This window comes from Halochromatium roseum, assembly GCF_016653315.1.
Taxonomy (GTDB): Bacteria; Pseudomonadota; Gammaproteobacteria; order Chromatiales; family Chromatiaceae; genus Lamprobacter; species Lamprobacter roseus.
Window position 1 is genome coordinate 115,344 of the sequence record NZ_NHSH01000046.1, and the last position, 97,674, is coordinate 213,017.

The 97,674-nt window shown below is 62.5% G+C and carries 101 protein-coding genes, 1 tRNA gene, 1 pseudogene and 1 riboswitch (1 of these 104 cut by a window edge); of the genes and pseudogenes, 51 read left to right on the forward strand and 52 right to left on the reverse strand.

Annotation, left to right across the window (positions count from 1 at the left end; translation table 11 throughout):
• The 19 genes from CCR96_RS07015 to CCR96_RS07105 form a co-directional block, all read left to right on the forward strand.
• Positions 1–1,020 carry the 3' portion of an ATP phosphoribosyltransferase regulatory subunit gene (locus CCR96_RS07015; protein WP_476702833.1) on the forward strand. It extends 174 nt beyond the left edge of the window, so the window shows 1,020 of its 1,194 coding nt (coding positions 175–1,194); its start codon lies off the left edge, out of view; its stop codon occupies positions 1,018–1,020.
• A 102-nt stretch (positions 1,021–1,122) separates the two neighbouring features.
• Positions 1,123–2,418 carry an adenylosuccinate synthase gene (locus CCR96_RS07020; RefSeq protein WP_201219232.1) on the forward strand — a complete coding sequence of 432 codons (1,296 nt, stop codon included), beginning with the start codon at positions 1,123–1,125 and terminating at the stop codon, positions 2,416–2,418.
• Positions 2,411–2,665, forward strand: a complete 255-nt coding sequence (locus tag CCR96_RS07025) for an OadG family protein (protein ID WP_201219234.1) — start codon at positions 2,411–2,413, stop codon at positions 2,663–2,665. Before CCR96_RS07020 ends, CCR96_RS07025 begins: the two co-directional genes overlap by 8 nt.
• Before the next feature lie 121 nt (positions 2,666–2,786).
• On the forward strand, positions 2,787–4,586 hold the full coding sequence (gene oadA / locus CCR96_RS07030; RefSeq protein WP_201219236.1) for a sodium-extruding oxaloacetate decarboxylase subunit alpha: 1,800 nt from the start codon (positions 2,787–2,789) through the stop codon (positions 4,584–4,586).
• Between the two features lie 4 nt (positions 4,587–4,590).
• A complete protein-coding gene (locus CCR96_RS07035; RefSeq protein ID WP_201219238.1) occupies positions 4,591–5,724 on the forward strand; it encodes a sodium ion-translocating decarboxylase subunit beta in 1,134 nt (377 codons plus the stop codon).
• A gap of 41 nt (positions 5,725–5,765) precedes the next feature.
• Positions 5,766–6,362 (forward strand): YceD family protein, encoded by a 597-nt coding sequence (locus CCR96_RS07040; protein WP_201219240.1) that lies wholly within the window; start codon positions 5,766–5,768, stop codon positions 6,360–6,362.
• A 23-nt stretch (positions 6,363–6,385) separates the two neighbouring features.
• Positions 6,386–6,562 (forward strand): 50S ribosomal protein L32, encoded by a 177-nt coding sequence (gene rpmF, locus CCR96_RS07045; protein WP_201219242.1) that lies wholly within the window; start codon positions 6,386–6,388, stop codon positions 6,560–6,562.
• Positions 6,563–6,696: 134 nt separating this feature from the next.
• Positions 6,697–7,749 carry a phosphate acyltransferase PlsX gene (gene plsX / locus CCR96_RS07050; RefSeq protein ID WP_201219244.1) on the forward strand — a complete coding sequence of 351 codons (1,053 nt, stop codon included), beginning with the start codon at positions 6,697–6,699 and terminating at the stop codon, positions 7,747–7,749.
• Positions 7,746–8,705 (forward strand): beta-ketoacyl-ACP synthase III, encoded by a 960-nt coding sequence (locus tag CCR96_RS07055; RefSeq protein WP_201219246.1) that lies wholly within the window; start codon positions 7,746–7,748, stop codon positions 8,703–8,705. Before plsX ends, CCR96_RS07055 begins: the two co-directional genes overlap by 4 nt.
• Positions 8,706–8,726: 21 nt before the next feature.
• On the forward strand, positions 8,727–9,671 hold the full coding sequence (fabD, locus tag CCR96_RS07060; protein WP_201219248.1) for an ACP S-malonyltransferase: 945 nt from the start codon (positions 8,727–8,729) through the stop codon (positions 9,669–9,671).
• Positions 9,664–10,419 (forward strand): 3-oxoacyl-ACP reductase FabG, encoded by a 756-nt coding sequence (gene fabG / locus CCR96_RS07065; RefSeq protein ID WP_207191896.1) that lies wholly within the window; start codon positions 9,664–9,666, stop codon positions 10,417–10,419. The genes fabD and fabG overlap by 8 nt, the downstream gene beginning before the upstream one ends.
• Positions 10,420–10,572: 153 nt before the next feature.
• Positions 10,573–10,809, forward strand: coding sequence for an acyl carrier protein (gene acpP / locus CCR96_RS07070; RefSeq protein WP_200240133.1), 237 nt, complete (start codon positions 10,573–10,575; stop codon positions 10,807–10,809).
• 168 nt (positions 10,810–10,977) lie between these two features.
• Positions 10,978–12,216 (forward strand): beta-ketoacyl-ACP synthase II, encoded by a 1,239-nt coding sequence (fabF, locus tag CCR96_RS07075; protein WP_201219250.1) that lies wholly within the window; start codon positions 10,978–10,980, stop codon positions 12,214–12,216.
• Between the two features lie 31 nt (positions 12,217–12,247).
• Positions 12,248–13,138: an aminodeoxychorismate lyase gene (gene pabC / locus CCR96_RS07080; protein ID WP_201219252.1), complete on the forward strand. Its 891-nt coding sequence runs from the start codon at positions 12,248–12,250 to the stop codon at positions 13,136–13,138.
• Entirely contained in the window at positions 13,135–14,226 is a 1,092-nt protein-coding gene (gene mltG, locus CCR96_RS07085) for an endolytic transglycosylase MltG (protein WP_201219254.1), read from the forward strand. Before pabC ends, mltG begins: the two co-directional genes overlap by 4 nt.
• On the forward strand, positions 14,226–14,909 hold the full coding sequence (gene tmk / locus CCR96_RS07090) for a dTMP kinase (protein ID WP_201219256.1): 684 nt from the start codon (positions 14,226–14,228) through the stop codon (positions 14,907–14,909). Before mltG ends, tmk begins: the two co-directional genes overlap by 1 nt.
• 49 nt (positions 14,910–14,958) lie before the next feature.
• Positions 14,959–15,987: a DNA polymerase III subunit delta' gene (gene holB / locus CCR96_RS07095; RefSeq protein ID WP_201219258.1), complete on the forward strand. Its 1,029-nt coding sequence runs from the start codon at positions 14,959–14,961 to the stop codon at positions 15,985–15,987.
• Positions 15,988–16,038: 51 nt separating this feature from the next.
• Positions 16,039–16,419 (forward strand): PilZ domain-containing protein, encoded by a 381-nt coding sequence (locus tag CCR96_RS07100; RefSeq protein WP_338035835.1) that lies wholly within the window; start codon positions 16,039–16,041, stop codon positions 16,417–16,419.
• A gap of 18 nt (positions 16,420–16,437) precedes the next feature.
• Positions 16,438–17,235, forward strand: a complete 798-nt coding sequence (locus CCR96_RS07105; RefSeq protein ID WP_201219260.1) for a TatD family hydrolase — start codon at positions 16,438–16,440, stop codon at positions 17,233–17,235.
• 33 nt (positions 17,236–17,268) lie between these two features.
• Here CCR96_RS07105 and CCR96_RS07110 read toward each other — a convergent pair whose 3' ends face one another.
• Both CCR96_RS07110 and CCR96_RS07115 read right to left on the reverse strand, forming a co-directional pair.
• Entirely contained in the window at positions 17,269–18,126 is an 858-nt protein-coding gene (locus tag CCR96_RS07110; RefSeq protein ID WP_201219262.1) for an SDR family NAD(P)-dependent oxidoreductase, read from the reverse strand.
• A gap of 369 nt (positions 18,127–18,495) precedes the next feature.
• Positions 18,496–18,867 (reverse strand): hypothetical protein, encoded by a 372-nt coding sequence (locus CCR96_RS07115; RefSeq protein ID WP_201219264.1) that lies wholly within the window; start codon positions 18,865–18,867, stop codon positions 18,496–18,498.
• 597 nt (positions 18,868–19,464) lie between these two features.
• Between CCR96_RS07115 and CCR96_RS07120 the strand changes: the two genes are divergently transcribed.
• Positions 19,465–20,034, forward strand: a complete 570-nt coding sequence (locus CCR96_RS07120) for an SPOR domain-containing protein (protein WP_201219266.1) — start codon at positions 19,465–19,467, stop codon at positions 20,032–20,034.
• A gap of 143 nt (positions 20,035–20,177) precedes the next feature.
• Here the strand turns inward: CCR96_RS07120 and CCR96_RS07125 are convergent, their stop codons facing one another.
• Positions 20,178–20,786, reverse strand: a complete 609-nt coding sequence (locus CCR96_RS07125; protein ID WP_201219268.1) for a hypothetical protein — start codon at positions 20,784–20,786, stop codon at positions 20,178–20,180.
• Between the two features lie 277 nt (positions 20,787–21,063).
• On the opposite strand from CCR96_RS07125, the gene CCR96_RS07130 reads away from it, so the two are divergent.
• Both CCR96_RS07130 and CCR96_RS07135 read left to right on the forward strand, forming a co-directional pair.
• Positions 21,064–21,148: transfer RNA gene (locus tag CCR96_RS07130), tRNA-Leu, on the forward strand.
• A 497-nt stretch (positions 21,149–21,645) separates the two neighbouring features.
• A complete protein-coding gene (locus tag CCR96_RS07135; RefSeq protein WP_242518674.1) occupies positions 21,646–21,912 on the forward strand; it encodes a hypothetical protein in 267 nt (88 codons plus the stop codon).
• Positions 21,913–22,071: 159 nt separating this feature from the next.
• On the opposite strand, the gene CCR96_RS07140 is transcribed toward CCR96_RS07135, so the two are convergent.
• From CCR96_RS07140 to CCR96_RS07150, 3 genes are all read right to left on the reverse strand, one after another.
• The gene (locus CCR96_RS07140) at positions 22,072–23,559 is read right to left on the reverse strand and encodes a 2Fe-2S iron-sulfur cluster-binding protein (protein WP_201219270.1); all 1,488 of its coding nucleotides are present in this window, start codon (positions 23,557–23,559) and stop codon (positions 22,072–22,074) included.
• Positions 23,560–23,561: 2 nt separating this feature from the next.
• Positions 23,562–24,959 (reverse strand): Si-specific NAD(P)(+) transhydrogenase, encoded by a 1,398-nt coding sequence (gene sthA, locus CCR96_RS07145; protein ID WP_201219272.1) that lies wholly within the window; start codon positions 24,957–24,959, stop codon positions 23,562–23,564.
• Positions 24,960–25,162: 203 nt separating this feature from the next.
• On the reverse strand, positions 25,163–26,221 hold the full coding sequence (locus tag CCR96_RS07150) for a diacylglycerol/lipid kinase family protein (RefSeq protein ID WP_201219274.1): 1,059 nt from the start codon (positions 26,219–26,221) through the stop codon (positions 25,163–25,165).
• Positions 26,222–26,258: 37 nt separating this feature from the next.
• On the opposite strand from CCR96_RS07150, the gene CCR96_RS07155 reads away from it, so the two are divergent.
• Positions 26,259–26,435 carry a PLDc N-terminal domain-containing protein gene (locus CCR96_RS07155; protein ID WP_200240104.1) on the forward strand — a complete coding sequence of 59 codons (177 nt, stop codon included), beginning with the start codon at positions 26,259–26,261 and terminating at the stop codon, positions 26,433–26,435.
• Positions 26,436–26,542: 107 nt separating this feature from the next.
• On the opposite strand, the gene CCR96_RS07160 is transcribed toward CCR96_RS07155, so the two are convergent.
• From CCR96_RS07160 to CCR96_RS07185, 6 genes are all read right to left on the reverse strand, one after another.
• Positions 26,543–26,803, reverse strand: coding sequence for a hypothetical protein (locus CCR96_RS07160; RefSeq protein WP_201219275.1), 261 nt, complete (start codon positions 26,801–26,803; stop codon positions 26,543–26,545).
• 201 nt (positions 26,804–27,004) lie between these two features.
• Positions 27,005–27,814: a SanA/YdcF family protein gene (locus CCR96_RS07165; protein WP_201219276.1), complete on the reverse strand. Its 810-nt coding sequence runs from the start codon at positions 27,812–27,814 to the stop codon at positions 27,005–27,007.
• A gap of 26 nt (positions 27,815–27,840) precedes the next feature.
• On the reverse strand, positions 27,841–28,479 hold the full coding sequence (locus tag CCR96_RS07170) for a hypothetical protein (protein ID WP_201219277.1): 639 nt from the start codon (positions 28,477–28,479) through the stop codon (positions 27,841–27,843).
• 149 nt (positions 28,480–28,628) lie between these two features.
• The gene (locus CCR96_RS07175) at positions 28,629–30,929 is read right to left on the reverse strand and encodes an FUSC family protein (protein ID WP_201219278.1); all 2,301 of its coding nucleotides are present in this window, start codon (positions 30,927–30,929) and stop codon (positions 28,629–28,631) included.
• 50 nt (positions 30,930–30,979) lie between these two features.
• Positions 30,980–31,891 carry an HlyD family secretion protein gene (locus tag CCR96_RS07180; protein ID WP_201219279.1) on the reverse strand — a complete coding sequence of 304 codons (912 nt, stop codon included), beginning with the start codon at positions 31,889–31,891 and terminating at the stop codon, positions 30,980–30,982.
• A 15-nt stretch (positions 31,892–31,906) separates the two neighbouring features.
• The gene (locus tag CCR96_RS07185; protein ID WP_201219280.1) at positions 31,907–32,128 is read right to left on the reverse strand and encodes a DUF1656 domain-containing protein; all 222 of its coding nucleotides are present in this window, start codon (positions 32,126–32,128) and stop codon (positions 31,907–31,909) included.
• A 241-nt stretch (positions 32,129–32,369) separates the two neighbouring features.
• On the opposite strand from CCR96_RS07185, the gene CCR96_RS07190 reads away from it, so the two are divergent.
• The 3 genes from CCR96_RS07190 to CCR96_RS07200 all read left to right on the forward strand — a co-directional run bounded on the left by CCR96_RS07190 (position 32,370) and on the right by CCR96_RS07200 (position 38,300).
• Positions 32,370–34,310, forward strand: a complete 1,941-nt coding sequence (locus CCR96_RS07190) for a M61 family metallopeptidase (protein ID WP_201219282.1) — start codon at positions 32,370–32,372, stop codon at positions 34,308–34,310.
• A 327-nt stretch (positions 34,311–34,637) separates the two neighbouring features.
• Entirely contained in the window at positions 34,638–35,687 is a 1,050-nt protein-coding gene (locus tag CCR96_RS07195) for a biotin--[acetyl-CoA-carboxylase] ligase (protein ID WP_338035836.1), read from the forward strand.
• Between the two features lie 345 nt (positions 35,688–36,032).
• On the forward strand, positions 36,033–38,300 hold the full coding sequence (locus CCR96_RS07200) for a ClcB-like voltage-gated chloride channel protein (RefSeq protein ID WP_201219284.1): 2,268 nt from the start codon (positions 36,033–36,035) through the stop codon (positions 38,298–38,300).
• 121 nt (positions 38,301–38,421) lie between these two features.
• Here CCR96_RS07200 and pap read toward each other — a convergent pair whose 3' ends face one another.
• The 3 genes from pap to CCR96_RS07215 all read right to left on the reverse strand — a co-directional run bounded on the left by pap (position 38,422) and on the right by CCR96_RS07215 (position 41,842).
• On the reverse strand, positions 38,422–39,978 hold the full coding sequence (gene pap / locus CCR96_RS07205; protein ID WP_201219285.1) for a polyphosphate:AMP phosphotransferase: 1,557 nt from the start codon (positions 39,976–39,978) through the stop codon (positions 38,422–38,424).
• A gap of 159 nt (positions 39,979–40,137) precedes the next feature.
• The gene (locus CCR96_RS07210) at positions 40,138–40,533 is read right to left on the reverse strand and encodes an acyl-CoA thioesterase (RefSeq protein WP_242518675.1); all 396 of its coding nucleotides are present in this window, start codon (positions 40,531–40,533) and stop codon (positions 40,138–40,140) included.
• Positions 40,534–40,693: 160 nt separating this feature from the next.
• Positions 40,694–41,842 (reverse strand): aminotransferase class V-fold PLP-dependent enzyme, encoded by a 1,149-nt coding sequence (locus CCR96_RS07215; RefSeq protein ID WP_201219287.1) that lies wholly within the window; start codon positions 41,840–41,842, stop codon positions 40,694–40,696.
• A gap of 301 nt (positions 41,843–42,143) precedes the next feature.
• Between CCR96_RS07215 and gmk the strand changes: the two genes are divergently transcribed.
• The 3 genes from gmk to CCR96_RS07230 all read left to right on the forward strand — a co-directional run bounded on the left by gmk (position 42,144) and on the right by CCR96_RS07230 (position 45,670).
• Positions 42,144–42,791, forward strand: a complete 648-nt coding sequence (gene gmk, locus CCR96_RS07220) for a guanylate kinase (RefSeq protein WP_201219289.1) — start codon at positions 42,144–42,146, stop codon at positions 42,789–42,791.
• 229 nt (positions 42,792–43,020) lie between these two features.
• The gene (gene rpoZ, locus CCR96_RS07225) at positions 43,021–43,299 is read left to right on the forward strand and encodes a DNA-directed RNA polymerase subunit omega (protein WP_200240065.1); all 279 of its coding nucleotides are present in this window, start codon (positions 43,021–43,023) and stop codon (positions 43,297–43,299) included.
• Positions 43,286–45,670, forward strand: coding sequence for a RelA/SpoT family protein (locus tag CCR96_RS07230; RefSeq protein WP_242518678.1), 2,385 nt, complete (start codon positions 43,286–43,288; stop codon positions 45,668–45,670). Before rpoZ ends, CCR96_RS07230 begins: the two co-directional genes overlap by 14 nt.
• Positions 45,671–45,681: 11 nt before the next feature.
• Here CCR96_RS07230 and CCR96_RS07235 read toward each other — a convergent pair whose 3' ends face one another.
• From CCR96_RS07235 to grxC, 3 genes are read right to left on the reverse strand one after another with little or no spacing between them, the layout of a single operon-like run.
• A complete protein-coding gene (locus CCR96_RS07235) occupies positions 45,682–46,143 on the reverse strand; it encodes a hypothetical protein (RefSeq protein ID WP_200240063.1) in 462 nt (153 codons plus the stop codon).
• An 18-nt stretch (positions 46,144–46,161) separates the two neighbouring features.
• Complete coding sequence (locus CCR96_RS07240) at positions 46,162–46,569, reverse strand: RNA-binding S4 domain-containing protein (protein ID WP_201219291.1); 408 nt, start codon at positions 46,567–46,569, stop codon at positions 46,162–46,164.
• A gap of 24 nt (positions 46,570–46,593) precedes the next feature.
• Positions 46,594–46,851: a glutaredoxin 3 gene (gene grxC, locus CCR96_RS07245; RefSeq protein ID WP_201219418.1), complete on the reverse strand. Its 258-nt coding sequence runs from the start codon at positions 46,849–46,851 to the stop codon at positions 46,594–46,596.
• A 226-nt stretch (positions 46,852–47,077) separates the two neighbouring features.
• Here grxC and pepN point away from each other — a divergent pair, with 226 nt between their 5' ends.
• The gene (gene pepN, locus CCR96_RS07250) at positions 47,078–49,900 is read left to right on the forward strand and encodes an aminopeptidase N (protein WP_201219293.1); all 2,823 of its coding nucleotides are present in this window, start codon (positions 47,078–47,080) and stop codon (positions 49,898–49,900) included.
• A 210-nt stretch (positions 49,901–50,110) separates the two neighbouring features.
• Here the strand turns inward: pepN and CCR96_RS25515 are convergent.
• From CCR96_RS25515 to gloA, 11 genes and pseudogenes are all read right to left on the reverse strand, one after another.
• Positions 50,111–50,312, reverse strand: a pseudogene (locus tag CCR96_RS25515) (hypothetical protein); the annotation flags it as partial.
• 8 nt (positions 50,313–50,320) lie between these two features.
• Positions 50,321–51,280 (reverse strand): ADP-ribosyl-[dinitrogen reductase] hydrolase, encoded by a 960-nt coding sequence (gene draG, locus CCR96_RS07255; RefSeq protein ID WP_201219295.1) that lies wholly within the window; start codon positions 51,278–51,280, stop codon positions 50,321–50,323.
• Positions 51,255–51,926 carry a nitrogen fixation protein NifQ gene (locus CCR96_RS07260; protein WP_201219296.1) on the reverse strand — a complete coding sequence of 224 codons (672 nt, stop codon included), beginning with the start codon at positions 51,924–51,926 and terminating at the stop codon, positions 51,255–51,257. Before CCR96_RS07260 ends, draG begins: the two co-directional genes overlap by 26 nt.
• A 3-nt stretch (positions 51,927–51,929) precedes the next feature.
• Positions 51,930–52,277: a 2Fe-2S iron-sulfur cluster-binding protein gene (locus tag CCR96_RS07265; RefSeq protein ID WP_200242674.1), complete on the reverse strand. Its 348-nt coding sequence runs from the start codon at positions 52,275–52,277 to the stop codon at positions 51,930–51,932.
• Between the two features lie 82 nt (positions 52,278–52,359).
• Positions 52,360–52,644 (reverse strand): 2Fe-2S iron-sulfur cluster-binding protein, encoded by a 285-nt coding sequence (locus CCR96_RS07270; protein ID WP_201219298.1) that lies wholly within the window; start codon positions 52,642–52,644, stop codon positions 52,360–52,362.
• A 149-nt stretch (positions 52,645–52,793) separates the two neighbouring features.
• The gene (locus CCR96_RS07275) at positions 52,794–53,072 is read right to left on the reverse strand and encodes a 4Fe-4S binding protein (protein ID WP_201219300.1); all 279 of its coding nucleotides are present in this window, start codon (positions 53,070–53,072) and stop codon (positions 52,794–52,796) included.
• A gap of 28 nt (positions 53,073–53,100) precedes the next feature.
• Positions 53,101–54,774: a nitrogenase cofactor biosynthesis protein NifB gene (gene nifB / locus CCR96_RS07280; RefSeq protein WP_201219302.1), complete on the reverse strand. Its 1,674-nt coding sequence runs from the start codon at positions 54,772–54,774 to the stop codon at positions 53,101–53,103.
• Positions 54,775–54,996: 222 nt separating this feature from the next.
• Complete coding sequence (locus CCR96_RS07285) at positions 54,997–55,338, reverse strand: DUF5615 family PIN-like protein (RefSeq protein ID WP_201219304.1); 342 nt, start codon at positions 55,336–55,338, stop codon at positions 54,997–54,999.
• On the reverse strand, positions 55,338–55,601 hold the full coding sequence (locus CCR96_RS07290) for a DUF433 domain-containing protein (protein ID WP_201219306.1): 264 nt from the start codon (positions 55,599–55,601) through the stop codon (positions 55,338–55,340). The genes CCR96_RS07285 and CCR96_RS07290 overlap by 1 nt, the downstream gene beginning before the upstream one ends.
• Before the next feature lie 171 nt (positions 55,602–55,772).
• Positions 55,773–56,417 carry a 2OG-Fe(II) oxygenase gene (locus tag CCR96_RS07295; protein ID WP_201219308.1) on the reverse strand — a complete coding sequence of 215 codons (645 nt, stop codon included), beginning with the start codon at positions 56,415–56,417 and terminating at the stop codon, positions 55,773–55,775.
• A 153-nt stretch (positions 56,418–56,570) separates the two neighbouring features.
• The gene (gloA, locus tag CCR96_RS07300) at positions 56,571–56,966 is read right to left on the reverse strand and encodes a lactoylglutathione lyase (RefSeq protein ID WP_201219310.1); all 396 of its coding nucleotides are present in this window, start codon (positions 56,964–56,966) and stop codon (positions 56,571–56,573) included.
• 192 nt (positions 56,967–57,158) lie between these two features.
• On the opposite strand from gloA, the gene CCR96_RS07305 reads away from it, so the two are divergent.
• The 8 genes from CCR96_RS07305 to CCR96_RS07340 all read left to right on the forward strand — a co-directional run bounded on the left by CCR96_RS07305 (position 57,159) and on the right by CCR96_RS07340 (position 64,255).
• Positions 57,159–57,608, forward strand: coding sequence for an energy transducer TonB (locus CCR96_RS07305; protein WP_201219312.1), 450 nt, complete (start codon positions 57,159–57,161; stop codon positions 57,606–57,608).
• A 286-nt stretch (positions 57,609–57,894) separates the two neighbouring features.
• Positions 57,895–59,235: an urea ABC transporter substrate-binding protein gene (gene urtA, locus CCR96_RS07310; RefSeq protein ID WP_207191897.1), complete on the forward strand. Its 1,341-nt coding sequence runs from the start codon at positions 57,895–57,897 to the stop codon at positions 59,233–59,235.
• A gap of 192 nt (positions 59,236–59,427) precedes the next feature.
• Entirely contained in the window at positions 59,428–61,272 is a 1,845-nt protein-coding gene (urtB, locus tag CCR96_RS07315; RefSeq protein WP_242518680.1) for an urea ABC transporter permease subunit UrtB, read from the forward strand.
• A gap of 18 nt (positions 61,273–61,290) precedes the next feature.
• Positions 61,291–62,415 (forward strand): urea ABC transporter permease subunit UrtC, encoded by a 1,125-nt coding sequence (gene urtC / locus CCR96_RS07320; protein WP_201219317.1) that lies wholly within the window; start codon positions 61,291–61,293, stop codon positions 62,413–62,415.
• Positions 62,416–62,558: 143 nt separating this feature from the next.
• Entirely contained in the window at positions 62,559–63,332 is a 774-nt protein-coding gene (urtD, locus tag CCR96_RS07325; RefSeq protein ID WP_201219422.1) for an urea ABC transporter ATP-binding protein UrtD, read from the forward strand.
• The gene (locus CCR96_RS07330) at positions 63,329–63,463 is read left to right on the forward strand and encodes a DUF2256 domain-containing protein (RefSeq protein ID WP_201219319.1); all 135 of its coding nucleotides are present in this window, start codon (positions 63,329–63,331) and stop codon (positions 63,461–63,463) included. Before urtD ends, CCR96_RS07330 begins: the two co-directional genes overlap by 4 nt.
• Positions 63,456–63,749 (forward strand): YkgJ family cysteine cluster protein, encoded by a 294-nt coding sequence (locus tag CCR96_RS07335; protein ID WP_201219321.1) that lies wholly within the window; start codon positions 63,456–63,458, stop codon positions 63,747–63,749. The genes CCR96_RS07330 and CCR96_RS07335 overlap by 8 nt, the downstream gene beginning before the upstream one ends.
• Before the next feature lie 107 nt (positions 63,750–63,856).
• Positions 63,857–64,255 carry a 3D domain-containing protein gene (locus tag CCR96_RS07340; RefSeq protein WP_201219323.1) on the forward strand — a complete coding sequence of 133 codons (399 nt, stop codon included), beginning with the start codon at positions 63,857–63,859 and terminating at the stop codon, positions 64,253–64,255.
• A gap of 31 nt (positions 64,256–64,286) precedes the next feature.
• Here CCR96_RS07340 and guaB read toward each other — a convergent pair whose 3' ends face one another.
• A complete protein-coding gene (guaB, locus tag CCR96_RS07345; RefSeq protein WP_201219325.1) occupies positions 64,287–65,795 on the reverse strand; it encodes an IMP dehydrogenase in 1,509 nt (502 codons plus the stop codon).
• Between the two features lie 269 nt (positions 65,796–66,064).
• Between guaB and CCR96_RS07350 the strand changes: the two genes are divergently transcribed.
• The 3 genes from CCR96_RS07350 to CCR96_RS07360 all read left to right on the forward strand — a co-directional run bounded on the left by CCR96_RS07350 (position 66,065) and on the right by CCR96_RS07360 (position 67,550).
• Positions 66,065–66,349: a type II toxin-antitoxin system TacA family antitoxin gene (locus CCR96_RS07350; protein WP_201219327.1), complete on the forward strand. Its 285-nt coding sequence runs from the start codon at positions 66,065–66,067 to the stop codon at positions 66,347–66,349.
• Positions 66,350–66,361: 12 nt separating this feature from the next.
• Positions 66,362–66,868, forward strand: a complete 507-nt coding sequence (locus tag CCR96_RS07355) for a GNAT family N-acetyltransferase (RefSeq protein ID WP_201219329.1) — start codon at positions 66,362–66,364, stop codon at positions 66,866–66,868.
• A 64-nt stretch (positions 66,869–66,932) separates the two neighbouring features.
• Positions 66,933–67,550 (forward strand): trimeric intracellular cation channel family protein, encoded by a 618-nt coding sequence (locus tag CCR96_RS07360; protein ID WP_201219331.1) that lies wholly within the window; start codon positions 66,933–66,935, stop codon positions 67,548–67,550.
• Positions 67,551–67,599: 49 nt separating this feature from the next.
• Here the strand turns inward: CCR96_RS07360 and moaD are convergent, their stop codons facing one another.
• The 9 genes from moaD to CCR96_RS07405 all read right to left on the reverse strand — a co-directional run bounded on the left by moaD (position 67,600) and on the right by CCR96_RS07405 (position 75,852).
• Entirely contained in the window at positions 67,600–67,851 is a 252-nt protein-coding gene (gene moaD / locus CCR96_RS07365; protein ID WP_201219333.1) for a molybdopterin converting factor subunit 1, read from the reverse strand.
• Entirely contained in the window at positions 67,848–69,239 is a 1,392-nt protein-coding gene (locus CCR96_RS07370) for a molybdopterin molybdotransferase MoeA (protein ID WP_242518681.1), read from the reverse strand. The genes moaD and CCR96_RS07370 overlap by 4 nt, the downstream gene beginning before the upstream one ends.
• Positions 69,229–69,759, reverse strand: coding sequence for a molybdenum cofactor biosynthesis protein B (gene moaB, locus CCR96_RS07375; protein WP_201219337.1), 531 nt, complete (start codon positions 69,757–69,759; stop codon positions 69,229–69,231). Before moaB ends, CCR96_RS07370 begins: the two co-directional genes overlap by 11 nt.
• Before the next feature lie 71 nt (positions 69,760–69,830).
• Positions 69,831–70,202, reverse strand: coding sequence for a diacylglycerol kinase (locus CCR96_RS07380; RefSeq protein WP_201219339.1), 372 nt, complete (start codon positions 70,200–70,202; stop codon positions 69,831–69,833).
• A 106-nt stretch (positions 70,203–70,308) separates the two neighbouring features.
• Positions 70,309–71,781, reverse strand: coding sequence for an aminomethyl-transferring glycine dehydrogenase subunit GcvPB (gene gcvPB, locus CCR96_RS07385; protein WP_201219341.1), 1,473 nt, complete (start codon positions 71,779–71,781; stop codon positions 70,309–70,311).
• A gap of 27 nt (positions 71,782–71,808) precedes the next feature.
• Complete coding sequence (gene gcvPA / locus CCR96_RS07390; protein ID WP_201219343.1) at positions 71,809–73,182, reverse strand: aminomethyl-transferring glycine dehydrogenase subunit GcvPA; 1,374 nt, start codon at positions 73,180–73,182, stop codon at positions 71,809–71,811.
• Positions 73,183–73,188: 6 nt separating this feature from the next.
• A complete protein-coding gene (gene gcvH / locus CCR96_RS07395; protein ID WP_201219345.1) occupies positions 73,189–73,581 on the reverse strand; it encodes a glycine cleavage system protein GcvH in 393 nt (130 codons plus the stop codon).
• Between the two features lie 131 nt (positions 73,582–73,712).
• Positions 73,713–74,852, reverse strand: coding sequence for a glycine cleavage system aminomethyltransferase GcvT (gene gcvT, locus CCR96_RS07400; protein WP_201219347.1), 1,140 nt, complete (start codon positions 74,850–74,852; stop codon positions 73,713–73,715).
• A gap of 219 nt (positions 74,853–75,071) precedes the next feature.
• Positions 75,072–75,162, reverse strand: a riboswitch (glycine riboswitch).
• A 147-nt stretch (positions 75,163–75,309) separates the two neighbouring features.
• Positions 75,310–75,852, reverse strand: a complete 543-nt coding sequence (locus CCR96_RS07405) for a zinc ribbon-containing protein (protein ID WP_201219349.1) — start codon at positions 75,850–75,852, stop codon at positions 75,310–75,312.
• 190 nt (positions 75,853–76,042) lie between these two features.
• Here CCR96_RS07405 and CCR96_RS07410 point away from each other — a divergent pair, with 190 nt between their 5' ends.
• From CCR96_RS07410 to CCR96_RS07455, 10 genes are all read left to right on the forward strand, one after another.
• Positions 76,043–76,336, forward strand: a complete 294-nt coding sequence (locus CCR96_RS07410; RefSeq protein WP_420827257.1) for a BrnT family toxin — start codon at positions 76,043–76,045, stop codon at positions 76,334–76,336.
• Positions 76,314–76,628, forward strand: coding sequence for a BrnA antitoxin family protein (locus CCR96_RS07415; protein WP_201219351.1), 315 nt, complete (start codon positions 76,314–76,316; stop codon positions 76,626–76,628). The genes CCR96_RS07410 and CCR96_RS07415 overlap by 23 nt, the downstream gene beginning before the upstream one ends.
• Positions 76,629–76,780: 152 nt before the next feature.
• Positions 76,781–79,459 carry a leucine--tRNA ligase gene (gene leuS, locus CCR96_RS07420; RefSeq protein ID WP_242518688.1) on the forward strand — a complete coding sequence of 893 codons (2,679 nt, stop codon included), beginning with the start codon at positions 76,781–76,783 and terminating at the stop codon, positions 79,457–79,459.
• Positions 79,460–79,668: 209 nt separating this feature from the next.
• Positions 79,669–80,280 carry an LPS-assembly lipoprotein LptE gene (locus CCR96_RS07425; RefSeq protein ID WP_201219353.1) on the forward strand — a complete coding sequence of 204 codons (612 nt, stop codon included), beginning with the start codon at positions 79,669–79,671 and terminating at the stop codon, positions 80,278–80,280.
• Between the two features lie 24 nt (positions 80,281–80,304).
• Positions 80,305–81,348 (forward strand): DNA polymerase III subunit delta, encoded by a 1,044-nt coding sequence (gene holA, locus CCR96_RS07430; RefSeq protein ID WP_201219355.1) that lies wholly within the window; start codon positions 80,305–80,307, stop codon positions 81,346–81,348.
• Between the two features lie 79 nt (positions 81,349–81,427).
• Positions 81,428–82,705: a glutamate-5-semialdehyde dehydrogenase gene (locus tag CCR96_RS07435; RefSeq protein WP_201219357.1), complete on the forward strand. Its 1,278-nt coding sequence runs from the start codon at positions 81,428–81,430 to the stop codon at positions 82,703–82,705.
• A gap of 48 nt (positions 82,706–82,753) precedes the next feature.
• Positions 82,754–83,386, forward strand: coding sequence for a nicotinate-nucleotide adenylyltransferase (nadD, locus tag CCR96_RS07440; protein WP_201219359.1), 633 nt, complete (start codon positions 82,754–82,756; stop codon positions 83,384–83,386).
• A 268-nt stretch (positions 83,387–83,654) separates the two neighbouring features.
• Complete coding sequence (gene rsfS, locus CCR96_RS07445; protein ID WP_201219366.1) at positions 83,655–84,014, forward strand: ribosome silencing factor; 360 nt, start codon at positions 83,655–83,657, stop codon at positions 84,012–84,014.
• Entirely contained in the window at positions 83,980–84,519 is a 540-nt protein-coding gene (locus tag CCR96_RS07450) for a dihydrofolate reductase (protein WP_242518689.1), read from the forward strand. The genes rsfS and CCR96_RS07450 overlap by 35 nt, the downstream gene beginning before the upstream one ends.
• A gap of 45 nt (positions 84,520–84,564) precedes the next feature.
• On the forward strand, positions 84,565–85,134 hold the full coding sequence (locus CCR96_RS07455) for a Uma2 family endonuclease (protein WP_201219368.1): 570 nt from the start codon (positions 84,565–84,567) through the stop codon (positions 85,132–85,134).
• On the opposite strand, the gene CCR96_RS07460 is transcribed toward CCR96_RS07455, so the two are convergent.
• The 13 genes from CCR96_RS07460 to cutA form a co-directional block, all read right to left on the reverse strand.
• The gene (locus CCR96_RS07460) at positions 85,107–85,949 is read right to left on the reverse strand and encodes a symmetrical bis(5'-nucleosyl)-tetraphosphatase (RefSeq protein WP_201219370.1); all 843 of its coding nucleotides are present in this window, start codon (positions 85,947–85,949) and stop codon (positions 85,107–85,109) included. The genes CCR96_RS07455 and CCR96_RS07460 overlap by 28 nt on opposite strands.
• 123 nt (positions 85,950–86,072) lie before the next feature.
• Positions 86,073–86,465, reverse strand: a complete 393-nt coding sequence (apaG, locus tag CCR96_RS07465; protein WP_201219372.1) for a Co2+/Mg2+ efflux protein ApaG — start codon at positions 86,463–86,465, stop codon at positions 86,073–86,075.
• A 79-nt stretch (positions 86,466–86,544) separates the two neighbouring features.
• Positions 86,545–87,321, reverse strand: a complete 777-nt coding sequence (lpxA, locus tag CCR96_RS07470) for an acyl-ACP--UDP-N-acetylglucosamine O-acyltransferase (RefSeq protein ID WP_201219374.1) — start codon at positions 87,319–87,321, stop codon at positions 86,545–86,547.
• A 68-nt stretch (positions 87,322–87,389) separates the two neighbouring features.
• A complete protein-coding gene (gene purH, locus CCR96_RS07475; protein WP_201219377.1) occupies positions 87,390–88,958 on the reverse strand; it encodes a bifunctional phosphoribosylaminoimidazolecarboxamide formyltransferase/IMP cyclohydrolase in 1,569 nt (522 codons plus the stop codon).
• Positions 88,959–89,048: 90 nt separating this feature from the next.
• On the reverse strand, positions 89,049–89,330 hold the full coding sequence (locus tag CCR96_RS07480; protein ID WP_242518690.1) for a helix-turn-helix domain-containing protein: 282 nt from the start codon (positions 89,328–89,330) through the stop codon (positions 89,049–89,051).
• Complete coding sequence (gene dusB, locus CCR96_RS07485) at positions 89,327–90,559, reverse strand: tRNA dihydrouridine synthase DusB (protein ID WP_274601083.1); 1,233 nt, start codon at positions 90,557–90,559, stop codon at positions 89,327–89,329. Before dusB ends, CCR96_RS07480 begins: the two co-directional genes overlap by 4 nt.
• A gap of 149 nt (positions 90,560–90,708) precedes the next feature.
• Positions 90,709–91,659 (reverse strand): 50S ribosomal protein L11 methyltransferase, encoded by a 951-nt coding sequence (gene prmA, locus CCR96_RS07490; RefSeq protein WP_201219379.1) that lies wholly within the window; start codon positions 91,657–91,659, stop codon positions 90,709–90,711.
• A 23-nt stretch (positions 91,660–91,682) separates the two neighbouring features.
• Entirely contained in the window at positions 91,683–93,023 is a 1,341-nt protein-coding gene (gene accC, locus CCR96_RS07495; protein ID WP_201219381.1) for an acetyl-CoA carboxylase biotin carboxylase subunit, read from the reverse strand.
• Positions 93,020–93,472, reverse strand: a complete 453-nt coding sequence (gene accB / locus CCR96_RS07500) for an acetyl-CoA carboxylase biotin carboxyl carrier protein (protein ID WP_201219383.1) — start codon at positions 93,470–93,472, stop codon at positions 93,020–93,022. The genes accC and accB overlap by 4 nt, the downstream gene beginning before the upstream one ends.
• A gap of 84 nt (positions 93,473–93,556) precedes the next feature.
• Positions 93,557–94,003, reverse strand: coding sequence for a type II 3-dehydroquinate dehydratase (aroQ, locus tag CCR96_RS07505; protein ID WP_201219385.1), 447 nt, complete (start codon positions 94,001–94,003; stop codon positions 93,557–93,559).
• Between the two features lie 201 nt (positions 94,004–94,204).
• A complete protein-coding gene (locus CCR96_RS07510; RefSeq protein ID WP_201219386.1) occupies positions 94,205–94,771 on the reverse strand; it encodes a redoxin domain-containing protein in 567 nt (188 codons plus the stop codon).
• Complete coding sequence (locus CCR96_RS07515) at positions 94,768–97,305, reverse strand: protein-disulfide reductase DsbD (protein ID WP_201219388.1); 2,538 nt, start codon at positions 97,303–97,305, stop codon at positions 94,768–94,770. The genes CCR96_RS07510 and CCR96_RS07515 overlap by 4 nt, the downstream gene beginning before the upstream one ends.
• A complete protein-coding gene (cutA, locus tag CCR96_RS07520; RefSeq protein WP_201219390.1) occupies positions 97,284–97,628 on the reverse strand; it encodes a divalent-cation tolerance protein CutA in 345 nt (114 codons plus the stop codon). The genes CCR96_RS07515 and cutA overlap by 22 nt, the downstream gene beginning before the upstream one ends.
• Positions 97,629–97,674: the final 46 nt, after the last annotated feature.

Consider the following 97,674-nt stretch of genomic DNA (forward strand, 5'->3'; position numbering starts at 1 on the left):
CGGGATCTGGACCTGCAGACCTTCAAGCTCACCGATCAGCTGAGCGGGCGACTGCTCGGTGTGCGCGCTGACATGACACCGCAGGTGGCGCGGATCGATGCGCATCATCTGCGCCGCGAGATTCCCACCCGGCTCTGCTATCTGGGCACCATTTTGCATACCCGCACCGATGGCTTTGCTGGCACCCGTAGTCCGCTGCAGATCGGTGCCGAAATCTACGGGCATGATGGCCCGGAGAGCGATGTCGAGGTGCTGCGACTGTTGGTGCGGACCCTTGAGACCGCGGGCATTGAGTCGCCCTACCTCGATCTTGGTCACGTTGGCGTGTATCGGGGGCTGATCCAGCAAGCGGGGTTGTCGCGTGCTGATGAGCTGCGGTTGTTCGATGCGCTGCAGCGCAAGGCGAGCGCGGAGATCGATGCGATCATCACCGAGACCGGGGTTGCCGGGCCTGTTGGGACCATGCTGCTCTCGTTGGTCGAACTCAATGGTGAGGACGCCCTCTCGCGTGCGAGTTCGATGCTGCAGGCGGCCGACCCTCAGGTCTTAGGCGCGCTTGATCGACTGCAGCGGGTTGCCGACGAGCTGCGGCGTTGGCTGCCGGAGCTGCCGGTACATTTCGATCTCGCTGAGCTACGCGGCTACACCTACAAGACCGGCGTCGTGTTTGCTGCGTTTGCACCTGGCTGGGGGCTCGAGATCGCGCGCGGTGGGCGCTACGACGACATTGGCCGGGTGTTTGGGCGCGCGCGCCCGGCGGTTGGCTTTAGCTCCGATTTGAAGGGGCTGATTGCGCTCTCGGCGCTGGCTTCGGCTGACGAGGCTGCGCCGGCAGCGGTGATGGCGCCTTGGGATGCTGATTCCGATCTTCAGTCGATCGTCGAACGGCTGCGAGCCGAGGGTCGGCAGGTGCTCTATGAGCTGCCTGATCAGCGCGGTGTGCCGAGCGATTACAACTGTTGCGAACGACTGGCGAAGATTGATGGCGTCTGGCAGCTTGTGCCGGATGTGGCCGCCTGAGCTGAGCCGGCATGAGCCGATGCGTCATCAAGGCCCGGCGCCGAGCGGCTGCCGACGCTGTGAAAAGTTTGGCTGATCGAGTGACCAGAACCAGAGGAATACATGGGTAAGAACGTCGTCGTGATTGGCACCCAGTGGGGTGACGAGGGCAAGGGTAAGGTCGTCGACCTGTTGACCGAGCGTGCGGATGCGGTGGTGCGTTTTCAGGGTGGCCACAATGCCGGCCACACGCTGGTCATCGATGGCGAGCAGACGATCCTGCACCTGATCCCTTCCGGCATCTTGCATCCGGGCGTCCGCTGCCTGATCGGCAATGGTGTGGTGCTGTCGCCGGAGGCCCTGCTCACGGAGCTGTCGACGCTCGAGCAGCGCGGTATCCCGGCGCGCGAGCGCATTGGTATCAGCCCCGCCTGTGCCTTGATCCTGCCCTATCACATCGCGCTCGATCTGGCGCGGGAGAAGGCGCTCGGCAACAAGGCCATCGGCACCACCGGACGCGGTATCGGCCCCGCCTACGAAGATAAGATCGCGCGTCGTGGCATTCGACTCGGTGAGTTAGCGGACGTGGTGCACTTCGAGGAACGGCTGCGACAGGTGCTGGATCAGCACAACTTCACGTTGCAGCAGCAATTCGCGGCGGAGCCGATCGATGTTCAGCAATGCCTGGACCAGGCCCTCTCTCAGCGTGAACAGCTGCTACCGATGATTACCGACGTGACGGGGGAACTTGAGCGTCTGCGCGCCGAGGGCGCGAACGTGCTGTTCGAGGGGGCGCAAGGTGCACTGCTGGATATTGACCACGGAACCTATCCGTTCGTGACCTCGTCGACCACCACGGCTGGCGGTGCTGCCAGCGGCAGCGGTGTCGGTCCGCTGCATTTGGACTATGTGCTCGGTATCGTCAAGGCCTATACCACTCGCGTTGGGGGGGGGCCGTTCCCGACCGAACTCGATGACGCCGACGGCGAGAGGCTCGGTGCGCGCGGCCATGAGTTTGGTGCGACCACCGGCCGTAAGCGCCGCTGCGGCTGGCTGGATATGGTTGCGCTCCGGCGTGCTTTCGTCATCAATAGCGTCTCGGGGCTTTGTGTGACCAAGCTTGACGTGCTTGACGGCATGGAGCGACTGCGTATCTGCGTCGCCTACGAGCTTGATGGCCGCGAGCTCGAAGCTCCACCGATCACCGCCGATGAACTCGCGCGCTGTACGCCGCGCTACATCGAGCTGCCAGGTTGGCAGGGCTCAACGGTCGGCGCCGAGTCCCTGGATGCGCTGCCAGCCGAGGCTCAGGTCTACCTAAAAACACTGGCGGAGCTCGGTGGGGTGCCAATCGATATCGTCTCGACTGGACCGGATCGTGCCCAGACATTGACCGTTCGTGATCCCTTCGATGCCTGAAACAACCTTGATCACAGACAGCCTCAGCCTGATGGCGATCGGCATGGGGACTGTCTTCAGTTTCTTGCTGTTGCTCGTGCTGCTGCTGAAAGGCATGTCTTGGCTGGCAGAAAAGCTGGCGCCGGCCGGGGTCGAGCCGGTGTTGGCGCCGGCGCAGGTGCCCCGCAGCGGTCAGACCGCCGATGCCGAGCTGATTGCCGTGATCAGTGCTGCGGTTGCGCGCTATCGCTCTCAGCGGCGGCAATGACCAACACCTTTGCACGGCCCAACGACGTCTTCTGCTTTTTGACGATCACGGTCTCTGCTTGGAGTCCAAGCTGGAACCCACGCTGGAACTCAAGCCGGAACCCAACCTGGAACACAGGCCTATGAGCGAACCGAAACCTCTCGGCATTACCGAAGTCGTTCTCCGCGACGCCCATCAATCGTTGCTGGCGACGCGCATGCGCATCGAGGACATGCTCCCGATCGCGGCCAAGCTCGACCAGGTTGGTTATTGGTCGTTGGAGACCTGGGGTGGTGCCACCTTCGATGCCTGCATCCGTTATCTCGGTGAGGACCCCTGGGAGCGTCTACGCCAGCTCAAGGCGGCGATGCCCAATACGCGCCAGCAGATGCTGTTACGGGGCCAAAACCTGCTCGGCTATCGGCACTATGCCGATGATGTGGTAGAGACTTTCGTCGAACGCGCGGCGAAGAATGGCGTCGATGTGTTTCGCATCTTCGATGCGATGAACGACCTGCGCAACCTCGAGCAGGCCATCCGTGCGGTGCTGGAGACGGATGCGCATGCACAGGGCACGATGTCCTACACGGTGAGTCCGGTCCACAAGATCGATTACTGGGTCGACATGGGCAAGCGGCTTGAGGAGCTGGGCTGCCATTCGATCTGCATCAAGGACATGGCTGGGCTGTTGCGGCCTTATGTCTGCGAGGAGCTGATCACGCGGCTGAAGGAGACCTGCTCGGTACCGATCGCGTTGCATTGCCATGCGACTACCGGCATGAGTACCGCCACCTACATCAAGGCCGCCGAGGCTGGAATCGATGTGGTCGATGCAGCGATCTCCTCAATGAGCATGACCTATGGCCATTCGCCGGCCGAGTCGCTGGTGGCCATTCTGGATGGCACCGAGCGTGACACCGGGCTTGATCTGTTGCTGCTCGAAGAGATCGCGGCCTATTTCCGTGAGGTGCGCAAGAAATACGCGCGCTTCGAGGGTTCGCTCAAGGGTGTCGACTCGCGCATCCTGGTCGCGCAGGTACCCGGCGGCATGTTGACCAACATGGAGAACCAACTGCGGGAGCAGGGTGCGACCGACCGCATGGATGAGGTGCTCGCCGAGATCCCGAAGGTGCGTGAAGATCTGGGCTTCATTCCGTTGGTGACACCGACCTCGCAGATCGTCGGCAGCCAGTCGGTGCTGAATGTGCTGATGGGCGAGCGCTACAAGAGCATCACCAACGAAACCGCGGGCGTGCTGCGTGGTGCCTACGGGGCGACGCCAGCGCCGGTCAACGCTGAGCTGCAGGCGAAGGTGCTGAAAGACGGCGAGGAGCCGATCACCGGACGTCCTGCAGATGATATTGCGCCTGAGATGAACCGGTTGACCGTTGAGCTTGCCGATCTTGCTAGCGAGCGCAGCATCAAGCTGGCGAAAGACGCCGTCGACGACGTGCTGATCTATGCGATGTTCCCGCAAGTCGGGCTCAAGTTCCTCGAGAATCGGGGCAACGCATCGGCCTTCGAGCGACCGCCTTGGGAGATCGAACCGGTTCCAGCGCCGACCGCTGCGCCGACCGCAGTTGCCGCACCATCGCTCGCCAACAACGAGCCGGAGTCCTACCACGTCGAGGTCAACGGCAAGGGCTACGATGTCAGGGTGTCGCCGCAGGGTGTGGTTGAGCGCGTGCGCTCGGTGGAGACAGCGGATGAGGTCTCGACCCTGATCGAGGGGCGGGTGATCACCGCGCCGATGGCTGGAAGCATCGTTCGGATCGAGGTTCGCAGCGATCAGAGGGTCGAGTCCGGAGACGTCTTGGTGGTCCTTGAAGCGATGAAGATGGAGACCGAGGTCCGCGCGCCCTCAGCCGGACGGGTCACCGATATCCGAGTCAAAGCGGGTGACGCAGTGGCGCTCGGCGCGCCCCTGCTCGCGTTAGGCTGAATCGATGGCCGAACTCCTGACGCTTTGGCAGTCGACGGGTGTCGCCAACTTCGCTTGGGGCCAGCTGTTGATGATCGCGGTTGGCTGTGGGCTGGTCTATCTGGCGATTGCCAAAAAGTTTGAGCCCTTGCTGTTGTTGCCGATTGGCTTTGGTTGCGTGCTCAGCAATATCCCGGTTGCCGGCATTGGTGGACCTGATGGCTTGCTCGGGATGGTCTACAGCGTTGGGGTGGAGACCGGCATCTTCCCGCTGCTGATCTTTATGGGCGTGGGGGCGCTGACCGACTTTGGTGCCTTGATCGCGCGTCCATCGACCTTGTTGCTCGGCGCAGCGGCGCAATTTGGCATCTTTGCCACGCTGCTCGGGGCGGTTGCCCTGAATTTCGTGCCAGGCTTTAACTTCACGCTGCAGGATGCCTCAGCGATCGCGATTATTGGCGGTGCTGATGGCCCGACGGCGATCTTCCTTGCCTCACGGCTAGCGCCTGATCTGCTCGGTGCGATCGCGGTTGCGGCCTACTCCTATATGGCATTGGTGCCGATCATCCAGCCGCCGATTATGCGGGCGCTGACCACCAAGAAGGAGCGGGAGGTCGTGATGCAGCAGTTGCGGCCGGTGTCGCGGCTCGAGCGCATCCTGTTCCCCTTTGTCGTCCTGGCCCTTTGCGCCCTGCTGTTGCCCTCGGCGGCGCCGCTGATCGGGATGCTGATGTTCGGTAACCTGCTGCGCGAGAGCGGTGTGGTCGAGCGCCTGAGTCGGGCTGCGCAAAACGAGATCATCAATATCGTGACCATCATGCTCGGCCTGGCGATTGGCTCGAAACTCTCGGCTGACAAGTTTCTCGCCCTCGAAACACTGGGTATCTTGGTGCTAGGAGCCCTGGCGTTTTCGATTGGCACCGCGACGGGCGTTCTGATGGGCAAGATCATGTACCGGGCGACCGGCGGTAAGGTGAACCCATTGATCGGTGCGGCAGGCGTGTCGGCGGTGCCGATGGCAGCCCGCGTGGTCAATCGCGTTGGCCTCGATGCGAATCCGCACAATTTCTTGCTCATGCATGCGATGGGGCCGAACGTGGCAGGCGTGATTGGCTCTGCGGTTGCAGCGGGCGTTCTGCTCGCCTTGGCCGGAAGCTGATCTTGACAGCCGTGATGCTGTCGTTTTATATTTAAGGGCTTATGTCGGTCTCTTTCCCGGATCTTCTCGACCCCAGAAAAGCGGTCGCGCAACGTGCGGTGTACGAGGGTGAATGCGCATTGAGGCGCCTGCCGAGGCTATCGCCGTTGCTCTGGCGGCCTGAGGCTGAGACCCCGATTGAGGCGGCTGCGGAGCCGGGTAACGGCCTCGTCCGCTATCGGTTTGAGTTCGGTTCCGATCCCGACGGCTACGCGACGGTCAGCGGTGCAGTAGAGGCCAAGCTGCCGTTGCGCTGCCAGCGTTGTTTTGAACGTTATGATCTCGCCGTGAATACCGAGGTGAGTCTCGCGCTGGTAACCGGCCTTGATGAGGCCAACGCCCTGCCGCCCCAGTATGAGCCGTTGATGATCGAAGATCGGCTGCTGCGACCCGCTGATCTAGTAGAAGATGAACTCATCTTGGCGGTTCCTGCAGTTCCGAGGCATCCGGAAGACGAATGCGAGCCGCCACCGGTGCTCGCCGCCGACGCATCGGCTCCAGTCAAGCAGCAGGCGCCGGTGAAGGAGGCTTCTCGGCATCCGTTTGAGAGTCTGGCTGCGCTGAAAACAACACGCGATGACCCTGAGAGTCAGGACTAAACGCGACCAACGCGGAGATCGAAATGGCCGTTCAACAAAATCGTAAGACCCCCTCAAAGCGCGGCATGCGTCGCTCCCACGATGCGCTTTCCCGCCCAACCCTGTCGGAAGACAGCACGACTGGCGAGATCCATCGGCGCCATCATGTGACGCCGGATGGTTTCTACCGCGGCCGCAAGGTCGTCGATAAAGAAGCCTGAGGCGTAGCAGTCGACCGAACCGGTTGTCTCGACTGACGTCATTCAAGCGGGCGGAAGGGCGCTAGGCCCCGCCGCCGACTCCTCCTGCATCCGCCGCGTCTGCGAACAGGCTTCATCGATTAGGAGATACCGACTTGGCTGTTCGACAGACTCTCGCGTTAGATGCGATGGGCGGGGATCACGGTCCTGGGGTCGTGATCCCGGCAGCGTTGCGTTTCCTCGATCAGCGACAGCACTGCCAACTCATCTTAGTAGGTCGGCAAGAGGCTATCGCTGAACACCTGCCAAGCTCAGCTGCGCGTGATGATCGTATCCGTATCCACCATGCGTCGCAGGAAGTGGCGATGGATGAGTTGCCGTCGAAGGCCTTGCGCGGCAAGAAGGACTCGTCGATGCGTGTTGCGATCGATCTGGTCAAACGCGGCGAGGCCGATGCCTGTGTGAGTGCGGGGAATACGGGCGCGTTGATGGCGACGGCACGTTTCGTCCTGAAGACATTACCGCATATCGATCGTCCTGCCATCATCACCGCGATTCCTGCCCTCAAGGGTCAAACCCATATGCTCGACCTCGGTGCCAATGTGGATTGCACCGCTGAGCATCTGTTCCAGTTCGCGGTCATGGGCAGCGAGCTGGTCCGGGCGGTTCAGGGCCTGCCGATGCCGCGGGTTGGGTTGCTGAACATCGGCGCCGAAGAGATCAAAGGCAACGATCAGGTGCGCGCAGCCCATGAGTTACTGGCTGGCAGTTCTCTGAATTACGTCGGCTACGTCGAGGGTGACGATGTCTACCTCGGCGACGTCGATGTGGTCGTCTCTGATGGGTTCGTCGGTAATGTTGCGCTGAAGGCGAGTGAAGGTGTTGCCAAGCTGATCGCCCAAATGCTGAAGCGACGTTTTCGGCGCAACTGGCTCTCTCGGCTATCGGGTTTAGCTGCGCTTCCAGTGCTTCGGGGTTTCCGTGCCGAGGTCGATCCGCGCCGCTACAACGGTGCCAGCCTGCTCGGTCTGCGTGGAATCGTGATCAAGAGCCACGGCGGCGCCGATGCGCTCGCGTTTGAGCACGCACTGCGTATCGCTGATCAAGAGGTTCGCTCTGGTGTCATTGCTCGGATCGAGCGTGAGGTCGAGGTTCACCTCGGTGAGGCGAGAGCCTTGAAGCTACGCGCTGCGGAGGTTCCAGCATGAGTCGCTTTACGCAGATCCTCGGGACGGGCAGCGCCTTGCCTGCCAAGGTCGTCACCAATCAAGATCTCGAACGTCAGGTCGATACCTCCGACACCTGGATTCGAGAGCGCACCGGCATTCGGCAGCGCCACATCGCTGCAGATGATGAGACCTGCGTCGATCTGGCTGAGCGCGCTGCGCAGGCGGCCCTGGCTGCTGCCGGCGTGTCGGCCGCAGCGCTTGATCTGATCGTGGTGGCGACAACGACACCAGATCAGACCTTCCCGAGCAGTGCCTGTCTGCTGCAGGAGCGCTTGGATAGCCATGGCTGTCCCGCTTTCGATGTTCAGGCGGTTTGCACCGGCTTCATCTATGCGCTCGCGGTCGCGGAAAAGTTTATCCGCACCGGCAGTGCTGAGCGTGCGCTCGTTGTCGGGGCAGAGACCCTTTCACGGATCATCGATTGGACCGACCGCGGGACCTCTGTGCTGTTTGGTGATGGCGCCGGAGCCGTCGTCATCGGCGCCGCTGATGAGCCGGGCATCATCTCGACCCACCTGCATGCCGATGGCGCTTATCGCGAGTTGCTGCAAGTGCCGGCTGGCATTGGCAATGGTGGCAATGGCTCGCCGTATATGCAGATGAAGGGCAATGAGGTCTTCCGGGTGGCCGTGACAACGCTGGGGGCGATTGTTGACGAGACCCTGGCCGCGAACAATATGACCCGCGCCGATATCGATTGGCTGGTCCCGCATCAGGCCAACCTTCGGATCATCAAGGCGACGGCACGCAAGCTCGATCTGGCGATGGAGCAGGTGGTGGTGACGGTGGGCGAGCATGGCAACACCTCAGCCGCGTCGATCCCGCTCGCCTTTGACCAGGCGGTTCGCGATGGTCGCATCCAGCGCGGTCAGATCGTGCTGATGGAGGCGTTCGGCGGCGGTTTTACTTGGGGCTCGGCGTTACTCCGCTACTGAACGACCCTTCTGGAGCTTTTGATGACCTCCCATCCCGCGTTTTTCTTTCCCGGGCAAGGTTCGCAGGCGATCGGCATGTTGGCCGAGCTGGCAGCTACCTTTCCATTGGTAAAAGCAACCTTTGATGAGGCCTCGCAGGTTCTCGGCCGAGATCTTTGGGCGTTGTCTCAGGACGGGCCGAAAGACGAGCTTGATCAAACAGTCAATACTCAGCCAGCGATGCTCGCGGCGGGTGTTGCTGTCTGGCGGGTCTGGCGCGAGCAGGGTGGTGCAATGCCCTCGGTCATGGCCGGGCATAGTTTAGGCGAGTACAGTGCGCTGTCTTGTGCCGGTGCCCTGACCTTTGCGGATGCGGTAAGCCTTGTTGCAGAGCGCGCGCGGTTAATGCAAGCGGCGGTTCCCGGCGATGCTGGAGCGATGGCAGCGCTGCTCGGGCTCGATGATGACGCTGTTGCAGCGCTCTGTCGGTCGCAGGCGGAGGGGCAGGTGTTGGAGCCAGTCAATTTTAACGCACCTGGACAGGTCGTCATCGCCGGGGAGCGCGAGGCTGTGCAGCGAGCGATCAACGCATCCAAGGCCGCTGGCGCGAAGCGCGCGGTTTTGTTGCCGGTGAGCGTGCCCTCGCACTGCGCATTGATGCGCGAGGCTGCTGCTGAGCTGGCGGCGCAGCTGGACCAGGTCGAGCTGCACCTGCCTTCGATTCCGGTGATCCACAACGTGACTGTGGACACGGCGGAGTCGCCGGCGCTGATCCGGCAGCGTTTGGCGGAACAATTGTTCAGTCCGGTGCGCTGGGTTGAGAGCGTGCGTACCGTTGCCGACCGCGGGGTTCAGCTCGCGATCGAGGCGGGACCTGGGAAGGTGCTGACTGGGCTAGGAAAACGAATCGATAAACGTCTGACAACGCTACCGGTGTTCGATCCGGAAGGGTTGTCGCACGCACTCGAGGTTTGTACAAATGTCTGATTCCATCCTTGCAGGCGAGATCGCTCTAGTGACCGGTGCAAGCCGCGGAATTGGAGCCGCGATTGCCGACGAGCTTGCGCGCCTGGGTGCGAAGGTTGCGGGGACCGCGACGACAGAGACGGGTGCAGCGAGGATTGCCGAGCGTTTGGGCGCTGCGGCCGAGGGCTGCATCGGCTTGTGCCTGGATGTGACCAAGCAGGCCTCGGTCGATGCCGCGCTGGTCGCGGTCGAGGAGCAGCTGGGATCAAAGCCAACAATCCTCGTCAACAATGCTGGAATTACGCGCGACAATCTGTTGATGCGGATGAAAGAGGCAGAATGGGATGCGATCCTGGACACCAATCTTACGTCCGCCTTTCGGCTCTGCAAGGCCTGTGCGCGATCGATGACCAAGGCGCGCCATGGCCGGATCATCAATGTGAGCTCAGTGGTTGGCGTCAGTGGCAACGCGGGACAATGTAACTATGCGGCATCCAAGGCCGGGCTGATCGGGTTCAGCAAGTCACTGGCGCGGGAGCTCGGCCCGCGCGGCATTACCGTGAATGTGGTCGCGCCCGGATTCATCGATACGGATATGACCCGTGAGTTACCCGAGGCCCAGCGGGACGCACTCTTGGCGAGCATTCCGCTCGGTCGGCTTGGGGCTGCGGAAGAAATTGCTGCTGCGGTCGCCTTCTTGGCGATGCCAGCCGCTGCGTATATCACCGGCCAAACCATTCATGTCAATGGTGGGATGCTGATGGTCTGAATTAGATCGCTGATTTGAAAAAACAAATCGCGGTTTTTGGGCAGATACTGCTGGGCGTCGATTGAGCTTTCGTCCGCCAGTGTTTGTCTCTAAAATGGCGCAGCCTCTCCTAGAGAAGGTGACGTGTCTTTACTTCCTGAGGGTTTACCAATCATGAGTAGCGTTGAAGAGCGGGTGCGTAAGATCGTCGTCGAGCAGCTCGGCGTCAAGGAGGAGGAGGTGACCATGGATGCGTCATTCGTTGACGACTTGGGTGCCGACTCGTTGGATACCGTCGAGCTTGTCATGGCGCTCGAGGAAGAGTTTGAGACCGAGATCCCGGATGAAGACGCCGAGAAGATCACCAAGGTCAAAGAAGCTGTCGATTACGTCAACGCGCATCTCGGTTGATCCTGAAGTTGATCCTGAAGCCGTGCTTATCCGGCGCATGCCGGAGCGCGTCGGTCGTGGTCTTGCAGGCGCTTAGGTCGGCTTGAGGTCGACGCCTGTGCACGACCTGGGAGTGGGCTGGAGCTGTTCGGCGGTTTTGTGTCGCCAACTAGATTTGAGGGGTAATTCATGTCAGGCAGAAGGGTAGTCATCACCGGGCTCGGTATCGTGGCGCCGGTGGGGCTCGACATTCCGTCCGCTTGGGATAGCATCCTCGCGGGGCGTAGTGGGATACAGCCAATCACCCACTTCGACGTGAGCCCCTTCAGCAGCCGTTTTGGCGGTCCCATCTATGGGTTCGATGTGACCCAGTACGTGACCAAGAAAGAGTCACGTAAGATGGATGCCTTCATCCACTATGGCATTGCCGCTGGCACCCAAGCCATCGAAGACTCAGGCCTCGAAATCACCGAGGAGAATTGCCGGCGGATCGGCGTCGTGATTGGCTCGGGTATCGGTGGCATTACCGGCATCGAGAATAACTACGGTGCCTACCTCGATGGCGGCCCCCGCAAGATCTCGCCCTTCTTCGTCCCGGCCAATATCGTCAATATGGTTGCTGGCGATTTGTCGATCAAGTACGGGCTCAAGGGGCCGAACTATTCGATCGTCTCTGCCTGCAGTACCGCAACCCACAACATCGGTGATGCGGCGTTCATGATTCGTCATGGCGTTGTCGACGCGATGCTGGCTGGTGGTGCTGAGATGGCCACATCGCCCGTTGGGCTCGGCGGCTTTGCCGCTGCGCGTGCGCTGTCGACGCGCAACGACGATCCTCAGGGAGCGAGCCGCCCGTTCGACAAGAACCGCGATGGCTTCGTCCTGAGCGATGGCGCTGGGGTGATGTTGTTGGAGGAGTACGAGCACGCGAAGGCGCGTGGCGCTCGCATCTATGCCGAGGTCGTTGGCGTTGGTATGAACTCCGATGCCTATCACATGACCGCACCTTCGCTCACCGGCGAGGGCGCGAGCGATTGCATGTTGATGGCCCTTGCCGATGCAGGCCTGGATAAGTCTGAAGTCGACTACATTAATGCCCATGGTACCTCTACGCCAGCCGGTGATATCGCTGAGACGAAAGGGATTAAGCGGGCCTTCGGCGATGCCGCTTATGAGCTGGCAGTGAGTTCGACCAAGTCGATGACGGGCCACATGCTCGGTGCGGCCGGCGGCGCTGAAGCTATCTTCACAGTGCTTGCGATGCGCGACCAGGTTGCGCCGCCAACCATCAACTACGAGACGCCAGACCCTGACTGCGATTTGGACTATGTTCCGAATACAGCGCGTGAGATGAAGATCGATGTGGCGCTGAGCAACTCCTTTGGCTTTGGTGGCACCAACGGTACTCTCGTCTTCAAGCGAATCTAGCCCAGCTGGGCGGCCTCTGGGATCGACGGCCATGGGCTCAGCGTTACCGCACCGCCGCCGGCGGTGCCTGATCAACGGTGAGGCGCGGTCTGACATTGATGTTCGAGACCGAGGCCTCGCCTATGGCGATGGTCTCTTCGAGACCATCGCTGTGCGCTCTGGCCGACCTTGCTGCTGGCTTGACCACCTTGACCGTCTCGCGCGTGGTGCTGCGCGGCTGAGGCTGCCGTTACCATCGCCAGAACGTCTAAAGGCAGAAGCCAACAAGCTCGTCGTAGGCGTCGAGGTTGGAGTACTGAAGGTGATGATGACGCGCGGCCCGTCCGCGCGCGGCTATCGTCTACCGTCCGACCCTCAGCCGACACGTATCCTGTTGCTCGACGAACCGCTTGCTGATCGTGGTGATGCTGCTGCCACAGAGGTCCGACCTGATCCCCGAGCTGGCCAGGGCGTCGAGGTCCGGCTGTGCGAGACCCGGCTCGGCATCAATCCGCAGCTCGCGGGTCTAAAGCATCTCAATCGACTCGAGCAGGTGCTCGCGCGCTCAGAATGGAGCGAGCCAAGCATCGATGAGGGCTTGATGCTCGATGCTGAAGGGGCCTTGGTTTGCGGTACCATGAGCAACCTGTTTCTGGTCACCGAGGCCGGCTTCGAGACGCCATTGATTGATCGCTGCGGGGTTGCTGGGACGGCGCGGGGACGGCTGTTGCGGATCGCAGCCGAGGCCGGTTATCAGGTGCAAGAGCGGCGGCTGAGCCTCGATCATCTGATCAGGGCGCAAGGCGCTCTGTTGACGAATGCGCTCTTTGGGGTTTGGCCAATCCGAGCCTTCGACGGCCGTGAGTTCGACCTTTCGCTGTTGCCGTGGCCACTGATCGATCGGGTTCGCGAGCAGCTGATGCAACCGGAGTCCCAGTGGTGAGAGCCTTCTTTGCAGGACTGTTGTCGCTTATCTTGGTCGGCGTAGCGGTCAGCGGCGTGCTCTTGCTCGAGTATTGGCGTTTCTTACAAACACCGATCGAGCTTGTCGCTGAGCCTACTCCTGAGTCAGAACCTGGCGTCGAGCTGGCCCAGTACCCGGATCAACGCATCGTCGAGATTGCCCCGGGCACGCGCTTGCGTGAGCTGGCCACGCGCCTCGCGGACGATGGGCTCATCAGCGACCCCTATTTCTTCATTGCGCTTGCGTATCAGGAGCGCGTGCAGAACAAGATCAAGGCGGGCGAGTACGCACTGGTCAATGGCATGCGGCCGTTGGAGCTGATAACGATGTTCGCGAGCGGGCGCTCGATCCAGTATCCAGTGACGTTGATCGAGGGGCGTCGGTTTCGCGACGCCGTCGATAGCCTGGCGAACCATGAGGTGCTCAAGCTGGAACTGGCCGGTATGTCAGATGCCGAGGTCATGCAGCGAGTTGGCATTGAGGATGAGCATCCAGAGGGTTGGCTGTTTCCAGACACCTATCTGGTGACGCGCGAGAGTACCGATATTGCCTTGCTGAAACGCGCCCATGCGCGGATGAAGCAGGTGCTGAGCGAGGAGTGGGACCAGCGCGCAGACGGCTTGCCCATCGAAACCCCCTATGAGGCGCTGATCTTGGCCTCGATCATCGAGAAGGAGACCGGGCTTGCCGAGGAACGCCCAGACATTGCCGGGGTATTCGTGCGCAGGCTGAAGCGGGGTATGCGGTTGCAGACCGATCCAACCGTGATCTATGGGATGGGCGATGACTACGACGGCAACATCCGGCGTGAGGATCTGCGCCGAGCAACGCCTTACAATACCTATGTGATCGATGGTCTGCCGCCAACGCCGATCGCGTTGCCGGGGCGTGAGGCGATCCATGCTGCATTGAACCCAGCCGAGGGTGATGCGCTGTATTTCGTTGCTAGGGGCGACGGCAGCCATCACTTTTCGGCGACGCTCAGGGAACACAACTGTGCGGTCCGCAAGTACCAGCTTGGTGGGCGCTGTGACATGATCAAGGCGACTGTCGAGGAGCGTCCCTGATGGCTGCTGCGGAGACGAACAGCGGCCTGGTCTTGGGCGAATTAGACGAGAAGCGTCGCGGCCGTTTCATTACGCTTGAAGGTGGCGAAGGCGCTGGCAAGACGACTCAGCTCAGGCGCTTGGTCGACTGGTTGCAGGGGCAGGGTATCGATCCGCTGGTCACCCGCGAGCCGGGTGGAACGGCAGCGGCCGAGCGGATGCGTGCGCTGCTGCTCGATTCGACCAACGCTGAGCTTTGCCCAGACGCGGAGTTGTTACTGGTCTTTGCTGCGCGTGCCGACCATCTGAGGCAGCGTGTCGAACCCGCGCTCGCGGCGGGACGTTGGGTCGTCTGCGATCGTTTTACCGACGCAACCTATGCCTATCAGGGAGGTGGTCGGGGGTTGGATCGAGCGCGGATTGAGGTGCTGGAGCGCTTTGTGCAGCGCGGTTTGCAGCCCGATCTGACGCTGATGTTCGATCTGCCGGTTGCGACCGGGTTAGCGCGTGCCAGGCAACGCTCGGCGCCGGATCGTTTCGAGGCTGAGGATCTGGCCTTTTTCGAGCGCGTCCGAGCGTCCTATCGAGAGATCGCCGAGCGATCGGCTGATCGGGTGTGTCTGATCCGAGCCGATCAAACCGAGGAGGCGGTGGCTGCTGAGGTCAGGGCCTGCGTTACCAGTCGTCTGCTAAGTGTGGCCTGAGTTGGTGGACCCGCTCAGATCCTCATCGAGGCCGTCAGAACCGGTACCGTTGTGGTTAGCGTCGACCTGGCAACGGCTGGCGAATGCGCATCGACAGGCCCGGCTTGGTCAGGCCTTGATCCTGAGCGGGCCGTTAGGGATCGGCAAGCGTCTGTTGGCCGATCATCTCGCGCAACGGCTGCTCTGTACCGCAGCCGATGCTGATCAACGTCCTTGCGGGACTTGTGCCGACTGTACCCTGTTGGCGGCTGGCAACCATCCTGATCGCTTCGTGCTTGCGCCCGACACAGAGGGGGCGAGCGGCGAGATTCGAGCGGAGCAAGTGCGTCAACTCTGCACGCGTGAGGTCTTGACACCTATGCGGGGCTCGACGAAAGTGCTTGTGGTTGTGCCGGCAGATGCGATGAACCTGTTTGCGTCGAACAGTCTCTTGAAGACCCTAGAGGAGCCCGCGGACTCGACGGTTTGGATTCTGATCACCGAGCGGCCGCAGCGTCTGAGTCAGACGATTCGCAGTCGCTGCCAGCAGATCAGCTTGAGCGCGCCACAGGCGGAGCAGGTCTTACCCTGGCTGAAAGCACGTCTCGCACAGGGTCCAGCCAAGGCGAATGCGAAGGGCGATGTCGACGCGAGCTTGAACTCAGAGCGGGCCGAGCAGTCGCTTGCATTAGCGCAGGGGGCCCCTTTTCGGGCCTTGGCGCTCGCCGAGAACGGTGCCCTTGAACTGCGCCAGGGGCTGTTGGATGCCATCATTGGTGTCGCCCGCGGGGAGCTTGATCCCCTCGCCGTCGCCAATGATTGGCAGCGACTCGAGCCGTCGGCGGCGCTGGCTGCGATGATTGATGGGCTGAGCGACCTCTTGCGCCTCTCGGTTGACCCCACGGGCACGCGGATGATCAACCTCGGAGCGCGCCGAGCTCTTGCGACGCTCGTCGAGCAGATCGAGCCGGCTGCGGGGCATCGGTTGTTGCAGATGCTGCTGCAGGCGCGGGTGTCAATCGATGCCCCCGTCAATAAGCAGCTCTTATTTGAGGCCCTATTGGTGCGTTGGGCGCGGCTCGCTAGGGCTCGCGCTTAAACGCTGCCAGTCCTATCCTAGGCAAGCGGATGTTTCGACAGGTTTCAGGAGGTGGTTCCCATCGCCCAATCAGAGCGACCCGGCCAGCAGCCAGAGGCGCGCCGTCGCATCCTGAGCCTGGTGATCAAGGATCGCCGGGCGCTCCATGCTGCCTATATGCCGTTCATCAAGAACGGTGGTCTCTTCGTTCCGACGAGCCACCCTTACCAGCTTGGGGATGAACTCTTTCTGCTGGTGCAGTTGTTGGATGAGCCTGATCGTATCCCGGTTGCCGGCCAGGTCGTGTGGGTGACGCCGGTGGGTGCGGAAGGGAACCGCGCGGCGGGTGTTGGCATCCAGTTCAAGGAGCAGGAAAAGAACGATATCCGTCATAAGTTCGAGCAGTATCTGCCCAGTGGCGCTGATGCGCAGCGTCCAACCCATACGATGTGAGCCTTGTGTTGATTGCTTATGTTGGTCGATTCTCACTGTCATCTCGATCGCGTTGATCTGAGTCCTTACGATGGGGACTTTAGCGCCATGCTTGGTCGCGCAGGCGAAGAAGGCGTTGGACATCTGCTCTGCGTTTGCATCGACCTCGAGCGCTACGCCGCGATGCGTCGCCTGGTCAGCCCTTATTCGAACGTGTCTGTGTCGGTTGGTGTCCATCCGAGCGAGCAGGGTGGTGATGAGCCTTCGATCGAAGACTTAGTGCGGCTCGGATCTGATCCCGAAGTAGTGGCGATCGGCGAGACGGGTCTCGACTATCACTACAATGAGGGTGATCTGGCATGGCAGCGAGAGCGATTCCGGACTCACATCGAGGCCGCGAGAATGCTGGCAAAGCCCTTGATCATTCATACGCGTGACGCGCGCGACGATACCATTGCGATCATGCGCGACGCCGGGGCTGATGCAGCCGGTGGCGTCATGCACTGCTTCACCGAGACCTGGGAGATGGCGAAGCAGGCACTTGACCTCGGTTTCTACATCTCATTCTCTGGCATCCTGACCTTCAAGAATGCGCAGAGCTTGCGCGAGGTTGCGCGCTCTGTGCCCCTGGAGCGTTTGTTGATCGAAACCGACTCGCCGTATCTCGCGCCGGTGCCGCACCGAGGCAAGAAGAACGAGCCGCGCTTCGTGACCCATGTCGCCGCGCAGGTCGCGGAGCTGCGTGGTCTGCCTGTCGAAGCGGTTGCCGAGCTGACGACAGAGAATTTCTTTCGCCTGTTCACCAGTGCGGCCAAACCGTCTAGCGCGGCGGCCTGAGCCTTGGCGGCTTGAGCTTTGACAGAAATGGCCTCAGACCTCATCAAGGTTCACAAGGCGCTCGCTGATCTCCCAAACGCGGGCATTGGCGGCCGGATCGCGCGCCTGGGTCGGCAGCGAGATGATGCGGCAATCGCCGAAGTATTCGCCGCTGATCTCAGCGACCTCGGGGGACTCGATCAGGTACATGACCCGCTCTGCGGCTTGCTCGGGCTGAGCAAGCGCCCAACCGACCAGTAAGCTGACCGATTTCCAGAACAGGCCCTGTGCGCCGTCGGTGCCACCGAGGTTGGATTTGAATACGCCTGGGAAGACGCAGTTGACGGTGACACCGGTACCCTTGATCTGCTTGGCTAGCTGTCGTGTGATGTGCAGCATGCCGAGCTTTGATTCGACGTAGGCGCGCATCATCTTGAACGAGCGCCCTTCCCAGTTCAGGTCGCCGAGTTCCATCGACTCGTTAATGCGGGTTCCGACGTTGATGATCCGCGCGGGTGCGGCGGCCTTGAGTTGATCGAGCAGCAGGTTTGTAAGTAGGAACGGTGCCAGGTGGTTGACCGCAAGCGTGCATTCGATGCCATCCTCGCTCAGGCAGCGCTGTGGAAAGGCGGTTCCTGCATTGTTGACCAAGAAGTCGAGTGCTGGGGCTTTCTCGCTGACCTCTTGGGCGAGTCTGCGGACCTGGGCCTGCGATTTCAGGTCCGCGATCAGGAGTTCGAGTCGGTCGTTTCCGGTCGCACCCTTGAGTTCCTCGAGGGCCTCTTCGCCCCGCTGCGGGTCGCGGGCCACCATGAGGACGCGCGCGCCTCGGGCTGCGAGCGCGCGCACAACGGCCTTGCCGAGTCCAGAGTTTGCGCCTGTGACCAGCGCGGTTTTTTCAGTTAAATCCATCGAGGGTCCTCGTCAGGTCGGTCAGTCGGTTGCGCGTCGAAGCTCAAAGGCTGGTGGCGCTGCCGTTGAGCTGGGAGACAATGTCGCCGCGCAATAGAAGCCGACTTGGTCGGCTGTGAATCGGCAAAAACACTCATCGTATGATGTTGGTCACGGCTGATGTCTCGAGTATTGATGTGGGTCAATCTTGATCTGAGTCAGGTCTTTGAGGTGACCAGCGTTCGTTAGCAAGCTTGGCATCGGCGTGGTACTGGCCGATGATGAAGGGTCTTCAGCCTTGGTTACAAGGGACATAAGCTGATGGTTCATCCGTCTGATCCTAAACCAGAGCACCCGCCGGACGTGGCGGGGTTTCTCTACCGAGAAGCCTCAGGCGAACAGCCTCCTCTGTCCGATGCGGATGCTGCTGTTGCTCAGCGCAAACCGAACCCGACAATCGAAACCCTGCAAAGCTCGCTGATTGAGCGCATTGCGGCGGTCGATGATGAGCGGCGGCGCACCGCCACGCAGATGCATCGAGCCCTCGAGTCCCAGCGTGGAGAGGTTGCGGCCTTGGCGAGCTTCCAGCGCATGGGGGTGATACTGGTCGCTGCCCTGATGATACTCCTGACGGTCCTCTCTATTGGTTTTGTTCTGTTTCAGATTGATCGAATGCAGCGGGATTGGCGTGCTGATCTCGAGCAGTTGCAGCAGCGGATCGCGGCGATGGAGGCTAGCGCATGGATGACCACCGATCAGCACACTGTTACTGAGCAGCAGTCAGCCGTCTCCACCTCTGCTTCAACAGCTGTCGCTGCGGTTGAGACAACAGCAGCTGACTTGCTGACTCAAGGCCTAGAGGGCCAGGTCGCGGTGTTGCGCGAACGTCTTGAACGCCTGATGGTCGATGTCGCCGCGTTCAAATCAACCAGTGCCGATGCGACAGTTGATAGCGCAGATGCAACAGCTGTCGGCGCAGATGACATAGCTGACAACGCAGACACGACCGCAAATGCGCAGGCGGTGGGCGAGCATTCAACCGCTGTCTTGCCGAATGATGACATGGTTGTGCAAATGCATGTCGATGCTGAGCGCTCGGCGGCCGTTGATCGAACCTCAGCGCCGCCAGAGTTGGCAGTCGCCGAGCCTGCCGCTCCTGAGCTTAAAGTAACCCCTGAGGCTGCAGCCGTTAAGCTTGCAGCCTCTGATGCTGCTGCGTCTGAGCCAGCGGTGCCAGCTGTTGACGGCGCGGGGACTGGCTCCCCAGCCTTTGACTCAGCTATTCAGGAAACCGACGCTGCACTGGCCGCGGCTACCCCAGAGGTAGCCGATGCAGCGGGCGCTCATGAGGTTGCCGCGATGGCTGATCCTGATGCTGATGCTGATGCTGAAGCTGAGGAGGCAGCGATAGATATCCGATCCATCGATGAAGTGGTGGACGCGCTCATCGATCGCCGCTCGGACGAGCTTGATCGTGAATACCAGCGTTTAGCGCGTCAGTTGTCAGCGCCCGCGGTCCGCCCGCGTTGGCCAGATCAAAACGCGCTGAGCGAGACCGAGGATGAGGCGATGACAGTTGATGCCGGTAGCGCCGATGCGAACTCGCAGATGCCGGCAGGCTCGAGTCCGCAGCGAGTTGCTGTCGCTGATCGCCCTTTTGCGCTGCAGCTCATTGGCTTCCACAGCCGCGAGCTACTGGACGATTTCGTCGATCGTAGTCCCTTGCCCAGCCGAGTCTATATGCGAGAAGAGCGCTTTCGAGGTCGCCCCTGGTTCGTACTGATCTATAGCCTGCATCAGGATCGGGCTGCCGCGCAACGGGCGAGCGAAACATTGCCGGACGTACTCGGCAGGCTTGATCTTTGGATACGAGAACTGTCGGCTGAGACTGAACTCGATGTCATCGAGACGTCCGATGGTCAAACCTGACCGCTGGCATCAGCAATACACTTTTCAGCACTACACTTTTCTGAAAAAAGATTGCTTTTTTATCAGTCGCTTAAGATTAGCGTACGAGATATAGGTTGGGCACCTAAGCGTCGGTAGCCCAAGCCTGTATTCTCAACGCTGCATCAGGGCATTGCGATCGAGGCGCCTTCGCTTGAGAACACAACGCGCATGTTGAAGTTCTGAATCTGCGCGAGGATTGCGGGGTCCTTCTCGATATCGTAGACCCATGAGGCCGAGCGGCCATCGATATCGGTCGCGTTCGTCTCGATGATCTCTGTGGGCACGATGACTCGGTTCGCGATGCGCATACCGGCGAACATCCCTGCCATTTGCTTCAGCATCTGTGGGTCCATGTCCTCGTCGGCGCCGCCACCCTCATTATCGAGGCTGCGCTGTGTCAGGACATAGTTGCCTTCAGCGTCTTTGGAGAGCGACAGCTCGCTACCATCGAAGTAGTCGGTCTGCTTGAGTGCGGCGAGATTCTTGAAGGTCAGTTTCATCTCCATAAAGCGCCAGCCGTCGACGCTCTCGGCCTTTACGGATGCCAATTCAACCCCCTCAAGCCCTTTTGCTTCGAACTCTTCACGCACCTTGGCCTCGTCGAAATCCAGGTCGAACGGCCTCTCAGCATCCATGTCCAACGCTTCGCCGCCGCTTTCTTGCATCGCTTCTCCCATCTTCTCCATTGCCTCGACTTGAGCGATGGCCTGTTCCGACATGCCGTAGCGCATCTCGAGCGTTCCAGAGCCATCCTTATCCAGGGTTAAGGTCTGATCGACCTTGATACAGCCGGTGACCACAAAAGCCAGTGCGAGGATGCACAACCAACGCAAGCTACTCATCTCTTGTCTCCTAGTGAAAATCAGCGTGAAAATCAGCGCAAGACCATCCTATGTTCCTGGTAAAAAAGCAAGTATCGGATCAGAAGCGGCGACGCACACGAAGATTGCGCGAGTTCAGATGACTGCAGAAGGCGAAAACCGTTAAACTTGTGATCCTAACCTTTATGCGCGGGTGGCGGAATTGGTAGACGCGCTGGATTTAGGTTCCAGTGGAGTAATCCGTGGGGGTTCGAGTCCCCCCTCGCGCACCATTCTAAAACAAAGGCTTAGGTGCTTTGCTTGGTTCTTCCTGGCCATCGGGGCCAGATGCGAATTGCGTCAATCAGCCTATCTGGGACTGGCAACGAATAATGTTGCTCCGTTACCTGGTCCTGGTGACGCGCCTTGCTGATCTTCAGCTGCAACGCAGAAACGCGTCTAAGTCAAGCGCTAAGCCGCTGATCATCAAAAATGTTCCAGAATCCGCAGCCGTTGTCGCCCGAGCTTGCGGCAGGGCGTGGACTTACGACTGCTGCTGATAGAACACGCTTCTGCGCAACACCGCGACCTAAAGGTGCATAGCCAACAGCTTCGCGCTGATATTGGAACAAAATTTGCATGGAGTTTAAGGTTGGCTGTAGACTGGCGACGTCGAGTCCGATGTGTCCTCCCCTTAGATGATGCACAGAGTGTCTAGCTGTACTTGGCCGATATTGGCTGATCTCGAGAAGGACCGACGACCGCCAAACCAGGGTCGATCCCAGGATCGATGAAGAAACAAGAACAGGTCGCCGACCTCATGGGCAGGTCAGGACATCGTCCGCAAAGTGGCCGGAAAGGAGTGAAGATGAACGAAAACAATATATTCGGGGAGTGGGTCGCGAGCATTGAGCGTGGCGAGTGCGGCTTCACCTTTATTCGTCTCTTTGCAGATGCGCCAAGTTGGGTGCGCAACGAGGCGATCAACCGCTTTGGTAAAGGAACCGTCTTTTTGCCTCCGCGCCAGAACCGGTTGCTCGATAGCGCCGCAGCTTAGGCGCCAACTGGGTCCTGCGCTATAGGTGCACGATCCTGGGGCTGTTTGATCGTCTCAGCATGGCTGCATGGCCAATTTGGTGCACTGTTAAGCTGAGTTCGCGAATAAGTTCGCGAATGATTTCGCGAATGATTTCGCGAATGATTTCGCGAACAACGCTCAGTCTAGCCCTTCGCTGGCGATGCGCTGCTTCGGCACAGCTGCCCTGAGCAGTGCTTCAGTGACCGCGGCGACCGCATTGCCTGGGCCGGCGACATAGTAACGGTTGGCCTGAAGGTGCTCGAGATCGGCTTCCAGCAGTGCCAGTAGATCATCACAGCTGGCGTCGACCAGCGGTGTATAGGCGAAGTTATCGAGCGTATCGCGCAGTGCGCGACACCAAGGCTGGTGGTAGTGCATTTGCATTGCCGGCACTGACCAGTACAGGTTGAAGGCCTCGATGCTGTCGATCGAGACCGCATGCTCGATGAGGCTCTTGATCGGCGCGATGCCATCCGCAATGGCAATGAACACGGCCGGCTCGGTGGCGTCTTCGGCGAGCACGAAGCTGCCGTAAGGGCCAGTCAGGGTGATCGCCTGTCGCGGCTTCTGGCTGTCGAAGATGGCTTGGCTGAAGGCGTCGCCATGATGCCGAACCGAGAACAGCAGATTGCGCCCGTTACAGGGGCAACTGGCGATGGGAAGCTCCTGCTCCACACCATCGGCAAGCTGAAGCCGAGCGCGCTGCCCAGCCATGAAGCGCAGCGTGTTGGTGCGTGGGGTCTGCACATGCACCAGCATGAGCCCATCGCCCTGTGGCTCCAACTTGCGGATCTGCGCCTGGATCTCCTGCTCTGGCAGGTCAGCCGGGGAGTGCGCTTCGGCGGCTTCGAGCTGGATGTCGGTGACCGCGGTGTGGGAACAGCTGAGCAGGTAGCCGAGCTGCTTCTCGCGCTCGCTGAGCACATAGTCGTGCTCGCGAATGCGGTAGACCTCACCACTGACCAAGCGCACCTTGCATTCGCCGCAGTTGCCATTGGCGCAGCCGTAGTTCAGACGCAGGCCCGAGCGCACCGCGGCCTCGAGGATGGATTCGTTGCCGTCGACGAAGAATTCGTGTCCGGACGGGATCATCTTCACGCTTGCTGACATGATGCGTAGAAAGGTGTCTTTCGCCAGTAACTGAGTCTGCGCGGCCTCGACCGCCTCCTCGCCGAGGGCGGCGCGGCGCTCGCGGAGCCAAGTCTTCAGGTCTTGAGCTTGAGTCTGGTTCTGCGTTAGTCCTTGTCTTTGCCCTGTCTCTGTGGCTGCAAGCGCGTCGAGTCGTTGCTCGATCTCATCCATCAAGGCTTCGAGCTTGTCAACGCGGGCGATGCGCTGCACCAACGCCTTGGCCAGCGAGCGGATGCGGCTGACGAGAACCTCTTGGCTCGGTAGCCGGGTATCCTCATCATGGCTGCGCGGCAAGGCATCGGCCTTGATCTGTTCGACTCGCTCGAGATCACCGGTCTTCTCCAGGCTGACGCTGGGGTAGACGTGCAGCAGATCGCTGATCGCGACCTGGCCCTCGAAGGTCTGCATCTCGCCTTGGCGGATGCGTTTCTGGATCTCGGCGCGGGTGACCCCGGCGAGCCGCGCCGCACGCGATAGACTCAGCAGTTGATTCATCGTCAGAACAACCGATTGAGCCCGTTCAGGGCGGCGACTCGATAGGCCTCCGCCATGGTCGGGTAGTTGAAGGTGGTCTCGGCGAAGTATTCGATGCTATTGGCGCTGCCCGGCTGCGACATGATCGCCTGGCCGATGTGGACGATCTCCGAGGCCTGCTCGCCAAAGCAATGGATGCCGAGGATGGCCTTGGTCTCGCTGTGGAACAAGAGCTTTAGCATGCCGACGGTGTGGCCGGTGATCTGGGCGCGGGCGATGCTCTTGAAGTGGGCCTGGGCGACCTCGTAGGGGACCTTCTCCGCGGTCAGCTCGCGCTCGGTACGCCCGACCGAGCTGATCTCCGGTACCGTGTAGATGCCGGTTGGGAACTCGTCGATCAGCGACCAATCGCATTCGCCATCGGCGATCACCGAGCCGACGAAGCGGCCCTGGTCGTAGCTGGCACTGGCCAGCGCCGGTGGGCCGGCGACATCGCCGACCGCGAAGATGTGATCGATCTCGGTGCGATAGGAGTTGTCGACCTCGATCTGGCCGCGCTTGTTCGGCTCCAAGCCGATCGCCTCCAAGCCCAGATCCTCGGTGTTGCCGCTGCGCCCGTTGGCCCAGAGCAGGGCGTCGGTCTTGAGCTTCTTGCCTGAATCAGAGTGCAAGACGACGCCATCGTCGCGCGGCTCGACCCGCTCGTAGCTCTCGTTGTGGCGGATCACCACGCCTTGTTCGCGCAGATGGTAGCTCAGCGCGTCGGTGATCTCGTTGTCGAGGAACGAGAGCAGGCGGTCGCGGGTGTCGACCAGGTTCACCTTGACGTCGAGGCAGGCCATGATCGAGGCATATTCGCAGCCGATGACGCCGGCGCCGTAGATGGTGAGGCTGCGCGGGGTATGCGCCAGCTTCAGGATCGAGTCGCTGTCGTGGATGCGTGGGTGGCTGAAGTCGACATCCGGCGGATGATAGGGGCGGGAGCCGGTGGCGATGACGAGATGCTTGGCCTCGATCAGCTCGGCAACCCCATCCGGGCGCTGGACCTGCACCCGATGCGGATCGACGAAGCGGGCATGGCCAAACAGCAGCTCGACCCGGTTGCGTTGGTAGTAGCGATAGCGGGTGCGCACCTGATGGTCGATCACCGAGTCGGCGGCACGCAACAGGTCCGGGAATTCGACCTCAACCTGATCCCGGGTGTGCTGAAACAGCGGGTTGCGGCGATAGTCGGCGAGCATCTGGATCGAGTGCCGCAGGGCCTTGCTGGGGATGGTACCCCAATGCGTGCAGCCGCCACCGACCTTGTCATAGGCCTCGATGACCGCGACGCGCTGGTTGGCCTTGGCTAGCTTCATCGCCGCGCCCTCGCCGGCGGGGCCGGTGCCGATCACGATGCTGTCGAAGGTACGCACTGCCATACTGCCTCTACCTCGGCGCTCTGCGGTGGCGCGCTGTCGAAAACACTCAGGTTAGCATAGGCGCCGGGTCTGCCGACCGATCTGGCGCTGCCGAAACCGCCTTTCTTAAGGTTAAGACCACCCAGCAGGTGAAGCAGGGATGCGTAACAGGGTATTGAAATCTCTGCGTTAATCTGTGCCTGATTGCGCTTGATTGTGAGTGATCAGTTTGCTGCAGCCCTGCCTGGCTTCAGCACGCACAACGCGCCGGGGCGGATCTGATAGATCAATGGCGTCCTGAGACGGAGCTGCTCGCCGTCATTCATCACCCTAAGCCAATGTGCGCGGCGGGTCTCGATCCGCAGTGACTGCGGTTGCTGATGAAAGAGGCGTGGGTCTTCGGCCCAGTCGCCTTGCAGCAGTCGCAGGCCGAGCTGCGGCAGGCCCCAGACTGGTCCATGGCAAATGCCGTAGAGACCGAGCCTGCCGGTGTCGAGGCGCTCGCGGCTCAGATAGGGCTGAACAATCGATCGAATCGGATTGTTGGTGATCACCAGGGTGCGTGTTTTGACCTTCAGTTCCTCCCCATCCGCAGTGATGCGCAATCGATGATAGGGATAGCGCCGGAGCAGTCGGAACGTCTTGCGGGCCAGCCTGACGGCGGCTTGCAGCAGACCACGGCCGCGCACCGCTTCGCGCGTGCGTGCGAGTGCTGTGGTCAGCCCAATCATCGAGGCACAAAGAAACGGTTGCCCGTTGACGAAACCAACATCAATGGTTGTCACGGTCACGGCTGAGCCATGGGTCGTTCCATTGGTCGCTCTATTGGTCGATCCATTGGCGGCTTCATCGGTTGATCCATCGCCCAAGCCGCCGGTTGAGCGACCGGTGAAGCCATCCGTCAAGCAGTCAACGGCATCTTCAGCATTCAGCGGGATGCCGATGTCGCGTGCCAGCAGATTGGCGGTGCCAAGTGGGATGATGCCGAGTGGAATGCGGGTGTTGATCACGATCGAGGCAACCGCGAGCACGGTGCCATCGCCACCGAGCACGAACACGCCATCGACACCGTTTGCAATCGCCGCGCGCAGGCGTGTGGACCAGGCGTTTGACTGATCGCCGTTTGACTGATCGCCTCGGCCGCCGATCGCGAGCAGCATGACATCCTGCTGTTGATCACGGCTGAGACCACGCAGTCGATCGCTGAGCCGCCGGGCCAGGGAATCGATCTGCTCGGCACCGGCGCCGGCGCGATGGTTGACGACGATCACGGCCTGAGACATGGTGTCAGCTCTTTAGTGATTCGGAGAGAGATCGGTGGTGGGAATCGAAGTTGGCGGCCTCCTCGGCCTGTTGCATCTGATCGTCGTTGTGTACGCCTTTATCAAGATTGTACAGAGCAATGCGGGCACCTTGGGTAAGGTGCTTTGGGTCGTCTTGATCTTGCTGTTGCCCGTGTTTGGCTTGATCATCTGGCTGCTGTTTGGGCCGAGCTAAGCCGAAGCTAAGCCGGAGCTTGGGCGGAGTTTGGGCGGAGCTGAGCTGGCAGGGTCGCGGTGCCCCGGTCTGGCGACTCGAGGGGCATCCCTGCTGGCGATCTCTCTTTACCAATCAACCGGGATATAGACATAGGTCTTGGGTACCTCGGCGCCGACGACCTCGATGGTAATCGGCTCGTAGAAGTTGCCGAGGTTGACCCTCTTGCCAGCCGGGTAGCGGCCAAAATCAACCTGGTTGCCAAGCAGCTGATAATCCGCAGTGCCGGCCGGCATCTCGAACAGCACTCGGCAGGGCGAGATGGCGCAGTTGCCGGTGTCGCCTGGCTTCACTGTGATCGTGATCGCGCCTGAGGGAAAGCCCTTCACCTCCCGGCATCCACTCGAGCCCATGCTGAATAGGAGGCAGAGCGTACAGATGACGGCGAGGCGGGCGGTCGCGCGAAGACGAAGACGGTGTCTTGGCTGCATGCTGGTCAGTGGCTGAAGCGAGTCGATGCACTGCATCCTGGATGCCTCTGTGTGGGGGGCTTGTATGGGGGCTAAGGTTGAGCGTTGAGACAAATCGCCTTAGTGGTCGTCCGATCGGGCGGCTTTCAAGCGGTTGGGTTGCTCGGGAACCAAGTCTAATGCCGGTTCTGGCTGGTCGCGCAGACGAATCGTCTCAGGATCGCCGAGGAACCGAGGGCCTTGGCCGGTGAGGATATCGAGCACGGCCGCAGCACGGGCCAAGATCTCACGGATGCGGACCCGGATGTAGCCGCTGTGCTCGGGGTCGGCTGCGGCATAGCCCTGTGCATCGATGCCGAATTGCCGACCGAGGAAGATGGCCCGCGCCGCCTGGAAACGTTGGCTGACCACCAGCACCTCGTCGAGCCCGAAGACCTCTTTCGCGCGCACCATCGAGTCGAGGGTACGGAAGCCGGCGTAATCGAGGGTGATGTGATCGGCTGGCACACCGAGCGCGATCAAGTCTTTCTGCATCGACACCGGCTCGTTGTAGTAGCGGGTTGCGTTGTCGCCGCTGACCAGGATACCGAGCACCTTGCAGCTGTGATACAGCTCGGCAGCGGCCTCGATGCGTGCCTGGTAAAAGGGGTTGAGTCGACCTCGGATACCACGAGAGGTGCCTAGGATGAGGGCGATTTCGGTGGGTTGCACCTGCTCTAGGCTGTCGGTGATCGAAGAGCGGGTGGAGAGTGAGATCCCAAGGTCGATCAGCAGGAGCACCGCTACCAGGCTGGTCAGACCGAACAGCATGATGAACAGACCGCAGCGGAGGCGTTTGCGCCACAAACTGGGCGCGAGCGCCGCTGCGGTGGTGTGCTCATGCTCGGTGGGCTGCTGCTCAGCGTCTGATCGCGGCCAGTGCTCAGACATCCCCGAAGTTGATCGCGGTGATGTGCTTAGGGGAGCGGCTTGGGGCCGTCCTTCTTCGATGCTTCGATCGATGTTTCGATCGATGTTTCGATCATGCCCTCGATCTCTGGTGCGTCTTGCGCCGGTAGCTCGTTGGGGTCGAGGGTCACTGCTGACTCGATCTCTTTGATCTCCAGCGTCTCGGCCTCGGTCATCTGCTCGCGCTCGGCGGCCGTTTGGACCTTGCAAGTCTCAGCGAAACACTGTTTGAGCTGATCCATGATGCAGCCGGTTGCGGGCACGTTGGCATTCGCCGCGGGGTACTGCAGCAGGACCTGATTCATGAATTCATCATTGGAGATATCGCCGTTGTAGAGCGCGGTGATCCAGCTATCGAAGGCGGTGTTCTTGCCGAGAAGCGCGTTGACCGTCGTGCTGCCGATACTGAGCTGGCCGCAGTGAGCCTGGACAAGTGACCGGAAGCCGGCTTCGGTTGGGCGTTGGAACGGATTGCCGAGGTGGACCGAGGGGTCGGTGATCGGACCATCGGTGGTGCAGCCGCTGAGCAGGGCGAGCACGGCTGTTGTGACTAGGGCCATGGCATGGCGCGACAACCGAGCGGGATGCAGGTCGCGCGTCCGGGTGGCATCGCTGGCATGAAAGCGCTGGCGCTGAGAGGGATACATCGGGGCTCCTGTTGCGGTTGTCTCGCAGTCTTTGGTCTGGTCGATCAGGCATTGTAACGACATCTGATCGGCGCGAGCGATGTCTTGTCGCTGTCTTTTTGCTGTGAGCGTAGGCAGGGCTTGCGAGGCAGTCGAGCTGCCAATTGTGCTCAGAATCGATTGCGTCGCCAGGCTGCCCAATCGATGCCATCCAGCGACGTTGCCAGATCGCGTAGCGCGTGCATCACGGCGATATAGTGGCCAGCGATGGTGAGTGTGTAGACCGCGTCGGCGTTCACCTGTTCGCTGTGCCGATAGGCGTCGATCCGCGCTAGCTCGGCGCGCACATCGCAGACACTCGCATCCAGTGCGGCGACCGAGGCTGGGGCCGTGGGATGGTCGAGCTTATGGATAAAGGCGTCATAGGTGGTGACCAAGGGTGCGAGCAGCTGCTGGCCGAGCCGGGTGCCCAGGCCCTGGCGACGCAAATCGACCCCCCAGCGGACACGCGCCTGCTGGAGGCCGCGAAAACGCGTGACCAGTCCCTGCAAAGCGTCGCCAAGGGCCAGGATGCGGTCGCGATCGTTCTGTGGCACCGCTGCTGCATAGGCCGACGGCAGCAGCGCTGAGAGCGCTTGCAGCTCGCTCCGCAGCTGCTGCTCATGCAGCCCTAGGACGGCCTTGATGTCGCTGCGATCGAGGTCCGAGAGGGCTTGCTGGGCGCTGCTGAGGTGAGCGAGCAGGCGTTTGATGCCGCGCCGCAACTGTTCTTGCGGCGTTGCGCCGCGCACCAAGGACAGGGCCGTGACCCCAATCAAGAAGCCGGTGGCGATGGAGAGCGCTGCGTTGATGTACCCGGCGGCATCATAGACCTGATGCGGCTCGAGATTCAGCAGCATGATGGCCAGGATGCCGATGCTCAGGAACATCAGGTGATGCGGGGATGGCAGGGCATGCAGAAAGTAGGCAATGCCGAAATAGATCGGGAACAGTGCCAAGGCGAGCTGCACGAAGCCGTCGAGCTGCGGCATCAGCACCAAATAGATCGGCGCCGTACTGGGGATGCCGATCAGGAAGCCGAGCAGGGTGAGCTTGGCCGGCTGTAAGACGCTGGTCTTCTGCAGCGTGTGCCCGCCGATCAGGACTAAGCCCATCACCACGGCGAGCAGCCCCTGGGGCGGCCATTGAAACTGCATCCAGATCAACACTGAGACCCAGAATGCGACTCCCATCGCCAGGCTATTGGGGAGCGCGAGGGCCAATCGCGTCTGCCAGGGCAGCGTCGGCTGTGGCGGCAGCTGGGGCCTAGGTAATGCGCGGCCGGCAGCGACGGCAGCGCTGGCTTCCGCGAGCGTCTTGACGTGGCTCGCGAGTGCCTGCAGCTGAGCCGCCAAGGCATGCGTGAGCGCGCTGTCGCCGCCGCTCTGCTGCGCCAGGCTGGGACCGGTCAGCAGGCGCTGGCGGCGCGACTCGACCTCGGCGAGCGCGATCTGAGCTGCTGTGCTGATGGTCCTAGCCTGTGTGTGCGAACGCGGCTTGGATGCATCCCCCTGAGCACTGGGTGATGGCTGTGCTGCAGTTACTGTTGCAGTTGCTGTTGCTGCCGCAGTTGGTCTAGGCGCCGATGCCGATTCGATTGCGACCGCCAACTGTTCGAGTGCTTCACGCAGCACCTGGCGCTGCGGTGGCGTCAGAAAGGCGCGCCGACCTGTCGCAGCCAGGCGAAGATTCTCGGTGAGGCCCATCACTGAGCCCAGGGTTGCCGTCAAGGCCTGGATCTGCGCCTCATGGGTTTGGTGTCGTTGGCGGAAATGGCCGGTGTCCAATGCTGCCGCGGCGAGCAACTCGCGCAGCTCCGGGCCAGCGCGCAGCAGGGCTTTGGGCATCGACGAAAACCCCGTCGCTGAGTCAGTGGTGACGGCGGTACCGGTTTGACGCAGATGCCCAGCGAGTGTCTCAAGCACCGAGCGCTGCTGCTTGAGATAATCGGTGCCAGCGGTGCGCGGCCAGAGCAGGCCGTTGATCAGCAGCACGACGAGGATGCCGACGATGGCCTCGGAGGTCCGATAGACGGCTGCTTGGAAGGCCACCTCGGGGGCTGTGCTGGCGTCCCAGGCGATCACGGCAACCGCCAGCGCGACCATGAACCAGGCATAGCCGTAGCGGCTCAGGCGCATCTGGTAGATCGAGATCATCAGCACCGCCGACATCATCGCCAACAGCGGCCAGCGTTCCTGCACGAAGAGCCCAATCAGTCCCAGTACCAGCAGGGCGCCGGCCAAGGTGCCCAGCACCCGCATCAGCCCCTTGCGCAGTGAGGCGCCGAGATAAGGGGTTTGCAAGACCAAGACCGCGACCGGAGCCAGGAAGGGTTCGGGCCACTGCAGCCAAAGCACGATGCCCCAAGCCATGATGATCCCGAGGCTGGTCTTGAAGGCCGCGACAACGGCGGTTGGACTCCAGAGGCGCATTGTTGGGAGATCGGCCCGCGTGATCAGCCGCGGCTGCTCAACACTGGGCCTCAGCGGCGCTCAGCGGCGCGCGATGGGTTGATCGCGACACTGGCTGTATAGCCGACCCGCAGCGGCAGATCGGCCGGCGGCGACGCGAGCGCGATGCGCACAGGGATGCGCTGGGCCAGGCGAATCCACTCGAAGGTGGGTGCGACCTCGGCGAGATCGCCGAGGTTGGTGCCGGTGTTGCGCCGTGCGATGCCGAAGGCGATGCTTTCGACGCGACCGGCGAGTGGTCGATCAGGATAGCCCATCAGGGTCACCACGGCTGGGTCGCCGATCGCAATGTAAGGCAGGTCGGTTTCCTTGAAATAGCCGGCGACCCAGAATGAATCGGCGTCGATCAAGGCCAGCACCGATTCGCCTGCGGTGGCATAGGTGCCTGCGTCAAGCTCCAGATTGGTCACGTAGCCGGTTGAGGCAGCGCTGACCTTGGTGTAGCCAAGTTTGAGCTGAGCGGTCTCCAACGCGACCTTGGCGGCATCGACCGCCGCGGCTTTGGCTGCTGCCTGAGCAGTCTTGAGGTCGAAGTCTTGCTGAGAGAGGTCACCGCGCGCATGCAGCGCTTGGGCGCGCCGGGCATCCGCCGCGGCATCTGTCGCCTCGGCGCTGGCTTGTGCCAGATCGGCTTCTGCTTGCTGCACCGCCTGCTGAAAGAGCGTCGAGTCGATCTCGAACAGGGGATCACCCCGGGCGACGCGCTGGTTATCGGCGACATGGACGGCCACCACCGGGCCGCTGATCTGAGGCGCGACATGCACCACATTCGCGAGCACCTGTCCATCGCGTGTCCAGGGATGCGCCTGCTGTTGTTGGGTGACCCAGAAGACGCCGCCGGCGGCCAGCGCCACCATCAGCAATGTGATCAGCACCCGGACTAAGTCAAAGAGCATCTGGCGCCGGGTTTCAGAGAGGTTCATGCGTGGCCTTGGGGCTTAAGCAAAGAAGGAAGGAACGAGCGTCGAGCCGATCAACAGCGTGCAGGCGACGACTAACGCGGTGAAGAAGAGCGGCGGATGCCAGACCCATTGGCTCAGGCCAATCAGATTGGCCAGGCTGGTCAGCGCCATCGCCAGCACCAGGCCAAGCCCAGCGGCGAGGAGCCAGGGCGGGTAGTAGACGCCGTTTAGACTGAGCTCGACGGGGATCTGATCCATGGTTTGCTCGGATATTTGGCTGGCCGTCAAACCCCTGAAACAGCCGTATCGTCGTTCCGGGTGGCGATGCGCTCTGTGCTTTTGCGCAGCGGTGTCTGACAGGGTGACGGGATCTTGCGGAGGATTCTATACCGGGCGTGAGCCCAGTGTCGGCGCAGCATGCGGTTGGCTATGCGCCTCGTGATACCGATCTATTCAGGCATGCCCATCCAAGCTCTGTTCATAGAAGGCGTCCTTCACTATGTCTGAATCGAATCCGCTGCTGTACCGCGTTGTCCCGGCGCGCCCTGATGCTCACTGCTTCGAGGTGATGCTCGAGATCCCGGTACCTGAGACCGAGACGCTGCAGGTCTCGATGCCGGCCTGGATACCGGGTAGCTATATGATTCGCGACTTCGCGCGCAATCTGCTCAGCCTTATGGCGCGGCAAGGCGGGCGCCCGGTGGCGCTGGAGAAGCTGGATAAACAGACCTGGCGGATCTCTGGGTTCTCGCCGCAGGCCGGCCCGGTGCAGCTGAGCTATGAGGTCTATGCCTGGGAGCTGACCGTGCGCTCGGCGCACCTTGACCGCAACCATGGCTATTACAACGGCACCAGTCTTTTCCTCTGCGTGGCGGGTGCCGAGGAGCGGCCTTGTCAGGTCGAGATCCTGCCGCCACCAGGTGCGATTGGCGCGCACTGGCAGGTGGCGACCAGTCTTGCCCGTGATGGCGCCCCGGCCTGGGGCTTTGGTCGCTATCGGGCCGATGACTATGCGGATCTGATCGATCATCCAGTCGAGATGGGCGTCTTCGATCGGATCGCCTTCAAGGTCGAGGGTGTCCCGCATTGGATGACCATCAGTGGTCGGCATCGTGCTGATCTCAGGCGGCTGACGCTGGATCTACCGCGCATCTGCGCGGAGCATGCCGCCCTGTTCGGCGAGCTGCCGATCGACCGCTACCTGTTCCTGACGCAGCTGGTGGGCGATGGCTATGGTGGCCTTGAGCATCGGTTCTCGACCAGCCTATTGGCCAATCGCGATGATCTGCCAGCACCGGCCTGGCCGATGGCGATGGAGCCGGACATGAACATGGAGGCGAAGACCGACAGGGAGGCGACGGCGATGGAGAGGGAGGCGACGCCGATGCAGGCGCCCTCCCAGCCTTCGGAGGGCTACCGACGCTTCCTCGGGCTCTGCAGCCACGAGTATTTCCATCTCTGGAACGTGAAGCGGATCCGGCCGCGCGCCTTTGCCGAGCAGGGCTTGGAGCGCGAGGTGCACACGCGGCTGCTCTGGGCCTTTGAGGGCATCACCTCGTACTATGACGATCTGGCGCTGGTGCGCAGCGGGGTGATTGATGCCAAGGCCTATCTGACCCTGCTCGCCGAGCTTATCACCCGCGTGCAGCGCAATCCCGGGCGGCTGCGGCAGAGTGTTGCTGAGTCGAGCTTTGACGCCTGGACGCGCTTCTACAAGCAGGACGAGAACGCGCCTAATGCCATCGTCAGCTACTATGCCAAGGGCGCATTGACCGCGCTGGCTCTGGATCTAACCATCCGCAACGGCACCGAGCATCGCAAGAGCCTGGATGATGTGATGCGCGCCCTCTGGCAGGGCTATGGACGCACCGGCGTTGGCATCGGCGAGCGTGAGGTCGAGCAGGTGGCGGCCGAAGTCAGCGGCCTCGATCTCACCGGGTTCTTCGACCAGGCGCTGGATTCGACCGATGATCTGGAGCTGGTGCCCTTGCTGAGGACGGTTGCGATCGAAATGCGGCTGCGGCCCTCGACCAGCGCCAAGGACAATGGGGGTTGCGTCGAGCGCTTCGAACCGACGCCGTCGCGGCCGGATATTGGTGTTCGACTGCAGCCCGACAGCGCGGAGGCGCGGCTCGGGGTCGTGCTGGATGGACGGCCGGCACAACGCGCTGGGCTCTCGGCGGGCGATCTGATCATTGCGGTTGATGGGCTGCGGGCGAATGCCGCTAATCTCGATGCCTTGATTTCGCGCGCGGCTGGAGTTGGGCCGATTCGGATGCATGCCTTCCGTCGTGATGAGCTGTTCGAGACTGAAGTGCTGCCGGAACCAGCACCGGCCGATACCTGTGAGCTGCGGTTGGACGAAGAGGCCGCTGATGCTGACCGCGCCCGGCGTGAGGCCTGGCTGGCATCGTCGGTCAAGTCGGTCAATCAGGCTTAGGCCTGGATCGCCTTTGACCGGGTGCGGCCCTACATCATGTCAATCAGAGGGGGCCGTGTCGCGTAGACGACACAAGGAAAAGAGATCTCGCGCGGAGGCGCGGAGGCGCGGAGAAGATGAAGATGAAGGGAAGAACAGAAGGACAAGAGAAGCGCACTGGGAACATCGAACAAGCTCTTTCCTCCTTTGCGCCTTTGCGTCTCTGCGCGAGCCTTTTCTTGCCATGTCACAACATCACGTGACCTCATGTTGAGGCTACACCGCTTTGACTAAAGTGGTTGGACGCTATAGGTGACGAATCATGGGCAGTAGCCAATGAGTCCGCGAGTGCGTGAGATCATTCGTCTGCTGGCGAATGGCAAGCCTTGCTCGGGCGAGACCATTGCGGCAGCAGTGGGGATGAGCCGCGCGGCGGTGTGGAAGATCTTGCATCAGCTCGATGCCGAGTTCGGCCTTGGCATCGAATCGGTGCGCGGGCAGGGCTATCGGCTGCCGGAGCCGATCGAATTGCTGTCGTTGGATGCCATCCAGGCCCAGCTCGATGCGGAGTCACGGCAACGCATCAGTGTGCTCGAGATCCTCGATCAGGTCGACTCGACCAATGCCTATCTGCTGGAGTCCGGTCGGCGAACGGCGCTGGCGGCCAAGTCCTCTGCCCGCGACTTCGGCACTGACCTGGCTGCGGATGCTGGCGAGATCTGTGCGGATGCTGGCGAGATCTGCCTGGCTGAGCGCCAGAGTGCTGGGCGCGGTCGACTCGGACGGCGCTGGGTCTCGCCGTTCGGACGCAACATCTATCTCTCGATCCTCTGGCGTTATCCGCTGGCGCCGGTACAGCTCGGTGGCTTGAGCCTGGCCTGCGGGGTCGCTGTTGCGCAGGCCCTTGATCAACTCGGTGTTGAGGGCATCGGGCTCAAGTGGCCGAATGATGTCCATTGGCAGCGGCGAAAGCTTGCTGGTCTGCTGCTCGAGGTGGCTGGCGAGGCGCAGGGTCCAAGCCTAGTCGTGGTCGGGGTTGGCCTGAATCTGCGCTTGCGTGCAGAGGAGGCGACAGCGATCGATCAGCCCTGGGTCGATCTGTGCGAGGTCTATGGTGACCGGATGCCTGGGCGCAACGCGCTCGCCGCGGCGCTGATCGGGCGTCTGACGGCGACCCTCAGTCGCTATACCGATGCCGGCTTGGCGCCTTTCCTAGAGGACTGGCGTCGGCTCGATGCCTATCAGGGCGAGTCTGTCTCGCTGCTGAACGGTCAGCAACGGATTCAGGGTCGATATTGTGGGATTGATGCGCAGGGCAATCTGCTGCTCGAGACCGACGCTGGTCGTCGCACCTTTGCTGCCGGTGAGGTCAGCCTGAGGCCGCGGGGCAACGGATAACGGCTCTGGTGAGGCCTGTCCAATGGCGGCGATTCGAGGTTGTGCAGTCGATTCGATGCCGATGGCTCGAAATGAGTCGGTGTCGCGGCAGGTCCAATCCCTATATCTTATCCCGTGTTCGCCTGATGGCGTTCGTGATCACAGCAAGACAGGCATTCGAGTGCTTGAGGTTGCGGTAGCATCCGCGGCAACGGCTTCCTTGTGAGCGTTACCTTCAATCTTCAAGCCATCGCTTATCTTCTGGGGTGGGGTGGCGATAGGCGATGAATACTCGCCAATCGCTCGCATGATGAGCTTGACCCTCATTGACCCTAATTTTGAGCCTAATTGAGATTGGCTACGCTGATGCGGCTTCGACACCAGGTCCGGTTATGGCTGATTGGCCTTGCGTTGCTGGTTGCGCTCGGTCCCACTTGGCTCGCCGCTGCTGAACAAACCTATGGGCCGGTGCGCGCCGGCGAGTCACTCTGGGAGATCGCTGGGCGCCTGAACACTGGGTTCGGGTTGACGAGGGATCAGATGATGTTGGCGTTGCTGAAGGCGAATCCGGACGCGTTCTCGCCTTCCTGCAATCTGAACGGGGTCTTGCGTGTTGGTGCGGTGCTGAGCGTGCCCGCGGTGAAACAGGCTGAGCAAGTGGATGCTGACTCCGCACGCGCACAGGTTCAGCAGCAAGCCGAGCAGTGGGCTGAGCATCGGCGGAGTGGACGACCGATCGCATGTCCGGTGGCGGGGGACGAGGGTGACTTAGCTGCCGATGGGTCAGGCGCAGACCTCCAGTCCCGCGAAACGATCAGCCTTGAGCGCGGTACGGAGGCTGCCGAAGCCGCCGTTTCGCCCACCGAGATCACGATTCCAAAGGCAGGGCCGACGGCGAAGCTCGGCGCAGAGCGATCATTGGGACCAGCTGCAGCGCCGGCTGGTGCGCCAGAGCTGCCTTCCAACCAAGGCATCCCGAATGAGGCGCCATCGATTCAGGCGCCATCGACTCAGGTTGCAGCGTCAACGGCTGCCAAGGAGACGTCTCCAACTGGGTCAACACTCGCTCCTACAACAACGCCGACACCAGTGCCAGCGCCAACACCAGCGCCGACGCCGGCACCTGTGGGCACTTCGGTGCATACTGCCGCGTTGAAGGACAGCGGCGAAGGATCAGTGGCCCCCGAAGGAAACCGAGCGCCGGTGTGGGCGATGACGGCACTCTTGCTTGCCCTGATCGCGGCTGCCATGATCCGTTGGGAGCGTCGCTGGGCGATCAGCGGGCGCCCATTCTCGGCGACCACGGCGTTGGGAGCAGCGGCGAAGCTGCCAAAGCGCGCGGTGCTGTTGCTCTCCGGAGGTCAATCCGAGTTATACACGCTGCTGTTGTTGGCCACCCTGGCCGGGTTCTTCGGCGCCTTGGTGACGGTGCTGTTCCGCGAGGGGATTCGGCTCCTTGAATGGCTGGTCAGCGGACAAGATCAAGGCTTGGTCGCGGCCGCTGAGGCGCTTGCTCCCTGGCAGCGGCTGTTGTTTCCGGTGGCCGGTGGTCTGCTGGCGGGGCTGATCCTGCAGCAGATTGGTGGACGCCTGCGGGGGCGCTCAACGACCGACTACATGGAAGCGGTTGCGGTCGGCGATGGCTGGATCAGCGTGCGCCATAGCCTGGTGAAGGCGGGCTCGTCGCTGGTGACCGTGGCCTCTGGCGGTTCGATCGGTCGCGAGGGTGCGATGGTGCAGTTGGCGGCGATGGTGGCCTCGGCGATGGGCCGCCTCAGCCATTTTCCGCGTGATCGCCTGCGGCTCCTGGTCGCCGCTGGGGCCGCTGCCGGACTGGCATCGGCCTACAACGCACCAATCGCAGCAACCCTCTTTGTCGCTGAGATCGTGCTCGGCTCGATCGCCTTGGAGCACATCGGCCCGCTGATCATCGCGGCGGTGATCGCCAACACCACGGTCCACGAGATCCTCGGTTATGCGCCGGTCTATCAGATTCCGGCGTTCAGCCTGGTCAGTGACTGGGAGTTGGCGCTGTACCTGGTGCTTGGCATCCTAGCCGGGCATTTGGCGCCGGCGTTTTTGAGCCTTTTAGAGCGCTCGCATCAGCTCTTCGGTCGGCTGCCGATGCCGTTAGCGGGGCGCATGGCCCTTGGCGGGCTGGTGGTCGGTGCGATCTCGGTTTATGAGCCGCAGGTCTGGGGTAATGGCTACAGCGTCGTCAATGCGGTCTTACAGGACCCCTGGGCCTGGCAAGCCTTGCTGACCGTGCTGGTGTTGAAGATGATTGCTACTGCTGCGACTCATGGCTCTGGCGCGGTGGGCGGCGCGTTTACGCCGACCATCTTTGTCGGCGCCATGCTTGGCGCGCTCTTCGGCACCTTGGTGCACGGTCTGCTGCCGGATGGCACCGCAACCCCGAGTGCCTATGCCGTGGTGGGCATGGGCGCGATGCTGGCAGGCACGACCCATGCCCCGCTGATGTCGATCCTGATGGTGTTTGAACTCACGATGGACTACAACATCGTCTTGCCGTTGATGCTGTCCGTGATCACTGCACACTACACGGCCCGCCGTTACAGCGCCATCAAGCCGATGTACGCCGACTCTTTGTTGCCGCGAGAGCAATCCGCTTAGAAACTGTCCATCAACTTCTTCCCGATTTGAGGCCCATGCTGGGCGATTATCGGGAAGTAGAACGGAAGTAGAACGGATGTAGAACGGATGTAGAACATCGGCAGCCACTTCGGTGAGGACGTTAACCGTTCGTCTCTAGCGACTGGTAGCCGCAGCGAGACACGGTGGTCCCTGGTGCCGGCTGGGATTCATCGCCGAGGGTGTCGCGCAGCCGCTCACAGATGGTCTTCATCACCTTGATGCGCGCGAATTGCTTGTCGTTGCCTTCAACCAGCGTCCAGGGGGCGTATTCGGTGCTGGTGCGGGCGATCATTTCGTTGACGGCGATCTTGTACTGCGGCCACTTTTCGCGGTTGCGCCAGTCTTCATCGGTGATCTTGTACTGCTTGTAAGGCGTCTTTTCGCGATCTTGGAAGCGTTGTAGCTGCTCTTCTTCGCTCACCTGAAGCCAGAATTTCAGCAGCACGGCACCATTTTCGACCAGTTGCTCTTCGAATTCGTTGATCTCGGCGTAGGCACGCCGCCATTCGTCCTCGCTGGCGAAGCCCTCGACGCGCTCGACGAGCACGCGGCCATACCAGGAACGATCGTAGATGATGATGTGGCCGGCGCGCGGCAGGTGGCGCCAGAACCGCCACAGGTAATGGTGTGCCTTCTCCTCATCAGTGGGAGCTGCAATCGGGATGGTGCGATAGAGCCGAGCATCGACCGCGCTGGTGATGCGGCGGATGGCGCCGCCTTTACCGCCGGCGTCCACGCCCTCGAACACCAAGACGGTGGTGCGTTGTTGCTTGTAGGCCTTCCAGGCGAGCTCGTTGATCTCGCGTTGATACTTCTTCAGCTCCTCCTTGTACGCATCGCGGGAGAGCCGCTGGCTGAGGTCGAGCTGGTCGAGCAGGGTGATCTGGGCGCTTGCCGATTCGGGCAGGTCGAGCGGCTCAGCGGTTGCCGGCGGCTCTGTTGGCAGCGGTTGTTGCAGTCGGGCCCGGATCGCCTGTAACAGCGTCTTGCCGACGGTGAGATCCCGATAGCGTTTGTCCTCGGCCTCGATCAGATACCAGGGCGCGATGCCGCGATCGGTTTGCCGGATGACGCGCTCGGCGACATATTCGAACAGCTGATATTGCTCGGTGAACTTCGACTTCTTCGGCAGCATCTTCCAGCGGCTGCGATCGTCGCGCGAGAGCTCCTTGAGCCGGTTCTTCTGGTCTTCCTCGGAGAGGTGAAACCAGAATTTCACCACCAGCGCGCCGTCGTGGGTCAGCGAGCGCTCGAAGTCGACGATGCGTGCCAGTTCGGAGTCGAGCGCGGCATCATCGCATTCGCCCCGAAAGCGGTGCTCGATCGGGGCCAGATACCAGCCGCCGAACAGGATGGCGATCTCGCCACGCGGCGGTAGGGTGCGCCAGAAGCGCCAGTATCGGGGCCGTTCTCGCTCTTCATCGCTGAAGTCCCAGAACGCGAAGGTTTGCACGCCGCGGGTGTCCAGCCACTCGTTGAGGCTGTTGACGACCTCGCCCTTACCAGCGGCCTCGACGCCGGCGATGATGACGATGACCGGGATATGGCTATCGGTCAGCTCACGCTGCGCCTCGAGCAACTGGGTACGCAGTTCGTCACGTTGCACCTTGAAGTCTGATTTGCTGACCGATCGGCCGACCTTTGCTGCCTCGAACATATGCGATTCCCGAAATTGTGTGCGTTTGGATGCTGGCCGCCTGAATCATCGCACGCGGATCGCATCATCGACAGGTGGAAGTGCTGGCGATCGCCGATGCCGGCGTGTCGCTCAGTGTTGATGGCTAGCTTGTGGGCTAGCTTCTGGCTGGCTTGTGCGTCAAGCGGATTCGGTGGGCTCGACCCAAGCCGGCAGGCGGCGCGTTCGGCCGTCGTCACCGAGCGCGACAAAAACCAGTTTGCCTGTTGCGACCTCGCGGGTCGCCCCCGGTTTGGACGCACGTCGCGCCCAAGCGCTGACATCGATCGTCATCGAGGTCTTGCCGGTGCCGTCGATCCGGGCGTAGAGATCGACGAGATCACCAACGCGGATCGGCGCTTGAAACTGGAACGCCTGGATGGCAACCGTGGCCACGCGGCCCTGGGCCCTCGCGACAGCGATGCTGGCAGCCGCGATATCGGCCTGTGCCAGGAGCCAGCCGCCAAAGATGTCACCATCGAGATTGGTATCCGCCGGCGCAGCAAAGACCCGCAGCGCGAGCTGCCATTGGTTCAAGTCTTGGTGAGCGCTTGGCTGAGGGTGGGAGGAGGGCAGCTGGTCCTTGATAGAGAAATGAGGCATCTTGCTTCGGATGTTGAGGCGATCGAATGATGGTTTGCACGGGTTGCCGTTTTTGCACGGGTTGCGGCTTCTGCTTCTGCACCGACGTTCGGTTTCACGGGGAGCTGTTGCTTGGGCTGCTGTGCTGATGCTGTGCTGAGACTTTGGTGAGCTCGATGGCGCGCTGCAAATCGTGCTCCGGGGTGTAGAAATGCGGAGAGAACCGCAGCCCGCCGCCGCGACTCGCGCACATCAGGCCCTGCGCCATGAGTCGTTGATAGAGCGCCGACTGATCGGCTTCAGGCACGCGGAAGGTGACGATGCCTGCTCGCCGCTGTGGGGCGCGCGGCGACAAGAGCTCGAAGCCGGCTTGATCGATGAGTTCGATGAGACGTGCAACACGGGCTTCGATCGCGCCCGCGATCTGCGCTGCGCCCGTCTCCTCGAGCAATGACAGGCTGGCCTCGAGGGCGTGGATACCGAGCATATTCGGGCTGCCGCATTCGAACCGCCTTGCGCTCTCGGCGGGGCGCCAACTCTTGCGATCGAAATCGCCCATGGCTTCGACCATGTGCCAGCCGAACTCGGTGAGGCTGAGTTGGTCGCGCAGCTCGGGTCGACACCAGAACAGCGCCAACCCCTCTGGGCCGAGCATCCACTTGTGGCCGTCGGCGACGATGAAGTCGACCGGGCTGGTGGCGAGATCAAAGGGGATGGCGCCGAGCCCTTGAATCGCATCCAGGCAGAGCAGGATGCCACGCTGGCGGCAGGCGGCGGCCAGCTGGGCGATGTCGAGACGCTGACCTCGGCCGTATTGGACCCAGCTGACCGCGATCAGGCGGGTGCGTGGGTCGCAGAGGGCGAGCAGATCGGCTTCTGGAGCCGCGCTGGTCGAGAGATCGAGCGAGCGCAGCGCAACGCCGCGCTCAGCGAGCGTCTCCCAGACGATCCGGTTCGACGGGAATTCCTGTGCGATGGTGACGATATTGTCGCCATCCTGCCAATCGAGCCCTTGGGCGATGAAGGAGAGGCCTTCGGAGGTGCTCTTCAACAGGGCGATCTCCTCGGCTGAATCGGCGCCGATCAGCCGCGCCGATCGCTCGCGCAGCCGTTGCTCGACGGTGAGCCAGGCCAGATAGCGTTTCGATCCGAGCCGCCCTTGTTCTGCGGCGAAGTCCGCGACTGCTTTGACCGTGCGTTTTGGCCAAGGCGCGATGGCGGCGTGATTGAGGTAGAGGAGGTCGAGATCGAAGTCTGGATGCATGGGGGGCTAGATGGTCGGTTGCCGGGGTTCGCGTGAAACGAGCGCTGCATCGTTCGGGGTGGCGATGCGCTATGGTCTGTATGTGCTATAGGCTGTATGTGCTATGGGCTGATGCGCTAAAGACGTTAGATGATGCCAGCAAAGCTCCTCAGTCATCCACTGGCGGCTGAGATGGGTTCCGAGCCGCCCGAGTTCTGCACCGAAGGCTCGCCGATGCGGGAACAATCGCCTCATGGTGCTATCCATGCTGCTGCTGCTGCGATAGCCTAAAGGGCTGACCTTGGCCAACGCTGGAAGCCCTATGTCCCTTGCCGATCAGCCGCACTCGAGCCATCCGAGCGGCATCCTGTTCGTCGTCTCGGCTCCCTCGGGAGCCGGTAAGACCAGTCTCGTCGCAGCACTGCTTGAGAACGATCCAGCGCTGTCGCTGTCCGTTTCCTATACCACACGGCAGCGCCGACCGGGGGAGATCGACGGTTCGCATTATCACTTCATCGATCACGACCGATTCGAGAAGATGATCGAGACGGGGGCCTTTATCGAGTACGCGCGCGTCTTCGATAACGCCTACGGAACGGCAGAGGCCTCGCTCCGCGAGACCCTAGAGCAAGGTCAGGACCTGCTGCTCGAGATCGATTGGCAGGGCGCGCGCCAGGTCCGCGAACGCTTTCCCGAGGCAGTATCGATCTTCATCGTGCCGCCATCGCTCTCAGCCCTGGAACAGCGTTTGCGCGGTCGAGGCCAGGATAGCGATGCCGTGATCAGGGACCGGATGGGCAAGGCGCGCGATGAACTCTCGCATTGGGACGAATATCGCTACCTCGTGGTCAATGAGCACTTTGATCAAGCCCTGCAAGAACTCAACTGTATCCTGACCGCAGAGCGTTTGCGCAGCGTGCATCAAGGTTTGAGGGAGCAAGATCGGCTGCGGTTGATGCTAGGGGCGTAGCAGTGAGCATCGGTGAGCGGCATTGGATGTGGCCATGACCGAACACTCATGCGCGGCGCCACCTTGGGACATGAAGCGCGTGAGATTCAGATCAACCCTGATCGGTCTGGCATCGATCAGTATCGCATCTGCCATGGCATCTGCCGGCCGGGCGACCTCGCAAGACGATGCCGGCCTGGTTTTTTTCTGGTAATTTGAGCGCTAATTTTGTCGTTTTTGGAGTACTTGAATGGCCCGTATCACGGTCGAGGACTGCCTCGAGCATGTGGATAACCGTTTCGAGCTGGTCTTGGTGTCGTCCAAGCGCGCTCGCCAGCTCGCCAAGGGCGTCGAGCCGCTATTGCCTTGGGAGAATGACAAGCCGACGGTCATGGCGCTGCGTGAGATCGCGGCTGGATTGATCGAGCCGCAAACCTTAGAGGAAGGCGATCGCGCGGCTCAGGATGCGGCCGAGGCGCTTGAGCGCGCACTGGCTGAAGAACTTGCGTCGCGGGATGCAGAAGACTGAAGCGGAATCCCCACTGAGTTCGCCGCGTGCGGGGGCTCCGGCATCCGTGATGCCCGCGCTTGGCTATCAGTCGCGGTCGGACGAGGGGCCGCCTAGAATCCCGCAGGCGCATTCGCAGCAGGGGGCGCGCGTTGCGGGCGGTTCGCGGCCGAGCCTCTACCTGCGGCTGGACAATGAGCCCGCACGCTTCCTGATCAGCGATCTCCTCACCGAGCTTGAGACCTATCTGCCGCCCGAGCAGATCAGCGAGATCTACCGAGCCTACCTCTTTGGTGCTGAAGCGCATCAAGGGCAGGAGCGACAAAGCGGTGAACCCTACATCTATCATCCCATCGCGGTGGCGCGCATCCTCGCCGAGATGCGGATGGATTACAAAGGCCTGATGGCGGCGATCCTACACGACGTCATCGAAGACACGCCCACCGCAAAAGAGCATCTCGCCGATATCTTCGGTGATGATGTTGCGGAGCTTGTCGACGGGGTGAGCAAACTGACCCAGATCGATTTCCCCTCGCGTGCCGAGGCGCAGGCTGCGAGCTTCCGCAAGATGATGTTGGCGATGACGCGCGATATCCGCGTCATCCTGATCAAGCTGGCGGATCGCCTACATAATATGCGCACGCTGGATGCGATGATGCCCGCCAAGCGCCGGCGCATCTCGCGTGAGACCCTCGAGATCTACGCGCCGATCGCCAACCGGCTCGGTATCAATCGGATTCGGCTCGACCTCGAAGACCTCGGCTTTCGCCATCACTGGCCTTGGCGCCATGCGGTGCTGTCGCGCACGGTCAGTGACAAACTCCAAGGTCGCAGCGAGACCGTCGCCAAGGTGGAAGCCACACTGCGAGCCCGGCTCGAAGCTGAGGGCATTGCGGCCGAGGTCTTCGGCCGCGAGAAGCATCTCTACAGCATCTATCGGAAGATGACGGCCAAGCGGCGCTCGTTCGACGATATGGTCGATGTCTTCGGCTTTCGCGTCATCGTCGACCGCGTCGACACCTGCTACCGCGTCCTCGGTCAGGTGCATGATCTCTACAAGCCGGTGCCGGGGCGCTTCAAAGACTACATCGCGATCCCGAAGTCGAACGGCTATCAGTCTTTACACACGGGTCTCATCGGTCCGCAGGGTGTGCCGATTGAGATCCAGATCCGGACTGCGGATATGAACCGGCTCGCAGAATCGGGCATTGCCGCGCATTGGATGTATAAGAGCAATGGCGAAGCCAGCGGGCCGCAGGCGGCGGCTAAGGATTGGCTGCAGGGGCTCCTAGAGGTGCAGCGCGATTCAGGCGACTCTCAAGAGTTCCTCGAGCACGTCAAGGTCGACCTATATCCAGACGAAGTCTACGTGTTCACACCTAAGGGACGCATCCTCGTGCTGCCGATGGGGGCGACTGTGGTCGACTTCGCCTATGCGATCCACTCCGACGTTGGCAATACCTGCGTGGCGACGCGGATCGATCGGCGCCTAGCCTCGCTGCGCACGCCGCTGCGTAGCGGACAGACCGTTGAGATCATCACCGCGCCCGGCGCCAAGCCGAATGCCGCCTGGCTCAACTTCGTTGTCACCGGCAAGGCGCGCGCGAGTATTCGTAGCTACTTGAAAAATCTTCAGAATCGTGAAGCAGAGGCCTTGGGTCAGCGGATGCTGTCGGCTGAGCTAGCGGCCTTTGGACTGACGTTGGAGCAGGTCGGTGAGGCGCGCATCCTGGCACATGCGCTCGAGAGCGGTTTGGAAGACAGCGAGAAGCTTTTTGCTGAGATTGGTCTTGGAAATCGCATGCCGATGCTGATTGCACGGCGTCTTGCGGGCCCGTCCGAACCGGTGCCTGGTGATGAATCCTTGGTCAATGCGGGTGCGCAGGAAGCTGGCGACGCTGATCGTCGGGGCGCCCGCCGACTCGCGATTCGAGGCACTGAGGGGATGGTGGTGCACTTCGCGCGTTGCTGTCGGCCGATCCCTGGCGATCCGATCACGGGGCTGTTCAGTGCAGGTAAGGGGATTGTGGTGCACCGCAACGAGTGCGGAAACCTAGGCGATTTCCATTCGAAGCGCGACAAGTGGCTCGAGGTTGAATGGGCAGAAGACCCACAGGCCGAGTTCCAGACCGAGATCCGGGTTGATGTGGGTAATCGCCGTGGTGCCTTGGCGACGCTTGCCAGCGCCATCGCCGAGCAGGGCTCCAATATCGAGAACGTGAATTCGCGCGATAAGGATGGGATGACCACAACGCTCGACTTTTTGGTCAATGTGACCGGCCGCAAGCATCTTGCTGGCATCATGCGTCGTTTACGCCAGATCCCCGGCGTGACGCGCATCGTGCGTCTCTCCAATGCCGGGCGCTCGCGCGAGGTCTACAACAAGCATTGAGGCGATGACAGTCAGGACCGGCGGTCGCGAAACGGGCGGCGTCCTCGGTAGGCGGTGATCTGCTGCACGATGACTTGGAAGGGAAGATGATCCAGACTGCCGAATCGGCTGACCGCAGCCCTGATGATCGCATCCACATCGTCGATGGTTTTTGGCACCTCCGCATCCGGGTTCAGCGCCAGATAGAGGCCGCGTAGGCCGCCCACCTGAACGCGCATCGCCTTCGCGTGCGGCAGTGCCGAACTCCCATCCGTGGTTCTCAGCGCGAACCGCGCCTGGCCTCGTAACAGCTCCAACAACCTAACACAGCGCGCCTGCGCCTCGTCCGTCTCGCAGCTCACGCCTTCACGTTCGGCGATGCAAAAGCGCTCGGCGCGGCTGCAGGCGCATTGATTGGTCAAGATGCTCTTCTCGAACGGACAGTAGCGCTCGTTAATGGTGCTATAGGTCTCTCGTAAGACTTGGTTGTCCATAAGCGATGGAGTCTCTGTCTATTTGCCGGTCAACTCGCTGAGTCGGCGGCGGTCGCGTTTGGTTGGGCGCCCGCCTTCAACCCGTAAGCTCGGCCCCGCGGCCCGGCGCTCTTGCACCAGCGCTTGGCGCTTGAGCCGGCTCTGCTCGTCTTCCTCGAACAGCAGTGCCGCTTCGCTGGCCGGTCGGCGCTGCTTGGAGAGCGCCTTGACCTCGATCTGCCATTCGAGCTGGCCCTTGTGGATGCTGAGCCTGGTCCCTGGGCGCACGCTGCGGCCGGGTTTTGCGCGTTGGCCGTCGAGATGGACCTTGCCGCCGTTGATGGCCTCAACAGCGAGTGGACGCGTCTTGAAGAAGCGCGCCGCCCAGAGCCATTTGTCGAGGCGCTGGCTTCCCGCCTCTTCGGCGCTAGCCTTTGCTGAGCTCATCGGTTGGCGCTCATCAGTCGGTGCTCATCGGCCTTGGAGCAAGGGGTCAAGCTTGCCGGCCCGGTCCAGTGCAGCCATGTCGTCGTAGCCGCCGATGTGGCGTTCATCGATGAAGATCTGCGGCACCGTGGTGCGCTGGCTGCGTTGGATCATGCTGCGCATCTGATCCTGGTCTTTATCGACCCGGATCTCTTCGAATTCGATGCCTTTCTGCTTGAGGAGCCTGCGTGCTCGCACGCAATAGGGGCAGAAAGCGGTCGAGTACATCTCCACAATGGGCATCATGGCGCTGTTACCCTCGCTGATCGGCGCCGGCGACCGCTCTCAATCGGAGAACCGCCGCGCGCGTTGCTTGAAATCGGTCGATTGCGACCGGATGAGCCAAGATTGGCATAAGCGACCCGCATCCGCCAAGCTTCGCCGAGCCCTGGCTGGCATCGAGCGCCACCGCCCTGTTTCCGCCAGCCTCAGTTTTTCCTCCATCCTAGCAGAGTCACTCATTACGCCGATGTATCGCACGACACCACCCGTTATCCGCCTCAGCGACTATCGACCGCCGGAATTCCTGATCGATACCGTCGCACTGCGGTTCGAGCTTGACGATCAGCACACCGAGGTCGAGGCGGAACTCAGTCTGCGACGTAATCCGGCTGCGACCCGCGGCAATGGTGATCTGCGGCTGGATGGCGAACAGCTCGAACTTAAGACAATCAGCCTGAACGATCGGTCGCTGGCGCCTGCCGAGTTTCAGGTCGAGGAGGATCACCTGATCGTCCGCCGGGTGCCGGATCGGTTCCAGCTACAGACCCGGGTGCGGTTGCATCCGAGTGCCAACACGGCGTTGGAGGGGCTCTACGTCTCCGGCGGTATGCTCTGCACCCAATGTGAGGCCGAGGGCTTTCGGCGCATCACCTACTTCCTCGATCGCCCGGACGTGATGGCGACCTACCGGGTTACTCTGATCGCTGACCCCGAGCGTTATCCGGTGCTGCTAGCAAATGGCAACCCGGCTGGTGAGGAAAGGCTTGCAGATGGCCGGCTTTGCGTCCACTGGGACGACCCCTTCCCGAAGCCGAGCTATCTGTTCGCCGTTGTCGCTGGCGCGCTGAGCGCGGTCGAGGAGACGTTCAAGACCGCCTCTGGCCGTCGCGTGCCGTTGCGGATCTATGTCGAGCCCGGCAACGAGGCGAAGTGCGCGCATGCGATGCAGTCGCTGATCCGCGCCATGCGCTGGGACGAGGAGCGCTATGGTCGCGAGTATGATCTGGAGGTGTTCAACATCGTCGCCGTCAGCCATTTCAACATGGGCGCGATGGAGAATAAGGGGCTCAATGTCTTCAACGCCAAGTACATCCTGGCGAGCCCTGAGTCGGCAACGGATGCGGATTTCGCTGGCATCGAGGGCGTGGTCGCGCATGAATATTTCCACAACTGGACCGGCAACCGCATCACCTGCCGGGATTGGTTCCAGCTCAGCCTGAAGGAGGGTTTCACCGTCTATCGCGACCAGGAGTTCTCGGCCGATATGGGCTCGCGCGGGGTCAAGCGCATCGAGGATGTGCGCATGCTCCGTGCGCGCCAATTTCCGGAGGACTCAGGCCCGATGGCGCATCCGGTGCGCCCTGATTCCTATATCGAGATCAACAACTTCTACACCGCGACGGTGTATGAGAAAGGCGCTGAGCTGGTGCGCATGCAGGCCCATCTGCTCGGTCCAAAGCGCTTCCGCAAGGCGACCGATCTCTATTTCGAGCGCTTCGATGGCCAAGCGGTGACGACCGATGATTTCGTCGATTGCATGGAGTCCGCCGGTGGCATCGACCTGACCCAGTTCAAGCGCTGGTACCGCCAAGCTGGAACGCCACAGCTCGACTGCTCCGATCGCTATGATCCGGTGGCCGGTACCTATCAGCTCGAGGTGCGGCAGCACACGCCGGCCACGCCCGGCCAAGCCGAGAAGCAGCCGTTGCATATCCCGCTCGCCCTCGGACTGCTCGATGCCGATGGCCAGGATCTGCCGCTGCAGCTGCAAGGCGAGACCAAAGCCGCGGCACCCGGCACACGCATGCTCGAGCTGCGCCAACCAGTCGAAACCTTTGTTTTTACCGGACTCGCCGCGCAGCCAGTGCCCTCGCTGCTGCGTGGCTTCTCGGCGCCGGTGCAGGTCTGTTATCCCTACACCGATGAGCAGCTGAGTTTCTTGATGGCGCATGACAGCGACGGCTTCAATCGCTGGGACGCGGCACAGACGCTGGCTCAGCGCCTGTTGCTGGCGATGGTGGCCGACCCGGCGTTGGCGGTGCCGGATAGCTTCATCGCGGCCTTTGAGCGGGCGCTCTCAGATGCCACCGCCACCACTGCCGGCGGTGCCACCGATGCGATTGATCCTGCCGGCGCAGCCAAGACCAGTGATGCCGCACTGATCGCCGAAGTGCTCAGCTTGCCATCCGAGAGCTATCTCGGCGATCAGATGCAGGTGGTCGATGTCGATGGCATCCATCGTGCCCGCCAGGCCCTCGCCGCCGAGATTGGTCGCACCCTGCGCGAGCCGCTGCTGGCCGCCTACAGACGCACCCGCAGCGACGTCGGCTTCGACCTGAGCCATGCGTCGATGGGCCGCCGTGCGCTCGGCAACCTCTGCTTGAGCTATCTGGTGCGCGCCGGTGATGCCGAGGGGCTGAGCCTGGCGCAGCGTCAGTTCGAGGCGCAGCAGAACATGACCGATGTGATTGCGGCGCTACGCATGCTGATCGAGGCGCCCGCGCCGACTTCCGCCGACGCTCAGGCGGGTGTTTCAGAACAGGCGGTAGGGGTCGCCGTAGTGACTGGTCTATTTGGTGCTGGCATTGGCGCCGTCGTAGGCGCTGGTGCTCGGGGCGAGCAGGAGGGCAGAGATCTTGGCGAGGAGCTGCTCGCAGCCTTCTATCAGCGCTGGTCGGGAGAGCCCCTGGTGCTGGATAAATGGTTCGCACTGCAGGCGCAAAGTAGCCAGACTGATACGCTAGCGCGAGTCGAGCAGCTGTTGACGCACCCAGACTTCTCGCTCACGAATCCGAACCGCGTGCGCGCCCTGATCGGCGCCTTCGCCGCCGGCAACCCGGTGCGCTTTCATGCCGCTGATGGCACTGGCTATCGCTTCCTCACCGACCGCATCCTCGAGCTTGATCCGCTGAATCCGCAGATCGCCTCGAGACTGCTCTACCCAATGACACGTTGGCGTCGCTACGATGAGGGCCGCCAGCAGCAGATGCGCGCCCAGCTCGAGCGCATCCTCGAGGTGGAAGGGCTTTCCAACGATGTCTATGAGGTGGTGTCCAAGAGTCTGGGCTAAGTTGATGGGCTAAGTCGATGTTGGACTGGAACTGGATGTCGAGCGCGAGTGTTCGGCTGAGCCTGATTGTCCTGCTGCTCTATCGTGTCTCCAGTCGTTTCAGACGAGAGCCACGGATGGATACCATTCCGCTCAGAGCAAAGATTTCTTCGTGAGCGAAAAAACGTTACATCTGTAATAACGGCGACTGCCCGCATAAAACATTTAGGCTCATTGTGGGTTTTGAGGACATGCTTCCGGCTGTAATAACGTCTCGAGGAGCGCCCCCAGCAAGGCTCGTCCCCGTTGTCTGACGTTGTGCACGAATTCGAAGAACCCCGAGGTACAGAGGGAGTTTTTCCTGTGAGAGGCCACGATGCGGACGCAGCCAGGAGCGTAGCAGCGACCAAAACCCTTCCATGGTGTTGACATGGTCGGCGTTTAGCCAGTCACCGCTCGCGCGTTGCAGAGCGGCGCTAGCTTGAGCAGTTGCTGGGCCTGCAAGAGGCAGCGCTGACGAGCCTCCGGGTCGAGAGTGCGCACCCAGCGCGCGGGGAGGCTGGCGGGACCGTAAAGGGCGCCGGCGATCATGCCGAGGATGCCGCCAGTAGTGTCGGCGTCGCCGCCGCGGTTGACGACATCGATGAGCGCGGATTCGAGATCGTCGGTCGCGAACAGCGCTTGGAACACGGTGCGCAGGGTGTCGGCGATGAAACCGCTGGGGTTCTCGATGCGCTTGCGGTCGTAGGCGAAGACCGGCTCTTCGGCGACCAATCCGTCTGCCAGCAGTTTGAGGTCTTTTCGCGTGCCGCCGAGCAGGCTGGCCTGGACCATGCGGATCACGCAGAGGGTGCCGGCGTCGGAGATTTGGTTGTTGTGGGTGACGTGGGCTTGGCGCCGATTGGCCTCGGCGACGTCATCGACATCGGCGCCAATCGTGGCTAAGGCGACGGGTAAGCAGCGCATGCAGGCGCCATTGCCGGCATCGAACTCGCTCTCCCGGGAGGTCCACTCGCCGGTTCGTCGATAATGAGCGATGCCTCGGCGCACGGTATTGCCGATGTCGATCGGCTTGCTGCGCATCCAGCCGCTGAAGGCCTCGGCTGCGGCTTGGGCGTTGACCTCGCCGACGGTGAGGATGCTGTCGCCGAGTGCGAGCGCCATCTCGGTGTCGTCGGTGACCTGGCCCTTGCGCAGGCGCAGCCAGCCACCGCCCTTGATGTCGCGATGTTCGCGGAATTGGTCGCGGATCTCGCGCGGGGTCATGAACTCGACGGTGGCGCCAAGTGCATCGCCGACGGCAAGGCCCAGATAGGCGCCGATGGCACGACGCTTGATCTGATCACCGCTGCCGTTCTCGGCCAGCAGGAGGAATTCAGTTCTCAGGCCCGAAACAAGCATGGTAGTCGACGCAGACCTCACAGGAGGGTGAACGGCAGCTGTAGATGCCCTCGGCCTCGCACAGCTGTTTGTACAGGAAGCGCTTCCACTTCATGTCGTGGACGTTTTTCTGGGCAACGGCGGGGAAGTTTTGTTCCATCAGCCGACTCAGCTCGGCGCGATTCCAGAGTCCAAGGTCTTGCCAGAGGTGGTCGCTTCCCATACAGCCCGCAGCGATGATCTCGGCCATCCAGCGCTGCTGCGGGCCCGGCTGCAGGTTGAAATTACCGGGTCCCTTGTCTGATACCTGAAGCAAGAGCCGAACCAGTTCGTCCCGCTCGTCAGTCCGCTCTGGATCGAGTGGGCGCTGTGGCTGCGCAAGCGCGGTCTGTCGCAGTGCCGGGAAGTGATAGGCGACCAGCTGTTTGAACGCCTCTGGCCTGAGGCCGAGCCAGTCTGGCATGGCGCCGAGGCCCACGCATTGACTTGCGAGCATTGAGGCCAAAAGGCTGTCATTTCGATGGCCGGCGGCAAGGGACAGGAGCCAGTGCCGCCAATGCTCCGCCGTTGCATCCGGCACTGATCCTGGGCAGCCGCCTGCGGTGGGCACCCGGTTGGTGCTTGCCGCGAGGATGGGCGCTGAGGGGGCTGGAGCCGACGGCGGCATGGGTCAGTACTCGACGAGGACGTCTTCGTCGCGCACGATCATCTGGCAGGCCAGACGCCATTCACTGGGCATATCGTCAACGTGCAGCTGGTCGATCTGCTCTTGCGTGAGCTTGCCGAGCTCCTTGAGCACCGTCTGTTCTTTATCAGTGAGGAAATAGCCCATGCGGTCCTTGTCGTCGACGCTGGTCACGCGCACCAGGCAATGGCCGCATTCACCGTCTTGGCAGTCGAATTGTACCGGGATCTTGTTCTCCTTGGCGATCTTGAGCAGGGTCTCGGTGTGGCTGCCGGCGACCGCGTAGACGGTCTTGTCTTTGTAGTCGGGGTTTGAAAAGGTCACGAGTGCCATGGATAGGGCTCCGCGTTGGATGGGTTGATCTGAGCTGGGATGCGCTAGATGTGCTGCGCCGCTGCGCTTGAATGAGCGCTAGCTAGGCCGGTTTGACGGTGCAATCGCCGATGATCTGGGCTTGGCAGGCGAGGCGGTCGTGGCGGCTGGCCATGTTCTCGCGCAGCACCTTTTCTTCGAGCACCGAGGGCTCGGTCAGATTGTTCCAGCCTTCGACCACGTGCATCATGCAGGTGCCGCAATCGCCCTCGCGGCAGCCATAGATGATGCCGGCGCCGATCTTCTCGGAGACGTCGATGACGCGGATGCCGGCCGGGACGTTGACGGTCTGCTCGATGTCCTGAAAGGTGATTTTGGCCTTGGCCATGTCGTGTATTCCTCTTGGTTTTGGTTGCAATGGAGTCGTGGGTTGAGACCATCGGGCGCCGTCTGACGACGCTCGTGCAGACGCTCGCGCATCTGTTCAGGGGCGGGGCTGCTCACGCGGGCGTTGCTCTAAACGGGGCCGATAACGGCTTAACGAGCGCGGATCTCGGCCATGGTCGCGTTCCAGCGCTCGGGTGGGATACCGGTCAGTGAGCCGGGCGGATTCACTGGGATGCCACGGGCATCGAGGATGGCGCCCTCGATCGGGCAGATGCTCGCGCATTGCGGCTCGGCGAAGTCGCCGGCACATTCGCTGCACTGGCTTGGGTCGATGATGAAGTGTGGCTTGGCGGCCTGAATCGCCTGGCTTGGGCACAGCGGCTCACAGGCCCAGCAGTTCACGCAGCCATCGGTTATTTGGTAAGCCATGGTGTTTCCTGATTCGCTTGGGGCTGATTTAAGCGCTCAGCGCACGCATGGGCTCGGCCCGTTCAAGGGCGCCGCTTGCGGTGAGCTCGGTGTAGACAGCGGCGACGGCTGTCTCGATCGGCTCCATCGCGTGCTCGCCGTTCGGTGCGATGCCGGCGGCCTCAAGCGCGTCCCAAGGCTCGATGCCGATCTTCGAGCAGAGCACGGCGACGCAGCCCTCGAGCGCACGCAGGGTGCCGGCGAGCGCTGAGTCGGCTTCGCCGCAGGTCTCATCGCCCGTGCAGTAGGCCTGGACCCGGCGGGTACCGATAAAGCGCACGTCTTGGGCGTCGGCCTCGTAGACCAGGAATTCACGGGCATGCCCGAAGTGCTGGTTGATCACCCCGCTGCCGCTGCTGGCGACGGCGATGCGCAGGGGGTGGCTGGTCGTGCCCGTCGGTGCCTTGGTGCGTGACGAGGCCGTCCGAGCGGCGACGATCGGCGTTGCTGTTTGGGTTGCGAGTGGTGTTGTTTCCGATGCCGCGGCGGACACCAGGTTGGGCTCGGTCGAAGGCGCTGCCGGGCGACGGCGAGTGAGCGCATCGAGCGCCACGAAGACTTCGCTACCTGAGGTCTGCGTTGCCTGCCGGCTCGCCTCGCGTTGAGCTTGGCGCTTGGCCTCGATCTCGGCATGCACCGTGGCGCGGCGCTCCATCGCGGCGGCGTAGTCGATGTCCATCTGCTCGATCTTCTCGATCGAAAACTCAGCACCGCGATCCTCGCCCAGCATGCCGACCGCATCGGCGCGGCATTGGCGGCAGTGGCGCATCATCGCCATGTCGCCGCTGCAGGCCTCTTGTAGGGACTGTAGCTCGTCATGGGTTGGGCCACGTTGACCCATCAGACCGTAGAAGGTGCCATGCTCGGCCTCGGCGATCAGCGGCATGACGTTGTGCAGGAAGGCACCCTTGGCCTTGACCACGCGGCTGACCTCTTTCAGGTGCTCGTCGTTGACGCCGGGGATCAGCACCGAGTTGACCTTGACCAGCACGCCGCGCTCGGCGAGCATCGCCAAGCCCTTCTGCTGCTGTTCGATGAGGATGCGCGCCGCCTTGACCCCTTTGATGCGACGGTTGTTCCAGAAGATCCAGGGATAGATCTTGGCGCCGATCTCGGGATCGACACAGTTGATGGTGATGGTGACGTGGTCGATGTTGTGCTGGCAGATCTCGTCGACCAGCTCCGGCAGCGCGAGGCCATTGGTCGAGACGCAGAGCTTGATGTCGGGGGCCTTCTCGGACAGCGCGCGGAAAGTGGCGAGGGTCCGCTCCGGGTTGGCGAGCGGATCACCCGGGCCGGCGATGCCGAGCACGCTCATCTGTGGGATCGCAGCGGCGACGGCCAGCGTCTTTTGGACCGCCTGCTCGGGCGTCAGCAGCTCTGAGACCACGCCCGGGCGCGATTCATTGGAGCAGTCGTACTTGCGATTACAGTAGTGGCACTGGATATTGCAGGCTGGCGCTACCGCCACATGCATGCGCGCATAGTGATGGTGGGCGTCTTCGGAGAAGCAGGGATGGTCGTTGACCTTGGCGCGAATCGCCGCGGGCAGATGCGCGAGCTTGTCTGAACGGCTGCCGCAGCCGCTGGATGCACAGCCACTGGCTGGCCCGCTCTCTACCTTTCGCCGCTCTGTCTTCAGAGTGGTTACCGCTTGCACCATGTCTCGATCCCCGTAAAGTCTGACGGCGTCGCATGTGTGACGCGCTAGGCTGTATAGGGATCAATAAGCAAACGGCGTGCCCGGTGTGAGTTTAAGGCTAAGCGATTGATTCGGCAATGATCAGAGCAGGGCTGCCGAAGCCTCTGTGAGGAGGCTGACACCGCATAGGCGTCTGTTGTCGGGTCTGCGACCTGGTCTCTTGCGTTCGCGAGCTGTAGAGCCTTAGGCGAGCGCTTCAATCCGATCCTGATAAACGCGCACCAGCCTGTTGGTTGTCGTCAATTCCATGATCTGCGGCCAAAGGCGGGTCATCAGCCCATGAAATTGCCGCATCCGCATATTTCCGAAGCAGATATGCACCACACGCGGTGGCGGCTCGCTGACCATGATGCGATCCGAGAAGTCAGTATCCTTGGTGACGATGATCAGGTCGTGTTCTCGTGCATAGCGCCAGATCTCGGAGTCACTCCAGGTCTCTCCAATGTCGCGCATGTGTATGCAGTCTTCATTGGCCCAGAGCGCGAACCGGTAGGGCAGGTTGACGTCGATTAGAAACTGCGCCATCAGGCGACGTGCTTCAAGCTGTAACGGTGCTTCATCAGGTCGGCGGCGAAGCTTAGGCAAGCATCGATGTCTGCAGGCTCGAGGGAGGGATACTGGCTCAGGATCTCTTCGCGTGATTCGCCGGCGCTGAGGAAGCCGAGAATCGTTTCGACGGTGATGCGCAAGCCACGAATGGTTGGTTGGCCATTGCAGAGGTCTGGATGGACGGTGATTCTGCCGCTGGTATAGGTGGTTGTTAGTGTGCTTTCGCTTGTGGTCGTCATCACGGCGGTACTCTCAGTCTGGTTGCCCTCGTTTAGCATGAGTATCGTCGAATTCCTTGAATCTTAGGAATAGCCAGAGACGTAAATGCGTCTTGGAGGCAAGCGCTTGATGCTGCTGGAGCAGCGATTGCTGTCATGAGTGCACCTGAGTGCACCATCTTGCCCGCTGGGCTAGCTGCGCCGCTTGAACCAAGCGGTGAGACTGAAGCGCTCGCGCTGCGCGGGCTCCACCTCGTGCAGAAACCGGGCGCTGAAGAAGGTCACCAGGCGACCGCCTTCGGGCAGGATCAGCTCGCTCAGCTCAGGGCGATCCGGATCAGTATAGAGCCGCAGCGCGCCGCCGTCCTGCGCCTGCCAGGCATCGTTGAGATAGAGGATGCAGCTCAGCGTGCGCTCGCCGATGCCGCGAAATTGGTCTAGGTGCTTGCGGTAATAGGTGCCGGGTGGATAAACCGCCAGATGCGCCTCGAGCTCGTAGAGACCGAGGAACAGTCTACGGTTGATCGCTAGCCGTAACTGCTCGAGCTGGCTCCAATAGAGGCGCTGCGCAGCGCTGAGCTCGTTCGGGTCGAGCCAGTCGACGCGGTCGGTTCTGACCTCGTCGCGCACCTTGAGATCCTCACCGCGGCCGACGCCCGCGCGTCGGAAACGTCCGGCCTGCCAGCGCTGTTGCGCCTCATGGCGAAGCTGGCTGATGTGCAGTGGTGCGAGGAAGCCATCGGTTACACACCAGCCCTGCTCGGTGAGGGTGGCGGCGATCTGCTCGGCGAGCTCGGGTGGTTGTTCGGGTGGCAGGGAAGAGGCGGGATGGGCCAAGTGCGCGAGACTCGGAGGGAATGGATGCCGAAGTCTGCGCGCAATGTTGCGGCGGGTCGAGCGATTTTGTAGCAGCTGAGCGCGCGATTGCGGCTGATCGCGGTCCGTTCGATGGCTGGCGCCCAGGCTGCAATCCGCGACGATGCCGCTGATCTAGCCGGCTGTCTGCTTGGCGCCGATCAGCTCGATTGGATAGCCGTCGGGATCTTTGACGAAGGCGATGATGGTGGTGCCAGCGTTCATCGGACCCGCCTCGCGCAGGATCTCGCCGCCTTGGGCCTTAATGCGCGCGGCGGCCTCATAGACATCCTCGACCTCGATCGCGATATGGCCATAGGCATCGCCGAGCTCATAGTGCTCGACGCCCCAGTTGTAGGTCAGCTCGATGACGGTCTGTTCGGACTCATCGCCGTAGCCGAGGAAGGCGAGGGTAAACTCGCCGGCTGGATAGTCTTTTTGGCGCAGCAGTTTCATGCCAAGCAGCTTGGTGTAGAAGTCGATGGAGCGTTGCAGGTTGCCGGTGCGGAGCATGGTGTGCAGGATGCGCATGGTGTTCTCGGACCTCGGTTGAGAGGAGAAGGCTGGTTGATAGGGTGGTGTCGCCGGATGGCTCGCCGGTCGGACCGTTGGTCGATTGTGCGTGCTTCGGTCGCGATCGCGATCACGATCGATTCCGTTACCGAGCGATGCTGAAGAACGTGGGGATGACGACGACGTCTTTGAACTGATAGAGGAGTAGCTATGGGCACTGGAAAATTGTTTGCGATCGTTTTCGTTGCCGTGTTGCTGGCCAATGCGCTGACACTGGCGGCGCTCTATGGCGCGCGGGCGCTGTTGCCAGAGATACAGCTGCTAGCCCCGGAGGCGCCATCAAGCTCAGGGCCTGGCTCAGGGCCAACTGCGCCAACTGAGGAGATCGCCAGCCGCTGGGTTCCGGCGATCCAGGAGCGGATTCGGCAATTCTGGGTGCACCCAGCTGGAACCTGGGAGGGCAATGCACCAATCGTCAATGTGCGGCTCGAGCCAGGTGGTAAGGTCATCAACAATCAGGTAACGATCGTCACCAGCAGCGGTAATCCGATGTTCGATCAGTCGGTCGTGAATGCGATCTACGACGCCTCGCCACTGCCTGTGCCGAGCGGCTCCGACTTCGAGCCATTCCGCGACTTCAATCTGGTGCTGCGCCCCTAATGGTGGCCTGCTGGCGCCGCGACTGAATCGCGGTGGCGCTGCGTACTTCACATGCACCAAGCCGCCTAGCTCGGGTGCTTGCCAATCTGGTGCAGAGGCTTGCACCAAGGCGACGGCGATTGCTCAGGTCTGGTGCATGACTGCTCGATTCATGCTCTTGTGGGCCAATCTTCTTCTTTAATATCAGTTGGTTGTTTTTATGGTCTGATATTTGCTTAATGCCGCCAGGCGGCAGCTTTGGCCGACCACTGATGTTCTAAGACTCACCATGATTAGGAGACACTGGATGATTTCGATCCCGTCTTTCAAACCTCTGCTGCTGAGCGCCGGCATCGCGCTTGGGCTGACCGCGTCGCTGTCCGGATTCGCTGAAGATGCCGCGCCCGCGGTGGACCCGGCCGACGATGAGACCATCAAGGTCGGCGTGCTGCACTCTCTCTCCGGCACCATGGCGATCAGCGAGACGACGCTGAAGGATACGGTGCTGATGCTGATCGAGGAGCAGAACGAGAAAGGCGGGGTGCTCGGCAAAAAGCTTGAGGCGGTGGTGGTCGATCCCGCCTCGGACTGGCCGCTGTTCGCCGAGAAGGCGCGCGAGTTGTTACAGAAAGACAAGGTCGCCGCCGTGTTTGGCTGCTGGACCTCGGTGTCGCGCAAATCGGTGCTGCCGGTGTTCGAGGAGCTGAACGGCCTGCTGTTCTATCCGGTGCAGTATGAGGGTGAAGAATCGTCGAAGAATGTCTTCTACACCGGTGCTGCGCCAAATCAGCAGGCGATTCCGGCGGTTGACTATCTGAAGGATGAGCTGGGGGTCGAGCGCTGGGTGCTGGCGGGCACCGACTACGTCTATCCGCGCACCACCAATAAGATCCTCGAGGCCTACCTGAAGCAGAACGGTGTCGCCGAGGAGGACATCATGATCAACTACACGCCATTCGGACATTCCGACTGGCAGTCGATCGTCGCCGATATCAAGAAATTCGGCTCCGAGGGTAAGAAGACCGCAGTGGTCTCGACCATCAACGGCGATGCCAACGTGCCGTTTTATAAAGAGTTAGGCAATCAGGGCATCTCGGCTGAGGACATCCCGGTGATCGCCTTCTCGGTGGGCGAGGAAGAGCTTTCCGGCATCGACACCGGCCCGCTGGTCGGTCATCTGGCGGCCTGGAACTACTTCATGAGCGTGCCGACCGATGAGAACGATGCCTTCATCGAGACCTGGCATGGGTTTATCGATGATTCGAATCGGGTCACCAATGATCCGATGGAGGCGCACAAGATCGGCTTCGATCTCTGGGTGCAGGCGGTCGAGAAGGCGGGTACCACCGACACCGACGCGGTTGAAAATGCGATCATCGGCCTGACCACCAGCAATCTCAGTGGCGGGACGGCGAAGATGCTGCCCAACCATCACATCACCAAGCCGGTGCTGATCGGTGAGATCCAGGATGATGGTCAGTTTGCGATCGTCTACCAGACCGAGGAAGCGGTGCCGGGTGATGCCTGGTCGGACTATCTGGAAGGCTCGAAGGATCTGATCGCCGATTGGACGGACCCGATCAACTGCGGCAACTACAATACCAAGACGAAAAAATGCCTTGGCAGCGAGCAGGCGGCGAAGGAGTAGTCTTGAACATCGGGGCGTCTAGACACTAGAAACGCGCAGCTGGAGAACGAGCAGCCGGTGTTTGCGTTCGACGCCGCATAGGATCGGAGGCCAGGGATGGCGCTCTGGTCACGTTAGTTGCTGGTAAAGTCCCGATCCGAATCACACGGCAACGTCCATCCCTTAGATCACCTCGCGCGGTTGATGAGCCCTATGTCTAGGTTTGTGTTTGGCGGCAGTGGCCCTGCTTTGGCGATGGCGCTTGGCTTCTTGCTGTTGCTGATGACAGCCACAGGCGCGGCCGACAATCAGCCAATCGATCCAGCCTCAGGCTCGGCAGCAAAGCTCACAGCGAGTTCGGTGGCCGAGTCCAGCATGCCTGGTCCCGTTGCTGATGCCGGAGCTGATGTGGCAAATGACATCGCTGCGAGCGCGGCACCTGAGCCTGCAAAGAATTTGATGGCCGAAGCCGAAGCATCTGAACCGGATCTGGACCCGGAAACAGGATCAGAACCCGATCTTACCGCCACCTTCGACGAACGCGTTTCCGAGCTGACGGAGACCTCGTTCAAGGTCAAGGAAGCCGCGGCTCAAGCCATCGCCGACAGTGGTGATGCACGAGCAATCCCGCTGCTAAAAGCGCTGCTCGCGGGAGATCTCTACTATCGCACGGCTGATGATCGCGTTGTTTATGTCGCGCCGGCGGGCAGTCGCGGCTGGGCCTTGACCGATGCGCTCAGCGGCGAGGCCCTCGGCGAGGTCGGGCGCCGTGATGTGCGCAAGATTACCGTCAACAATCGGATGCGCGGTGCTTTGCGTACAGCGATCGCGGCGTTGACCCTGGCCAGTCCAGACCCGGCGCTGCGCCTGCGGGCGGCGCGCGAGATGGTTGGCAGCGATGATCCCTCGGTGATCAGCGCCGTGCGCGGGCAGCTTGCCGCGGAAGACGACCGGCAGGTGACGGAGGTGCTGGCCTTGGTGGTCGCCATCGCGGATCTCAAACAGCCGGATAGTGACAGCCGCTTGGCGGCCATCGAGGTGCTCCATGGCAATCTCTATCCGCAGGCTCGGAATGCGCTGAATGCCTTGCTCGAATCAGAGCAGGACCCCGAGGTCCTCGCCGCGACCAAAGCGGCGCTGGATGCGATCGATCGCAAGCGCCAACTCAATAGCAGTATCGAGACCCTGTTCTTTGGTCTGAGCCTGGGCTCGGTGCTGGTGCTGGCGGCAATCGGGCTGGCGATCACCTTTGGCGTCATGGGGGTGATCAACATGGCCCATGGCGAGCTGATCATGATCGGCGCCTATACCACCTATCTGGTGCAGCAGGCGATGCCGGGGCTGACCGACTGGTCGCTGTTGGTCGCGGTGCCGGCGGCCTTCCTGGTCTCGGGTGCCTTCGGTGTCGCCATCGAACGCACGGTGATCCGCTTCCTCTACGGGCGACCTTTGGAAACCCTGCTCGCCACCTTTGGTATCAGCCTGATCCTGCAGCAACTGGTGCGCACCACCATCTCGGCGCAGAACGTGGTGGTGCAGAACCCAAGCTGGATGAGCGGCTCGTTGCAGCTCAATCCAGGGCTGGCGCTGACCTATAACCGGCTCTACATCCTGCTGTTCGCGCTCATCGTCTTTGCGCTGCTGTTGCTGGTGCTCAAGCGCACCGCGCTCGGCTTGCAGGTGCGGGCGGTGTCGCAGAACCGGGCCATGGCGCGGGCGATGGGGGTGCACTCAGCGCGCGTTGATGCGCTGACCTTCGGGCTGGGCGCTGGCATCGCCGGGGTCGCCGGCGTGGCATTGTCGCAACTGACCAACGTCGGCCCGAACATGGGCCAGGCCTACATCATCGATTCGTTCATGGTGGTGGTGTTTGGCGGTGTCGGCAATCTCTGGGGCACCCTGGTCGCGGGCATGACGCTGGGTGTCGCGAACAAGCTGATGGAGCCTTGGGCTGGTGCCGTGCTGGCCAAGATCCTGGTGCTGGTGTTCATCATCCTGTTCATCCAGAAGCGCCCGCGCGGACTCTTCCCGCAGCGCGGCCGTGCGGCGGCTGATTAATAACCGAGAACCTTCAACATGGGCCTGTTGCAACCACTCAAGGGCGATACCGGCGGCCAGATCATGCTGGCCGTGCTGGCGCTGATCGCCATCTTGGTACCGATCCTGAATCTGCTGGTGCCGGAGGGGAATCCGCTGCATGTCAGCACCTTCACGGTGACCCTGCTTGGCAAGTACCTGACCTATGCGCTGCTGGCCGTGGCGGTCGATCTGGTCTGGGGCTATCTTGGGATTCTGAGTCTGGGTCATGGCGCCTTCTTTGCCCTCGGCGGCTATGCGATGGGCATGTACCTGATGCGCCAGATCGGCGACCGCGGCGTCTATGGTGACCCGCTGCTGCCGGATTTCATGGTCTTTCTCGACTGGCAGCAGTTGCCCTGGTTCTGGCAGGGCTTCGATCAGTTCTGGTACGCGGCGCTGATGATCCTGCTGGTCCCTGGGCTGCTCGCCTTCGTGTTTGGCTGGTTGGCGTTTCGCTCGCGCGTCACCGGCGTCTATCTGTCGATCATCACCCAGGCCCTGACCTATGCGCTGATGCTGGCCTTCTTCCGCAACGAGATGGGCTTTGGCGGCAATAACGGACTGACCGACTTCAAGGACCTGCTCGGCTTCGATCTGCAGGCGGATGGCACCCGCATCGGCTTGTTCCTGGCCTCGGCATTGGCCTTGGCGCTCGGTTATTGGGCCTGCCGTTGGGTCGTCACCTCGAAGCTCGGTCGGGTCGCGGTCGCGGTGCGCGATGCCGAATCGCGGGTGCGTTTCATCGGTTATCGGGTGGATCGGGTCAAGCTGGCGATCTGGACCTTCTCGGCGGTGTTGGCCGGCGTGGCGGGCGCGCTCTATGTGCCTCAGGTCGGCATCATCAATCCCGGCGAGTTCTCGCCGTTGAATTCGATCGAGCTGGTGGTTTGGGTGGCCATCGGTGGCCGCGCGACCCTGTATGGCGCGGTGATCGGCGCGGTCTTGGTCAATTATGGCAAGACGGTCTTCACCGGCGCCTTCCCCGAGGCCTGGTTGTTCGTGCTCGGTGGATTGTTCGTGCTGGTGACCGTGTTCCTGCCCGCGGGCATCGCCGGATTGCTGAAGACCTTGCGGCGGCGCCGTGCCCAGCCCGAGACGATTCAGCGGGAGGCCACCACATGACCAACAGCGACTCCGGCCGCGGATCGAGCCGCGATCTGCTCCACAGTGATCGCACCTTCGACTTCAGCGGCCCCAAACAGCTCTGGCAAGGTTTCGGCCAGGACTTCAAGGAACTGACCCGGCGCGACCGGCAGTTCAGCTTTATGATCCGCGCCAAGGATCTTGAGCTGGATGTCAGTCACGGCCCGATCCTCTATCTCGATGGGCTCAACGTCAGCTTTGACGGCTTCAAGGCGATCAATGAACTGAACCTCTACATCGATGCCGGCGAGCTGCGCTGCGTAATCGGACCCAATGGCGCCGGCAAGACGACGATGATGGACATCATCACCGGCAAGACCCGGCCCGATTCGGGCAGCGCCTTCTTCGGCCAGAAGATCGATCTGCTCAAGCTGACCGAGCCTGAGATCGCCGAGGTCGGCATCGGGCGCAAGTTCCAGAAGCCGACCGTGTTCGAGCACCATAGCCTGTTCGAGAACCTGGAGCTGGCGATGGCGGCGGACAAGCGTGTCTTTCCGACGCTGCTCGCGCGGCTGACGGGAAAAGAGCGCGACCGGATCGACGAGGTGCTCGGCATCATCGGCCTGCGCGAGCTGGCGCGGCGCGAGGCCGGTACCCTCTCGCACGGGCAGAAGCAATGGCTCGAGATCGGCATGCTGCTGATGCAAGACCCGCATCTGCTGCTGGTCGACGAGCCGGTCGCCGGCATGACCCATCAAGAGATGGAGCGCACCGCCGAGCTGCTGACCTCGCTGGCTGGCAAGCACACGGTGGTCGTGGTCGAGCACGATATGGACTTCGTGCGCTCGATCGCCAAGCGCGTCACCGTGCTGCACCAGGGCTCGGTGTTGGCCGAGGGCAGCATGGATGAGGTGCAGAATGATCCGCGCGTTGTCGAGGTCTATCTGGGGGAATGAAGACCAACCTGCCGTGGAAGATCTGCCCCGTCTGTGGCAGGCCGTTCCGTTGGCGTCGCAAATGGGCGGCCTGCTGGGATCAGGTGAAATACTGTAGCGAGCGCTGTCGACGTGGATCTCGCCATGGTTGACTCCGGCGAGGTTGTCGATCCAAGGGTCCACTGCGAGGATTGCCAAGCCTGCTGCTGTCGCAAGGAGGTCTTGTTACTGGGCGATACCCGCGTGCCCAACCATTTCGTGGTGCTCGATGCCTGGGGCGCCGAGGTCATGGAGCGCCTTGACGATGGCTGGTGCATCGCGCTCGACCGCCAGCGTCTGCGGTGCTCGATCTACAGCATGCGGCCTCAGCTCTGTCGTGATGTGGCGATGGGCGGCGCCGAATGTCTCGCTGCCCGCGTCGAGTGCGACCTTTGCTGAAGCCCTCTCTGTGAGCCCTCTCTGTGAGTCCTCTATGTTGTTGGCGGCCGGTCAGCGCAGCGACGCTCTGTCTAGATTTGATGGCAACACCTGGAGAGGCGTAAGCGATGATGTCCAACCCCCGGCTTTGGCTTGCTGGCTCAGTTGCACTGGTTGCGCTGTTGAGCCTCGTCGTCATTGGTTATCTGCTATTGGCCCCGCGTCACAGTCTTGAGGTTACTGCAACGGCCTATACGTCACGCCCCTCGGAAACCAGCGGCGACCCCTACATGGCGGCCTGGAACAACAGGCTCACCCCCGGCGAGAAGGCGATCGCTGTCTCGCGTGATCTGCTCGAACGTGGTTTGAACAATGGCGTTGAGGTCAAGATCGAAGGCTTGCCTGGTGTCTATAAGGTTCGGGATAAGATGAACAAGCGTTGGAAGCGACGGATCGACATCTACATGGGCGACAACCTCGAGCGCGCGCGGGAGTGGGGCAAAAAACAGGTTGTCATCCGCTGGTAATCAATCAGGCGACCCCCGGATGCAATGGCGCTCAGCGCTCGTAGGATTCGATGCGCGCGGCGGCGCTCAGCGGCACCAGGAACGCGGACGGATCAGGCAGCACCTTCGCCCGCACCGCGGCCAGCGTGGTTTCGCCGCCGTAGCTCACCGATGACTGCAGGTGGCCGCGGATGCGCTGCAGGATGCTGCTGACGCTGCCGCGGTACGGCACCTGGATCTCCTGACCTTCGGGCGGGATGTCCAGCGCCGCGTCGAGCGCGTCGCTGTCGCTGCTGTCGTAGAGTGCTTCCAGTACCGCCTCGGGCGAGGTCATGCCGCGGTAGATCTTCTTCTTCATGTGGGTCGCTGGGTCCTGGATCACCTGGCCCGGCGCCTCGTCGGTGCCGGACAGCGCGCTGCCGAGCATCACCGTCGACGCCCCACAGATCAGAGCAAGAAAGATGTCCTTGTCGGTCTTCACGCCACCGTCGGCCACGATCGGCACGCTGTCACCGACGGCGAGATAGGCCTCGCGGATGGCCTGCAACTGCGGCACGCCCGCCGCCGTTTCCAAGCGCGTGCGGCAGCCGCGGCCGGGTCCGACACCGACCTTGATGGCATCGGCGCCGATCTCGCGCATGAAGCGCGCGCCCGCGCCCGTCGCGACGTTGCCGCACACCAGCGGCACGCCGCCAAACTGGCCGCGCAGCCCGGCAACCGCCTGCTCCATGATCACTGAGTGTCCGTGAGCGATGTCGACGAACAGCAGATCGGCCCCAGCCTCCAGCAGCGCCGCGGCCCGCTCCAGGTAATCGCCGCGCGCGCCGACCGCCGCGGCGCAGCGCAGATGGCCGGCGCTATCCTTGCTGGCGCCGGGCTGTTTGCGGTTCAGATTGATGTCGCGGCGGGTGATCAGCCCCTGGATGCGATGCGCGTCATCGATGAGCGGCAGGCGCTCGATGCGGTGCTCGAACATCAGCCGCTCGGCCTCGTCGATGGAGATGTCCGGCGCGCCGGTCACCAAGCGCGATAGCGGGGTCATGAACTCGTCGACCAGGCGATCCTCGTCAGCACCGTGCACCGGCGTGTCCCGGTTCGAGAGCAGGCCGGCCAGCACATTGGAGCCGCTGGCGGTCTCGATCAGGATGCCGGTGATGCCGTGCTGCCGCGTGAAACGCCGGGCTTGGCGGACGCTGGTGCCCAGCGGCAGGCACAGCGGCCTGTCGATCACCGCGCTCTGGCTGCGCTTCACCACGGCGACCTCGGCGGCCTGGCGCTCGATGCTCATGCCGCGATGCACGACCCCGATGCCCCCGTGCATGGCCATCGCTCGCGCCATCTCGGCGCCGGTGACGCTGTCCATGTTCGATGAGACGATCGGCAGATCCAACGCGATCTCCGCCGTCAGCAGCGACTCGACGCTGATCGTGCGGCGGGTCTGCGACGCCGTCTTCTGCGGCCGGAACAGGAAATCATCGAAGGTCCGGCCGGTCCAGAAGCTCGCCTCGTCCGGCGCGGCGGCGAAGGCATCGTCCAGGTTTTGCCGGCTAGTCGTTGCCATGTGTCAGTCTCCGGTTGCGCTCATGATCGTGCTCCGCGACCTCATCCGGACGCCCAATGTCCGCGGCGTCGCCTGTGCCAGCGGCTAGCCTACCACCTGTCCGGCGAACGGAAACGGCCAACAGCGTTCGCTCGTTGTTCGGCGCTGGCTGACCGCTCAGCGTTGGAACCCGAGGCTGGGCCGGCTAGCCCACGAGGTTGGGCGCGGCTTGCAGCGCACGCACATGTGGCGTACGGTCCCGAGCTTGCCCTCAACCTTGAACCAGCGCCATGACGACAGCACAACCCCTCAAAGCGCAGCGCCTGCATATCCGGCTCGATGGTGAGTCCAAGCAGAAGCTCGAGCGGGCGGCCGCGTATGTGAATAGAAGTCTCTCAGAATTCGTTCTGAGTCGGGCACTGGACGCGGCGGATACGGTGATCCTGGAGCACGAGACCCTGCGGCTGAGCGATGCGGACTGGCAGGTGTTCCTGGATGCACTCGAGCATCCGCCAGAGCCGAACGCCCGGCTGCGACAGGCATTCACCGAGCATCGCAAGCGCGTACAGCGGTGATCGCCCGTCAATATGGACCTGCGTATCCTTCCACTGGACAAGGAGCATGAGCGCAAGTCCTTTCATTGCGGCGAGCCCTCACTCGATCAGTATCTCCATCGTTACGCTGGCCAGGACATCAGACGCCGAGTCAATCGTGTCTTCGTGGCGGTTGCGGCTGAGACACCAAGACAGATCGTCGCCTTCTATAGCCTCAGCGCGGGCAGCCTTGATGCCGAGGCATTGCCCGATGCCTATCGTCGCCGTTTACCTCGCTATCCGGTCCCGGTGGTCTTACTCGGACGCTTGGCCGTCGCGATTGCCGACCAAGGTCAAGGAATCGGCGCTCTTCTGCTGGCGGACGCCCTGCGGCGTGTCGCCGGCGCCAGTCACCTGATGGCGGTCTACGCGGTGGTCGTCGACGCACTGGATGATCGGGCGGCCGATTTCTATCGCAAGTTTGGCTTCATTCCATTACCGAGCCGACCCAGAACGCTGTTCCTGCCGCTCGACGCGTTCCTCGAATTGAGCGAAAGTTGAAGCGCAAGTGTCGCTCCCCTGGTTCGCTCTAGGGTGAAACCCAAACAGCGCGATAATCGCCACAATGGATATCCTCTATCTCCTCGGTCTGGTCGCGACCGCCGCCTTTGCGGCGTCGGGCATTCTTGCCGCCATGGGCACCCGCATCGATCTGTTTGGCGCGGTGGTGGTCGCCATTGTCACCGCGCTCGGTGGCGGCACCCTGCGCGATCTCATGCTCGATACGTCGGTGTTCTGGCTGCATGATCCCGCCTTCATGACCTGTGCCACGCTTACCGGGGTGCTCGCCTTCCTGGGGCGCGCGCATCTGGATGCGCATGGGAATCTGCTCGCCTACTTGGATGCGATGGGGGTGGCGCTGTTTGCCTCCGGCGCCTTCATCAAGAGTAGCGAGCTGGGACTGCCGCCCGCCCATGCGCTGGCGATGGGGGTGATCACCGGGATTGGCGGTGGCCTGCTGCGCGACACCCTGACCGGGCGCGAGACGCTGCTGGTCTCGCCCGAACTCTATGCGACGCCGATCATCATCGGGCTGCTGTTGCAGGCGCTGACCACTCAGTTCCTCGGACTGTCGCCCGATCTCGGCTATGCGGTTGGCGCGGCAACCATTGTGCTGATCCGCATGCTCGCCATCCACTACCACTGGCGGATGCCAGACGCCCTCATCAACCGGCCGCGCTGAGCCAGCGGCTGTTTGGACGCTTGCACATCGTAGCGCTACCCATCGGCCTTCAACCGCCGGTTACGGGCGGGAAGAAGGCCAGTTCGTCACCATCGGCAACGCGGCTATCCGGGCGTGCCATTTCCTGATTGACCGCCGCGAGGATGCGCTGCTCTGGCGCCAGCGCTGTTGCCCAAGGCTCGCCACGCGCACAGAGCAACGCCCTCAGCTCGGCGACGCTGGCTTCCGTGCTTGGCTCGATGGCTTCGGCATCGCGTCCGAGCTGTTCGCGGAGGCTGGCGAAATAGCGCACTTGAATCATTGAGGCTGAGTTCCGGGCAGTAGCTCGCTGAACGGCAGGAAGGCGACCAGGTCGCCGATGGCGATGGGTTGGTTTGGCGGGATGATCACCAAGCCATTGGCCCAGGTCAGCGAGCTGAGCGCGGCCGATGAGCCGCTATGAAACCGCTGCACGCGGGCCTGGCCCTGCGCATCGATCTCCAGTCGCGCGCGCTGATAGTCGCGCCGGTTGATTGGACTGTTCAACTCGAAACCGGCGGGTAGCCAGCGCGGCGTCGGGAGTCCGGCGGCGGCTAGGCCCTGCATCCGCTCGATGAAGGGTCGGGCGAAGAGGCAGAAGGTGACGAACAGCGAGACCGGGTTGCCGGGGCTGCCGATGAAGGGGGTTTCGCCGAGATGGCCAAACGCGAGCGGCTTGCCCGGTTTCATCGCGACCCGCCAAAGATCGAGGCGGCCGAGTTGTTCGACCGCCGGGCGTACATGATCTTCCTCGCCGACCGAGACGCCGCCGCTGGCCATGACCAGGTCCGCCTGCTCGGCGGCCGTGCTGAGGGCGGCGAGCGTCGCGCCGCGGTCATCCGCGATGATGCCCAGATCAATGACCTCGCAGCCGAGTCCCTGCAGCAGGGCACGGAACAGAAAGCGGTTCGAGTTGTAGATCTGGCCTGGTCCCAGCGGCTCGCCGGGCATCACCAGCTCGTCGCCGCTGGCGAGCACGGCGACGCGCAGCCGGCGGTAGACGCGCAGTTCGGCGGCGCCGACCGCGGCGGCGAGCCCCAGATGCTGAGCGCCGAGCCGGGTGCCGGCGCTGAGCACCGCCGTGCCAGCACGCAGCTCTTCGCCACGACGGCGGATGTTGTCACCCGCGTTGATGGCGGTCTTGGTGCTGGGGTCGATCCGCAGTCCGTCGCCTTCCGGGGTGCAGACCTCCTGCACCACAACGGTGTCGGCGCCCTCGGGTAGCGGTGCCCCGGTGAAGATGCGCGCGGCGCTGCCTGGGGCGAGCGGGGTGCCGCACTGACCCGCGGCGATGCGTTGGCTGATCGGTAGCCAGCCATCACTGGCTTGCAGGTCGGCGATGCGCAGGGCATAGCCGTCCATCGCGCTGTGATCCCAGCCGGGCAGATCGGTGCCGCTGATGACCGGCTCGGCGAGCACGCGGCCAAGGCAGTCCATTGTTGGTCGCTGTTCAACGTCGTTGATGGCGCGCGCCGCGGCCAGCAACCGTGCCGAGGCCTGTTCGACGCTGAGCGGCTTGCTGGCCGGCGATCGCGTGCCGGACTGAGCGGTCTGGCTGGCCTCGCAATCGTTGACGGATGGGCGGCCGGCGGAGCGGGTCGCGGCGGTGGACCCAGTGGCCGCGCCATGCGGGTTGTCATGCCTGCCCTTGACCATGCGCTCAGCGCTCATTGAAGCGCGCGATGAGCTGGGCGAAATTACAGGGCCGGGTACGGCTGTCGAGCTGCGGCTGCAGGATCTGCTCCCAAGCCGTTCGGCAGGCACCGGTGGAGCCGGGCAGGCAGAACAGCAGGGTGCCGTTGGCGATGCCCGCGACGGCGCGCGATTGCACCGTGGAGGCGCCGATCTCTTGATGGGAGATCTGCCGGAACAGCTCGCCGAAGCCATCGATGGTCTTGTCGAACAGCGGCGCGATCGCCTCGGGGGTGCTGTCGCGGCCGGTGATGCCGGTGCCGCCGGTGCTGATCACGACCCGCACCTCGGGATCGGCGATCCAGCGCGAGAACAGCGCGCGCAGCTGATAGACGTCATCCTTGCAGATGACCTGATCGGCGAGCCGATGGCCGGCGGCGCTGAGCTGCTCGCGCAGATAGGTGCCGGAGCTGTCGTTGTCGGCCGTGCGGCTGTCGGAGACCGTCGCCAGCGCGATCGGCAGGGACAGAAAGGGGGCGTCGTTGGGGGTTTGGCTCATGCGGTCGGGTCCAAGTACTCAGTCAGGTCCAAGTCGGGTCCAAGTGCTCAGTCACTGGGTCGGCGCCAAGATCACAGCCAGCGCGGGATCAGGATCAGTGCCCAGATGGTCGTGGCAAAACTGATGCTCATGAACACCGCCGCCGAGGCGAGATCCTTGGCCCGCGCCGAGAGTTCATTGCGCTCCAGGCCAATGCGATCGACATTGGCCTCGATCGCCGAGTTGAGCAGTTCGACCACCGGCACCAGCAATAGGCTGCCGACCAGCATGGCGCGCTCGATCGGCGACTCGCCGAGCCAGAGCGCCAGCGGGATCATGAAGATAAGGACGAAGACCTCCTGTCGAAAGGCCTCCTCGAGCTCATAGCAGGCCTTGAAGCCCTTCATCGAGTAGCCGAAGGCATAGATGATCCGGCGCCATCCGCTGATATTGTGGTTGGCCATGGTTGGGTATCACTTTGCTGTTGATCTGGTCGCTAGGGTGCGGCGCTGCCGACCCTCGGGACGCAGCGGCCGGCGCCGTGGGAGCCGGCTGGGTGACCAGCGCTGGTCAGCGCTGGCTGTCGGCAAGGCTTGCGGCAGGCTTCCAGGCGACATCGAGCTGGCGCGCGGCGCGCACATCATCCAGTCGACGCACGGGTAGGTGATGCGGCGCCTGCTTGACCGTTTCGGGCTCGTGCTCGGCCTCGGCGCGAATCTTGATCATCGCCTCAACGAACCCATCGAGCGCCTCCTTGGGCTCGGTCTCGGTCGGCTCGATGAGCAGGCATTCGGGCACCAACAGCGGAAAGTAGGTGGTCGGCGCATGGTAGCCATAGTCGAGCAGGCGCTTGGCGACATCCATGGTGTTGACGCCGAAGTCCTTGGCCTCCTTCTTCAGCGTGACGATGAACTCATGGCTGGCGCGTCGCTCCGGATAGGCGAGCTGGAAGCCGGCCGCGCGCAGCCTCGCCTGCAGATAGTTGGCGTTGAGGGTGGCGAACTCGGAGACCCGGCGCATGCCCTCGGCGCCGAGCAGGCGCGCGTAGATGTAGGCGCGCAGCAGGATGCCCATGTTGCCGCCGAAGGCAGTGAGGCGGCCGATGCTCTCGGGGCGGTCGTCCTCGTCGAGCCAGTGATAGCCGTCGTCGTCTTGCTCGACCAGGGGGATCGGCAGATAGGGCTCGAGGCGCTTGGAGACCCCGACCGGACCGGCGCCTGGCCCGCCGCCGCCGTGTGGGGTCGAGAAGGTCTTGTGCAGGTTCATGTGGATGACATCGAAGCCCATGTCGCCGGGCCGCACCTTGCCGAGGATGGCATTGAGGTTGGCGCCATCGTAGTAGAGCAGGCCGCCGGCCTCGTGCACGGTCTTGGCGATGGCTTGGATGTTGCGGTCGAAGACGCCGACCGTGCTCGGGTTGGTGAGCATGATGCCGGCGGTCTGCGGACCAACCACCGCGCGCAAGGCATCGATGTCGACATCGCCGTCGCGGCCGGTCGGCACCTCGCGGACCTGGAAGCCGGCCATGATCGCCGAGGCCGGATTGGTGCCGTGGGCGGCGTCGGGGACCAGCATCTCGCGTCGGGCGTGATCGCCGCGGGCGTCGTGATAGGCGCGGATCATCATCACCCCGGCCAGCTCGCCTTGGGCGCCAGCCGCTGGCGCCAGCGAGACCGCGTGCATGCCGGTGACGCTCTTCAGCATGGCTTGTAGCTCATGCAGGCAGGCCATGATGCCTTGGCTGTGGCTCTCCGGTGCCGCGGGGTGACGCGCCAGGAAGCCGGGCAGCGAGGCCAGGCTGTTACAGGCGCGCGGGTTGTACTTCATGGTGCAGGAGCCGAGCGGATAGAAGTGGGTGTCGATCGAGAAGTTCTGCTGCGACAGCCGGGTGTAGTGGCGCACCGCCTGCAGCTCGGAGACCTCGGGCAGGGCGGCGCGTTGCTTGCGGCGCCGTGCTGGCGGCAGCTCGGCCGGATCGGGCGTTGCGAGCGGCGCCTGCGCGGTGGCGCGGCGGCCGGGGCGGGAGTGTTCTTGGATGAGCATGGCGGTGGTTTTTCGGTGGATGGTTCTCTAGGCTGCCTTGGCGATGATGAGGGCGCTTGCGAGGGCCTCGCGATAGGTGGCGATCTCGGCGTCGGTGCGCTTTTCGGTGGCGCAGACCAGGAGGGCTGAGCCGAGTTCGGGGTATTCGCGCCCGAGATCGAAGCCGCCGAGGATGTCTTGTTCGGCGAGTCCGGCGAGCACCGTTTCGGTGGGGGCTGGGAGGCTGAGGGCGCGCTCGTGAAAGACCGGACCGCTAAAGATCGGCTGGACGCCTGCCACCTCGCAGAGCTGTTGCGACAGCCGGGCGGTATTGGCATGACAGGCGGCGGCGACGCGCTCGAGGCCTTCGGCGCCGAGGATGGCCATGTGGATGGTGGCGGCGGTGACCAGCAGGCCTTGGTTGGTACAGATGTTCGAGGTCGCCTTGGAGCGGCGGATGTGCTGCTCGCGTGCCTGCAGGGTGAGGGTGTAGCCGATCTTGCCGTCGAGGTCTTGGGTCCTGCCGGCGATGCGGCCTGGTAGTTGGCGGATGAAGGCCTGCTTGCAGCACAGAAAGCCGAGATAGGGACCGCCGGAGGCGAGCGGCATGCCCAGGGGCTGACCCTCACCACAGGCGATGTCGGCGCCGGCCTGGCCCCAGTCGCCCGGCGGCGAGAGCAGGGCGAGGGCGACCGGATTGACCACCCCGATCACCAGCGCATCGCGCGCCTGCGCCCAGTCGGTCAGCGCATCGACCTCCTCGAGCACGCCAAAGACGTTTGGCTGCGGCAGCACCAGCGCGGCGAAGGGCTGATCGGCGACCGCCTCGCAGTCCGCGACGCGCGTCTGTCCACTGCGCCTGTCGTAGTCGACCTCGACCAGCTCGATGCCTTGATGCTGGACGATGCTGGCGACGGTGCGACGGTAGAAGGGATGCACCGTGCGCGGCATCAGCACGCGTGGCTGCTTGACCTTGCGATTGGAGCGCACCGCCATCAGCACCGCCTCGGCCAGCGCCGAGGCGCCGTCGTAGAGCGAGGCGTTGGAGACATCGAGCCCGGTCAGCGCGGTCATCATCGACTGGAACTCATAGAGCACCTGCAGCGTGCCCTGGCTGGCCTCGGCCTGATAGGGCGTGTAGGCGCTGTAGAACTCGCCGCGGGTGGTGATCTGCCACACGGCGGCGGGGATGTGATGGTCGTAGGCGCCGGCGCCGATGAAGCAGGTCGGCTCGCCATCGGCGCGCGCCCGTGCCTGTAGGAGCTGGGTGACCTCCATCTCGCTCAGGCCATCAGGGATGCCGTCGAGTCCCTGGGCGCGAAGCTCGGCGGGGATCTCATCGAACAACGCCTCGATGCTGTCGACACCAATGGTGTCGAGCATGGTGGCGATGTCCGCGTCGGTGTGCGGGATAAAGGGCATCGTGATTTAGCCCTCGTCGGCGAGGAGTTGCTCGTAGCCGCCGGCGTCCATCAGGTCGTCGAGCTGGCTCGGGTCGGAGAGCTTGAGCTGGAAGATCCAGCCCTCGCCGTAGGCATCGTCGTTGATGGTCTCGGGGGCGCCATCGAGCACATCATTCGCGCCGACGACCTCGCCGCTGAGCGGGCTGTAGATGTCCGAGGCCGCCTTGACCGATTCGACCACCGCGCAGGCGTCCTTGGCCGCGACCTGCTTGCCGATCTCGGGTAGCTCGACGAACACCAGATCGCCGAGGGCGTCTTGTGCATGGTCGGTGATGCCGACGGTGACGGTGCCGTCGCCGTTGTCCTTAACCCATTCGTGGGATTCGGTGTATTTCAGTTCGGAGGGGATGTTACTCATGGACGGGCTCCTGACGAATCGCGTCGCTGTAAGGGCGGCGGCTGTTGGCGATGTGGCGCGGGGAGTGCGAACTCTCGAGCCGGTGTTGTCTTGAATTGCGCGCGCCCGATAGGTTTGGTGCGCTGAAAACCTTATTCCATCGTAATACGCGCCTTGCCGTGGCGGACGAACGGCGGTTTGACCACTTGTGCCGGAACCGCCTTGCCGCGGATCTCGACCGCGCACTGCTCGCCGATGCCGGCCTGCACCCGCGCCAGCGCGATGCTGCGCTGCAGGGTCGGCGAGAAGCCGCCCGAGGTCACCTCGCCGACGGGCTGGCCGTTGACGAGCACCGGCTGATGGCTCCTGAGCACGCCGCGACCAGTCAGCAGCAGGCCGATGAAGTCGCGCAGATCTCCGCTCGCGCGCTGTGCCTCGAGTGCTGAGCGACCGATGAAATCGCGCTCCCGCGGCTCGAAAGCGACCGTCCACTCGAGCCCCGATTCGAGGGGGCCGACCTCTTCGGTCATATCTTGGCCATAGAGGTTCATTCCGGCCTCCAGCCGCAGGGTGTCGCGCGCGCCGAGGCCGCAGGGCGCCACGCCCGCCGCGAGCAGCGCTTGCCAGAGGTCGACGACCTGAGTCGCGGGGAGCATGATCTCGAAGCCATCCTCGCCGGTGTAGCCGGTGCGGCCGACCAGCCAGTCGCCATGTTCAACGGCAAAGAAGGGTTTCAGGGCGAGCGCCGGTTCGCGCAGCGCCTCCGGTAGCAATGGCGCGACCTTGGCGCGGGCCTCCGGGCCTTGCACGGCAAGCATGGCGAGGTCGTCGCGTGCGTGGATCTCGAGTGCGGGGGCGGATGGATTTGGGCTCGCATGCTCAGTCTCGCTCGCCCTGAAATCCTCGGCGCGGGCGCGCATCCAGGCCAGATCCTTGTCGGCGGTGGCGGCATTGACCACGGCCCGATAGCGGTTGGACCCGAGGTCATAGCAGATCAGATCGTCGATCACGCCGCCCTCGGCGTTGAGCATGCAGCTATAGAGGGCCTTGCCGGGTTGCTGGAGCTTGGCGACGTCGTTGGCCAACAAACGCTGGAGGTAGGCACGCGCGTCGGCGCCTTGGATGTCGACCGGGCGCATGTGGGAGACATCGAAGACGCCGGCCTGCTGGCGCACCGCGTGATGCTCATCAAGCTGAGAGCCGTAGTGCAGCGGCATGTCCCAGCCGCCGAAGGGCACGATGCGAGCGCCAAGGCGCTCATGCTCGGAAAAGAGGGGTGTTCTGGAACCCATGCGGCACTCCGGTGAGCGGCCGTTGTGCTGTGATCACGGCGCGCGGTTAAGGACAGGCAAACGCACACCCCAGCCGAAACCGTGGGTGCCGCCCCTCTGTCCTGAACCTGAGAGTTTGCGCTGAGTGTGTCGCTCGTCGACCCAAGGTGATGGGTTCGGCGTGCGTCTCAGCGCTGCCCCGTCGGTGGGCCGCTGCCGCGGCCGCTCTCCAGAGTTGGTATCTGTTCCGCGGTCCTTTTGCCTGAGCGATTCCGGGCGGATGTTGCGCCTTCGGCGCCGGTCGATGACCGGTCTCTCCCGCGGAAATATAACCAATGGGCTTGAATATATACCCACTGAGGTTCTGTTCCAAGATCGAAACGCCGGATTCGGGGCAGGCGTCGATCGCCGTGCGACCCCGTCCGTCGGCTTCGCAAGCGGCGATTGATTGGGCCTCTGATGCGGCTTGAATGCTGTTTTAGGCGTCGGTCTTGGATTGGGATGCCGGCGGCAGCCGCTGGAAGGTCAGCCCACCACATTCCGAGCAGGCCGGAATCCGGCCGGCACGGGTGAACCGCGTCTCGGCACCGCACTTGTCGCAGACCAGGGTACCAGGGCCGGTGATCTGTCCGGCCTGATAGAGCGAGGCCTGGCGCGCGCGCTCCGACCATTGCTCGAGCTGGATGCGGGTCTGATCAGCGACGCTGGTGAAGGCCTCGAGCATGCGCTGCTCGATCAGCTCGAGATCGAACCGCCACCAGGCGCGCAGATCCTCGCCGGTCTCGGCGAGGTAGTGGGCGGCATCTTCGATATCACGCTCGACGTACTCGGCGACCTTATGTGCCTCCTCGCGGGTCAGTTCGCCGAGTTCGACCATGTGGTCGCGGGCGCTCTCGAGCATCGCGCGCAGCTTCGGCGCTGCCTCTTCGGCCTCGTTCACCGCGTCGCGCGCCCGCTCGAGCATCTGCTCGTAGGCCTTGACCAGCCGATCTTCGGTCTTGGGTTGTTCTTGGTTGCTCATTGCTGCTTTCTCCTGCATTCATCGGGTCGACTGGTGGGTATCGTCGTCTTGGGCCAGCGCCTGTTCAGTCTAGGCCGGTTCATGATATGCGCAGCGATACCGACTCACTCAAAGTCTGGCCGATCGACGCAAAAGCGCAAGTCTAAGTCACCAGTGAGACCAATAAGTGTAGTAACATTTTTGTATTAACATCAGGTTCGAATGGGATCTCGCGAAGGCCAAAAGCAATCTCAAGAAGCATCGCTTGAGCTTTGAGACGGCTGTCCGCGTCTTTGCCGACCCGTTCGCACTGGTCAGGCAAGACCGCATCGAGGGCGGAGAGTGTCGCTGGCAAACCTTGGGTCTTGTGGATGGCTACTTGCTGGTCTTGGTCGCTCATACCATCCGCGACGACCAGGATGGCAGCGAGGTTATCCGCATCATCTCGGCGCGTCGCGCCGAACCGAAAGAGAGGAAGCGCTATGAGCAAAACTGTTCGCTATGAGGTTGACTTGAGCAACCTGCCACCGCTGACCGACCAACAGCGGGACGAGCTCAAGGCCCTATCCGAGACTCCGGAGCGTGACATCGACTGCACCGACATTCCACCGCTCGAGGAGGCGTTCTGGAAGCAGGCCGTGCGCAATCCGTTCTACAAGCCAACCAAGACCTCAACGACGGTGCGCCTGGATTCGGATGTTCTGGCTTGGCTCAAAAGTCAAGGCAAGGGCTACCAGACCAGGATCAACGCCATCTTGCGCGAGGCGATGATTCGCTCACTGCATCACCACGATTGAGCGGCGACCATGAGCGGCGACCATGGGCCGCGACCATGAGCCGCGACCAACAGCGCTGCTGCTGCCGGACGGTTGGAGTGCCGTCTGATCAGTCGCGATTCGGCCTGCTGTTGGGGTATCCTGATCGCCGACACCCTTGATTCCCGATCACGATGTCCGATCACACACCCGACTCACCCAACTCCATGATCCAGATCGAGTACGAGCCGCGCGCCATCGAACAGGAGGCGCAGCGCTACTGGGAGACCTCGCAGACCTTCAAGGCCGTCGAAGACCCCGCGCGCGAGAAGTTCTATTGCCTGTCGATGTTTCCCTATCCCTCGGGGCGGTTGCACATGGGCCATGTGCGCAACTACACCATCGGCGATGTGATTGCGCGCCATCAGCGCATGCTCGGCAAGAACGTGCTGCAGCCGATGGGCTGGGATGCCTTTGGGCTACCGGCCGAGAACGCGGCGATCAAGCATGGCATCCCGCCGTCGAAGTGGACGCGCGAGAATATCCAGGCGATGAAAGCGCAGCTCAAGCGCCTCGGCTTCGGCTACGACTGGGACCGCGAGCTGGCCACCTGCGATGTCGATTACTACCGCTGGGAGCAGTGGCTGTTCACCCGGTTGATGGACAAGGGGCTCGCCTACCGCGCCACCGCGCTGGTCAACTGGGACCCGGTCGATCAGACCGTCTTGGCCAACGAGCAGGTGATCGACGGCCGCGGCTGGCGCTCCGGCGCGCTGGTCGAGAAGCGCGAGATCGAGCAGTGGTTCATCCGCATCACCGCCTACGCGCAAGAGCTGCTCGACGCGATCGATGGCCTCGATGGCTGGCCCGAGCGGGTGCGCGCGATGCAGCGCAACTGGATCGGGCGTTCCGAGGGCGTGCACATGCGCTTCGGCATCGCCGGTGGTGATGGCAACGCGCTGAATGGCAGCGCTGATCATCGCCAGGAGACCCTCGATATCTTCACCACCCGGCCAGACACGGTGATGGGCGTGACCTATGTCGCCGTTGCCGCCGAGCATCCGCTGGCGCAGCGCGCCGCGCAAGGCAATCCGTCGCTTGCCGCCTTTATCGACGAGTGCCGCCAAGGCGGGATCTCCGAGGCCGAACTCGAGACCATGGAGAAGAAGGGCCATCGGCTCGGTATCGACGCCCTGCATCCGATCACTGGCCAAGCGGTGCCGATCTTCGCCGCCAACTTCGTCCTCATGGGCTATGGCACTGGCGCGGTGATGGCGGTGCCGGCGCACGATCAGCGTGACTGGGAATTCGCCGAGCGTTACGGGATTCCGAAGCGGCAGGTGATCTTTGCCGCCGAGGGTGATGAGGTCGGTATCGACTCGCACGCCTTCACCGATAAAGGCATCTTGCGCGACTCCGATCCTTTCGATGGGCTGACCTCGGAAGAGGCCTTCGATGCCGTCGCCGACTGGCTCGAGACCCATGGCAAGGGCGGCCGCCAGGTCAACTTCCGGCTGCGCGACTGGGGTGTCTCGCGGCAGCGCTACTGGGGCTGCCCGGTGCCAGTGGTGCGCACTGCCGAGGGCGAGGCGCGGCCCGAGACCGAGCTGCCGGTGCGGCTGCCGGAGGATCTGGTGGTCGACGGCTCCGGCTCGCCGCTGAAGAAGCGGCCGGCATTCTCCGAGCTGCCCAACGGCGAGACCCGTGAGACCGACACCTTCGATACCTTCATCGAATCGAGCTGGTACTACGCGCGCTATTGCTCGCCGGACTGCGACAGCGCGATGCTCGATGAACGCGCCAAGTATTGGCTGCCGGTGGATCAGTACATCGGCGGTATCGAGCATGCGGTGTTGCATCTGCTCTACGCGCGCTTCTTCCATAAGCTGCTGCGTGACGAGGGCCTGGTCGACTGCGATGAGCCCTTCGCCAAGCTGCTGACCCAGGGCATGGTGGTCGCCGAGACCTGGTATCGCGAGGATGCCGAGGGCCGACGCGACTGGTTCAATCCGGCCGATGTCGAGGTCGAGCGCGACGACAAGGGCCGGGTGGTGGGCGCGCTGCTCAAGGCCGATGGCCAGCCGGTGCGGTTCGGCGGCATCGAGAAGATGTCGAAGTCGAAGAACAATGGCGTGGATCCCGAGACGCTGATCGAGCGCTATGGCGTCGATACCGTGCGCCTCTATGTGATGTTTACCTCGCCGCCGGATCAGTCGTTGGAGTGGAACGATGAGGGGGTTGAGGGCGCCTATCGCTTCCTGCGCCGGCTGTGGACCTTGGTGGCAACCCATGCCGATGGGCTGCGGGCTGCCGCTGATGTGGCGGCGGGGACCTCGAGGGTGGCGGGGGCGGCGATCGCGAGTGTGCCGCCGACGCTTGATGAGGCGCTTGGCGATGCGCGCCGCGAGATCCATACCGCGTTGAAGAAGGCGCTGTTCGATTACGAGCGGCAGCAATTCAACACGGTCGTCTCGGCCTGCATGACCATGGTGAATACGCTGTCGAAGCTCGATGAGGGGGTAGCCGCGCAGGCGGTGCGTCGTGAAGGGCTGAGCATCGCGCTGCGCTTGCTAGCGCCGATTGCGCCGCACATCACCCATCATCTGTGGCGTGAACTCGGCCTTGGCGATGACATCCTGCAGGCACCCTGGCCGCGGGTCGATGAAGAGGCGCTGGCGCAGGATCAGATCACCTATGTGGTTCAGGTCAACGGTAAGGTACGCGGCAAGATCGAGGTGCCGGCCGCAGCCGAGCGCGCTGAGGTCGAGGCTGCGGCGCTGGCGAATGAGAATGTGCAGCGTTTCATCGGCGAAGCGACGCTGCGCAAGGTCATCGTGGTGCCGAATAAGCTCGTCAATCTGGTCGTCAAATGAGCAGTCCAGTGGCTTACCTAGTGGCTCATCCACTTGCTCATCCACTTGCTCATCCACTTGCTCATCCACTTGCTCATCCACTTGCTCATCCACTTGCTCATCCACTTGCTCATCCACTTGCTCATCCAGCGGCTCAATTGAGCCGGAATAGCCGTGGCTGCTGCCGCTGCTCTGATTTCAAAGCCGCTGATCGCTCGCCTGCTGTGGCGATGGGATGCTCGACTCGCTCGCGAGCAGAGAAACGAGCAGCGCTCGGCTTCTCGACAGGGCTGCTGTGCGCGGGGCTACTGTTCCTGCTCGCTGGCTGCGGCTTCCATCTGCGTGGTGCGGTCGATATCCCGCCAGGCCTTGAGCCGATCTATATCCAGTCTGGCGGCCTCGTCGGACAAGCGATCGACGAGCGCCTGCGCGGTAGTGGGGTACCCGTGACTAGAGTGGCGACGGAGGCCGGGATGATCCTGCGCATCCTCGGTCAATCGCGTAGCTCGCGCGTCGTTGCGGTCGACCGCGCCGGCAAGGCATTGGCCTATGCACTGGAGTTTCAGATCGACTTCGACGCCGTCGATGCCAGCGGCCAGGCGCTGATTCCCGAGCAGCGGATCACCCTGGAGCGGACCTTTGATGACAACCCTGATGTGGCGGTGCTCGGCAAGCAGCTCGAATCGGACATCATCTATCAGGACATGGCCGACGATGCCGCCGATCAGGTGCTGCTGCGGTTGCGCGCTGCGGTTGCGGCCCGCTCACAGCGCCTGCAGCCGGCGTCGCAGGTTCAAGCCCCATTCCAACAGGCTCCTCTGGCGGCTTCTGCCGCCGGGTAGGCGTTCTACAGGTCGTCAATACTGATGCCCATCACGCCAACCCAGCTCAGCCAACAGCTCACCAAGGGCCTATCCCCCGTCTATCTGATTACGGGTAACGAGCCGTTGCAGCTCGGCGAGGCGGCCGATTCGGTGCGAATGGCGGCGCGCGAACGCGGCTTTAGTGAGCGTGAGGTGCTGGAGACCGGGCCGGACTTCGATTGGTCGTCGCTCGCCGGGGCCCTGGGCTCACTGTCGCTGTTTGCTGAGCGGCGCTTGATCGAGCTGCGCATCGCCGCGACCAAGGCGGGGAGCAAAGGCGATGCGGTAGGGCGTGATGGCTCGGATGCCATCCGCCAGTGCCTTGAGCATCCGAGCGCTGACGTACTGCTGCTGATCTTGGCGCCGGGGCTCGACTGGAAGAGCTTGAAGACCAAGTGGGTGCAGGCGGTTGAACAGGTTGGCGTCGTCGTTCAGGTGCGCGAGCCGCAGGGGCGGCAGCTCGTTCAATGGCTCGACGGGCGTCTGCGGCGTGCCGGCTTCGTTCCGAACGCGGATGCCGTGGCGCTGCTGGCGGAGCGTGTCGAAGGTAATCTGCTCGCTGCCGATCAAGAGATTACCAAATTGGGGTTGGCCTTGGAGCCAGGTCCGCTCAACGCCGAGGGGCTGCTGAGCGCGGTAGCCGACAGCGCGCGCTATGGTGTGTTTGATCTCGCCGATGCCGCGCTTGCTGGCGATCGCGCCCGCATCGAGCGCGTGTTCGAAGTGCTGCGGGCCGAGGGCACTGCGGAGCCGCTTGTGCTCTGGGCGCTGGCGCGCGAGGTGCGTAAGCTCGCCACACTATCCTTTGCGCGCGCCAAACGACAGCCGCTCGGCCCGTTGCTCAAGGCGCATCAAGTCTGGGACTCGCGTCGCCCGATGGTCATGGCGGCGTTGGATCGGCTGCCGCTCGAGCATCTCTGGGAGCTGGTCATTTGCTGCGCCGATGCTGACCTGGCGATCAAAGGGCGCGGTGGCGGCGACCCTTGGCAGCTGCTCGGCAGCATTGCCGAGGGACTCGCGGCCCCGTTCGCGAGAAACCCGCAATGATCACTGGATTGAGACTGAAACGTTGCTACACTAGCCGGTTTTGCACGCTAATGCGTCGCTGATACATCGCTGCACCGCCATGAAGACCGAGACCAAGATGACTGATGTGGCCGCTTATGTTGCTGACGTTGGACGCCGAGCGCGTTCCGCCGCGCGGGCCATGGCACGCGCCGAGACGCGCGCCAAAAACGGCGCACTGAAGGCCATTGCCAGCGACCTCAACGCTCAGCGCGAGGCGTTAGCACGGGCCAATGCCGCTGATCTCGAGGCCGGTGCGGCCAAGGGGCTGGATGCAGCCCTGCTCGATCGGCTGGAACTAACCCCGGCGCGCATCGACGCGATGATCGCTGGTTTGGAGCAGATCGCCGCGCTGTCGGACCCAATCGGCGCCATCACCGACCTGGACTATCGCCCATCCGGTATCCAGGTCGGGCGCATGCGGGTGCCGCTCGGGGTCATCGGTATCATCTATGAGTCGCGGCCGAATGTGACCGCCGATGCCGCTGCACTTTGCCTCAAGGCCGGTAATGCGACCGTGCTACGCGGTGGCTCAGAGGCCTTTCAGTCGAATCAGGCGATTGCCGCGAGCATCCACCGAGGGCTGCGCACGGCAGGTCTGCCGGCCGATGCGGTGCAGGTGCTGGCGACGACCGATCGGGCCGCGGTCGGCGCCATGATCACCGATCCGGAGCATATCGACGTCATCATCCCGCGCGGTGGCAAGGGGTTGATCGAGCGCGTCAGTCGCGACGCGCGGGTGCCGGTGATTAAGCATCTGGATGGTATCTGCCACGTCTATATCGACGACAAGGCCGACGCGGACAAGGCGGTGGCGATCGCGGTGAATGCCAAGACCCAGCGCTACGGTACCTGCAACACCATGGAAACCCTGCTCGTTGCCGAGCTCGTCGCGCGGCCATTGCTCTCGCGCATCGGCGCGGCGCTGGTGGCGAAGGGCGTCGAGATTCGCGGTTGTGAGAAGACCCGCGAGATCCTCGCCGATGCGCGTCCCGCGACCGATGCGGATTGGGGCACCGAGTACCTGGCGCCAATCCTCTCGATACGCGTCGTTCCCGGCATGGACACCGCCATCGAGCACATCGAGGTCCACGGCTCGCACCATACCGACACCATCGTCACCGAAGACTACAGTCGCGCCCGGCGCTTCCTGCGCGAGGTCGACTCCAGCTCGGTCATGGTCAATGCCTCCACTCGCTTTGCCGATGGCTTCGAGTATGGCCTTGGCGCCGAGATCGGCATCAGTACCGACAAGTTCCATGCGCGCGGCCCGGTAGGGCTCGAGGGGCTGACCTCGCAGAAGTTCGTGGTGCTCGGCGATGGTCACATTCGTGAATAGATGGGTGCTGGGTCGATTGCTACTGGTTCGCATGACCCTGAGCTGCCGATGATCGGTCTGTTCGGCGGCACCTTCGACCCCGTGCATTTCGGCCATCTGCGCGTGGCGCTCGATGTTGTTCAGCATCTGCAGCTCGAGCAACTGCGGCTGCTGCCGCTCGCCGCCGCGGTGCACCGTCGGCAGCCGCAGGCTTCGCCGGAGCAGCGCATGGCGATGTTGCAGGCGGCGATCTGCGATGAGCCATGCTTAGTCGCGGATGATCGAGAACTGAAGCGGGGCGGGCCGTCGTACACGGTCGACACCCTGCATACGTTCCGCGATGAGCTGGGTTTGCAAGCACCGCTCTGCCTGTTAGTCGGTGCCGATGCCTTCGAGGGCCTGCCAGACTGGCATCGGCCGCTCGATATCCTCGGACTAGTGCATCTGGTGGTGATGCAGCGGCCAGGTGCCCCAACCGCGCGTGATCCTTGGCTCCGCGAGCAGGTTGAGCAGCGCCGCATCGATGATCCGGCGGCCTTGCGCCTTCAAGCCAGCGGGCTTATCTACTTCCAAACGGTGACGCAGCTCGATATCTCGGCAACCCGCATTCGCCGGCTGCTGGCGCAGGGCAAAAGTCCGCGTTATCTGCTGCCGGATGCCGTCTTGGCAATGGTCCGTGCCAACAGTTGCTATGCTGTTTAGGCGAGTGCTATAGCCCTTAGCCGTGATTGCCAGACTCAGAGATGGTGCACTCTTACAACCGGCGAGGATCAGGTGTCTGGATATCAGGCGCGATGGCTATATCACCGACCGCCTTGTTCGACTTTTCCGCGGCTCGACTTTTTTCGCGCCTTCTGCGTTGCATCGCCGGTCACAGTGCCACAGTGTCCGGCGCTGTTCACGACAATGCAGGTCGACAGCAAACGAATATCCGGCGCTCCCCAACAAGACGCGCCCAAGAGGACTGTTAATGCAGCTAGAGCACTTGAAAGACCTCGTGGTTGAGGTTCTGAACGATATGAAAGCCCGCGACATCAGTGTCATGGATGTACGCGGCAAGACGGCGGTGACCGACTATATGATCGTTGCCTCCGGGACCTCCGATCGGCATGTTAAGGCCATTGCCGAGACCGTCGCCTATAAGGCCAAGGAGGCCGGAGAGGCACCACTTGGCACCGAAGGCGTGCAGGAAGGCGAATGGGCGCTGGTTGATCTCAATGGCGTGGTGGTGCATCTGATGCTGCCTAAGGTACGCGACTTCTACAGCCTGGAGCGGCTCTGGAGCGCGCCGACTCTTGTCTCACACCCGGCTGCCAGTGCCTCGGCCTGAGATCAGCCTGATCGCGGCCATGGCGCGCGGGCGCGTCATCGGCCGGGATAACGCCATGCCTTGGCATCTGCCTGCTGATCTCGCGCACTTCAAGCGCCTGACCTTGGACAAGCCGATCATCATGGGCCGACGTACCTGGGAGTCGTTACCGAGTCTGCTGCCGCGACGGCGACATCTCGTGATCTCAGCCGATGCTGCCTTTCGACGCTCGCTGAGGCAGGCCGAGGCGGTCAGTTCCCCGGAGAGGGCGTTGGAGCAAGCGGGTCCAGTGCCCGAGGTGATGATCGTCGGCGGCGCGAGCATCTATCAGGCATTCCTGCCCATCGCCGATCGCCTGCTCTTGACCCTGATCGACGCAGAGATCGACGGTGACGCGTACTTTCCGGCCTGGTCAACGGCGGAGTGGCAAGAGACGGCGCGCCAACAGCGCCCACGCGATGCGGCTAACCGCTATGATCTTGAGTTCTTGACCTTGGCGCGTGCTCGCGGCCATCAGGCACGCTAACGGCGATGCTGCGCGAACGGAGCACTGAGCGTTTTTGGAGGCATCGTGGAAGCGCGACAACTGAAGACCGCTGAGGATTTGCTGCAATCCACCGATGAGCGGGTTGAGTTGATCAATGGAGAGATAGTCAGGCGTCCGATGGCGCGTGCGGATCATGCCCTGATCCAGTCGAGCCTCTCGGATGAAGTGTCGCTGTTCAAACGCAAAGACAGCCGGGGCGGCTGGTGGATCATGCCTGAGATCAGCGTGCAATATAGCGAATATCAGTGTCCCAGCCATGATCTCGCAGGATGGCGGAAGGAACGAGTCGCGTTGCGGCCGACTGGGGTGATGACGCTGATACCCGATTGGGTCTGTGAGATTACCTCACCGGGACACGAAAGGAAGGATCTGTTTCACAACTTCATGTTACTGCAGCGCAGCAGGGTTCCGTTCTACTGGGTGATCTCTCCGGAAGACAAAACGCTGATTGCTTACCAGTTGGTTAATGAGCGCTATTCGGTGGCATTTTCTGTCGAGTGTGGCGTTGAGCAAGACCTCGAAAAAGCCAGAATACCGCCCTTTGAAGAGGTCGAGATCGATTTGAGCTACGTGTTTGGCGAGGGTGCCAGATAGCCGGCGCAGTCCAGTTCGATCAGCTTAAGGGGCTTCTTCCGCCGCACCCGCAGCGCGCTGAGCCGCCCACCCCAGAGGCAGCCGCTGTCAAGCGCCCAGCAGTTGTCCTCGGCAAGGAAGCCGATGGTCGACCAGTGGCCGAACAGGATTCGGTTTTCACGCGTGCGTCGATCCGGCATCCGAAACCAGGGCAGGGCGCCGGGGGCGGGTTGTTCGAGCCCGCCTTTCTCTTTCAGCAGCAAGGTTCCATCGGCAGCGCACCAGCGCAGGCGGGTCAAGGCGTTGGTGATGAAGCGAAGGCGCGCCATGCCGTCGAGCGCGTCGCTCCATCGGCTGGGCTCATTGTCGTACATCTGTTGGAAGAACCGGATGTGGTCTGGGCCTTGGAGTGTCGCTTCGAGCTCACGCGCACAGGCCTGTGCTTGTGCGAGATCCCATTGCGGAGGCAGTCCGGCGTGGATCAGGGTGAAGCCCTTTTTTTCGCTGTGGTACAGCAGTGGGCGGTGGCGCAGCCAGTGCAGCAGCTCATCGCGGTCTGGGGCTTTGAGGATCTCGTCTAGCGTATCTTTTTTGCTGGCGCGTGCGCCGCCGAGGGCGACCGCGAGCAGGTGCAGGTCGTGATTGCCCAAAACGACGATGGCGCGCTCGCCGAGGGCCTTGATCCAACGCAGCACGGCGAGCGAGTCTGGTCCACGGTTGACCAGGTCGCCGACACACCAGAGCTTGTCTCTGGTTGGGTCGAAGTCCATCTTGTCGAGTAATCGGCGCAGCTCGTCGTAGCAGCCTTGGATGTCGCCGATCGCATAGGTAGCCATGATCTCGCGCAGGTGTCGCTATTGGTTGGCGCTAGGTGCTAGGTGCTAGGTGCTAGGCACTAGGAAAATAGTCAGTCGCAGGGTTGACCAGCAATAGGTTGTCCGTGGCTGGCCTGAGCAGCACTAATGCAGCCCGCTGCGGTCACCGAGCGAGAACGGGCGAATGACGGCGTCGAAACGGGTGCCATCGTCGGCGATCATGTTGTAGCTACCGTGCATACTGCCAAGCGGTGTCGAGATTTGCGTGCCGCTGGTGTACTCGAAGCTCTCGCCGGGCTGCAGGTGGGGCTGCTCGCCGACCACCCCGGCACCGCGCACCTCCTGCGTCTTCCCATTCGCATCGGTGACGATCCAGTGCCGGTTCAAGAGCTTGGCTGGCACCGCGCCTGTGTTGCTGATGGTGATGGTGTAGGCGAAGGTGTAGCGCTCGCCGCCGGGGTCGGACTGCTCCGGGATATAGCGGGTTAGCGCTCGGACGTCGATCTGATAGCGTTCGTCTGTGTCGTCGTGGGCCATTGTGGTGTCTCGATCTGCCATACGGGGGTCTGAGCGCTCGCGGCAATGAGCGGCTCGGAGGTGTTCATGCTGTCTTACTTCAGTCAAAGCTGGCTACACCGCGTTCGGAGGCCTCGATGAAGGTGACGATCTGATCGGTCTCTGGACTCGGGTAACGCTCCTTGGCCTCGCGCAATCCTTCCTGGAGCCGGCGCCCTGAGCGGAAGATCAGCCGGTAAACGGCCTTGATCCGGGCGCGTTGCGCGGCCGTGAAGCCGTTGCGTTTCAGGCCCACCAGATTGAGGCCGACAAGCACAGCGCGTTGTCCGTTTGCGATCATGAAGGGGGGGATGTCTTTGGACACGCCGGTGAGGCCACCGATCATGGTGTAGGCACCAATGCGGGCGAATTGGTGGACCGCAACCTGTCCAGAGACGAAGCAGTGATGCGCCAGCTCGACGTGACCGGCCAGGGTGGCGGTGTTGGCCAGGATGTTGTCGTCGCCGACCTTGCAGTCATGTCCGGCATGGCTGAACGCCATAAAGTAGTTGCGGCTGCCGATGCAGGTGCCTGCTTCACTCTTGACGCCGCGGCTGATGTTCACGTACTCGCGAAAACAGTTGTCACTGCCGATCGTCAACGGCAGCCCACGCTCTGGCGTGAAGCTCAAGTCCTGCGGCTCGCTGCCGAGCGTGGCGCCATGGCAGACCCGGTTACGCGGGCCAAGTCGGGTGCCGCCGTAGATCCGAACACAGCTCTCCAGCCGACACTCGGCATCAATCACGGCTCCAGCCTCGACCAGCGTCCAAGGTCCGATCTCGACGCTCGCATGGACCTCAGCGCCGTCCTCAACGATCGCGCTTGGATGCATCGCCATGGTTTCGTTTCGCCTCGGTCGTCTTACTTCAGCCGCTGTCTCAGTGGCGGACATTCAGTGGCGGACATTCAGTGGCGGAAGTGCCGCATCCCGGTGAATAGCATCGCGATGCCGTGCTCGTCAGCGGCCGCGATCACCTCGTCGTCGCGCATCGAGCCGCCGGGCTGGATGACGGCGCGAATGCCGGCTGCCGCAGCCTGATCGAGCCCATCGCGGAACGGGAAGAAGGCATCGGAGGCGAGCACGGCTCCGGCCACCTCAAGGCCTGCTTGCTCGGCCTTGATGCTGGCGATGCGCGCTGAATTGACGCGGCTCATCTGACCAGCGCCAACGCCGACAGTCATGCCGTTGCGCGCGTAGACAATCGCGTTCGACTTGACGAACTTGGCCACGCGCCAGGCGAAGAGCAGATCATCGCGCTCTACCTGGCTCGGCTCGCGTTTGGTCACGCAGTTGAGCGTTGCCGTCAGATCGAGATCCGCCCCTTGCACCAAGAGCCCGCCGCGCACGCGTTTGAAATCCCGATAGGGCTGACGCTCCGCGGGCCAGGGGCCGCAGCGTAAGAGGCGCACATGCTTCTTCGCCGCGACCGCCTCAATGGCCTCCTGACTGACCTCGGGCGCGATGATCACCTCAACGAATTGCCGCGCGACAATGGCTGCCGCGGTCTCGCCATCGAGCCGCTCATTAAAGGCGATGATGCCGCCAAACGCCGATTCCGGATCAGTGCCGAAGGCGCGCTCGTAGGCGTTGAGCAGGCTCTCACCCAGGGCAACACCACAGGGGTTGGCATGCTTGACGATGACGCAGGCCGGCGAATCCCCGAACTGTTTCACACACTCGAGTGCGGCATCGGTGTCAGCGATGTTGTTATAGCTGAGCTCCTTACCCTGCAGCTGCTCGGACGAGGCCAGGCTTGCCTCACAGCCACCCCGGCCAACATAAAAAGCCGCGGTCTGATGCGGATTTTCGCCGTAACGCATCGCCTGGCGCTTGCGAAACTGCATGTTGAAGGTGCGCGGCAGACCTTCTGGCTTGCCCTCCGGATGCTCGATGATGGCACCCAAGTAGTTGGCGATGGCGCCGTCGTAATGAGCCGTATGCTCAAAGGCGCGCACGGCCAGATCGAAGCGGGTCTCATCGTCGACCGCGCCGCCGTTTGCTTGCATCGTGGCCAACACCCGATCGTAATCGGTTGGATCGCAGACCACGGCCACATCGCGATGGTTCTTGGCTGCAGCTCGGATGAGTGTCGGGCCGCCGATGTCGATATTCTCGATCGCGCTCGGCAGGTCGCACTCAGGACGCGCGATGGTTTCCTCGAACGGATAGAGGTTGACCACCACGAGATCGATCGGGCGAATCTCGTTTTCATGCATCACCTGGTCATCTTTGCCACGGCGCCCGAGGATGCCGCCGTGAATGCGGGGATGCAGCGTCTTCACCCGCCCGTCCATCATCTCCGGAAAGCCGGTGTACTCGGCGACCTCGATCACCGGCACGTCTTGCTCGGTGAGCAGCCGCGCCGTGCCGCCGGTGGATAGGATCTCGATGCCGCGCTGACTCAATGCAGCGGCGAAGGCGGCGATTCCGGTTTTGTCGGAGACGCTGATCAGCGCCCGTCTGATTGGCTTCATTCTGAGTGCTCTCTGAGTTCTCTCTGAAATCTCTCTTCTGAGTTCTCTCGGCGCGACTCGCGCCCCCGGCGCGCACCTGCGCTGCCAGGCCTAGTCGGCGTTATTCTTAAGCTTCTTGCGCAGTGTGCCGCGGCTGATGCCGAGGATCTCTGCGGCTGCGGACTGGTTGCCCATGGTGTGCTCAAGCACGGCTTCGATCATCGGTTGCTCAACCTCGTCCATCACCAGCCGGTAGAGCCCCTGGATGTCATGATCCCCCATCGCGCTGAGGTAGCTACGCAAGGCGGCGAGGACGCATTCTCGCAGGGGCTGACTGCAGTTCGCCCCTTCATCGAGCGTCTCTGGCACCGCAAAGCTTTGCATGTCATTCATCGATTGACCCTTTGGTGCCCATTCCAGTGCATATCAGGCGCCAGCGATGCGAAGTCGCTGAAGCCATCGGTTGAATCTGCGCTTCGGGCAAGCGCTTCCGGCGAGATGCGGTCGGCAAAGTGCTTGCGTAGCAGATCAAGTTGCGACGCTGCCGTCGTCGTTGCCATCAAACGTTGGCGCAGATGCTCGCCATCGGTACTCGAGCCAGAGCCGCCGCCCAAGCCACGCAGGGTCCAGCCGATATGCTTGCGTGCGATCAACACTCCGCGCCGCTCACCGTAGAAACGGTACAGACGGTCTAGGTGCTCCATCAAGATGGCCCCAATCCACGCCATCGAGGGTAGCCTAGGCACCTCGGAGATCATGGCTGGGCATTGGCCGCTCGCCGGATGCGTCGTCGCAAGGCCGCGCAGTGTGGTGGCCATGCTGCCGAAGATCCAAGGCCGGCCCATGGCGGCGCGCCCGAGCATAATAGCATCGGCGCCGGTCCTGTTCAGTACCTCGATCGCCTTGGTCGCGCTATCGATATCGCCATTCGCCACGAGCGGCAGCGCGCACTGCTCGCGGATGCCAGCAAGACTCTCCACCTCTGCCTCGCCCTGATAGCCGCAGGCGCGGGTGCGGCCATGCACGGTTAAGAGCTGAATCCCGCTTGCCTCGGCAATGCGGGCGATGTTGGCGAGATTGCGTGTCTCCGGCGACCAGCCGGTGCGGGTCTTGAGCGTCACCGGCACATCGACCGAGCGCACCGCGGCCTCAAGGATGCGTCCGACCAAGCTCTCATCGCGGAGCAGCGCCGAGCCGGCTGCCGCCTTGCACACCTTCTTGGCTGGGCAGCCGAGATTGATGTCGATCAGCTCGGCACCGCGGTCCGCGTTGTGGCGCGCGGCCTCGGCCATCTGCTGCGGATCGGAGCCGGCGATCTGCACCGCAATCGGGCCTGGCTCGCCTTGGTGATTGGTGCGCTCGCGGCTCTTGCGAGTGTTGCGCAGGGCAGGATTGGAAGAGACCATCTCAGAGATGGTGAGGCCGGCACCGAGCTGCCGACAGAGCAGACGAAAGGGTTGATCGGTGACCCCGGCCATCGGTGCTAGGATGAGCCGGTTCGGGATGCTGACGGAGCCGATCTGCAGCGGCTGCAGGAGTTTGGCGGCGTTAGCAGCAGAGGGATCAACGGCGAGCATGATGAAGGGGCAGGGTCGTCTGGCAGGGCTGGTGCAGCGCGCCAATGACACAATCCTAACGCAGTTCTCAGCGGTGAGTGTTGCCGGTGACTGTCGTAGGAGTTGCGCAGGCGATTCGATCGAGACTCGTCGTTGGGTTTCGTTGGGTTCGCTCTGTTGCGGTCGTGGCCGTTGGTTGTTAGCTATTGGCTGGTCTATTGGCTGGTAGCAAAAGTCGTCTCAGGGCTGGCCCTGCGCTGACCACTGATCAAGACCCAATCCTCGCGCTCAAGCGGGGGTTCGAGTGCGAATGTCGCGCGATAGGCAGTGCTGACGCTGTCCGCCTGATGACGCAAGATGCCAGACAGTGCCAGCAGCCCGTCCGGCCGGGTCAGCTGGCTCAGGGTTGGCGCCAACTCGACCAAAGGGCCAGCGAGGATGTTGGCCACCAACAGATCGGCGTTCTCCCTTGGCATCTGCCCAGGCTCGCAGACTGAGAGGCGATCATCGACGCCGTTCGCGCGCGCATTCTCGAGCGTTGCTTCTAGTGCCTGGGGGTCATGATCGAGCGCCAGCGCGCGATCCGCGCCCAGCTTCAATGCGGCGATGGCGAGGATACCTGAGCCACAGCCGAAATCGATCAGCGTGGAGCCGGCAAGCGGTGCGCGATCCAGCCATTCGAGGCAGAGCGCCGTGGTGGCATGATGACTGGTTCCAAACGCCAGCCCTGGGTCGAGGTCGATCACGACCGCATCGGCCGCTTCAACGAGATGGCCACGTGGGCAGATCCAGAGCCGCTCACCGAAACGCTGCGGCTGCAGCCCTTCCAGCCAGAGCCGTTCCCAGGGTTGATCTTCGAGTCGATGCAGGCTTGGCGGTGCTAGGCAGTGCGTCGTCAGGAGTTGGGCTGCAGACTCGGCCTGCATGCTGCCAGCCGGGCCATCGTCGAACAGCGCGGTGATCCACAACTGGCGCCAGAGCGGTGTCTCGCCAGGGGCCGGCTCGAGCACCTGATGGCGATTCGCCGCGTCCGCGTCAGTCAGGCCAGCCAGCCCATCGTGGCCCTCATCGAGGGTTACCGCCAAGGCTCCGGCGTTTTCCAGTGCCGCCTCGATCAACGGCGCCGCTTCTCGATCCACCAACAGCTTAAGCTCGATCCAGGCCACGGCTCGTGCAACTGGCGCTGCGGTCAGAGACCGAGCTTCTTCTCGAGATAATGGATATTGATACCACCTTGCTGGAAGGCTGCATCCTTGAGCAGTTGTCGATGCAAGGGAATATTGGTGTTGATGCCTTGGATGATGGTCTCGCGCAGCGCATTGCTCATGCGCGCCAGCGCCGCTGCCCGGTCTTCGCCGTGCGCAATCAGCTTGCCGATCATCGAGTCGTAGTAGGGCGGCACCACATAGCCGGCGTAGATATGGGTGTCGATGCGCACACCCGGACCACCTGGGGCATGGAACTCTTCGATCGGACCAGGACTTGGCATGAAGGTCTCGGGATGCTCGGCGTTCAGCCGGCACTCGATGGCGTGGCCACGCGGCACGATGTCGCTCTGGCGATAGCGGAGTCGTTCGCCGCCAGCGACCAGGATCTGTTCCTTGATTACGTCGACACCGGTGATCATCTCGGTCACTGGATGCTCAACCTGCACCCGCGTGTTCATCTCGATGAAGTAAAACTCATCGTCTTGGTACAGGAACTCAAAGGTACCAAGCCCGCGATAACCGATGCTGCTGCAGGCCTCGGCGCAACGTTCGCCGATTCGCTGACGTTGCTCCGGGGTGATGCCAGGGGCTGGCGCCTCTTCGATGACCTTTTGATGCCGGCGCTGCATCGAGCAATCGCGCTCGCACAGATGGATGGCATTGCCATAGCTGTCGGCCAGCACTTGGAACTCCACATGGCGTGGATTTTCCAGGTACTTCTCCATGTAGACGACATCGTTGCCGAAGGCCGCACCGGCCTCAGCCTTGGTCAGTGAGATGGCGTTTAGGAGGGTCGCGTCCGAGTGCACCACGCGCATGCCGCGTCCACCGCCACCGCCAGCGGCCTTGATGATGACCGGATAGCCGATCTCGCGCGCCAACTGCAGCGTCTGCTTGGCGTCGTCATCGATCGGGCCATCAGAGCCGGGTACGCAGGGCACGCCGGCCTGCTTCATGGCGCGGATCGCCGAAACCTTGTCGCCCATCAGTCGGATGGTGTCGGGTCTTGGACCGATGAAGACAAACCCGGAGCGCTCGACCCGCTCGGCGAAGTCCGCGTTCTCCGAGAGGAATCCATAGCCAGGATGGATGGCGACGGTGTCGGTGACCTCGGCGGCGCTGATGATGGCCGGGATGTGGAGGTAGCTGTCGCGCGATGGGGCCGGACCGATGCAGACCGACTCATCGGCCAGCAGCACGTGTTTGAGTTCACGATCGGCCTCGGAATGGACGGCGACGGTTTTGATGCCAAGCTCGCGACAGGCGCGCTGGATACGGAGCGCGATTTCGCCGCGATTGGCGATGAGGATCTTCTCGATCATTCGATCACGAACAACGGTTGGTTGTACTCAACGGGCTGGCCATTTTCGACCATGATCTTCTTCACCATGCCGGCGCGCTCCGACTCGATCTGATTCAGGATCTTCATCGCCTCGATGATGCAGAGGATGTCGCCAACCTTGACCTCCTGACCCTCTTCGACGAACGACTTGGCGCCGGGCGAGGGAGCCCGATAGAAGGTGCCGACCATCGGCGAACGCGCTAGGCAGGCATCATCAACCTCTGGAGCGCTGGGCGCCGCGGCCGGTATTGCACCCGAGGTTGCCGGGCCCACAGCAGGTGCCGGCGCTGGCGCCTGCATCATGAATTGTGGTGCCCCACTGCCATGGCGGCTGATACGGACGGATTCCTCGCCCTCGTGAATCTCGATCTCTGCGACGTTCGACTCGTCGAGCAGCTCGATCAGCTTTTTGACCTTGCGGATGTCCATGACAGTTGATTTTCTCGCCGTGGATGAATGCTTATTGTGACGGATGCGGGGCTTTCGGCTGCGGCGCTTGCGGCCGAGCCTAGCCTAGGGCGCACCACCGAGCCGGTGCAGCGCTGCGGCTAGGGCCAGGCTGTAGCCTTGTGCGCCTAGCCCGCTGATGACGCCTTCCGCAATATCGGAAAAGTACGAATGGGCTCTAAACGGCTCTCGTGCATGTACGTTCGACAGGTGCACCTCAATGAACGGAATGCTGACGCTAAGCAGCGCATCGCGTAGCGCGATACTGGTATGCGTGAAGGCGGCTGGATTGAACAGGATGTAGGCGACCCCGTCCGCTCCGGCTTGATGGATCGCATCAATCAGCCTGTGCTCAGCGTTGCTCTGAACCATCTGTAGCTCATGTCCGGCGGCCTCTGCGCTGGCGCTGAGGGTGTTGCCGATGCTCGCTAGCGTTTCACGTCCGTACGTCTTCGGCTCCCGGCTGCCAAGCAGGTTCAGATTAGGGCCATTTAAACAGAGGATCTTTGCCATGACACGGATCGAAAACGCGGCTATTGTCTGCGAACCGTCGGAAAAAGGGCATTTTGCGCAGGCTTACACCGAATGCTGACAGGGTACGGCATTCTGCGCCAATTTACAAAGCAGCAGTTGGCTGTCGTCGGATAAAGCCGTCTTTTCGACGCCGTTACCGACCGATAAGAACCTGTTCAGCCGACCCAGCCCACCAACCTGTCAGTTCACGCCAAGTAATAGCGGCCTTACCTCGCTTTCGAGCAAGCTGGCGTCGATCTCGCCTGTATGACTGAAGATGCGCCTGCCGAGCGGATCGAAGCCGACCGTAAACGGCAGTCCGCCCGTGCGGTTGCCAAGCTCGCGGGAGAGTTCAACGCTGTCGCGGTTACCCAGCAAGATCGGATAGCTCACCGCGTTGTCCTCTAGGAAGCGAGAGACCTCCTCAACGCGATCGATGGCGATGCCGACCACCTGCAGCCCCTGGTTTCCATAGCGTTGCTGCCAATCGTCGAGCAACGGGATTTCGCGCAGGCAGGGCGGGCACCAGGTCGCCCAGAAGTTCAACAACACAACCTTGCCAGCCCAGCTGCTGCCGCTTAGCTCGCGGCCTTCGAGCGTTGGGAGTCGCAGATCGGGCAGGCTGTCGACTGTGCCAGAGTGAGAACCAGGTCGAAGCGACTCTGTATCCTGGTCGCCAACCTGGAGCCAGCGCTCACCGAACAAGGCCAAGCCGATGCTGACCGATCCAGCCAGCACCGTCACAGCGAGGACCTTGGCGGCATTCACTGCGCAAACTCGTTCAGATGTGCCGCAAACTCGTCGGCGGGAACAAAGCCAACGAGCCGCCAGCCGCGCTGCTCCTGGCCGCTGCTGTCAAAGAACATCATCGCCGGTGGTCCGGGGATGCCGAAGCGCTCCTGCATCAGCGCCTTGTCCTCGGCGTCGTTGGCGGTCACGTCCGCTTGGAGCAGCACATAGCGTTGCATGGCTTGTTGCACAGCGGGGTCCGGGAAGGTGTAGCGCTCCATCTCCTTGCAGGACACACACCAGTCCGCATAGAAATCGAGCATCACCGGCAAGCCGCTGGCGCTGGCCTCGGCCACCGCCTGGTCGAGATCAGCCACAGTTTTGATGCGCTTGAACTCCGGATGCGCGGCCACCGCGCCGCCTGTGCCTGCTGCCGGCGCCAGGCCGCGCAGTGGCTGAATGGTGTCCTTGCCGCCGGCGGCAACGCCAACCAGCATCAGCACGCCGTACACCAGCAAGGCGACACCGAGCGATTTCCACAACTTCGACCAGCCGCTGGCCTCGGGGCCATGTTGGGTGAGGGCGCCGAGGTAGACGCCAGCGCTGATCAGCAGCAATGCCCAGAGTGCCATCGCGAAGGCTGCCGGGATGACGCGCTCGACCAAGAGCACGGCCACGGCCAGCAACAGCACGCCGAACACCGCCTTCACCGAATCCATCCACGCACCGGCGCGCGGCAGCAGTTTGCCGGCCGAGGTGCCAATCGCAAGCAGCGGCGCGCCCATGCCGAGCCCGAGCCCGAGCAGGGCGAAGAAGCCGAGCACCGCGTCGCCGGTCTTGCCGATGAAGATCAGCGCGCCCATCAGCGGCGGCGCCACGCAGGGGCCGACGATTAGCGCCGAGAGCGCGCCCATGATGGCGGCTCCGGTCAGGGTGCCACCCTGCTGCTTGTTGCTGAGCTGCGTCAGCTTGGTCTGGACGCTGCTCGGCAATTGCAGATCGTAGAAGCCGAACATCGAGAGCGAGAGGGCGACGAAGATGGCGGCGAAGGCGCCCAGCACCCAGGGATTCTGGAACGCGGCCTGCAAGTTGGCGCCGAAGAGTCCAGCGATAACGCCGACGATGGCATAGGTCAGGGCCATCGCCAGCACATAGGCGAGCGAGAGGAAAAATGCCTGCCGGGTGGTGATCTTGCTGCCCTGACCGGCGATGATGCCGGAGAGGATCGGGATCATCGGAAACACGCAGGGTGTGAACGATAGCAGCAGGCCGAGCACGAAGAAGATCGCCAGCGCGCCGAAGATGCCGGTTTCGGCGAGACGCGCAGCGATTTGGTCTTGCTCCGAGACCCGTTCTGGCACTGCTGAGTCAGTGGCTTCACCAGCGGGCGGGGCAGGGCTGGCAGACTCAGCGGTTGCTGGCTCGGTCAAGGCCACCGTGGTGGTGGCAGGCGGTAGATCGAGCGTCAACCGATCCGTGACCGGCGGATAACAGATGCCACGCTCAGCGCAGCCTTGGTACTTGGCGACCAGCGTGACGCTGGTCGCCTCTGCGCTGCCGCGCAGCAGCGGTACGCTGAGATTCACATCGCCATGGTAGATCGCGATGTCGCCGATGGTTCCATCGGGGCGCACCGTGTCGGGCTTGATCTCAGCCTCGGGCAGCTCGTAGGGACCGAGCTGCACGCCCTCGGCATCCTCGAGCCTGAGCTCGATCTCCTGCTGGTAGAGATAGGTCTCGGGCGCGATCCGCCAGCGCAGCGCCAGGGTTTGCGGGTCCTCGATCGCGACATCGAGCTGGAACGCCTCTTCGGCGGGGAGGATGTCGTCTTCGAAGCCAAAGCCGAGCGATTGCGCGGGCAGCGAGCTCGAGCGCGTTGTCGGGTTCGCGCTGCTGCTGGTGGGCAGGGTGCTTGTCGACTCATCGCCGCCGCTCATCAGCCCAATCGGTGCTGATGCTGGCTGCTCAACGGCAGCCAAGCGCGGGAGTTCGAGCAAAATACTCTGGCGCTGGGGCGGATAGCAGAATCCAGCATCGGCACAGCCCTGCGACTGCGCTTCGATCCGGACCACCTCACCAACAGCGTCAGTTCGGCTGACCGGGAGTGTCGCCTCGACGCGGTTGCGATAGATCTCGACTTCGCCGAAGAACTGATCTGTCTTGGTCTCGGCGGGTGGCAACTGAGCCTGACCAAGCTCGAAGCCGGGTGTCTTGCTCTCGAAGCGGAACTTGGCGCCATAGAGATAGTAGCCAGGCTCGATATCCCAGCTCACCGTCACCGCCTCTGGGCCTTGTGCGTCCCCGGTGATCTGGAACGCCTGATCTGGCTGCAGAAATTCATCTTCGGCGACAGCTGCCGCCGGCAGTGCCAGGCCTATCGCCAGCAGGAGCAGGCCGATCAGGCCGAGCTGCGCGCCCTTGTAGACAGAGCGGTGGTGTTTGCCGGTCGACGACGCAGCGACTGTGGCGTCCGCGCGCTGTCTCCAGTCATGCGTTGGAGCAAGCGTTGAAGCAAGCGTTGGAGCAAGCGTTGGAGCAAGCGTTTGATCAATTAATCGTTGTTCGCAGTGCATTGGCGGACCCAGTCGAGATAGTTCTTGTTGCCGGTGGTGATCGGGTGACTGATCACCTCAGGGACGTCGTAGGGATGGAGCGTCTCGATGCGCGCTGCAAGCGCGGCGACTTGGCGTTCAGTCGTCTTGATCATCAGCAGCACCTCGGTGTCGGTCTCGATCTTATCCTGCCAGCGATACAGGGAGACCACGCCCGGCATGATGTTGACACAGGCAGCCAGGCGTTCAGCGACAAGCGTTTGCGCCAGTGACTGGGCGGTCTGCGCATCGGGGCAGGTACAGAAGGTCAGGTAGACCGGCTCAGGTGCAGGATGAGTTTCCATAGGATGGCGTGAATGGTTGTTTTGGGGCTAGGGGCTAGGGGCTAGG

Coding starts and splice junctions, on each gene's coding strand:
- nadD (WP_201219359.1), top strand. CDS start 82,754: ATGATCGGTCTGTTCGGCGGCACCTTCGACCCCGTGCATTTCGGCCAT.
- lpxA (WP_201219374.1), bottom strand. CDS start 87,321: ATGGCGATGCATCCAAGCGCGATCGTTGAGGACGGCGCTGAGGTCCAT.
- CCR96_RS07135 (WP_242518674.1), top strand. CDS start 21,646: ATGAAGAAACAAGAACAGGTCGCCGACCTCATGGGCAGGTCAGGACAT.
- CCR96_RS07150 (WP_201219274.1), bottom strand. CDS start 26,221: ATGTCTCAGGCCGTGATCGTCGTCAACCATCGCGCCGGCGCCGGTGCC.
- CCR96_RS07285 (WP_201219304.1), bottom strand. CDS start 55,338: ATGGCGCAGTTTCTAATCGACGTCAACCTGCCCTACCGGTTCGCGCTC.
- CCR96_RS07415 (WP_201219351.1), top strand. CDS start 76,314: ATGAGCAAAACTGTTCGCTATGAGGTTGACTTGAGCAACCTGCCACCG.
- CCR96_RS07275 (WP_201219300.1), bottom strand. CDS start 53,072: ATGGCTTACCAAATAACCGATGGCTGCGTGAACTGCTGGGCCTGTGAG.
- CCR96_RS07230 (WP_242518678.1), top strand. CDS start 43,286: ATGCAGAAGACTGAAGCGGAATCCCCACTGAGTTCGCCGCGTGCGGGG.
- CCR96_RS07355 (WP_201219329.1), top strand. CDS start 66,362: ATGGACCTGCGTATCCTTCCACTGGACAAGGAGCATGAGCGCAAGTCC.
- CCR96_RS07020 (WP_201219232.1), top strand. CDS start 1,123: ATGGGTAAGAACGTCGTCGTGATTGGCACCCAGTGGGGTGACGAGGGC.
- grxC (WP_201219418.1), bottom strand. CDS start 46,851: ATGCCCATTGTGGAGATGTACTCGACCGCTTTCTGCCCCTATTGCGTG.
- CCR96_RS07425 (WP_201219353.1), top strand. CDS start 79,669: ATGGGATGCTCGACTCGCTCGCGAGCAGAGAAACGAGCAGCGCTCGGC.
- CCR96_RS07175 (WP_201219278.1), bottom strand. CDS start 30,929: ATGCGCCTCTGGAGTCCAACCGCCGTTGTCGCGGCCTTCAAGACCAGC.
- rpoZ (WP_200240065.1), top strand. CDS start 43,021: ATGGCCCGTATCACGGTCGAGGACTGCCTCGAGCATGTGGATAACCGT.
- CCR96_RS07305 (WP_201219312.1), top strand. CDS start 57,159: ATGGGCACTGGAAAATTGTTTGCGATCGTTTTCGTTGCCGTGTTGCTG.
- acpP (WP_200240133.1), top strand. CDS start 10,573: ATGAGTAGCGTTGAAGAGCGGGTGCGTAAGATCGTCGTCGAGCAGCTC.
- gcvPB (WP_201219341.1), bottom strand. CDS start 71,781: ATGCTCATCCAAGAACACTCCCGCCCCGGCCGCCGCGCCACCGCGCAG.
- gloA (WP_201219310.1), bottom strand. CDS start 56,966: ATGCGCATCCTGCACACCATGCTCCGCACCGGCAACCTGCAACGCTCC.
- CCR96_RS07040 (WP_201219240.1), top strand. CDS start 5,766: ATGTCGGTCTCTTTCCCGGATCTTCTCGACCCCAGAAAAGCGGTCGCG.
- urtA (WP_207191897.1), top strand. CDS start 57,895: ATGATTTCGATCCCGTCTTTCAAACCTCTGCTGCTGAGCGCCGGCATC.
- cutA (WP_201219390.1), bottom strand. CDS start 97,628: ATGGAAACTCATCCTGCACCTGAGCCGGTCTACCTGACCTTCTGTACC.
- CCR96_RS07235 (WP_200240063.1), bottom strand. CDS start 46,143: ATGGACAACCAAGTCTTACGAGAGACCTATAGCACCATTAACGAGCGC.
- fabG (WP_207191896.1), top strand. CDS start 9,664: ATGTCTGATTCCATCCTTGCAGGCGAGATCGCTCTAGTGACCGGTGCA.
- accB (WP_201219383.1), bottom strand. CDS start 93,472: ATGGACATCCGCAAGGTCAAAAAGCTGATCGAGCTGCTCGACGAGTCG.
- oadA (WP_201219236.1), top strand. CDS start 2,787: ATGAGCGAACCGAAACCTCTCGGCATTACCGAAGTCGTTCTCCGCGAC.
- pabC (WP_201219252.1), top strand. CDS start 12,248: ATGGGCTCAGCGTTACCGCACCGCCGCCGGCGGTGCCTGATCAACGGT.
- sthA (WP_201219272.1), bottom strand. CDS start 24,959: ATGGCAGTGCGTACCTTCGACAGCATCGTGATCGGCACCGGCCCCGCC.
- CCR96_RS07260 (WP_201219296.1), bottom strand. CDS start 51,926: ATGCCGCCGTCGGCTCCAGCCCCCTCAGCGCCCATCCTCGCGGCAAGC.
- CCR96_RS07330 (WP_201219319.1), top strand. CDS start 63,329: ATGAAGACCAACCTGCCGTGGAAGATCTGCCCCGTCTGTGGCAGGCCG.
- purH (WP_201219377.1), bottom strand. CDS start 88,958: ATGAAGCCAATCAGACGGGCGCTGATCAGCGTCTCCGACAAAACCGGA.
- CCR96_RS07290 (WP_201219306.1), bottom strand. CDS start 55,601: ATGACGACCACAAGCGAAAGCACACTAACAACCACCTATACCAGCGGC.
- CCR96_RS07200 (WP_201219284.1), top strand. CDS start 36,033: ATGCGGCTTCGACACCAGGTCCGGTTATGGCTGATTGGCCTTGCGTTG.
- CCR96_RS07105 (WP_201219260.1), top strand. CDS start 16,438: ATGTTGGTCGATTCTCACTGTCATCTCGATCGCGTTGATCTGAGTCCT.
- CCR96_RS07055 (WP_201219246.1), top strand. CDS start 7,746: ATGAGTCGCTTTACGCAGATCCTCGGGACGGGCAGCGCCTTGCCTGCC.
- CCR96_RS07335 (WP_201219321.1), top strand. CDS start 63,456: ATGGTTGACTCCGGCGAGGTTGTCGATCCAAGGGTCCACTGCGAGGAT.
- rpmF (WP_201219242.1), top strand. CDS start 6,386: ATGGCCGTTCAACAAAATCGTAAGACCCCCTCAAAGCGCGGCATGCGT.
- guaB (WP_201219325.1), bottom strand. CDS start 65,795: ATGGCAACGACTAGCCGGCAAAACCTGGACGATGCCTTCGCCGCCGCG.
- CCR96_RS07515 (WP_201219388.1), bottom strand. CDS start 97,305: ATGCACTGCGAACAACGATTAATTGATCAAACGCTTGCTCCAACGCTT.
- moaB (WP_201219337.1), bottom strand. CDS start 69,759: ATGAGCCAAACCCCCAACGACGCCCCCTTTCTGTCCCTGCCGATCGCG.
- apaG (WP_201219372.1), bottom strand. CDS start 86,465: ATGGCCCACGACGACACAGACGAACGCTATCAGATCGACGTCCGAGCG.
- gcvT (WP_201219347.1), bottom strand. CDS start 74,852: ATGGGTTCCAGAACACCCCTCTTTTCCGAGCATGAGCGCCTTGGCGCT.
- rsfS (WP_201219366.1), top strand. CDS start 83,655: ATGCAGCTAGAGCACTTGAAAGACCTCGTGGTTGAGGTTCTGAACGAT.
- leuS (WP_242518688.1), top strand. CDS start 76,781: ATGTCCGATCACACACCCGACTCACCCAACTCCATGATCCAGATCGAG.
- gcvPA (WP_201219343.1), bottom strand. CDS start 73,182: ATGCCCTTTATCCCGCACACCGACGCGGACATCGCCACCATGCTCGAC.
- CCR96_RS07120 (WP_201219266.1), top strand. CDS start 19,465: ATGGCTGATCCTGATGCTGATGCTGATGCTGAAGCTGAGGAGGCAGCG.
- urtD (WP_201219422.1), top strand. CDS start 62,559: ATGATCCGCGCCAAGGATCTTGAGCTGGATGTCAGTCACGGCCCGATC.
- CCR96_RS07035 (WP_201219238.1), top strand. CDS start 4,591: ATGGCCGAACTCCTGACGCTTTGGCAGTCGACGGGTGTCGCCAACTTC.
- CCR96_RS07185 (WP_201219280.1), bottom strand. CDS start 32,128: ATGGATCAGATCCCCGTCGAGCTCAGTCTAAACGGCGTCTACTACCCG.
- fabF (WP_201219250.1), top strand. CDS start 10,978: ATGTCAGGCAGAAGGGTAGTCATCACCGGGCTCGGTATCGTGGCGCCG.
- fabD (WP_201219248.1), top strand. CDS start 8,727: ATGACCTCCCATCCCGCGTTTTTCTTTCCCGGGCAAGGTTCGCAGGCG.
- CCR96_RS07460 (WP_201219370.1), bottom strand. CDS start 85,949: ATGGCTACCTATGCGATCGGCGACATCCAAGGCTGCTACGACGAGCTG.
- draG (WP_201219295.1), bottom strand. CDS start 51,280: ATGCTTGTTTCGGGCCTGAGAACTGAATTCCTCCTGCTGGCCGAGAAC.
- CCR96_RS07370 (WP_242518681.1), bottom strand. CDS start 69,239: ATGAGCGCTGAGCGCATGGTCAAGGGCAGGCATGACAACCCGCATGGC.
- CCR96_RS07340 (WP_201219323.1), top strand. CDS start 63,857: ATGATGTCCAACCCCCGGCTTTGGCTTGCTGGCTCAGTTGCACTGGTT.
- CCR96_RS07025 (WP_201219234.1), top strand. CDS start 2,411: ATGCCTGAAACAACCTTGATCACAGACAGCCTCAGCCTGATGGCGATC.
- gmk (WP_201219289.1), top strand. CDS start 42,144: ATGTCCCTTGCCGATCAGCCGCACTCGAGCCATCCGAGCGGCATCCTG.
- urtB (WP_242518680.1), top strand. CDS start 59,428: ATGTCTAGGTTTGTGTTTGGCGGCAGTGGCCCTGCTTTGGCGATGGCG.
- CCR96_RS07110 (WP_201219262.1), bottom strand. CDS start 18,126: ATGGATTTAACTGAAAAAACCGCGCTGGTCACAGGCGCAAACTCTGGA.
- CCR96_RS07360 (WP_201219331.1), top strand. CDS start 66,933: ATGGATATCCTCTATCTCCTCGGTCTGGTCGCGACCGCCGCCTTTGCG.
- CCR96_RS07380 (WP_201219339.1), bottom strand. CDS start 70,202: ATGGCCAACCACAATATCAGCGGATGGCGCCGGATCATCTATGCCTTC.
- nifB (WP_201219302.1), bottom strand. CDS start 54,774: ATGGTGCAAGCGGTAACCACTCTGAAGACAGAGCGGCGAAAGGTAGAG.
- pap (WP_201219285.1), bottom strand. CDS start 39,978: ATGTTCGAGGCAGCAAAGGTCGGCCGATCGGTCAGCAAATCAGACTTC.
- CCR96_RS07350 (WP_201219327.1), top strand. CDS start 66,065: ATGACGACAGCACAACCCCTCAAAGCGCAGCGCCTGCATATCCGGCTC.
- CCR96_RS07140 (WP_201219270.1), bottom strand. CDS start 23,559: ATGAATCAACTGCTGAGTCTATCGCGTGCGGCGCGGCTCGCCGGGGTC.
- CCR96_RS07190 (WP_201219282.1), top strand. CDS start 32,370: ATGTCTGAATCGAATCCGCTGCTGTACCGCGTTGTCCCGGCGCGCCCT.
- holA (WP_201219355.1), top strand. CDS start 80,305: ATGCCCATCACGCCAACCCAGCTCAGCCAACAGCTCACCAAGGGCCTA.
- CCR96_RS07265 (WP_200242674.1), bottom strand. CDS start 52,277: ATGGCACTCGTGACCTTTTCAAACCCCGACTACAAAGACAAGACCGTC.
- CCR96_RS07240 (WP_201219291.1), bottom strand. CDS start 46,569: ATGAGCTCAGCAAAGGCTAGCGCCGAAGAGGCGGGAAGCCAGCGCCTC.
- CCR96_RS07435 (WP_201219357.1), top strand. CDS start 81,428: ATGAAGACCGAGACCAAGATGACTGATGTGGCCGCTTATGTTGCTGAC.
- CCR96_RS07480 (WP_242518690.1), bottom strand. CDS start 89,330: ATGAATGACATGCAAAGCTTTGCGGTGCCAGAGACGCTCGATGAAGGG.
- CCR96_RS07165 (WP_201219276.1), bottom strand. CDS start 27,814: ATGTCTGAGCACTGGCCGCGATCAGACGCTGAGCAGCAGCCCACCGAG.
- accC (WP_201219381.1), bottom strand. CDS start 93,023: ATGATCGAGAAGATCCTCATCGCCAATCGCGGCGAAATCGCGCTCCGT.
- moaD (WP_201219333.1), bottom strand. CDS start 67,851: ATGATTCAAGTGCGCTATTTCGCCAGCCTCCGCGAACAGCTCGGACGC.
- pepN (WP_201219293.1), top strand. CDS start 47,078: ATGTATCGCACGACACCACCCGTTATCCGCCTCAGCGACTATCGACCG.
- CCR96_RS07405 (WP_201219349.1), bottom strand. CDS start 75,852: ATGAGCAACCAAGAACAACCCAAGACCGAAGATCGGCTGGTCAAGGCC.
- CCR96_RS07125 (WP_201219268.1), bottom strand. CDS start 20,786: ATGCGCTACGGCATGTCGGAACAGGCCATCGCTCAAGTCGAGGCAATG.
- CCR96_RS07215 (WP_201219287.1), bottom strand. CDS start 41,842: ATGCATCCAGACTTCGATCTCGACCTCCTCTACCTCAATCACGCCGCC.
- CCR96_RS07270 (WP_201219298.1), bottom strand. CDS start 52,644: ATGGCCAAGGCCAAAATCACCTTTCAGGACATCGAGCAGACCGTCAAC.
- CCR96_RS07170 (WP_201219277.1), bottom strand. CDS start 28,479: ATGTATCCCTCTCAGCGCCAGCGCTTTCATGCCAGCGATGCCACCCGG.
- aroQ (WP_201219385.1), bottom strand. CDS start 94,003: ATGGCAAAGATCCTCTGTTTAAATGGCCCTAATCTGAACCTGCTTGGC.
- tmk (WP_201219256.1), top strand. CDS start 14,226: ATGGCTGCTGCGGAGACGAACAGCGGCCTGGTCTTGGGCGAATTAGAC.
- gcvH (WP_201219345.1), bottom strand. CDS start 73,581: ATGAGTAACATCCCCTCCGAACTGAAATACACCGAATCCCACGAATGG.
- urtC (WP_201219317.1), top strand. CDS start 61,291: ATGGGCCTGTTGCAACCACTCAAGGGCGATACCGGCGGCCAGATCATG.
- CCR96_RS07180 (WP_201219279.1), bottom strand. CDS start 31,891: ATGAACCTCTCTGAAACCCGGCGCCAGATGCTCTTTGACTTAGTCCGG.